The organism is Actinophytocola algeriensis, from assembly GCF_014203735.1.
In the GTDB taxonomy this organism is placed as follows: Bacteria; Actinomycetota; Actinomycetes; order Mycobacteriales; family Pseudonocardiaceae; genus Actinophytocola; species Actinophytocola algeriensis.
In genome coordinates, this window is the sequence record NZ_JACHJQ010000005.1 from 656,869 (window position 1) to 769,394 (window position 112,526).

120 protein-coding genes (1 of these 120 running past the window's edge) are annotated in these 112,526 nt (G+C 71.0%); 83 read left to right on the top strand and 37 right to left on the bottom strand.

The window, feature by feature from the left end:
* Nucleotides 1-159: 159 nt before the first annotated feature.
* Nucleotides 160-747: an isopentenyl-diphosphate Delta-isomerase gene (gene idi / locus FHR82_RS25645; RefSeq protein WP_184813035.1), complete on the top strand. Its 588-nt coding sequence runs from the start codon at nucleotides 160-162 to the stop codon at nucleotides 745-747.
* Here the strand turns inward: idi and pnuC are convergent.
* Entirely contained in the window at nucleotides 660-1,292 is a 633-nt protein-coding gene (gene pnuC / locus FHR82_RS25650; protein WP_184813036.1) for a nicotinamide riboside transporter PnuC, read from the bottom strand. The two genes, idi and pnuC, sit on opposite strands and share 88 nt — an antisense overlap.
* Nucleotides 1,293-1,374: 82 nt before the next feature.
* Between pnuC and FHR82_RS25655 the strand changes: the two genes are divergently transcribed.
* Both FHR82_RS25655 and FHR82_RS25660 read left to right on the top strand, forming a co-directional pair.
* Nucleotides 1,375-2,028 (top strand): SRPBCC family protein, encoded by a 654-nt coding sequence (locus FHR82_RS25655; RefSeq protein ID WP_184813037.1) that lies wholly within the window; start codon nucleotides 1,375-1,377, stop codon nucleotides 2,026-2,028.
* Between the two features lie 71 nt (nucleotides 2,029-2,099).
* Complete coding sequence (locus tag FHR82_RS25660; RefSeq protein ID WP_184813038.1) at nucleotides 2,100-3,065, top strand: FAD-dependent oxidoreductase; 966 nt, start codon at nucleotides 2,100-2,102, stop codon at nucleotides 3,063-3,065.
* Here FHR82_RS25660 and FHR82_RS25665 read toward each other — a convergent pair.
* Entirely contained in the window at nucleotides 3,062-3,424 is a 363-nt protein-coding gene (locus FHR82_RS25665; RefSeq protein WP_184813039.1) for an MmcQ/YjbR family DNA-binding protein, read from the bottom strand. The genes FHR82_RS25660 and FHR82_RS25665 overlap by 4 nt on opposite strands.
* Before the next feature lie 87 nt (nucleotides 3,425-3,511).
* On the opposite strand from FHR82_RS25665, the gene FHR82_RS25670 reads away from it, so the two are divergent.
* From FHR82_RS25670 to FHR82_RS25680, 3 genes are read left to right on the top strand one after another with little or no spacing between them, the layout of a single operon-like run.
* Nucleotides 3,512-3,766 carry a hypothetical protein gene (locus FHR82_RS25670; RefSeq protein ID WP_184813040.1) on the top strand — a complete coding sequence of 85 codons (255 nt, stop codon included), beginning with the start codon at nucleotides 3,512-3,514 and terminating at the stop codon, nucleotides 3,764-3,766.
* The gene (locus tag FHR82_RS25675; protein WP_184813041.1) at nucleotides 3,721-3,981 is read left to right on the top strand and encodes a hypothetical protein; all 261 of its coding nucleotides are present in this window, start codon (nucleotides 3,721-3,723) and stop codon (nucleotides 3,979-3,981) included. The genes FHR82_RS25670 and FHR82_RS25675 overlap by 46 nt, the downstream gene beginning before the upstream one ends.
* A 32-nt stretch (nucleotides 3,982-4,013) precedes the next feature.
* Nucleotides 4,014-5,966 (top strand): intein-containing Rv2578c family radical SAM protein, encoded by a 1,953-nt coding sequence (locus FHR82_RS25680; protein ID WP_184813042.1) that lies wholly within the window; start codon nucleotides 4,014-4,016, stop codon nucleotides 5,964-5,966.
* Nucleotides 5,967-6,066: 100 nt separating this feature from the next.
* Here FHR82_RS25680 and FHR82_RS25685 read toward each other — a convergent pair whose 3' ends face one another.
* Nucleotides 6,067-7,089, bottom strand: a complete 1,023-nt coding sequence (locus FHR82_RS25685; protein ID WP_221464322.1) for an SMI1/KNR4 family protein — start codon at nucleotides 7,087-7,089, stop codon at nucleotides 6,067-6,069.
* Complete coding sequence (locus FHR82_RS25690; RefSeq protein WP_311771272.1) at nucleotides 7,053-8,090, bottom strand: hypothetical protein; 1,038 nt, start codon at nucleotides 8,088-8,090, stop codon at nucleotides 7,053-7,055. The genes FHR82_RS25685 and FHR82_RS25690 overlap by 37 nt, the downstream gene beginning before the upstream one ends.
* A 176-nt stretch (nucleotides 8,091-8,266) precedes the next feature.
* Here FHR82_RS25690 and aspS point away from each other — a divergent pair, with 176 nt between their 5' ends.
* The 5 genes from aspS (at nucleotide 8,267) to FHR82_RS25715 (ending at nucleotide 13,409) form a co-directional block, all read left to right on the top strand.
* A complete protein-coding gene (gene aspS, locus FHR82_RS25695; RefSeq protein ID WP_184813043.1) occupies nucleotides 8,267-10,057 on the top strand; it encodes an aspartate--tRNA ligase in 1,791 nt (596 codons plus the stop codon).
* 3 nt (nucleotides 10,058-10,060) lie between these two features.
* Nucleotides 10,061-11,002: a DUF389 domain-containing protein gene (locus FHR82_RS25700; RefSeq protein ID WP_184813044.1), complete on the top strand. Its 942-nt coding sequence runs from the start codon at nucleotides 10,061-10,063 to the stop codon at nucleotides 11,000-11,002.
* A 132-nt stretch (nucleotides 11,003-11,134) separates the two neighbouring features.
* A complete protein-coding gene (locus FHR82_RS25705) occupies nucleotides 11,135-12,340 on the top strand; it encodes a hypothetical protein (protein WP_184813045.1) in 1,206 nt (401 codons plus the stop codon).
* 58 nt (nucleotides 12,341-12,398) lie between these two features.
* Nucleotides 12,399-12,860 carry a hypothetical protein gene (locus FHR82_RS25710; RefSeq protein ID WP_184813046.1) on the top strand — a complete coding sequence of 154 codons (462 nt, stop codon included), beginning with the start codon at nucleotides 12,399-12,401 and terminating at the stop codon, nucleotides 12,858-12,860.
* A gap of 54 nt (nucleotides 12,861-12,914) precedes the next feature.
* Nucleotides 12,915-13,409 carry a methyltransferase gene (locus FHR82_RS25715; RefSeq protein WP_184813047.1) on the top strand — a complete coding sequence of 165 codons (495 nt, stop codon included), beginning with the start codon at nucleotides 12,915-12,917 and terminating at the stop codon, nucleotides 13,407-13,409.
* 1 nt (nucleotide 13,410) lies between these two features.
* On the opposite strand, the gene FHR82_RS25720 is transcribed toward FHR82_RS25715, so the two are convergent.
* Nucleotides 13,411-13,983 carry a hypothetical protein gene (locus FHR82_RS25720; protein ID WP_184813048.1) on the bottom strand — a complete coding sequence of 191 codons (573 nt, stop codon included), beginning with the start codon at nucleotides 13,981-13,983 and terminating at the stop codon, nucleotides 13,411-13,413.
* Between the two features lie 64 nt (nucleotides 13,984-14,047).
* Here FHR82_RS25720 and FHR82_RS25725 point away from each other — a divergent pair, with 64 nt between their 5' ends.
* Nucleotides 14,048-14,818 carry an SGNH/GDSL hydrolase family protein gene (locus FHR82_RS25725; RefSeq protein ID WP_184813049.1) on the top strand — a complete coding sequence of 257 codons (771 nt, stop codon included), beginning with the start codon at nucleotides 14,048-14,050 and terminating at the stop codon, nucleotides 14,816-14,818.
* On the opposite strand, the gene FHR82_RS25730 is transcribed toward FHR82_RS25725, so the two are convergent.
* Entirely contained in the window at nucleotides 14,819-15,922 is a 1,104-nt protein-coding gene (locus tag FHR82_RS25730; RefSeq protein WP_311771273.1) for an ankyrin repeat domain-containing protein, read from the bottom strand.
* Between the two features lie 115 nt (nucleotides 15,923-16,037).
* Here FHR82_RS25730 and FHR82_RS25735 point away from each other — a divergent pair, with 115 nt between their 5' ends.
* The 14 genes from FHR82_RS25735 (at nucleotide 16,038) to aroB (ending at nucleotide 30,144) form a co-directional block, all read left to right on the top strand.
* Nucleotides 16,038-17,327, top strand: coding sequence for a replication-associated recombination protein A (locus FHR82_RS25735; protein ID WP_311771304.1), 1,290 nt, complete (start codon nucleotides 16,038-16,040; stop codon nucleotides 17,325-17,327).
* Nucleotides 17,324-18,133 (top strand): TIGR03619 family F420-dependent LLM class oxidoreductase, encoded by an 810-nt coding sequence (locus FHR82_RS25740; protein ID WP_184813051.1) that lies wholly within the window; start codon nucleotides 17,324-17,326, stop codon nucleotides 18,131-18,133. Before FHR82_RS25735 ends, FHR82_RS25740 begins: the two co-directional genes overlap by 4 nt.
* A gap of 74 nt (nucleotides 18,134-18,207) precedes the next feature.
* Entirely contained in the window at nucleotides 18,208-18,618 is a 411-nt protein-coding gene (locus FHR82_RS25745; protein WP_184813052.1) for a DUF948 domain-containing protein, read from the top strand.
* Nucleotides 18,615-18,935 carry a hypothetical protein gene (locus FHR82_RS25750; protein WP_311771274.1) on the top strand — a complete coding sequence of 107 codons (321 nt, stop codon included), beginning with the start codon at nucleotides 18,615-18,617 and terminating at the stop codon, nucleotides 18,933-18,935. Before FHR82_RS25745 ends, FHR82_RS25750 begins: the two co-directional genes overlap by 4 nt.
* 72 nt (nucleotides 18,936-19,007) lie before the next feature.
* A complete protein-coding gene (gene alaS / locus FHR82_RS25755; RefSeq protein WP_184813053.1) occupies nucleotides 19,008-21,677 on the top strand; it encodes an alanine--tRNA ligase in 2,670 nt (889 codons plus the stop codon).
* Between the two features lie 18 nt (nucleotides 21,678-21,695).
* Nucleotides 21,696-22,184, top strand: coding sequence for a Holliday junction resolvase RuvX (ruvX, locus tag FHR82_RS25760; RefSeq protein WP_184813054.1), 489 nt, complete (start codon nucleotides 21,696-21,698; stop codon nucleotides 22,182-22,184).
* The gene (gene mltG / locus FHR82_RS25765; RefSeq protein ID WP_184813055.1) at nucleotides 22,181-23,410 is read left to right on the top strand and encodes an endolytic transglycosylase MltG; all 1,230 of its coding nucleotides are present in this window, start codon (nucleotides 22,181-22,183) and stop codon (nucleotides 23,408-23,410) included. The genes ruvX and mltG overlap by 4 nt, the downstream gene beginning before the upstream one ends.
* Nucleotides 23,400-24,236: a shikimate dehydrogenase gene (locus tag FHR82_RS25770; protein WP_184813056.1), complete on the top strand. Its 837-nt coding sequence runs from the start codon at nucleotides 23,400-23,402 to the stop codon at nucleotides 24,234-24,236. The genes mltG and FHR82_RS25770 overlap by 11 nt, the downstream gene beginning before the upstream one ends.
* A gap of 10 nt (nucleotides 24,237-24,246) precedes the next feature.
* Nucleotides 24,247-24,807, top strand: coding sequence for a GrpB family protein (locus tag FHR82_RS25775; RefSeq protein ID WP_311771275.1), 561 nt, complete (start codon nucleotides 24,247-24,249; stop codon nucleotides 24,805-24,807).
* 74 nt (nucleotides 24,808-24,881) lie between these two features.
* Nucleotides 24,882-25,517, top strand: a complete 636-nt coding sequence (locus FHR82_RS25780) for a prepilin peptidase (RefSeq protein WP_184813058.1) — start codon at nucleotides 24,882-24,884, stop codon at nucleotides 25,515-25,517.
* Nucleotides 25,518-26,130: 613 nt separating this feature from the next.
* Entirely contained in the window at nucleotides 26,131-27,312 is a 1,182-nt protein-coding gene (gene aroC / locus FHR82_RS25785; RefSeq protein WP_184813059.1) for a chorismate synthase, read from the top strand.
* The gene (locus FHR82_RS25790; protein ID WP_221464238.1) at nucleotides 27,309-27,821 is read left to right on the top strand and encodes a shikimate kinase; all 513 of its coding nucleotides are present in this window, start codon (nucleotides 27,309-27,311) and stop codon (nucleotides 27,819-27,821) included. The genes aroC and FHR82_RS25790 overlap by 4 nt, the downstream gene beginning before the upstream one ends.
* Nucleotides 27,822-27,858: 37 nt before the next feature.
* Complete coding sequence (locus FHR82_RS25795; RefSeq protein ID WP_184813060.1) at nucleotides 27,859-29,007, top strand: DNA glycosylase AlkZ-like family protein; 1,149 nt, start codon at nucleotides 27,859-27,861, stop codon at nucleotides 29,005-29,007.
* Nucleotides 29,008-29,061: 54 nt separating this feature from the next.
* Complete coding sequence (gene aroB / locus FHR82_RS25800; protein ID WP_184813061.1) at nucleotides 29,062-30,144, top strand: 3-dehydroquinate synthase; 1,083 nt, start codon at nucleotides 29,062-29,064, stop codon at nucleotides 30,142-30,144.
* Nucleotides 30,145-30,294: 150 nt separating this feature from the next.
* Here the strand turns inward: aroB and FHR82_RS25805 are convergent, their stop codons facing one another.
* On the bottom strand, nucleotides 30,295-30,621 hold the full coding sequence (locus tag FHR82_RS25805; protein WP_184813062.1) for a rhodanese-like domain-containing protein: 327 nt from the start codon (nucleotides 30,619-30,621) through the stop codon (nucleotides 30,295-30,297).
* Nucleotides 30,622-30,654: 33 nt separating this feature from the next.
* On the opposite strand from FHR82_RS25805, the gene FHR82_RS25810 reads away from it, so the two are divergent.
* The 4 genes from FHR82_RS25810 (at nucleotide 30,655) to FHR82_RS25825 (ending at nucleotide 34,183) form a co-directional block, all read left to right on the top strand.
* Nucleotides 30,655-31,266 (top strand): TetR/AcrR family transcriptional regulator, encoded by a 612-nt coding sequence (locus FHR82_RS25810; RefSeq protein WP_184813063.1) that lies wholly within the window; start codon nucleotides 30,655-30,657, stop codon nucleotides 31,264-31,266.
* Between the two features lie 22 nt (nucleotides 31,267-31,288).
* Complete coding sequence (gene aroQ / locus FHR82_RS25815; RefSeq protein ID WP_184813374.1) at nucleotides 31,289-31,717, top strand: type II 3-dehydroquinate dehydratase; 429 nt, start codon at nucleotides 31,289-31,291, stop codon at nucleotides 31,715-31,717.
* Nucleotides 31,714-32,580: a GNAT family N-acetyltransferase gene (locus tag FHR82_RS25820; RefSeq protein ID WP_311771276.1), complete on the top strand. Its 867-nt coding sequence runs from the start codon at nucleotides 31,714-31,716 to the stop codon at nucleotides 32,578-32,580. The genes aroQ and FHR82_RS25820 overlap by 4 nt, the downstream gene beginning before the upstream one ends.
* A 76-nt stretch (nucleotides 32,581-32,656) precedes the next feature.
* Nucleotides 32,657-34,183, top strand: a complete 1,527-nt coding sequence (locus tag FHR82_RS25825; RefSeq protein ID WP_184813064.1) for a glycoside hydrolase family protein — start codon at nucleotides 32,657-32,659, stop codon at nucleotides 34,181-34,183.
* Here FHR82_RS25825 and FHR82_RS25830 read toward each other — a convergent pair.
* Complete coding sequence (locus tag FHR82_RS25830) at nucleotides 34,144-34,671, bottom strand: B-4DMT family transporter (protein ID WP_184813065.1); 528 nt, start codon at nucleotides 34,669-34,671, stop codon at nucleotides 34,144-34,146. The two genes, FHR82_RS25825 and FHR82_RS25830, sit on opposite strands and share 40 nt — an antisense overlap.
* Before the next feature lie 71 nt (nucleotides 34,672-34,742).
* On the opposite strand from FHR82_RS25830, the gene FHR82_RS25835 reads away from it, so the two are divergent.
* From FHR82_RS25835 to FHR82_RS25850, 4 genes are all read left to right on the top strand, one after another.
* Entirely contained in the window at nucleotides 34,743-35,834 is a 1,092-nt protein-coding gene (locus FHR82_RS25835; protein ID WP_184813066.1) for a M24 family metallopeptidase, read from the top strand.
* Between the two features lie 41 nt (nucleotides 35,835-35,875).
* Complete coding sequence (gene efp, locus FHR82_RS25840) at nucleotides 35,876-36,439, top strand: elongation factor P (protein ID WP_184813067.1); 564 nt, start codon at nucleotides 35,876-35,878, stop codon at nucleotides 36,437-36,439.
* Nucleotides 36,440-36,859, top strand: coding sequence for a transcription antitermination factor NusB (gene nusB, locus FHR82_RS25845; protein ID WP_184813068.1), 420 nt, complete (start codon nucleotides 36,440-36,442; stop codon nucleotides 36,857-36,859).
* A gap of 74 nt (nucleotides 36,860-36,933) precedes the next feature.
* Complete coding sequence (locus FHR82_RS25850) at nucleotides 36,934-37,842, top strand: DMT family transporter (RefSeq protein ID WP_184813069.1); 909 nt, start codon at nucleotides 36,934-36,936, stop codon at nucleotides 37,840-37,842.
* A 69-nt stretch (nucleotides 37,843-37,911) separates the two neighbouring features.
* On the opposite strand, the gene FHR82_RS25855 is transcribed toward FHR82_RS25850, so the two are convergent.
* Nucleotides 37,912-38,658, bottom strand: coding sequence for an SAM-dependent methyltransferase (locus FHR82_RS25855; protein WP_184813070.1), 747 nt, complete (start codon nucleotides 38,656-38,658; stop codon nucleotides 37,912-37,914).
* Between the two features lie 321 nt (nucleotides 38,659-38,979).
* A complete protein-coding gene (gene bldD / locus FHR82_RS25860) occupies nucleotides 38,980-39,468 on the bottom strand; it encodes a transcriptional regulator BldD (protein ID WP_075123575.1) in 489 nt (162 codons plus the stop codon).
* A gap of 280 nt (nucleotides 39,469-39,748) precedes the next feature.
* Between bldD and pyrR the strand changes: the two genes are divergently transcribed.
* From pyrR to FHR82_RS25920, 12 genes are all read left to right on the top strand, one after another.
* Entirely contained in the window at nucleotides 39,749-40,333 is a 585-nt protein-coding gene (gene pyrR, locus FHR82_RS25865) for a bifunctional pyr operon transcriptional regulator/uracil phosphoribosyltransferase PyrR (protein ID WP_184813071.1), read from the top strand.
* Nucleotides 40,330-41,292: an aspartate carbamoyltransferase catalytic subunit gene (locus tag FHR82_RS25870; RefSeq protein ID WP_184813072.1), complete on the top strand. Its 963-nt coding sequence runs from the start codon at nucleotides 40,330-40,332 to the stop codon at nucleotides 41,290-41,292. The genes pyrR and FHR82_RS25870 overlap by 4 nt, the downstream gene beginning before the upstream one ends.
* Nucleotides 41,289-42,557 (top strand): dihydroorotase, encoded by a 1,269-nt coding sequence (locus FHR82_RS25875; RefSeq protein ID WP_184813073.1) that lies wholly within the window; start codon nucleotides 41,289-41,291, stop codon nucleotides 42,555-42,557. The genes FHR82_RS25870 and FHR82_RS25875 overlap by 4 nt, the downstream gene beginning before the upstream one ends.
* Entirely contained in the window at nucleotides 42,554-43,669 is a 1,116-nt protein-coding gene (gene carA / locus FHR82_RS25880) for a glutamine-hydrolyzing carbamoyl-phosphate synthase small subunit (RefSeq protein ID WP_184813074.1), read from the top strand. The genes FHR82_RS25875 and carA overlap by 4 nt, the downstream gene beginning before the upstream one ends.
* A complete protein-coding gene (gene carB / locus FHR82_RS25885) occupies nucleotides 43,662-46,979 on the top strand; it encodes a carbamoyl-phosphate synthase large subunit (protein WP_184813075.1) in 3,318 nt (1,105 codons plus the stop codon). Before carA ends, carB begins: the two co-directional genes overlap by 8 nt.
* The gene (pyrF, locus tag FHR82_RS25890) at nucleotides 46,976-47,830 is read left to right on the top strand and encodes an orotidine-5'-phosphate decarboxylase (protein WP_184813076.1); all 855 of its coding nucleotides are present in this window, start codon (nucleotides 46,976-46,978) and stop codon (nucleotides 47,828-47,830) included. Before carB ends, pyrF begins: the two co-directional genes overlap by 4 nt.
* 667 nt (nucleotides 47,831-48,497) lie before the next feature.
* The gene (mihF, locus tag FHR82_RS25895) at nucleotides 48,498-48,815 is read left to right on the top strand and encodes an integration host factor, actinobacterial type (RefSeq protein ID WP_133905065.1); all 318 of its coding nucleotides are present in this window, start codon (nucleotides 48,498-48,500) and stop codon (nucleotides 48,813-48,815) included.
* The gene (gene gmk, locus FHR82_RS25900) at nucleotides 48,812-49,417 is read left to right on the top strand and encodes a guanylate kinase (protein WP_311771277.1); all 606 of its coding nucleotides are present in this window, start codon (nucleotides 48,812-48,814) and stop codon (nucleotides 49,415-49,417) included. The genes mihF and gmk overlap by 4 nt, the downstream gene beginning before the upstream one ends.
* Complete coding sequence (gene rpoZ / locus FHR82_RS25905; RefSeq protein WP_184813077.1) at nucleotides 49,414-49,704, top strand: DNA-directed RNA polymerase subunit omega; 291 nt, start codon at nucleotides 49,414-49,416, stop codon at nucleotides 49,702-49,704. The genes gmk and rpoZ overlap by 4 nt, the downstream gene beginning before the upstream one ends.
* The gene (gene coaBC, locus FHR82_RS25910) at nucleotides 49,701-50,921 is read left to right on the top strand and encodes a bifunctional phosphopantothenoylcysteine decarboxylase/phosphopantothenate--cysteine ligase CoaBC (protein WP_184813078.1); all 1,221 of its coding nucleotides are present in this window, start codon (nucleotides 49,701-49,703) and stop codon (nucleotides 50,919-50,921) included. The genes rpoZ and coaBC overlap by 4 nt, the downstream gene beginning before the upstream one ends.
* A 64-nt stretch (nucleotides 50,922-50,985) precedes the next feature.
* Nucleotides 50,986-52,188, top strand: coding sequence for a methionine adenosyltransferase (gene metK / locus FHR82_RS25915; protein ID WP_184813079.1), 1,203 nt, complete (start codon nucleotides 50,986-50,988; stop codon nucleotides 52,186-52,188).
* Complete coding sequence (locus FHR82_RS25920; RefSeq protein WP_225943874.1) at nucleotides 52,160-52,564, top strand: DUF5313 family protein; 405 nt, start codon at nucleotides 52,160-52,162, stop codon at nucleotides 52,562-52,564. Before metK ends, FHR82_RS25920 begins: the two co-directional genes overlap by 29 nt.
* Here FHR82_RS25920 and FHR82_RS25925 read toward each other — a convergent pair.
* Both FHR82_RS25925 and FHR82_RS25930 read right to left on the bottom strand, forming a co-directional pair.
* A complete protein-coding gene (locus FHR82_RS25925; RefSeq protein WP_311771278.1) occupies nucleotides 52,552-52,734 on the bottom strand; it encodes a DUF397 domain-containing protein in 183 nt (60 codons plus the stop codon). The genes FHR82_RS25920 and FHR82_RS25925 overlap by 13 nt on opposite strands.
* 11 nt (nucleotides 52,735-52,745) lie before the next feature.
* Nucleotides 52,746-53,615, bottom strand: coding sequence for a helix-turn-helix domain-containing protein (locus FHR82_RS25930; protein ID WP_184813082.1), 870 nt, complete (start codon nucleotides 53,613-53,615; stop codon nucleotides 52,746-52,748).
* Nucleotides 53,616-53,769: 154 nt separating this feature from the next.
* Here FHR82_RS25930 and FHR82_RS25935 point away from each other — a divergent pair, with 154 nt between their 5' ends.
* Together FHR82_RS25935 and FHR82_RS25940 are read left to right on the top strand one after the other, a co-directional pair.
* Entirely contained in the window at nucleotides 53,770-55,779 is a 2,010-nt protein-coding gene (locus FHR82_RS25935; protein ID WP_184813083.1) for a primosomal protein N', read from the top strand.
* Nucleotides 55,780-55,898: 119 nt separating this feature from the next.
* Nucleotides 55,899-56,654: a class I SAM-dependent DNA methyltransferase gene (locus tag FHR82_RS25940; protein WP_184813084.1), complete on the top strand. Its 756-nt coding sequence runs from the start codon at nucleotides 55,899-55,901 to the stop codon at nucleotides 56,652-56,654.
* On the opposite strand, the gene FHR82_RS25945 is transcribed toward FHR82_RS25940, so the two are convergent.
* Together FHR82_RS25945 and FHR82_RS25950 are read right to left on the bottom strand one after the other, a co-directional pair.
* Nucleotides 56,651-57,466 (bottom strand): hypothetical protein, encoded by an 816-nt coding sequence (locus FHR82_RS25945; protein ID WP_184813085.1) that lies wholly within the window; start codon nucleotides 57,464-57,466, stop codon nucleotides 56,651-56,653. The two genes, FHR82_RS25940 and FHR82_RS25945, sit on opposite strands and share 4 nt — an antisense overlap.
* A complete protein-coding gene (locus FHR82_RS25950; RefSeq protein WP_184813086.1) occupies nucleotides 57,463-58,083 on the bottom strand; it encodes an RNA polymerase sigma factor in 621 nt (206 codons plus the stop codon). Before FHR82_RS25950 ends, FHR82_RS25945 begins: the two co-directional genes overlap by 4 nt.
* 53 nt (nucleotides 58,084-58,136) lie before the next feature.
* Between FHR82_RS25950 and def the strand changes: the two genes are divergently transcribed.
* The 12 genes from def (at nucleotide 58,137) to FHR82_RS26010 (ending at nucleotide 68,771) form a co-directional block, all read left to right on the top strand.
* A complete protein-coding gene (gene def / locus FHR82_RS25955) occupies nucleotides 58,137-58,685 on the top strand; it encodes a peptide deformylase (protein WP_184813087.1) in 549 nt (182 codons plus the stop codon).
* Nucleotides 58,686-59,627: a methionyl-tRNA formyltransferase gene (fmt, locus tag FHR82_RS25960; protein ID WP_184813088.1), complete on the top strand. Its 942-nt coding sequence runs from the start codon at nucleotides 58,686-58,688 to the stop codon at nucleotides 59,625-59,627.
* A complete protein-coding gene (locus FHR82_RS25965; RefSeq protein WP_184813089.1) occupies nucleotides 59,624-61,063 on the top strand; it encodes an RsmB/NOP family class I SAM-dependent RNA methyltransferase in 1,440 nt (479 codons plus the stop codon). The genes fmt and FHR82_RS25965 overlap by 4 nt, the downstream gene beginning before the upstream one ends.
* Nucleotides 61,064-61,073: 10 nt before the next feature.
* Nucleotides 61,074-62,054, top strand: coding sequence for an asparaginase (locus tag FHR82_RS25970; protein ID WP_184813090.1), 981 nt, complete (start codon nucleotides 61,074-61,076; stop codon nucleotides 62,052-62,054).
* Between the two features lie 31 nt (nucleotides 62,055-62,085).
* Nucleotides 62,086-62,763, top strand: coding sequence for a ribulose-phosphate 3-epimerase (gene rpe, locus FHR82_RS25975; RefSeq protein ID WP_184813376.1), 678 nt, complete (start codon nucleotides 62,086-62,088; stop codon nucleotides 62,761-62,763).
* A gap of 2 nt (nucleotides 62,764-62,765) precedes the next feature.
* Nucleotides 62,766-63,428, top strand: coding sequence for a riboflavin synthase (locus FHR82_RS25980; protein ID WP_184813091.1), 663 nt, complete (start codon nucleotides 62,766-62,768; stop codon nucleotides 63,426-63,428).
* Nucleotides 63,425-64,666 (top strand): bifunctional 3,4-dihydroxy-2-butanone-4-phosphate synthase/GTP cyclohydrolase II, encoded by a 1,242-nt coding sequence (locus FHR82_RS25985; protein WP_184813092.1) that lies wholly within the window; start codon nucleotides 63,425-63,427, stop codon nucleotides 64,664-64,666. Before FHR82_RS25980 ends, FHR82_RS25985 begins: the two co-directional genes overlap by 4 nt.
* Before the next feature lie 74 nt (nucleotides 64,667-64,740).
* On the top strand, nucleotides 64,741-65,652 hold the full coding sequence (locus FHR82_RS25990; RefSeq protein WP_184813093.1) for an intradiol ring-cleavage dioxygenase: 912 nt from the start codon (nucleotides 64,741-64,743) through the stop codon (nucleotides 65,650-65,652).
* A 78-nt stretch (nucleotides 65,653-65,730) separates the two neighbouring features.
* Entirely contained in the window at nucleotides 65,731-66,315 is a 585-nt protein-coding gene (locus FHR82_RS25995; protein ID WP_184813094.1) for a hypothetical protein, read from the top strand.
* A gap of 131 nt (nucleotides 66,316-66,446) precedes the next feature.
* A complete protein-coding gene (gene ribH, locus FHR82_RS26000; RefSeq protein ID WP_184813095.1) occupies nucleotides 66,447-66,944 on the top strand; it encodes a 6,7-dimethyl-8-ribityllumazine synthase in 498 nt (165 codons plus the stop codon).
* Nucleotides 66,945-67,014: 70 nt separating this feature from the next.
* Nucleotides 67,015-67,467, top strand: coding sequence for a PH domain-containing protein (locus FHR82_RS26005; protein WP_184813377.1), 453 nt, complete (start codon nucleotides 67,015-67,017; stop codon nucleotides 67,465-67,467).
* A 230-nt stretch (nucleotides 67,468-67,697) separates the two neighbouring features.
* On the top strand, nucleotides 67,698-68,771 hold the full coding sequence (locus FHR82_RS26010) for a S1 family peptidase (RefSeq protein ID WP_225943873.1): 1,074 nt from the start codon (nucleotides 67,698-67,700) through the stop codon (nucleotides 68,769-68,771).
* Between the two features lie 52 nt (nucleotides 68,772-68,823).
* Here the strand turns inward: FHR82_RS26010 and FHR82_RS26015 are convergent, their stop codons facing one another.
* The gene (locus tag FHR82_RS26015) at nucleotides 68,824-69,339 is read right to left on the bottom strand and encodes a hypothetical protein (RefSeq protein ID WP_184813097.1); all 516 of its coding nucleotides are present in this window, start codon (nucleotides 69,337-69,339) and stop codon (nucleotides 68,824-68,826) included.
* A gap of 163 nt (nucleotides 69,340-69,502) precedes the next feature.
* Between FHR82_RS26015 and FHR82_RS26020 the strand changes: the two genes are divergently transcribed.
* Nucleotides 69,503-69,994: a Rieske (2Fe-2S) protein gene (locus tag FHR82_RS26020; RefSeq protein ID WP_225943872.1), complete on the top strand. Its 492-nt coding sequence runs from the start codon at nucleotides 69,503-69,505 to the stop codon at nucleotides 69,992-69,994.
* 129 nt (nucleotides 69,995-70,123) lie between these two features.
* A complete protein-coding gene (locus FHR82_RS26025) occupies nucleotides 70,124-71,152 on the top strand; it encodes a GDSL-type esterase/lipase family protein (RefSeq protein ID WP_184813098.1) in 1,029 nt (342 codons plus the stop codon).
* Nucleotides 71,153-71,197: 45 nt separating this feature from the next.
* Here the strand turns inward: FHR82_RS26025 and FHR82_RS26030 are convergent, their stop codons facing one another.
* Nucleotides 71,198-72,202: an aldo/keto reductase gene (locus tag FHR82_RS26030; RefSeq protein WP_184813099.1), complete on the bottom strand. Its 1,005-nt coding sequence runs from the start codon at nucleotides 72,200-72,202 to the stop codon at nucleotides 71,198-71,200.
* A gap of 85 nt (nucleotides 72,203-72,287) precedes the next feature.
* Between FHR82_RS26030 and FHR82_RS26035 the strand changes: the two genes are divergently transcribed.
* From FHR82_RS26035 to tpiA, 9 genes are all read left to right on the top strand, one after another.
* The gene (locus FHR82_RS26035) at nucleotides 72,288-73,169 is read left to right on the top strand and encodes an AraC family transcriptional regulator (protein ID WP_184813100.1); all 882 of its coding nucleotides are present in this window, start codon (nucleotides 72,288-72,290) and stop codon (nucleotides 73,167-73,169) included.
* A 65-nt stretch (nucleotides 73,170-73,234) separates the two neighbouring features.
* Nucleotides 73,235-75,205 (top strand): excinuclease ABC subunit UvrC, encoded by a 1,971-nt coding sequence (uvrC, locus tag FHR82_RS26040; protein WP_184813101.1) that lies wholly within the window; start codon nucleotides 73,235-73,237, stop codon nucleotides 75,203-75,205.
* Nucleotides 75,189-76,079, top strand: a complete 891-nt coding sequence (rapZ, locus tag FHR82_RS26045; RefSeq protein ID WP_184813102.1) for an RNase adapter RapZ — start codon at nucleotides 75,189-75,191, stop codon at nucleotides 76,077-76,079. Before uvrC ends, rapZ begins: the two co-directional genes overlap by 17 nt.
* On the top strand, nucleotides 76,076-77,044 hold the full coding sequence (locus FHR82_RS26050; protein ID WP_184813103.1) for a gluconeogenesis factor YvcK family protein: 969 nt from the start codon (nucleotides 76,076-76,078) through the stop codon (nucleotides 77,042-77,044). Before rapZ ends, FHR82_RS26050 begins: the two co-directional genes overlap by 4 nt.
* Before the next feature lie 75 nt (nucleotides 77,045-77,119).
* Nucleotides 77,120-78,106: a DNA-binding protein WhiA gene (gene whiA / locus FHR82_RS26055; RefSeq protein WP_184813104.1), complete on the top strand. Its 987-nt coding sequence runs from the start codon at nucleotides 77,120-77,122 to the stop codon at nucleotides 78,104-78,106.
* Nucleotides 78,107-78,288: 182 nt separating this feature from the next.
* Entirely contained in the window at nucleotides 78,289-79,236 is a 948-nt protein-coding gene (locus FHR82_RS26060; protein WP_184813105.1) for a peptidoglycan-binding protein, read from the top strand.
* A 327-nt stretch (nucleotides 79,237-79,563) separates the two neighbouring features.
* Nucleotides 79,564-80,568, top strand: a complete 1,005-nt coding sequence (gap, locus tag FHR82_RS26065; protein WP_184813106.1) for a type I glyceraldehyde-3-phosphate dehydrogenase — start codon at nucleotides 79,564-79,566, stop codon at nucleotides 80,566-80,568.
* A gap of 7 nt (nucleotides 80,569-80,575) precedes the next feature.
* Complete coding sequence (locus FHR82_RS26070) at nucleotides 80,576-81,775, top strand: phosphoglycerate kinase (protein ID WP_184813107.1); 1,200 nt, start codon at nucleotides 80,576-80,578, stop codon at nucleotides 81,773-81,775.
* The gene (tpiA, locus tag FHR82_RS26075) at nucleotides 81,772-82,557 is read left to right on the top strand and encodes a triose-phosphate isomerase (RefSeq protein WP_184813108.1); all 786 of its coding nucleotides are present in this window, start codon (nucleotides 81,772-81,774) and stop codon (nucleotides 82,555-82,557) included. Before FHR82_RS26070 ends, tpiA begins: the two co-directional genes overlap by 4 nt.
* 68 nt (nucleotides 82,558-82,625) lie before the next feature.
* On the opposite strand, the gene FHR82_RS26080 is transcribed toward tpiA, so the two are convergent.
* Complete coding sequence (locus FHR82_RS26080; RefSeq protein WP_184813109.1) at nucleotides 82,626-83,750, bottom strand: beta-1,3-glucanase family protein; 1,125 nt, start codon at nucleotides 83,748-83,750, stop codon at nucleotides 82,626-82,628.
* Nucleotides 83,751-83,969: 219 nt separating this feature from the next.
* On the opposite strand from FHR82_RS26080, the gene secG reads away from it, so the two are divergent.
* Together secG and FHR82_RS26090 are read left to right on the top strand one after the other, a co-directional pair.
* Complete coding sequence (gene secG / locus FHR82_RS26085) at nucleotides 83,970-84,203, top strand: preprotein translocase subunit SecG (protein ID WP_184813379.1); 234 nt, start codon at nucleotides 83,970-83,972, stop codon at nucleotides 84,201-84,203.
* A gap of 75 nt (nucleotides 84,204-84,278) precedes the next feature.
* Nucleotides 84,279-84,623 carry an RNA polymerase-binding protein RbpA gene (locus FHR82_RS26090; RefSeq protein ID WP_184813110.1) on the top strand — a complete coding sequence of 115 codons (345 nt, stop codon included), beginning with the start codon at nucleotides 84,279-84,281 and terminating at the stop codon, nucleotides 84,621-84,623.
* A gap of 67 nt (nucleotides 84,624-84,690) precedes the next feature.
* Here the strand turns inward: FHR82_RS26090 and FHR82_RS26095 are convergent, their stop codons facing one another.
* On the bottom strand, nucleotides 84,691-85,890 hold the full coding sequence (locus tag FHR82_RS26095) for a sensor histidine kinase (protein WP_184813111.1): 1,200 nt from the start codon (nucleotides 85,888-85,890) through the stop codon (nucleotides 84,691-84,693).
* Between the two features lie 500 nt (nucleotides 85,891-86,390).
* Here FHR82_RS26095 and FHR82_RS26100 point away from each other — a divergent pair, with 500 nt between their 5' ends.
* Nucleotides 86,391-86,909, top strand: a complete 519-nt coding sequence (locus FHR82_RS26100) for a DUF4383 domain-containing protein (protein WP_184813112.1) — start codon at nucleotides 86,391-86,393, stop codon at nucleotides 86,907-86,909.
* Nucleotides 86,910-87,005: 96 nt separating this feature from the next.
* On the opposite strand, the gene FHR82_RS26105 is transcribed toward FHR82_RS26100, so the two are convergent.
* From FHR82_RS26105 to tkt, 10 genes are all read right to left on the bottom strand, one after another.
* Nucleotides 87,006-87,371, bottom strand: a complete 366-nt coding sequence (locus tag FHR82_RS26105; RefSeq protein WP_184813113.1) for an STAS domain-containing protein — start codon at nucleotides 87,369-87,371, stop codon at nucleotides 87,006-87,008.
* Between the two features lie 94 nt (nucleotides 87,372-87,465).
* Nucleotides 87,466-87,750, bottom strand: coding sequence for a DUF2795 domain-containing protein (locus FHR82_RS26110; RefSeq protein WP_184813114.1), 285 nt, complete (start codon nucleotides 87,748-87,750; stop codon nucleotides 87,466-87,468).
* A gap of 112 nt (nucleotides 87,751-87,862) precedes the next feature.
* Entirely contained in the window at nucleotides 87,863-88,438 is a 576-nt protein-coding gene (locus tag FHR82_RS26115) for an NADPH-dependent F420 reductase (RefSeq protein ID WP_184813115.1), read from the bottom strand.
* Between the two features lie 8 nt (nucleotides 88,439-88,446).
* Complete coding sequence (locus FHR82_RS26120) at nucleotides 88,447-88,737, bottom strand: DUF2795 domain-containing protein (RefSeq protein ID WP_184813116.1); 291 nt, start codon at nucleotides 88,735-88,737, stop codon at nucleotides 88,447-88,449.
* 60 nt (nucleotides 88,738-88,797) lie between these two features.
* Nucleotides 88,798-89,514: a 6-phosphogluconolactonase gene (gene pgl, locus FHR82_RS26125; protein WP_184813117.1), complete on the bottom strand. Its 717-nt coding sequence runs from the start codon at nucleotides 89,512-89,514 to the stop codon at nucleotides 88,798-88,800.
* Nucleotides 89,511-90,491, bottom strand: coding sequence for a glucose-6-phosphate dehydrogenase assembly protein OpcA (gene opcA, locus FHR82_RS26130; protein WP_184813118.1), 981 nt, complete (start codon nucleotides 90,489-90,491; stop codon nucleotides 89,511-89,513). The genes pgl and opcA overlap by 4 nt, the downstream gene beginning before the upstream one ends.
* Nucleotides 90,492-90,702: 211 nt before the next feature.
* Nucleotides 90,703-92,232, bottom strand: a complete 1,530-nt coding sequence (gene zwf, locus FHR82_RS26135; RefSeq protein WP_184813119.1) for a glucose-6-phosphate dehydrogenase — start codon at nucleotides 92,230-92,232, stop codon at nucleotides 90,703-90,705.
* The gene (locus FHR82_RS26140; protein WP_184813120.1) at nucleotides 92,229-93,893 is read right to left on the bottom strand and encodes a phosphoglucose isomerase-related protein; all 1,665 of its coding nucleotides are present in this window, start codon (nucleotides 93,891-93,893) and stop codon (nucleotides 92,229-92,231) included. Before FHR82_RS26140 ends, zwf begins: the two co-directional genes overlap by 4 nt.
* A gap of 8 nt (nucleotides 93,894-93,901) precedes the next feature.
* Entirely contained in the window at nucleotides 93,902-95,011 is a 1,110-nt protein-coding gene (tal, locus tag FHR82_RS26145) for a transaldolase (RefSeq protein ID WP_184813121.1), read from the bottom strand.
* Entirely contained in the window at nucleotides 95,008-97,113 is a 2,106-nt protein-coding gene (gene tkt, locus FHR82_RS26150) for a transketolase (RefSeq protein ID WP_184813380.1), read from the bottom strand. The genes tal and tkt overlap by 4 nt, the downstream gene beginning before the upstream one ends.
* Before the next feature lie 206 nt (nucleotides 97,114-97,319).
* Here tkt and FHR82_RS26155 point away from each other — a divergent pair, with 206 nt between their 5' ends.
* The 5 genes from FHR82_RS26155 to FHR82_RS26180 are packed head-to-tail and all read left to right on the top strand — an operon-like array spanning nucleotide 97,320 to nucleotide 100,822.
* The gene (locus FHR82_RS26155; protein WP_184813381.1) at nucleotides 97,320-98,243 is read left to right on the top strand and encodes a heme o synthase; all 924 of its coding nucleotides are present in this window, start codon (nucleotides 97,320-97,322) and stop codon (nucleotides 98,241-98,243) included.
* Between the two features lie 40 nt (nucleotides 98,244-98,283).
* The gene (locus FHR82_RS26160) at nucleotides 98,284-99,135 is read left to right on the top strand and encodes an alpha/beta fold hydrolase (protein WP_184813382.1); all 852 of its coding nucleotides are present in this window, start codon (nucleotides 98,284-98,286) and stop codon (nucleotides 99,133-99,135) included.
* 45 nt (nucleotides 99,136-99,180) lie between these two features.
* Complete coding sequence (locus FHR82_RS26165; protein WP_184813122.1) at nucleotides 99,181-99,495, top strand: ArsR/SmtB family transcription factor; 315 nt, start codon at nucleotides 99,181-99,183, stop codon at nucleotides 99,493-99,495.
* A complete protein-coding gene (locus FHR82_RS46440; RefSeq protein WP_260418086.1) occupies nucleotides 99,488-100,342 on the top strand; it encodes an SRPBCC domain-containing protein in 855 nt (284 codons plus the stop codon). The genes FHR82_RS26165 and FHR82_RS46440 overlap by 8 nt, the downstream gene beginning before the upstream one ends.
* A gap of 51 nt (nucleotides 100,343-100,393) precedes the next feature.
* A complete protein-coding gene (locus FHR82_RS26180) occupies nucleotides 100,394-100,822 on the top strand; it encodes a pyridoxamine 5'-phosphate oxidase family protein (protein WP_184813123.1) in 429 nt (142 codons plus the stop codon).
* Between the two features lie 11 nt (nucleotides 100,823-100,833).
* Here the strand turns inward: FHR82_RS26180 and FHR82_RS26185 are convergent, their stop codons facing one another.
* The 3 genes from FHR82_RS26185 to FHR82_RS26195 form a co-directional block, all read right to left on the bottom strand.
* Complete coding sequence (locus tag FHR82_RS26185) at nucleotides 100,834-101,529, bottom strand: HD domain-containing protein (protein WP_184813124.1); 696 nt, start codon at nucleotides 101,527-101,529, stop codon at nucleotides 100,834-100,836.
* A 136-nt stretch (nucleotides 101,530-101,665) separates the two neighbouring features.
* Nucleotides 101,666-102,304, bottom strand: a complete 639-nt coding sequence (locus tag FHR82_RS26190; protein WP_184813125.1) for a hypothetical protein — start codon at nucleotides 102,302-102,304, stop codon at nucleotides 101,666-101,668.
* A gap of 6 nt (nucleotides 102,305-102,310) precedes the next feature.
* Nucleotides 102,311-103,225, bottom strand: a complete 915-nt coding sequence (locus tag FHR82_RS26195; RefSeq protein WP_311771280.1) for a hypothetical protein — start codon at nucleotides 103,223-103,225, stop codon at nucleotides 102,311-102,313.
* Between the two features lie 448 nt (nucleotides 103,226-103,673).
* Between FHR82_RS26195 and FHR82_RS26200 the strand changes: the two genes are divergently transcribed.
* Complete coding sequence (locus FHR82_RS26200) at nucleotides 103,674-104,024, top strand: FKBP-type peptidyl-prolyl cis-trans isomerase (RefSeq protein WP_192772857.1); 351 nt, start codon at nucleotides 103,674-103,676, stop codon at nucleotides 104,022-104,024.
* Between the two features lie 9 nt (nucleotides 104,025-104,033).
* Here FHR82_RS26200 and FHR82_RS26205 read toward each other — a convergent pair whose 3' ends face one another.
* The 3 genes from FHR82_RS26205 to FHR82_RS26215 all read right to left on the bottom strand — a co-directional run bounded on the left by FHR82_RS26205 (nucleotide 104,034) and on the right by FHR82_RS26215 (nucleotide 107,099).
* Nucleotides 104,034-104,993 carry a quinone oxidoreductase family protein gene (locus FHR82_RS26205; protein ID WP_184813384.1) on the bottom strand — a complete coding sequence of 320 codons (960 nt, stop codon included), beginning with the start codon at nucleotides 104,991-104,993 and terminating at the stop codon, nucleotides 104,034-104,036.
* 76 nt (nucleotides 104,994-105,069) lie between these two features.
* Nucleotides 105,070-106,026, bottom strand: a complete 957-nt coding sequence (locus FHR82_RS26210) for an acyl-CoA desaturase (RefSeq protein ID WP_184813128.1) — start codon at nucleotides 106,024-106,026, stop codon at nucleotides 105,070-105,072.
* 68 nt (nucleotides 106,027-106,094) lie between these two features.
* Nucleotides 106,095-107,099, bottom strand: a complete 1,005-nt coding sequence (locus FHR82_RS26215) for a COX15/CtaA family protein (RefSeq protein ID WP_184813129.1) — start codon at nucleotides 107,097-107,099, stop codon at nucleotides 106,095-106,097.
* Nucleotides 107,100-107,181: 82 nt separating this feature from the next.
* Here FHR82_RS26215 and FHR82_RS26220 point away from each other — a divergent pair, with 82 nt between their 5' ends.
* Together FHR82_RS26220 and FHR82_RS26225 are read left to right on the top strand one after the other, a co-directional pair.
* Nucleotides 107,182-108,033 (top strand): TIGR03619 family F420-dependent LLM class oxidoreductase, encoded by an 852-nt coding sequence (locus tag FHR82_RS26220; RefSeq protein ID WP_184813130.1) that lies wholly within the window; start codon nucleotides 107,182-107,184, stop codon nucleotides 108,031-108,033.
* Between the two features lie 21 nt (nucleotides 108,034-108,054).
* Nucleotides 108,055-108,618, top strand: coding sequence for a cadmium resistance transporter (locus tag FHR82_RS26225; RefSeq protein WP_184813131.1), 564 nt, complete (start codon nucleotides 108,055-108,057; stop codon nucleotides 108,616-108,618).
* Nucleotides 108,619-108,625: 7 nt separating this feature from the next.
* On the opposite strand, the gene FHR82_RS26230 is transcribed toward FHR82_RS26225, so the two are convergent.
* The 3 genes from FHR82_RS26230 to mptB all read right to left on the bottom strand — a co-directional run bounded on the left by FHR82_RS26230 (nucleotide 108,626) and on the right by mptB (nucleotide 112,107).
* Nucleotides 108,626-109,405: an ABC transporter permease gene (locus FHR82_RS26230; protein ID WP_184813132.1), complete on the bottom strand. Its 780-nt coding sequence runs from the start codon at nucleotides 109,403-109,405 to the stop codon at nucleotides 108,626-108,628.
* A gap of 124 nt (nucleotides 109,406-109,529) precedes the next feature.
* Nucleotides 109,530-110,453: an ABC transporter ATP-binding protein gene (locus FHR82_RS26235; protein WP_184813133.1), complete on the bottom strand. Its 924-nt coding sequence runs from the start codon at nucleotides 110,451-110,453 to the stop codon at nucleotides 109,530-109,532.
* A 10-nt stretch (nucleotides 110,454-110,463) separates the two neighbouring features.
* On the bottom strand, nucleotides 110,464-112,107 hold the full coding sequence (gene mptB, locus FHR82_RS26240) for a polyprenol phosphomannose-dependent alpha 1,6 mannosyltransferase MptB (RefSeq protein ID WP_311771281.1): 1,644 nt from the start codon (nucleotides 112,105-112,107) through the stop codon (nucleotides 110,464-110,466).
* A 95-nt stretch (nucleotides 112,108-112,202) separates the two neighbouring features.
* Between mptB and FHR82_RS26245 the strand changes: the two genes are divergently transcribed.
* Nucleotides 112,203-112,526, top strand: the 5' portion of a protein-coding gene (locus FHR82_RS26245; protein WP_311771282.1) for a helix-turn-helix transcriptional regulator. 456 nt of this gene lie beyond the right edge of the window; only the first 324 of its 780 coding nucleotides appear in the window; the start codon lies at nucleotides 112,203-112,205; its stop codon lies beyond the right edge, outside the window.

Here is a 112,526-nt window from a genome sequence, read left to right on the forward strand (position 1 = left end):
CCAAGGGTGCTGAGCGGAGCTTGCGGAGCGAGCCAAGGGTGCTGAGCGGAGCTTGCGGAGCGAGCCAAGGGTGCTGAGCGGAGCTTGCGGAGCGAGCCAAGGGTGCTGAGCGGAGCTTGCGGAGCGAGCCGTGGCTGCCGTGCGGCTATCCTCGGTGAAGTGACAGAACAGGTCGTCCTGCTCGACGAGCAGGGGCACGGGATCGGGGTCGCCGACAAGGCGACGGTGCACCACCTCGACACGCCCCTGCACCTCGCCTTCTCGTGCTATGTGTTCAACTCGCGCGGTGAGCTGCTGGTGACGCGGCGGGCGCGGGGGAAGAAGACGTGGCCGGGCGTGGTGACCAACAGCTGCTGCGGTCACCCCGGGCCGTCCGAGCCGTTCGTGGCCGCCGTCCAGCGCAGGCTCGCCGACGAGCTGGGCCTGCCCGCGGCGCCGAGTGTCGACCTGCTGTTGCCGAAGTTCCGGTACCGCGCGGTGATGGACAACGGCACCGTCGAGAACGAGCTGTGCCCGGTGTTCCGCGCGGTCACCGACACGGCGCCGGACCTGTCGCCGGACGAGGTGGACGAGTACGGCTGGATGTCCTGGCCGCTGTTCGTCAGCCTCGTGACCGGCGGCGAGCTGACCGTGTCGCCGTGGTGCCGGGAGCAGGTCGATCAGCTGGTGGCGCTGGGTTCGGACCCCTTGACCTGGCCGGTCGCGGACGAGGCCGGACTGCCTGCGGCGGCCAGGGTCGTCGCGTAGTCGGCGCGCCAGTTGCGCAGGCCGAGCACGCACAGTGCGAGGAAGCCGACGTACAGGACCGCGGTAAGCCACAGGTCCTTGTAGGCGTAGAGCGGCACGTAGATGACGTCCGCCGTGATCCACAGCCACCACGACTCGAGCTTCTTGCGTGCCTGCCCCCACGTGGCGAGCAGGGACAGCACGGTCGTGATCGCGTCCGGCAGCGGCACGGTCGAGTCGGTCACCGTGTCGAGCAGGACGGTCAGCCCGGCCGTGCCGAGCACCCCGAGGCCGCCGAGCACGAGCCACTGGCTCCGGGTCGTGCGGGTGACGGTCAGCGCCGTGTGCTGGACGCCGCCGCGTAGCCAGGCCCACCAGCCGTACAGCGCGAGCCCCATGTAGACGATCTGCAGGCCGGCGTCCGCGTAGATCCCGGCCGTCCAGAACAGGATCAGGAACATGACGTTGTTCGCGATCCCGATGGGCCAGTTCCAGATGTTCTGCCTGGCGACGAGCCACACGCACAACGCGCCCGACACGAACCCGAGGATCTCGACGATGTCCACCCATGCCCCTTTAGTGTTGACTTATATAAGTGGGACTCGATACGGTGCTGTCCCCGACCAATGACACCAGAGGAGACCCCCGATGATCGATGTCGGTGAGCAGATCAACGCGGTGAGCCGCCACATCGGCAGCCGCGTGTTCGGCCAGGGGGAGGCACGCGTCGCGACGATCAGCCAGACCTACGACACGGACGTCGACGACGTGTGGGACGCGTGCACCAACCCAGAGCGGCTCCCGAGGTGGTTCCTGCCGGTCACCGGCGACCTGAAGGTGGGCGGGCACTACCAGCTCGAAGGGAACGCGGGTGGCACCGTCGAGCGCTGCGACCCGCCCAAGAGCTTCTTCGCGACGTGGGAGTTCAACGGGATGGTCAGCTGGATCGAGGTCCGGGTCGCGCCGGAGTCCGACGGCAGGACCCGCCTTGAGCTGGAGCACACCGCCCACGTCGACGACGACCTGTGGGCGCAGTACGGCCCCGGCGCGACCGGCATCGGCTGGGACCTGGCCCTCTGGGGCCTGGTGAACCACCTGGCGCCCGGCGCCCCGGCCGTGACCCCGGAGAACGCCGAGGCGTGGACCCTGTCGCCCGAGGGCATCGCGTTCGTGACGGCCGCGGCTGATCGCTGGCGGGCCGCCCACGTCGAGTCGGGCACCGACGAGGCGGCCGCGGAGGCCGCGGCGGCACGCGTGATGGCCTTCTACACGACCCCGCCCGAGCCTCCGGCCGGCGACTGACCGGGGACTGAAGGTGGCCGGCTGCCCGCTCGCGTGGTCCGGCGGGCAGCCGCCTCGTAGGCTCGGCTGCCATGGACTCGCTTGCCACGGACAACGAGGTGCTCGTGATCGGCGCGGGGGTCAGCGGCCTGACCACCGCCATCTGTCTCGCCGACGCGGGCTGGTCCGTCCGCGTACTGGCGCGTGACCTCCCGCACGACACCACGTCCGAGGTCGCGGGCGCGCTGTGGGGGCCGTCGTTCCAGGAGCCCATGGCCAAGACCATGGCGTGGACCGACCGGTCCCTCGCCGACTTCACCGCGCTCGCCGAGGACCCCGGGTCCGGAGTGCGCATGGCGCAGACCCTCACCGTCAGCACCATGCCCGCCGGTGACCCGCCGCCGCAGGCACGCGCCATCCCCGAGCTTCGCGCGTGCGAGCCGGCCGAGCTCCCGCCGGGCTTCGCCAGTGGCTTCCGCGCGGTCATGCCGCTCGCCGACATGCCCCGCTACCTCGACCACCTGACCGCACGCCTGGCGGCGGCGGGAGTGGTGGTCGAGCAGGGGACCGTGACCTCGCTGGACGAGGCCGTCCGCGAGGCGCCGCTGGTCGTCAACTGCGCCGGTCTCGGCGCTACGGATTTCGGCGACGACAGCGTTCGCCCGGTGTTCGGGCAGCACGTGGTCGTCACGAACCCAGGTCTGGACCTCCTGTTCATGGAACTGTCGATGGCCGACGAGTGGACGAGCTACTTCCCGCACGGCGACCGCGTCGTCTGCGGTGGCGTGCGCATCCCCGGCCGCTGGGACCGCACACCGGAACCCGGGATCACCGACCGGATCCTGGCGCGGGTCCGCGCGCTGGCGCCACGCCTACGGGACGCGGAGGTGATCGAGGTCGTCACCGGCCTGCGCCCCGACCGGCCGTCGGTGCGCGTGGAGACCGAACAGCTCGGTACCGGGTGGTGCGTCCACAACTACGGGCACGGCGGTAACGGCGTCAGCCTCTCGTGGGGCTGCGCCCGCGAGGTCACCGAGCTGGCCGGCCGGCTGCGCTAGCCGTCCAGCCGCGCGGTGAGCCTGCGCGGCGCCTGTAATCGGTACGCGTCGGTGAGCAGCTCCCGCACCTCGGCCCAGTCGGGCTCGCCCACGTCCAGCCGAAGCGCCGCCCAGCCGCGGGCGCCGAGGTACGCGGGCACGTAGAAGCGCTCCGGGTCCGACGTCACCAGCGCGCCCTGCTCACCGGGTGCCGCCTTGAACGCCACCCCGATGACCCCGTCGCCGTGGTGGTCGTCGAGGAAGTAGCCGAACGTCTTCTTGCGCACGGCCAGCGTCAGGTGCCGGTCGCCGGTGCACGTCGCCTCCGGCAGCTCTGCGACGATCGCGGCGACCCGCTCGCGGAGCAGGTTCTCGGACATGGGAGGACGCTAGCGCGCACCACCGACAGTTCCGGGCGCGGCGAGAGTTCGCCTGTCACCGAACGGTTCCGGCGCGACACTCGGAGCATGGTCCGCTCGCCGCTACTGGTCGTCATGTGCGCCGGGTACTTCCTGGTCCTGCTCGACGTCACCGTCGTCAACGTGGCGCTCCCGGACATCGGCGGCGCGCTCGCGTCCGGTCCGGCCGGCCTCCAGTGGGTGGTCGACGGCTACGCGATCGCCATCGCCGGGTTGCTCCTCGTCGGCGGCACCGTCGGCGACGTCCACGGCCACCGATGGTCGCCGGTCTCCTCCTCGCGGCCGCCGGGTTCGCGCTGCTGACCGGGCTGCGGGCGGACTCGTCCTACCAGGTGCTCCTGCCCGCGCTGCTGCTCTGGGGCCTCGGGCTCGCTGCCCTCACCCCGGCGTTCGGAGCGGTCGCGGGCACTGCGTCGAACGCGCGGGCGTTCGTGTCCGGGCTGCACCTGACCGGCCTCGTCGCAGCCGCGTTGTTCCTGGTAGCGGCGTTGTCCACACTGCTCATGCGTTCGAATTGACACGAGTTCGAACGTGTGTTCGACTATGCCCCGTGCGATGGGAAAGCCAGCGCGTCGATCATGACGGCAACGACGGCCCCGGTGGCAACGGCGGCCAGCAGACACTGCCCGGTCTCCCCGGGCTGGTGCGCAGCGTGCGCACCCCGGAGTTCGCGAACGTCGTCTTCCACGAGGTGCGGGCCAAGTCCGTGCTGAACAAGGTGCCCGGCCAGTCGCGGATGCCGTTCGGGTGGACGGTCAACCCGTACCGCGGGTGCAGTCATGCCTGCCGGTACTGCCTCGCGGGGGACACCCCGATCCTGATGGCCGACGGCCGCACCAGACCGTTGTCCGGGCTGCGCGCGGGCGACCGGATCTACGGCACGGAGCGGGTCGGCAACCGGCGCAGATATGTCGCGACCCAGGTGCTCGCGCACTGGACCACGCACAAGCCCGCGTTCCGGGTCACGCTGCGCGACGGCACACAGCTCATCGCCAGCGGCGATCACCGCTTCCTCACCGACCGCGGCTGGCGGCACGTCGCGGAGGGCGCGTGCGAGGACGAGCGGCGGATCCTCGTGCCGGGCGACCGGCTGGTCGGCACCGGCCACTTCGCGACCCCGCCCAAAGGCGGCGAGGACTACCAGTGCGGCTACCTGGCCGGCATCGCGGCGGGGCACGGCGAGCCGGTCGACCCGAGGGTGCTCGAACGGGCCAGGGAGTTCCTGACCGGGGAGGAGTCGATCAGCCTGCCGATCCAGCGTCCCGATGTGCCGAGCGAGGAGTGGCACAAGGGTTTCCTGGCCGGCGTGTTCGACGTGGACGGGGACTACTCCAGGGGGCGCCTGCGGGTCGGTCGCACTGGCCGCGCCGTGCTGCCGGAGGTCGTCGCGGCGTTGCGGCGCTTCGACTTCGCCTTCGTCGTGGAGGAGGCGGGGCACCGCAGCGGCGTGTGCCGCTTCCGGCTGACCGGCGGGCTGGGGGAGCACCTGCGCTTCCTGCACTCGGTGGACCCCGCGCACACCGGCACCAACGAGCTGAACGGTGTCGTCCTGCGCTCTGCGGCGCAGCTCGCGGTGGCGACGATCGAGCCACTCGGCCTGGAACTGACGCTGTACGACATCACCACGGGCACCGGCGACTTCATCGCCAACGGCGTCGTCAGCCACAACTGCTTCGCCCGCCGCACACACGAGTACCTCGACCTCGACGCCGGCGAGGACTTCGACTCGCAGATCGTGGTCAAGGTCAACGCACCCGAGGTGCTGGCCACCCAACTGCGCTCGCCGCGCTGGACCCGCGAACCCGTCGCGATGGGCACCAACACCGACCCCTACCAACGCGCCGAGGGCCGGTACCAGCTGATGCCGGGGATCATCCGAGCCCTCGCCGGCAGCGGCACCCCGTTCAGCATCCTCACGAAGGGCACGGTCCTGTCCCGCGACCTGCCACTCCTGTCCGAGGTGAGCAAGGACGTCGAGGTGGGTGTTGGCGTGTCGATCGCCTTGGTGGACCGGGAACTGCAACGCAAGCTGGAACCGGGCACGGCAAGTCCCCAGGCGAGACTGGAGCTGGTCCGCAAGATCGTGGAGGCCGGCCTGCCCTGCGGTGTGTTCGTGGCCCCGGTGTTACCTGGTCTAACCGACTCGGTAGAGCAGTTGGACGCACTGCTGTCGTCGATCGCCGACACCGGGGCGACCGGCGTGACAGTGCTGCCACTCCATTTACGCCCGGGCGCGAGAGAGTGGTTCGCCGCGTGGCTGGCACGCGAACACCCACGGCTCGTGCCGGAGTACCGCCGCATCTACGCCAAAGGCAGCAACGCGGACGTGCGCTACCGCCGCTGGCTGGGCACCAGGGTCGGCCCGCTGTTACGCAGGCACGGCCTGGGTCCGAAAGCGACGCGGCCTGTGGACACGGCTGAACCTGGCTGGCCGGACGGCAGCCTGACCGACCCGGCGAAGGCCGCGGAACCGGTGCGGCAGGAACAGCTGTCGCTGCTGTGATGACGTGAGGGCACGTGCGAGGACAGGCGCCTGTCCTCGCGTACCTCGCGATCAGCATCCCGTCCGGCATCGACCGCGGTGATCGACGTGTGTCGTCACCTCACGCGACGACGAAGCTGAGGCGATGCAGCAACTGTTCCTCCGCGACCGGAGTCAGGCGGTAGCCATCGGCCACCGCGACGATCGCGCCGGACGTGACCTCGTCGTCCCACCAGTCGCGGATGAATCCCTCCGCGAACCCGTCCGTGCTGAATCCATACGGTTCGGCGACGAGCGAGAACACGATCATCAGCTCGTAACAGGGCAGGTCGTACGAAGGCCTGTCCCTGTCGTAGCGCAGGAAGTCCTCGAAGGACGACGCCGTCGTCAGGTGGGAGTACAGCCAGAAGAGAAGCCGGTACATGAGCAGTGAGGACTCGTCGGCGTGCAGTGAGAAATAGCCCTTCTCGTCGACGATCCGGCGCCCCAGCGCCCGCAGCGCCCGCTCCCCGTCCGGTAGCCGGGACGCCGCCAGGGCACGCGACACGATCGGCGACAAGGAACCGCGCTCGACCGTGGTCAGGGCCTCCAAGCGGTCCTCCTCGGCGGTGTCGAACTCGTCCTCGGGAACCAGGCCGTCGACGAACGTCGCGAAGTCCGGTGCGACCGCCGTGACGCGATAGTCGGCTTCCTGGTCGACGTGCACGACCCGGGGCTCGCCGCGGCGGCCGCAGGCGCGGTAGTCGAGCATGATCAGCTCGTGGCCCGCGGACGGGGTGTCCGCGATGCCGACACCGATCGGCGGATATCCCCACTCACGCAGCATGAACGTCGATCCCAGTGGCCCGCACAGCGAGTAGTCCGCGGTCCGGCCGATCGCGTAAAGGCCGGTGATCATGAGATAGGCGTCGTCGGGAAGCGGGTGGCAGCACCGCCGCACCATGCCGCCGTTGTGGCCGCGCGCGAGGTCGACGTAAGCCGCGGGCAGCCGGTACCCGCCCAGCTCCTCCTCGATCGAGGCGATCAGCTCATCGCTCGGTGGCGGCTCGATGTAGTGCGCCAGCGAGTACGGGTGGTCGTCCCAGAAATCCGTGAGCTCGGGATCGGTCAGGTGCGCTCCCTCGGCCAGTCCCAGCGCACGCAGAACGTGCCCGGACCGAAGTCGAGCGCGACCGCGTGTGCCTGGCCGTTGGGTGTGACCTCGACCTTGCGCCGCGTCGTGGTCTGCTCCTCCGGGTTGACCGTGTACAGCTCGCAGTACGCCGGCAGGGCGTCCGGGTCGAACTGCATCTCGAGCACGAACTCACGCACCGGCGTCGTGAACCGCCTGCAGTAGCTGTCGTCACCGCGTGAGTAGGGCGGGCCGGGGTGGTTGAGCGCGTACTCGACGATCGCCGTCTCGCCGCGGGCCAGGGGTGCGTCGAGCAGGATCTCGGCCGCGATGAGGCCGGCGTCCTCGTCCCGGGCGACCCGGCCGATCTGGCACGACTGGCCTGCCACGACGTCCGGGAACGGCCTGCCGATCCGTTCGAGGTCGTACACCATGACGGTCCGGTCGACGCCGTCGCGCTCGGCACGCAGCACCTGCCGCACCGCGATCCGCTTCTCGCCCCAGTCGGCCGCGACGTCCATGCGGTCGTGCTGCGAGAGCTTCGTCAGCGCCGTCTCCGTGGTGAAGTCGATGCGCTTGAGCAGCTTCGACAGCGCCTCACTGCCCGGGAACAGCGACGGGATCGGTACCCGCGACGACTCCCGCTGCACACGGCCGCGCGGGCGCGGTGGCCCGAGCAGGGCGATCAGTGAGCCCGGTGCGACACCCAGCACGGACTCGAGATGCCCGAGCGCCGCCAGCGACTCGGCTCGTTCCGGTCTGCGCCGCCCCGACTGCCAGTAGCTCAGCGCCGTCACGCTGACCGACACGCCACGGGCGCGTAACCGGTACTGGATGCGATCGAGGCTGAGCCCACTGGCCTGGATGGCGGTGCGCAGCGCGGTCGGAAAAGCATCGGCCGCGAGGCTGTCCACCGGGTGGGGGAGCGCACGCCTGATCTCGCCGGTTCGGTGCAGCTCTCGAACTGGTTCGCGGGTCGCGCCGCCACCCATCGTGGTCTCCTCGCGTTCTCCCCAGTTGTCCCTACCTACCACCTGGTAACCAACACCCTACGACGTACCGGCTGGCCGTGGTAGCCAACACGTTAAATCCACGCGTGACCGTTTCGGTGCTCACGGTGATCGTAGCGCCGGAAACCTGCTGGACGGAACAGTGCCGCCGTTGGCTAGCCTCTATCAGCACATCATCCCTCGACAGGAGAGAGCACGCCGTGATCCGCACGCACGAGGCCGGGACGCTTCGCGCCGAACACGCCGGACAGTCCGTCACGCTGAGCGGCTGGGTTGCCCGCCGGCGCGATCACGGTGGGGTCATCTTCGTCGATCTGCGTGACGCGTCCGGCGTCGCGCAGGTGGTGTTCCGCGAAGGTGAGATGGCCGAGCGCGCGCACGGCCTGCGCGCCGAGTACTGCATCAAGGTCGTCGGCGAGGTGGCCAAGCGGCCCCAGGGCAACGAGAACCCCGAGATCGCCACCGGCGAGGTCGAGGTCCTGGTCACGGAGCTGACCGTGCTCAGCGAGGCCGCGCCGCTGCCGTTCCAGCTCGACGAGCACCTCACCGTCGGCGAGGACGTCCGCCTCCGCCACCGCTACCTCGACCTGCGCCGCGGCGGCCCCGCGCGGGCCATGCGCATGCGCAGCGAGGCCAACCGCATCGCCAGGGACGTCCTCCACGCCGAGAAGTTCGTGGAGGTCGAGACCCCGACGCTGACCCGCTCCACCCCGGAAGGCGCCCGCGACTTCCTGGTGCCCGCCCGCCTGCAGCCCGGCTCCTGGTACGCGCTGCCGCAGTCGCCGCAGCTGTTCAAGCAGCTGCTGATGGTCGGTGGCCTGGAGCGGTACTACCAGATCGCCCGCTGCTACCGGGACGAGGACTTCCGCGCCGACCGCCAGCCGGAGTTCACCCAGCTCGACATCGAGATGAGCTTCGTCGAGCAGGACGACGTGATCGCGCTGGGCGAGAAGGTCATCGCGGCGCTGTGGAAGGAGCTGGCCGACCACGAGATCCAGCTGCCGATCCAGCGGATGACCTACGCCGACGCGATGGCCCGCTACGGCACCGACAAGCCGGACCTGCGCTTCGGCCTCGAGCTGACCGAGCTGACCGAGTACTTCGCCGACACGCCGTTCCGCGTGTTCAAGGCCCCGTACGTCGGCGCGGTCGTCATGCCGGGCGGCGCCGACCAGCCGCGCCGCCAGCTGGACGCGTGGCAGGAATGGGCCAAGCAGCGCGGCGCGAAGGGCCTCGCCTACGTCCTCGTCGGCGCCGACGGCACGCTCGGCGGCCCGGTCGCCAAGAACCTGTCCGAGGCCGAGCGCGAGGGGCTCGCCAAGGCCACCGGAGCCAACCCCGGCGACTGCGTCTTCTTCGCCGCCAACACCCCCTCCGAGGCCCGTGCGCTGCTCGGCGCCGCCCGCGTCGAGATCGGCCACCGGCTCGGGCTGATCGACGAGTCGGCGTGGTCGTTCGTGTGGGTCGTCGACGCGCCGCTGTTCGAGGAGGCCGAGGCCGCCCGCAGCTCAGGTGACGTCGCGGTCGGCGGTGGCCGCTGGACCGCCGTCCACCACGCGTTCACCTCGCCGACCCCCGACTGGATCGACCGGTTCGAGGAGGACCCTGGCAACGCGCTGGCCTACGCCTACGACATCGTCTGCAACGGCAACGAGATCGGCGGCGGGTCGATCCGTATCCACTCCGTCGACGTGCAGAAGCGGGTCTTCGAGGTCATGGGCATCTCCGAGGCGGAGGCCGAGGAGAAGTTCGGCTTCCTGCTGGAGGCGTTCAAGTTCGGCCCGCCCCCGCACGGCGGCATCGCCATCGGCTGGGACCGCACGGTCATGCTCCTGGCGGGCGAGCCGTCGATCCGCGACGTCATCGCCTTCCCGAAGACCGGCGGCGGCTACGACCCGCTGACGGCCGCGCCCGCGCCGATCACGCCGGAACAGCGCAAGGAGGCCGGTGTGGACGTCAAGCCGCAGCAGCCCAAGGCCGACAAGGCGTAACGCGTGCTGCACCTGCGGGTGGTCAGCCCGCCGGAGCACACCGAAGCGGTGGTCGCCGAGCTGCGGGAGCACCCGGGCGTGGCGCACGTGGTGTTCCTGCCTGGCGCCGCCATCCAGCCCGCGGGCGACGTGGTCGAGGCCGACGTCGCCCGCGAGGCGGCCGACGAGCTGATCTCGGTGCTGTGCTCGCTCGGGCTCGACCACACCGGCGCCATCACGCTCGAGCAGATCGACACGGCGCTGTCCGACGCCGCCGACCGGGCGGAGGAGTCGGCGCCGGGTGACGGCGCCGACGCCGTGGTGTGGGAGGAACTGCTCGCGCGGACCGGCGAGGAGTCGCGGTTCAACGCCACCTTCATGGCGTTCCTGGCGATCGCGTGCCTGCTCGCGGCCGTCGGCGTGATCACCGACTCGCCGGTGACGCTCGTCGGCGCGATGGTCGTCGGGCCGGAGTTCGGGCCGCTGGCCGCGATCGCGGTCGGGCTGGTGCGCCGGCGCTGGGACCTCGTGCGCAGGGCGTCGCTGGCGATCGCGATCGCGTTCCCGCTCGCCATGCTGATCACCGCGGGCGGCACGGCGCTGGGCAGCGCGGCCGGGTTGTTCGACGCGTCCGCGTTGCGCGGCGAGCACGAGGTGGACTTCGTGTTCGACGTCGGCCCGTGGTCGCTGATCGTGGCGCTGCTCGCCGGGGCGGCCGGGATGCTGTCGATGACGTCGGCCAAGTCCGCGGCGCTCGTCGGCGTGTTCATCTCGGTCACCACCGTGCCGGCGGCAGGCTACGCGAGCATCGCCGCGATCCTCGGCGAATGGTCCCGGGCCGTCGAGTCGCTCGCGCAGCTGGTCATCAACCTCGTCGGCATCGTCCTCGCCGCTGCTGTCGTGCTCCTGCTGCGCCGCGCCACGTGGACCACGACGGACTCGGGCCGTCCACTCTCAAACGGCTGAGCCCCACCTTCCCGCCCAGTCGCAACAGTCCTGACACGAAGCTGTTTTCGTTATTTATCCGAAGAACAATGGCTACTTGATCGATGGACATGACTACGGTCGGTGGTACGAGCGGGAGTAGGGTCTGAGGAGATGAGTGTGGAAACCGCCGCCGACCCACCGACACTTGGTGGCGAAGCGGACCCCGAAGTACTGGCGACCGTGGTTGCGGCCGAATCGGTGCTCAGCAGACGGTTCGGCGCCCGGATCCGGTTGACCGAGCCGGAGGATCTCGGTGGCTCCACGCGTTCCTGCGTGGTGCGGGTGCGGGTGGCGGAGAGCCCGTTCTCCCTGCCGAGAACACTCGTGCTCAAGCGCTACCTCGCGCCGCTCGACGAGCACTGCGACAGCTTCGTGCGGGAGGCGGCGAGTTACCAGCTGTTCACCGCGCTCGCGTCCGAGGACCGGATGTGCCCTGAGCTGTTCGCGCATGATCCCGTCAGCAGGTTGCTGGTGCTGGAGGACCTCGGCCGCGCGCCGACCCTCGCGGACAAGCTCCTCGGTGACGACGCACGCGGTGCGGAACGCGCGCTGCTGTCGTACTCGCGGTCGCTCGGCAGGCTGCACGCGACCACCGCGGGCCGCGAGGCCGACTTCGACGCGCTGCAGCGGCGCCTGACGGTCCCGGACTTCAAGGACCCGCTCTCCATCGACGGCGCCGCCGCGTTGAACGACCTGCCGGACCTGCTGGCGGAGGAACTGGGCGTCACCACGTCCGTCGCCGTGCTCGAGTGCGCGGAACGCAGTCGCAAGCTGCTCGAAACGGGCAGGCACCGCGCGTTCAGCCCGTCGGACTCCTGTCCTGACAACAACCTGAGCACCAGCCGTGGCGTGCGCTTCCTCGACCTCGAGGGCGGCTGCGTGCGCAACGCGATCTTCGACGCGGCCTACCTCCGGGTGCCGTTCCCGTCGTGCTGGTGCCCGTTCGCGCTGCCCAACGGCATGACCGACGCGATGCTCGCGGGCTGGCGCGCCGAGGTCCGGGTCGTGTGGCCCGACCTGGACGACGACTCCGTGCTGCTGCCCGCGTTGCTCGACGCGCAGCTGTTCTGGGTGTGGCTGACCACGTGGCAGTTCTTCTCGCAGCCCCACGCCGCGCAGACGCACTCGACGCTGCCCGTGGACACCCCGCCGGAGACCCACGTGCTGACCGACCGCTGGCGCCGTCTCGCCGACGACGCGCTGCTGGCCGGTTCGGACGCGGTGGCCGAACACGCGGCCGCGGTCGGTGACCGGCTGCGCAAGCGGTGGTTCGACGACGACCCGATCCTGGCCGTGTACCCGGCTTTCCGCCGCTGACGGACGAGCGGAGCGAGCGGATCACGGTTGTGTCGGTGGTCCGCGTTACCGTGCGCGCATGGGATTCTCCGAGCGGTACCTCCGCCCAGCGGGTGTCGCGCCGGCAGGGGACTGGCGCGTCAAGCAGTACCAGGTGACGGTCACCGAACAGCCGATCGAGGGCGCCGTGGTGGTTGCGGCCGAGGCGTACCTGCCGAAGCTGATGCCTGCCTCGGCGGCGACCGACGCCACGCCGAGGGTGGCGTTCTCCGTGCTGCACAAGGGAGTCGACGCGGTCTGGCTCATGGCGTACGCGTGGGTGCACGGCGAGATCGTGCACAGCCGCGGTGCCAGTGCCGGACTGGACGCGCCGACGTCGTTCACGCCGCTGACCGAACCGCTGATCGGCTGCGTGTGGGAGCTGCCCGCCCTCGTACACGAGCGGTCGTCGTGGGTACGCCACGGTTTACAGCCGGAGCACGCCGCCGTCGACGCCTACCTGGCGGACGTCCTACCCGAGGGTCCCGTCGGCGGGCCGTGATCTGCGGGGCACCGCACCCGGACGTACGTTGGGAACACGGTGAAGGGAGACGCGATGACCGAGCGGACTGTGGACGCACCGGCGATCGTGTCGGCGTACGACTGGGGTGCGCTCGGCCACGTCGTGGACGTGGGCGGCGGGGACGGGACGTTGCTGATCGCGCTGCTGAACGAGTACCCGGCGCTGAGCGGCACGGTGGTCGACCTGCCGGCCACGGCGGAGGTCGCGCGGAAGATGTTCGAGGCGGCCGGGTTGTCGGACCGCGCGAAGGCGGTGGCCGGCGACTTCCTCAGCGAACTGCCGGACGGCGCGGAGGGCTACCTCCTGTCCTCGGTCCTCCACGAGTGGGGCGACGACGACGCGTGCGCGATCCTCCGCAACTGCGCGCGAGCCGCAGGGGAGGACGGGGCGGTCTTCGTGATCGAACCCGACGGTGCCGGGGGCCGCGGTGTTCCCGAGCTGACCGCCTGCGCCGAGAGTGCGGGGCTCGTCGTCGCGGCGGTGCACACCGCCGGCACGATGGCGATCGTCGAACTGGCGGCGCGCTGACTCAGGTCTTCTGCGTGAACCGCACGTCCTCCGGCGCGAGGTCGCGCAGGTACCGCAGCGCGTCGTCGAGCACGCGTGCCTTCTGCTCCGCGACGGCGAGCGGTGACCCGAACGTGCGCGTGAGCCGCCGTGCCCGCCTGGCGAGGCGCGGATCGGCGGCGAGCGCGGCACTCGCCTCGTCGGTCAGGTCGAACGACAGGTAGCGGGCGGTGACGCCGCGGCGGCCGTGCCACAGGTGCAGGGTCACGACCGTGACCTCCGGCCAGTCCAGGCGCACGGACCGCGGCGAGAAGAACCCGCCCGTCCGCACCCAGACGTGCTCGCCGTCCGCCGCGAGCAGTGGGCCGAACGAGACCTGCGCGCGGACGAGCAGCAGCTCCAGCACCACCCCGGCGAGGCACAGCGACCCGATCACGAGCCACACCACCGACCAGGTGGTGGCGACCCCGAGCGCGGCGACCGCCGTCGTCCCGACGAAGATCGCGACCGTCGGGCCGTGCTCGCGCACCGCGTGCCGCGACTCCGCGGGCACGACCAGCTTCACGTCGTCGGGGATGCGGGCGGCTCGTTGCACGTCGGCGAGGGTATCCGGCGGCGATACGCTGGTGGCGCGGACGTCGTGAGGGAGAGGTGAGCGGGTGTACGAGCGGTACGTGGCGATCGGGGACAGCCAGACGGAAGGTCTCGGCGACGGCGACGACACCACGGGCCTGCGCGGCTTCGCGGACCGGCTCGCCGCCCGCCTCGCCGAGGAGAACCCGGACCTGCGCTACGCGAACCTGGCGGTGCGCGGCAAGCTCGCGGGCGAGGTCCACGCCGAACAGCTCGCGACCGCGCTCGAGCTGCGGCCCGACCTCGCGACCGTCGTCGCCGGGCTGAACGACGTGCTGCGCCCCAAGTGCGACGTGGACCTGGTCGCCGGGCACATGGAGGCGATGTTCTCGTCGCTGCGGGCCGCGGGCGCCACCGTCGGCACGGTCACCTTCCCCAACGTCGCGAGGATCGCGCCGCTGGCCAAGCCGCTGCTGCCGCGCGTGCTCGCGTTGAACGCCCGGATCCGGGAAGCCGCCGCCCGCCACGGCGTGAAGGTCGTCGAGACGTTCGCGGTGGACGTCACCACCGACGCCCGCATCTGGTCGCCGGACCGCCTGCACGCGAGCCCCGAGGGCCACCAGCGCATCGCCGACTCGATGGCCCACGCGCTGGAGCTCCCCGGCGCCGACGACTCCTGGACCCTCCCGCTCCCGGTACTGCCGCGGCCGGACCGCCTGACCGTGATCCGCACGGAACTGCGGTGGCTGAGCGGGTTCCTCGGCCCGTGGCTCGGCCGCCGCCTCCGCGGTATCTCCTCGGGCACCGGCCGGGTGGCGAAACGTCCGGACCTGACCCCGTTCCGCCAGGACGGCTGATCAGACGAGCAGGTCCCGCGCCGCCGCCTGCCCGTTGTGCTCCGCCCACCCCGCTGGCGTGGCCCCGTACACCTCGTCCTGGATCGTCGTATCCGCGCCCGCCGCAAGCAGCACCTCGATCACCTCGACGTGACCGGACTCGGCGGCGTGGTGCAGCGCGGTCGTACCCACCCCGTGCCGCGGCCCGCCGAACGTCCCGCGCACGTCCACCCCGGCGCCCAGCTCCAGCAGCCGCCGCACCGCGGCGACCCGGCCCTTCGCCGCCGCCCAGATCAGCGGCGTCCCCCGGTACACGTCCGCGTCCAGCGCGGCCCCGCGCTCGGCGAGCCACGTGATCGCCTCGACCGCGTCGCACCGCGCGGCCCAGCTCACTGCCTCGTCGCGGATCTCGGTGAGCGAGTCCGACGGCCGCCACACCGGGAAACCGCTGTGCGGGCGGTAGAAACCGCGGCCCGACCCCGGCACCGAGGACTCGAGCAACGCGACGTCGTCCAGCCCGGCCGCCGTCCGCAGGTTGTGCGGCACCACCTCGACCGCCGCCAGCACCCGCGCGACCTCCACGTGCCCCCAGAACAACGCCGCGGCCAGCGGGGTCCCGCCGTCGCCGCGCGCGGACAGCGCCGTGGGTGCCCCGGCGTCGAGCAGCACCCGCGCCATCAGCGGCAGGTTCGCGTACCCCGCCTGGTGCAACGCGGTCCAGCCGTGGACGTTCGCGTGCGCCACGTAGGCGCCCCGCGCCAGCAGCACCGTGACGAGGCGCTCGTCGCGTGTCGCCGCCGCGAGCCCCAGCAGGTCGTTGCCGCCCGTCCCCACCACGTCCACCGCGCCGGGGAACCGGTTGGTCAGTGCCGCGAGCCCGTCCACGTCACGTGCCTCGACCAGCCGGTAGGCCGCCGCGAACGCGGACGGCTGCAGGAACGACTCCCAGTCGTCGAAGCCGTGCCCGCGCGCGAGCACCAGCCGCGCCCCGTCCGGTGTGTGCGGGGCCGACCAGCGGGCGAACTCCGCGACCACAGAGGGTGTGCCGTCCAGTGCCGAGGCCAGCAGGCCGTCGGCGCGCTCGGCAAGGTAGTCGGGATCGTCGCGGAACACGTGCCAGGTCACCGGCGAATCGTAGGCCCCGGGTAGCGTCGCAGGCGTGGACGATGGGCTCGACCTGGAACTGTTCGACACCGGCTCCGCACCACAGGGGGAGCGACACCCCGGCGGCAAGGAGCGGGTGAGCGCGAACGCGCCGCTGGCCGTCCGCATGCGGCCCGCGACGCTCGACGAAGTGGTCGGCCAGGACCACCTGCTCGGGCCCGGCGCGCCGCTGCGGCGGCTGGTCGAGGGCGCGGCGCCCGCGTCGCTGATGCTGTACGGACCGCCCGGCACCGGCAAGACCACCCTCGCGATGCTGGTCTCCAGCGCGATCGGCCGCCGTTTCGTCGCGTTGTCCGCGCTGTCGGCGGGGGTGAAGGAGGTGCGGGGCGTCATCGAGGAGGCACGCCGCCGCCTCACGCACTCCGGCGAGTCCACGGTCCTGTTCATCGACGAGGTGCACCGCTTCTCCCGCACCCAGCAGGACGCGCTGCTCGGCGCCGTCGAGGACCGCATCGTGCTGCTGGTCGCCGCCACCACGGAGAACCCGTTCTTCTCCGTCGTCTCCCCGCTGCTGTCCCGTTCGCTGGTCCTGCAGCTGCGTTCGCTCACCGACGACGACGTACGCGCCCTGGTGCGGCGCGCGATCGCCGACGACCGCGGCCTCGGCGGCACGGTCACCCTCGAGTCCGACGCCGAGGACCACATCGTGCGGCTCGCGGGTGGTGACGCCCGCCGCGCCCTCACCGCGCTGGAAGCGGCCGCCGACTCCGCACTCGCCACCAACGACGGGAAGGTGGACCTGCCGACCGTCGAGTCCACCGTCGACAAGGCCGCCGTCCGCTACGACCGGCAGGGCGACCAGCACTACGACGTCATCAGCGCGTTCATCAAGTCCATCCGCGGCTCGGACGTGGACGCCGCGCTGCACTACCTCGCTCGCATGATCGAAGCGGGGGAGGACCCGAGGTTCATCGCGCGGCGCCTGGTGATCCACGCGAGCGAGGACGTCGGCATGGCCGACCCGACCGCCCTGCAGACCGCCACCGCCGCCGCACAGGCCGTGCAGCTGATCGGGCTCCCGGAGTGCGCGCTGAACCTGGCGCACGCCACGGTCCACCTCGCGACCGCACCCAAGTCGAACGCGGTGACCACGGCCATCGGCGCCGCCATGGCCGACGTCCGCCAGGGCGCGGTCGGCACCGTGCCCGCCCACCTGCGTGACGGCCACTACGCGGGCGCGAAGAAACTGGGCAACGCCACCGGCTACCGCTACCCGCACGACGTGCCGGAGGGCGTGCTCGAACAGCAGTACCCGCCGGACGAGCTGGTGGGCAAGGACTACTACCAGCCGACCCAGCGCGGCGCTGAGCGCGCACTCGCCGAGCGGGTCCCGAAACTGCGGCGCGCCATCAGGGGGAACAGGTGAAGATCGGGTACTGGCACACCCTCTTCGGGGACGGCATCCACCCCGTGGAACTCGGCCGTGCGCTGGAGGAGCGCGGGGTCGACGCGTTGTTCGTCGGCGAGCACACGAACCTCCCGGTGGCCGGTGCCGAGGACCTGCCCGACGACCAGCGGCACTCGCACCCGAGGCTCACCGACCCGCTCGTGACCCTCGCCGTCGTCGCGGGCGCCACCGAACGCCTCACGCTCGGCACGTCCGTGCTGCTCGCCGCCCAGCACGAGCCGATCGCGACCGCGAAGGCCATCGCGAGCCTGGACGCGTTCACCGGCGGCCGGGTGGTCATCGGCGTCGGCGCGGGCTGGCACGACGGTGAGCTGGCCGCGCACGGTGTCGACCCGAAGCAGAAGGTCGCCGTGCTGCGCGAGCACGTGCTCGCCATGCGGGCGATCTGGAGCCACGACGAGGCCGAGTTCCACGGCGAGCACGTCGACTTCGGGCCGCTGTACTCGTGGCCGAAACCGCCCAGCGGTCCGCAGGTGCTCGTCGGCGGCGGCCGGAAACCGGCGGCGCGCAAGATCGCCGAGTACGCCGACGGCTGGCTGCCCATCTACCCCGGCGACCCGGACACCCTCGTCGGCGACATCGCCACCCTCCGCGAACAGGTGGGCCGGGACGTCCCGGTCACCGTGATGAACGCACCCGCGGACAAGGACGTCCTCGCCCGGCTGGCCGACGCGGGCATCGAACGGGCACTGCTGGAGCTGCCCCGCGCCGGCCGCGACGCCACGCTGCGCACGCTGGACGGACACGCCGGTCTGATCACCTGATCCGAACGGGCCGGTGTCGGTGGCGCGCGGTAACCTGACCGGCATTCGCAGACCACTTACACCTTGGAGGGCTTGTGTCAGCAGGGCAGATCGCCGCGCTGATCGCGGCCGGCGCGTTCGTGCTGCTCGTTCTGCTGCTGGCGATCCCGTTGATCAAGCTCGGGCGCACGCTCGACGAGGCGACCATCGCGATCCGCAAGGCGCACACCAACACCGACCCGATCTTCTCCGAGGCCAACACCACGCTCACGCGGGTGAACACGCAGCTGGAGCGAGTCGACGGCATCACGTCGAACACGCAGGCCGTCACCGGCAACGTCTCGGCGCTCACGTCGGTGTTCACCGCGACGCTCGGCGGCCCGCTCGTGAAGGCCGCCGCGTTCTCCTACGGCGTCAGCAAGGCGCTGAAGGCCCGCCGCAAGATCAAGGGCGAGACCGACGGCAAGCACGCGCGGCGCGGGAAGCGCAAGGGAGCCACCTCGTGAAGCGGCTCTTCTGGCTCGGGGTGGGTGTCGTCGCAGGCGTCACCCTGTCCCGCAAGGCCAAGGAGACCGCAAAGCAGGCGACCCCGGCCGGGATCGCGGGTAACCTGGGTGAGGCGATCAGCGAGCTCGCGGGCGCGATCGGGTCCTTCGGGGCCGACGTCCGCGCGGGCATGTCGGAGCGGGAAGAGGAGTTGTCCGAGGTGGTGGAGCAGCGGTCCGGGGTCAGCCCCGTGGCGCGGCGTGCCCTCGGCGGCCGTGACGAGACGCGGAGGCCGACCAGGTCGGCCGGTACGCGAGCTAACAGGGCGGGCAGCTGAGCCGCGCCCTGTAGCGCCGCGCTGTCCGCCTCGCCGGACCTCCGCACCTTCTCGCACCCCAAGGACTGACCCGTGGACACGCACGAGATCTCCAAGCGCTTCACCGACCACTTCACGAGCAACGGGCACACGCAGGTGCCCAGTGCCTCACTGATCCTCGACGACCCGAACCTGCTGTTCGTGAACGCGGGGATGGTGCAGTTCAAGCCGTTCTTCCTCGGTGAGGAGCCGCCGCCGTACCCGCGCGCGACCAGCGTGCAGAAGTGCGTGCGCACCGGCGACATCGACGAGGTCGGCAAGACCACCCGCCACAACACGTTCTTCCAGATGGCGGGCAACTTCTCCTTCGGCGACTACTTCAAGGAAGGTGCGATCGAGCACGCCTGGAAGCTGGTCACCGGCAGCCAGTCCGACGGCGGCTACGGCTTCGACCCCGAGCGCATCTGGGCGACGGTCTACAAGAACGACGACGAGGCGTTCGAGCTGTGGCGCAAGATCACCGGCCTGCCGGAGGAGCGCATCCAGCGCCGCGGTGGCAAGGACAACTACTGGGACATGGGCGTGCCCGGTCCCGGCGGTCCCTGCTCGGAGATCTACTACGACCGCGGCCCCGCGTTCGGGCAGTCGGGTGGCCCTGAGGCGGACGAGGACCGCTACCTCGAGATCTGGAACCTCGTCTTCATGCAGGACGAGCGCGGCGAGCTGTCCCCCAAGGAGGACCACCCGCCGATCGGCGAGCTGCCCGCGAAGAACATCGACACGGGCATGGGCATCGAGCGCGTCGCGTTCCTGCTGCAGGACGTGGAGAACGTCTACGAGACCGACCTCGTCCGCCCGGTGATCACCAGAGCGGAGGAGATGTCGGGCCGCCGCTACGGCGCCAACCAGATCGACGACGTGCGCTTCCGCGTCATCGCGGACCACGCGCGGTCGGGCGTCATGCTCATCGGCGACGGCGTCACGCCGGGCAACGAGGCGCGCGGCTACGTGCTGCGCCGCCTGCTGCGCCGCATCGTCCGCTCGGTGCGCCTGCTCGGCGTGAACGAGCCGGTGCTCGGCGAGTTCGCGAAGGTCGTCCGCGACACGATGGGGCCCGCCTACCCCGAGCTGGTCGAGCAGTTCGACCGCATCGACGGTGTGGTGCGCCAGGAGGAGGACACGTTCCTCCAGACCCTGTCGAGCGGCTCGAAGATCTTCGACCTCGCGGCGGGCGAGACGAAGTCCTCCGGTGGCACGGTCCTGCCCGGGGACAAGGCGTTCCAGCTGCACGACACGTACGGCTTCCCGATCGACCTGACCCTGGAGATGGCGTCCGAGCAGGGACTGAAGGTCGACGAGGACGGCTTCCGCCGCCTGATGTCCGAGCAGCGGCAGCGCTCGAAGCAGGACGCGGCGCAGCGGAAGGTCGGGCATTCCGACGGCGGTGCGTACCGGTCGATCCTCGACACCCACGGCACCACGGACTTCCTGGGCTACAAGGACCTCACGACCGAGTCCCGCGTCGTCGGCCTGCTCTCGCACGGCCAGTCCGCGGTGTCGGCGGGGGAGGGCGCGGAGGTCGAGGTCGTGCTCGACCGCACCCCGTTCTACGCGGAGGGCGGCGGTCAGCTCGCGGACACCGGCAAGATCGTCGGCGACGGCTGGGTCGTCGAGGTGCAGGACGTGCAGTCACCCGTCGCGGGCCTGAACGTCCACCGCGGCAAGGTGGTGTCCGGCGAGGTGCTGCTCGACGCGACCGCGCACGCGGAGGTCGACCGGACCCGCCGCCGCGCGGTGTCCCGGTCGCACTCGGCGACGCACCTCGTGCACGCGGGTGTGCGGCGTGCGCTCGGCACGCAGGCGGCGCAGGCGGGTTCGCTGAACGCGCCGGGACGGCTGCGGTTCGACTTCACCTCGCCGGGCGGTGCGGTGCCGCAGAGCGTCATCGCGGACGTCGAGGACGAGGTCAACGACGTGCTGCTCAACGACTACGAGGTGCGCTCGGAGGTCGTCAGCCTCGACGAGGCGCGCAAGTCGGGCGCGATCGCGTTCTTCGGCGAGAAGTACGGCGAGAAGGTCCGCGTCATCACCATCGGCGACTACTCCAAGGAGCTGTGCGGTGGCACCCACGTGCACCGTTCCGGCGAGATCGGCGTCGTGAAGCTGCTCTCCGAGGCGTCGATCGGCGCGGGTGTGCGCCGCGTCGAGGCGCTGGTTGGCCTGGACGCGTTCCGGTTCCTCGCGCGGGAGCACGTGCTCGTCGGGCAGCTCGCGGAGCAGTTCAAGGTGCGGCCCGACGAGTTGCCGGAGCGCATCGGGCAGACCGTGGAACGCCTGCGCACCGCGGAGAAGGAGCTGGAGCGGCTGCGTGGCGCGCAGCTGCTGTCGTCGGCGGGCACGCTCGTGGACGCGGCGGAGGACATCCGGGGCACCGCGCTCGTCGCGGTCGCGACCCCGGACGGCATCGGCGGCAACGACCTGCGCCAGCTCGCGTCCGAGGTGCGCAACCGGCTCGGCAACCGGCCCGGTGTCGTCGCGCTGTTCTCCGCGGACGGCGAGAAGGTCAGCTTCGTCGTCGCGACCACCTCGGCGGCGCGCGACGTGGGCTTCGCGGCGGGCAAGCTCGTGCCCTCGTTCGCGCCCGCGATCGGCGGCCGCGGCGGCGGCAAGCCCGACCTCGCGCAGGGCGGCGGCGGCAACGCGGCGGGCGTCCCCGATGCGGTCGCGGCGCTGCGCAAGGCGGTTTCCGAGGTATCCGCGTGACCGGAGCGGCTTGCCGTCATGACCGAACCTGATCGGCCGGGTCACCGGGATCCGGGACCCGGCCGCAGGCTCGGCGTCGATGTCGGATCTGTACGGGTCGGGGTCGCACTGAGCGATCCCGGTCCGGTGCTCGCGACGCCACTCGTTACGCTGTCTCGCGACGAACGCTCGGACGGCGACCTCGATCGCCTCGCCGAGCTCGTTGTCGAGCACGAGGTGGTCGAAGTGGTGGTCGGTTTACCCAGGACGCTCGCGGCCCGCCATGGCAAGGCGGCGGCCATCGCGACGGCGTACGCCAGGAAGCTGGCGCGGCGGGTCCGGCCCATTCCTGTGCGATTGGCCGACGAACGCTTGACTACGGTCAGCGCCACAAGAATGCTCAGCGACCGCGGAGTGCGTGGAAAGCAACAGCGGGCGGTGGTCGACCAGGCGGCGGCCGTCGAGATCTTGCAGGCCTGGCTGGACGGGCGGGCACGTCAGATGCCCCCGGAGGCGCAGGAACGATGACTCAACACGACGACGACCTCGATCTGTTCTCCGAGGCACGTACCGAGCGTCACCGGCCGGTACGCGTTGACCGGGGCGGCCGGAGGCCACCGCCGCCCAGGAAGAAGAAGCGCAAGACCGGGCTGTGGATCGGCATGCTCGTGGTGCTCGTGCTGATCGCGGCGGGCGGCTACTACGGCTACAAGCAGCTGACCGGCATCGGTGACTACGAGGACTTCGCCGGACAGGGTGAGGGCGACGTCGTCATCCAGGTGCACAACGGCGACTCGACCGGCGACATCGCCGCCACCCTCGTCGACGCGGGTGTGGTGGCCAGCTCACGGGCGTTCGTCGCGGCCGCCGAGTCGAACACGGACGTGCGGGGTGTGCAGCCCGGCTACTACGTGATGAAGACGAAGGCGTCCGGCTCCGCCGCCGTGTCCAAGATCGTCGACCCGAAGTCGCGGGTGGGTGCCATGGACATCAAGCCGGGCGCCCAGCTCGAGAACGTCATCCTCGGGCAGGACAAGGTGGTGAAGGGCATCACCGCGATGCTCGCCGACGCGTCCTGCGCGGAACTCGACGGCAAGAGCACCTGTGTGCCGCCGGAGCAGCTCGCCGAGGCGGTCAAGACCGCGGATCTCGCCAAGCTCGGCGTGCCGGACTGGGCGATCCCCGACGCCAGCAAGGCGGAGCCGCAGCGCAGGCTCGAGGGCCTGATCATGCCGGGCGTGTACCACGTGAAGCCGGGCTCCACGCCGGAGGAGCTGTGGCAGCAGCTGGTGGGCGAGTCGGCGACGCGGATGCAGGCGTTCGGGCTGCCGGACGTCGCGAAGGACACCGGGTACACGCCGTACCAGGTGCTCGTGATGGCGTCGCTGGTGGAGAAAGAGGCCATCACCAAGGACTTCGGCAAGGTGTCGCGGGTGACCTACAACCGCCTGCGCGAGTCGATGAAGCTCGAGTACGACTCCACGATCAACTACGTGCTGGACCGCCCGGCGATCCGCACGAACGAGGAGGACCGCGACCGGGTCGGCCCGTACAACACCTATGACAACACCGGTTTGCCGCCGACGCCGATCTCGGCGCCGGGCGAGGGCGCGCTCGAGGCGGCCGTGAACCCCGAGCCCGGCGAGTGGCTGTTCTTCGTGAAGTGCGAGAAGGACGGCACGTCGTGCTTCGCGGTGACGAACGACGAGCACAACGACAACCGCGTGAAGGCCCAGGCGAACGGTGCCTACTGACGTCCGCTGCGCCGCGGTCGTCGGGAAGCCGGTAGCGCACTCGTTGTCGCCGGTGCTGCACGGCGCCGCGTACGAGGCGCTGGGGTTGCCGTGGACGTACACGCGGCTGGAGGCGTCGGAGTCCGAGTTGCCCGCGCTGGTGGCGGGCCTGGACGAGTCGTGGGTCGGCCTGTCGGTGACGATGCCGGGCAAGGGCGCGGCACTGGAACTGGCCACGACGGCCACCGACCGCGCCCGCGCGGTGGGCGCGGCGAACACGCTGGTGCGCCGCGCCGGCGGGTGGGCGGCGGACTGCACGGACGTCGACGGGGTGGCGGGTGCCCTGCGGGCCGCGGGTTTCGCCGGCGGCACGTCGGGCCTGGTGCTGGGCGCGGGCGGTACGGCCAGGGCGGCGCTCGCCGGCCTGGCCGAACTGGGCGTGACCTCGGTGACGGTCGTGGTGCGCGACCCCGCCCGCGCCGACGCGGCCAGGGCGTGCGCGGCGGCGGTGGAGGTGAAACTCGAGGTCGTGGCGTGGGCGTCGGCCCACTTTCCCGCGCTGGTGGCGGGTTCGTCGGTGCTGGTGAACACGGCACCTCCGGACGCGGTCTCCCCGGACGCCCTCGGCGGCACCCCGTTCCTGCTGGACGTCATCTACCACCCGTGGCCGACGCCGCTGGCGACGGCGGTGGCCGGGCGGGGCGGTCACGTGGCGACGGGCCTGGACATGTTGCTGCACCAGGCTTTCGGACAGGTGGAACAGTTCACCGGCACGAGCGCGCCCCGCCAGTCGATGCGCGACGCGCTGCACACGGCCACGGGCGGAATCCTGCCGCTGCCGCTCTAGAGTGGGTTGTGTGGACGAGGAACAGTTGCGCGCCATCACGATCGGTGAGCTGACCCCGCACGCGACGAAGATCGTGATCGAGGACTACGACCCGGCGTGGCCGGACTGGTTCGAGTGGGACCGCGTGCGCATCGCCGACGCCCTGGGACCTGTCGCGCTGTCGATCGAACACGCGGGGTCGACCTCGGTGCCGGGCCTGCCCGCGAAACCGGTCATCGACATCCTGCTGCAGGTGGCCGACACGACGGCCGAGGACACGTACGTCCCCCACCTGGAGGCCGCTGGCTACGCGTTGAGGGTCCGCGAGCCGGAGTGGCTGGAACACCGGTTGCTGCGCCGCCGAGGGGAACCCCACGACGTGAACCTGCACGTGTTCTCACCCAGGTACGCCGCGGCGGAGATCACCCGGATGCTGACCTTCCGCGACTGGCTGCGCACGCACGAAGCCGACCGGAACCTGTACGCCGCGACGAAACGGGAACTGGCCACACGAGACTGGCGGTACGTGCAGGACTACGCGGACGCGAAATCCGACGTGGTGAAACAGATCCTGGCCCGCGCCGGCGCCTGAACCAGACCGAGCGAAAGTCCCATTCGCTCGGCCTTCTCCTTGTCTCCCACGGCTTTCCGGTGGACCGTGGACACATGAACTTCGCACTCCTCCTCACCGCCCTCGGCGCGGTCACCGGCGTGGCGTCCCAAACCCTGCTGACCCGGCTGCGCCGGGGTGCGTCCGTCCATACAGGATGGTGTGCCGTCGGGGTGGCGGCACTGTGGGCCGTGGCGGGCTGGCGTACCGAGACAGGCCACCTCCCGTGGTGGTGGCTGCCCATCCCGTTGGTGGTGGCCTGGTTCGCGGTGACGCTGACGGTGGTGGACCTGAAACACCGAAGACTGCCGAACGTGCTGACACTGGCGGCATATCCGGCCGTCGCGGTGGCGACGACGGTGGCGGCGACCCAGTCTGGCTGGCAGATAGTGGAAGGCGCGCTACTGGGCGGAGCGGCCCTCACGACGATGTACCTGGCGATCCACCTGATGTGGCCAACGGCGATGGGCGGCGGGGACGTCAAGCTGTCCGGCAGCCAGGGCGCGGTACTGGGTGCGGTGGGCTGGCCCGCGGTGCTGGTGGGCACGACACTGGCGGCCGTCCTGACTCTGGTGCTGAACGCGGCGGCCCCGAAACGCCGACGAGAGTCCTGGCGCACCGGCATCCCCCACGGCCCGGCCTTACTGGCGGCGACCTACCTGGTAGCCACCTTCCCGGCGATCCAGGGATGACGGGCCATGCCCAGCACCGTCAGCGCCCAACGAGCGCGCCCTCACCGATCGAGGCGCATCCGACATCGAGCCTGGCCGCATCCCGCCCCGCCCGCCCCGCCTGGCCCGCCCGGCTTGGCCGCGTCCCCGCTCCGCCTGGCCTCGCCTGGCGCGACTCGGCCTGGCCGCGCTCCGCATGGCCTTGCCCGGCCGCGCCCGGCCGACCTGGCCTGGCCTTGCTGTTCCCGGTCCTCCCCGGCTTGCCGCGCCCTCCGCCGGTGCCCTGAAAAGGCGCTTTCAGGGCACCGAACGCCCCGAAACGCATTTCGGGACACCGCCAGAACCACGAAAGGCGCGAAAGGCGCGCGCGGGGGCCGCAAGCCCCACACACCACTCCCGAGGCAGACCGACCCTTGCCAGAGAACCGAAGATGCCGAGCCGGGTAGCCATCCCGGAGACCGGCCCCTCCGGCGAGGAGGCCCGTCCGGCGAGGAGGCCCGTCCGGCGAGGACAAACCACACCGAGCAGGACCTCCGACGAGGACAACACCCACCCCCACAACGGGCACGTCACGGCCGGTGTGACCCAGTCGCCCGCCGATCGGGGCTTCAGGCGGGCATGACAGGATCGTCGGGTGCTGCGTTGGATCACCGCTGGGGAGTCGCACGGGCCTGCGTTGGTGGCCGTGCTCGAAGGCATGGTTGCCGGGGTCGAGGTCACGACCACCGACCTGAACGAGCAGCTCGCCCGCAGGCGGCTCGGGTTCGGGCGCAGCCCGCGCATGGGCTTCGAGACCGACCGGGTCGAGTTCCTTGGCGGGGTGCGCCACGGGCTGACCCAGGGCGGGCCGGTCGCCGTGCGGATCGACAACGCCGAGTGGCCCAAGTGGGAGCAGGTCATGTCCGCGGACCCCGTGGACCCCGAGGTGCTCGCGGGCCTGGCCCGCAACGAGCCGCTCACCCGCCCTCGGCCGGGACACGCCGACCTCGCGGGCATGCAGAAGTTCGGCTTCGACGACGCGCGGCCCGTGCTCGAGCGGGCCAGTGCCCGGGAGACCGCGGCCCGCACCGCGCTGGGGACCGTCGCGCGGCAGTTCCTGCGGCAGTTGCTGGGTGTGGAGATCATCAGCCACGTCGTGTCGATCGGTGGTGCCGACGCACCCGAGGGGCCGCTGCCCGGACCCCAGGACCTCGCCGCCATCGACGAGAGCCCTGTCCGCGCGTTCGACCCGGCGGGCACCGAGGCGATGGTGGCCGAGATCGAGGCCGTGAAGGAGGCGGGGGACACCGTCGGCGGCGTCATCGAGGTCATCGCCTACGGGCTGCCGCCTGGGCTGGGCTCGCACGTGCACTGGGACCGGCGTCTCGACGCCCGCCTCGCCGCCGCCCTCATGGGTGTGCAGGCGATGAAGGGCGTGGAGATCGGCGACGGGTTCACCACCGCACGCCGGTGGGGGAGCAAGGCCCACGACGAGATGGACCCCGCGCACCCCGGCGTCACGCGCCGCACCAACCGGGCGGGTGGTCTCGAAGGTGGCATCACCAACGGTGAGCCGCTGCGGGCGCGGGTCGCGATGAAGCCGATCTCGACCGTCCCTCGTGCACTGTCCACAATCGACACCGCCACGGGGGAGCCTGCGGTGGCGATCCACCAGCGGTCCGACGTGTGTGCGGTGCCCCGCGCCGGTGTGGTGCTGGAGTCGGTCGTCGGGCTGGTGCTCGCCGAGGCCGCGCTGGAGAAGTTCGGCGGCGACTCGATCGGCGAGACCCGCCGCAACGCCGAGTCGTACCTCAAAGCACTCCAGGAGCGCTGGTGACTGGCCCCGCACTGATCCTCGTCGGCCCGCCCGGGTCCGGTAAGTCCACGGTCGGCCGCATGGCCGCCGAGCGGCTCGGCCTCGAGTTCCGCGACTTCGACGACGACATCGAACGCGTCCACGGCGTCCCGGCGGGCGAGCTGGTCGTGAAGCTCGGGCGCGAGAAGTTCCAGGAGTCCGAGCGCGAGATCCTGGCCGACCTGCTGCCCCAGCACGACGGTGTGCTCGCGCTCGGTGGTGGCACGCCGACCGCGCCGGGCGTCGCGGAGCTGCTCGAACCGCACCACGTGGTGTTCCTCGACGTGAACCTCGACCAGCTCCTGCGCCGCGAGGGCCTGGTGACGCTGCACCCGTGGCTGCTGCCCAACCCGCGCGCCCACCTGAAGGAACTGCTCAACACCCGCAGGCCGGTCTACGCCGCGGTGTCCGCGGCGACGATCCCGACGAGCGAACGCACCCCCGAGGACGTCCTCGCCGACGTGCTCGCCACGATGCCCGTCACCAGCTGAACCGGAAACTGTCGGTGCGGTCCGATATGCATGACCCATGGCACACCGACTCGACCGTGCCCAGGTCCTCGCCTACCGGGCCGGGGCCCAAGGACTCACCGGCGCGGACCCCGCCGACGTACTGACGGTCGGCCTGCAGGACACCCCCGGCGGGTCGGCCGCTCTGGCCCTGCGGCAGCGCACCGGCGGTGCCCTGACACCGGACCTGGTGCTCGCGCTGACCATGCGCGGCTCACCGCACCTGCACCGCCGCGCTGACCTGCCGATGCTGCGCGCCGCGCTTCGGCCACCGGACAACCAGGCGCTGCGCGCCTACCTCGGCGGCTACGGCGACACCCTCATCGCCGCCGACATCGACGGGCCCGCGCTTCTGGCCGAGGTCGCGCACGAGCTGCGGGCCGCCTTCCCCGGCGAGACCGCGACCAAGGGCGAGCTGTCCGGTGCCGTCACCCCGCGGGTGCCTGAGGTCGCCCGCCCGTGGTGCGCGGGCTGCGGCGTCCACCACGTCGCCGACGGGCTGTTCCGCCTCGCCACCCTCTACGCCGGCATCGAGCTGGTGCCGGGGGAGGGCCGCCGCCTGCGGTTCCGCCTCGGACCGGACCCCGGGGACGAGCCCGCTGGGGAAAGCGCAGAGAGAACACAGAGGAGCACGCAGGAGAACACAGAGGGGAAGGCGACCGCCGCCCTGTTGCGGACCGCGGTGCGGCTGGCGGGTCCGCTGACACTCGGCGACCTCGTCATGTGGCTCGACACCAGATCGGTGACAGCCCCACCCGAATGGTTACGTCCCGCGTGGTCCGCTCTCGACGACCTCGTCGAAGTGGACGTCGACGGCATCACGTTGCACGCCGACCCGGCCGCGCTCGACGGTGCGGCACCGGCGCCGCCGCCCGTGCTGCTCCTGCCGCCACGCGACACCTACCTGCTGGGGCACCGGCCGCTGCTCGTGCCCGACCGGGCACTCGCGAAGGAACTGTGGCGTCCCGTCGGCAGCCCCGGCTCGCTCGTGGTCGACGGGGAACCGGCGGGAGTCTGGCGTGCGAGCAAGTCCGGCAGGACGCTCACCCTCACCGTGACCGCACACCGGAAGCTGACCGCCCGGCACCGCTCGGCGCTCGACGCGCAGGCCGCGGTGGTCGCCGAGGCGCGGGGACACGACGGGACGGTGGTGGTCGACGTCGGCTGACCGCCGCCGTGCCATGCTCACGTCCGGACAGCCGAGCACGAGGGAGCGTGGGCAGTGGGAGCCGAGCCGGTGCGGATCAGGGTCGCGACGGACCGTCCGTACGAGGTGGTGATCGGGCGCGACCTCGGTGACGAGGTGGCCGCGGCCGTCGCCGGATCACCGAAGGCCGCGATCGTGCACCCGCCCACGCTGGTGGCGAACGCGGAGGCGACCCGGGATCGGTTGCGGGACAACGGAATCGACACGCACCTGGTGCCGGTGCCGGACGCCGAGGCAGGCAAGACCCTCGCCGTCGCAGGCGAGTGCTGGGACGCGCTCGCCGCGATGGGCATGGACCGCGGCGGCACCGTCGTGGCACTCGGCGGGGGCGCGGTCACCGACCTCGGCGGGTACGTGGCCGCGAGCTGGATGCGGGGCGTCCGCCTGGTCAACGTGCCGACCACGTTGCTGGGCATGGTGGACGCGGCGGTCGGCGGCAAGACCGGCATCAACATCGACGCGGGCAAGAACCTCGTCGGCGCGTTCCACGAGCCCGGCGCGGTGATCGTCGACCTGACCACGCTGCGCACCCTGCCCGCGGACGAGCTGGTGCCGGGCATGGCCGAGATCATCAAGGGCGGCTTCATCGCCGACCCCGTGATCCTCGACCTGGTCGAGGCTGATCCGAAGGTCGCACTCGACCCCGACGGCGACGTGCTGGCGGAGCTGGTGCGCCGCAAGATCCAGGTCAAGGCGGACGTCGTGGCCGCGGACCTGCGGGAGTCGAGCCTGCGCGAGATCCTCAACTACGGCCACACGCTCGGCCACGCCATCGAGCGCCGCGAGGGCTACCGGTGGCGGCACGGTGCGGCGGTCAGCGTCGGGCTCGTGTTCGCGGCGGAGCTGGCCAGGGCGGCCGGCCGCCTCGACGACGCCACCGTCGACCGGCACCGCACGGTGCTCGAGTCCATCGGGCTGCCGACCACCTACGAGCCGGGCGCACTGCCCGAGCTGACGCAGACCATGCTGGGGGACAAGAAAACCCGCGCGGGCCTGCTCCGTTTCGTGGTGCTGGACGCGCTCGCCAAGCCGGGGCGGCTCGAGGACCCGGCGCCCGAGCTGCTGTCGGCCGCGTACGAGCGCCTGACGAGCCGGTGAGCGGCGGCAAGATCAACCGTGCATGATCAACCGTGGCCGTCGGCCCCCCGACATCCAGCGTAGTCGCGAGCACCGACAGCGACGGGCCGTGGCGGTGGAGTTGTCCACAGCCGGGGGCGCCGTCCCCGTGACGGCGCCCTCGGCTCTTGGTCAGTTCGTTTCCAGTGGCAGGCCCGCGGCGGTCCAGTCCTCGATGCCCTCGCGGTACGTGCGGACGTGTGAGTACCCGAGGCCTTCGAGCAACGCGGCCACCTGCCCGCTGTTCGGGCACGCGGGGTTCGAGCAGTACGTCACGATCGCCGCGTCGTGGTCCGGGAGCAGGTCGGCCGCACGTGTGGAGACGTCCGCCGCCACCAGCGGGATCGCGCCCGGCAGATGTTGCTTCGCCCAGTACTCGCCGCCCAGGGCGTCGACCACCGTCACCGTGCCTGCCTCGATCGCGGCCCGCAGGTCTGCCCTGCTGATCAACTCCGTCATGTCGCCTCCAAATGGACTATGGTCCGGATTGACATGAGCGACAACAGCGGACCGCGGTCCGGTTATTCCCAGCCCGTCACGGAGCGGGCCGATGCCGCGCGCAACCGTGCCCGCGTGCTGGCGGCCGCCGCCGAGCTGTTCCGGGAGCACGGGGTCGCCACGGTGTCGATGGACCAGGTCGCGGCCGCCGCCGGGGTCGGCAAGGGGACGCTCTTCCGCCGGTTCGGTGACAAGGCCGGGCTCGCGGTCGCCCTGCTCGACGCGCAGGAAACGGCGCTCCAGGCCGCCATCCTGAGCGGGCCGCCACCGCTGGGGCCCGGCGCCGCACCCGCGGCACGGCTCGTCGCGTTCCTCGGCGCCTACGCCGACTTCCTGGACGACAACCTCGACCTCGTGCACATGTCCGAGACCGCCCGGCCGGGCGCTCGCTACGCGATCGGCGCGTACCGCCTGTGGCACCGGCACGTCGCCTACCTGCTCGGCGAGGCAGGCGCCGCCGACGCCGACTACCTCGCCCACGCCCTCCTCGCCCCGCTCGCGGCGGACCAGCGGATGGCGTTGCGCGACGAGGTCGACCGCGAACGGGTGAAGTCCGGGCTGGCTAGGCTTGCGCGGTCGATCATCGAAGGAGGAGACGCACCATGAGCGCGCTTGCGAGCGAGTCATGATGAAGGTTTTGGTGCTCAACGGCCCCAACCTCGGCAGGCTGGGCACGCGCGAGCCCCAGATCTACGGCCACACCACCTACGCCGACCTCGTCGAACTGTGCGAGAAGACCGGCCGCGACCTCGACCTCGACGTCACCGTCCGCCAGACCGACCACGAGGGCGAGATGATCGGCTGGCTCCACGAGGCCGCCGAGCACGGGCACGCCGTCGTCCTCAACGCCGGCGCGTGGACCCACTACTCGATCGCGATCCGCGACGCCTGCGCGCTGCTGACCGCACCGATGATCGAGGTCCACATCACCAACGTGCACAAGCGCGAGGAGTTCCGGCACCACAGCTACCTGTCCGAGCTGGCGGCCGGCGTCATCGTCGGCCTCGGTGTCGACGGGTACACGCTCGCGCTGCGCTGGTTGTCCGACCACCGGTGAGCACCATCCGCCGCGTCGAGGAACGCGATCTCGAAGCGCTCGTCGACGTCATGGCTGACCCGGTCATCAACCGCTACCTCGCCCGCGACTTCACCGACCCGGACGTCGTGCGCGGGTTCGTGGCGCGCGGAGTCCTGGACGACGGCCCGCGCGGTACCGGCAGGCTCGTCGTCGAGGAGGACGGCCGGATCGCGGGGATCGCCACTCTCCGGACCTCGACGAAACTGCCCGGTGGGGTGCTCGAAACCGGCTGGTGCCTGGCCCGCGAGTACTGGGGCACCGGGCTCGCCGAACAGGTCGCGCGCACGCTGGTCGACACCGGGCTCGAACTGCGCGGCGCGGTGTTCGCGCTGGTCGCGGCGGAGAACGCGCGGGCGCGGGCGTTCGCTGCCCGTGTCGGGTTCTTCGACGTGGGCGGCGATGAGCAGGACGGCACACCCCACCGCGTCCTCGTCGCGTTGCCCGCCGTGCCCGAGGGCGTGCACCACGTCGAGCTGTGGGTCGCCGACCTCGCCGCCGCGCAGGCGTCCTTCGGCTGGCTGTTCACCGAGCTGGGCTGGCGCGAGTACCAGCGCTGGGAGCGGGGCGTGAGCTGGCGGCGCGGCGCGAGCTACGTGGTCGTCGAGGACTCGCCCGCCCGCGCCGGTGACCGGCACGAACGGACCGCGCCCGGCATCAACCACCTCGCGCTCCACGCCGGCACCCGCGCCGACGTGGACCGGATCGCCGCGGCCGCGGCGCGACACGGCTGGCGGCTCATGTTCGCCGACCGCCACCCGCACGCGGGCGGCCCGGACCACTACGCCGCCTACCTCGAGAACGCGGACGGTTTCGAAGTGGAATTGGTCGCCACCCATCCGTGACGCTCCCCTGCACGTGGCGTAATCCCTACACTGTCCTTCGGCTGAACAAGGGACAACGTATGGAGGTTCTTCCACGATGCGCGTCACGCACCGTCGAAGACACCTCGTCGTCGCTACTCTCGTAGCCGCCGTCATCGCAGGCTGCACCCCCAGCGAAGCCACGCCGGTCTCCGTCCCGGAAGACCCCGCCCCCACGCTCCCGAGCGTCGCGCCCGCGCCGGAACCGGTGGTCCCCGCCACCACCGACCCCGTGAAGCTCACCACCCGCGCGGGCCGCCAGAGCCCCGGCCCGATCGCGTACGGCACCGGCGACGCGCCCTACAACTACGCACCATCGGTCCTGTGGGACGGCGGCCGCTACCGCATGTGGTGGTGCAGCCAGCTCGGCATCGCGAACCCGCCCGGCGACGACATCCTGCTCGCCGAGTCGCGCTCGCTGAACGGGCCGTTCCGCGGTCCGGACGGCCGCGGCGGCACCCCGGTGTTCTCGGGCAGCGCGGCGCGCTTCGACGCCATGCACACGTGCGACCCGTCGGTGCTCAAGGTCGGCGACACCTACTACCTGTACTACACCGGCGCGGCGGGCGACCACGCCCACGGCAACGCCATCGGGCTCGCGACCAGCCGCGACGGCCGCGTCTGGACCAGGGCCAACGGCGGCCGTCCGTTCGTCACCGCGGCCAGGGACGTCAAGCGGGACAACACCTACGGCGCGGGCCAGCCGTCCGTGGTCTACCTCGCCGGGCTGTTCTACCTGATGTTCACCGACACCACGGGCGAGCACACCGGCCACAACGGTGCCGGCCAGTTCGTGCTGCGCTCACCCGACCCGGCGTTCGGCCACGGCGTGGAAGCGCTGGGCCCCGACGGTTTCCAGCCGGTGCGGGACACGAGTGCCCGGCTCCGGTCGGTTGTCGACGCGTTCAGCGCGGACTGGATGTGGGTCGACGCGCTCGCCGCGTTCGCCATCGCCCACGAGACCCGCGACGGCACCACGATCACCTTCTGGGACTGGGGTTTCGGCTTCCAGCCCTACGAGCCGCTGCTGCTGCCGGGACCGTGGCGCGAAGGACCGGGCCTCGTGCGCCGCGCCGACGGGCACGCCGTCGTGTCGCTCGACAACCCGTGCGGCAAGGTCGCGATCGACCTCGTGCGCGCCACCCACGAGGCGCCCGCGGGCCCGTCCGGCCTGCGGCACTTCGGCCTCGACGTGACCGACTTCAACGCCTGCGCCGAGCCGGGACGGGCCGTGCTCGCGCTCGACGGGTTCGCCGTCCCGTCACCGAGCCGGACCGTGGACCTGATCGTCGGCGGGCAGATCGTGCGCTTCGACCGCAGGTCCGTGGCCGAGAAGCTCGCCATCCGCATCCTCGCGCGGCGGCCGGACGCGCTGGCCGGCGTCAGGGTCGCCGCGCACGTCAAACCCGGTGTGCCCGTGCGGCAGGCGCCTGGCCGTGGCCTCGGGTTCCTGCTGGACGACCGGCTGTGGCGGATCTCGTCGGCGGACGTCGCGGCGCTCAACTCGTCGGCCGTGGGGGACACGACCTCGGAGGAGTGGGACGGCTACGAGCGCGGTCTCGACCTGGTCGGCCCGCCGCGCTGAGGCTTGTCCTCGTCCCTGCCGTCCTCGCTGTCCGCGTCCTCCCTGCCGTCGCGGTCAAGGTCGTCGCGGTCGTCTTCGTCGTCCACCGCCGCCGAGCGCGACGACCTGATCCAGTGCCCGGCCGCGAGCCCGATCGCCGCGGGGATCAGCACCAGCAGCGCCGTGAACGCGGCACCGCCGGTCAGCGCGCCGCCCAGGTCGGCGACCCCGGTCTGGTCCACGAACACCGACTTGCCGATCACCGCGAGCACCGCGGCACCCCACCCGGCGATCAGTGACGCGATCAGCCACGCCCGGCCCGCGTCCTCGACGTCGCGCCACCGGTCGACGGCACCCCACACGGCGGCCACGCCGGCGAGCGCGCCGAGCACGAGCGCTTCGAAGACGGTCCGCGAGGTCGGGTGGTGGACACCGAAGTCGGCGCGCACGGTCTCGGCCACGGCATGCACCACGGCCATGACCACTCCGCGCAACAGCCACGTTCGCATCGGTACAGGGTAAGGCCTGTCGACGGCTCGCTCCGCGGGCTCCGCTCGCGGGGCCCGTTAAGGTCACAGGCATGCCCGAGACGCACGTACGCCGCCGCGCCGCGCTGCGAACCAGCCTCCGCGAACGTGACCTGGATGCCCTGCTCGTCGTCGACCTGCGCAACGTGCGTTACCTGACCGGCTTCACCGGGTCGAACGCCGCGGTGCTGCTGTCCGCCGAGAACGACGAGAAGACCGTCTTCTGCACCGACGGCCGGTACCTGACCCAGTCGTCGCGGCAGGTGCCCGACCTGGAGCGGCTGATCGACCGGCCGTGCGCGCCCGCGCTCGCGAAGGTCACCGCCGACCGGAATCTCGGGCGGACCGGGTTCGAGAGCCACCGGGTGACCGTCGACGAGCTGGACGTGCTCGCCGAGCAGGCGGGCAAGGTCGAGCTGGTCCGCGCCGCCGGGCTGGTCGAGGAACTGCGCATCGTCAAGGACGACGCCGAGATCGAGGCGCTGCGGATGGCGTGTGCGGCCGCCGACCGCGCGCTCGCCGACCTCGTCGCGCACGGCGGGCTCCGGCCCGGCCGCACCGAACGCGAGGTGGCCCGCGAGCTGGAGACCAGAATGTTGGACTACGGAGCCGCTGGCCCGTCGTTCGAGTCGATCGTGGCCGCGGGCGCGAACTCGGCGATCCCGCACCACCGGCCCACCGACGCCGAGCTCGCCACGGGCGACCTGGTGAAGCTGGACTTCGGCGCTCTGGTCGACGGCTACCACTCGGACATGACCCGCACGTTCGTCCTCGGCGCGCCCGCCGACTGGCAGCGGGAGCTGTACGACCTGGTCGCGGCCGCGCAGGCGGCGGGCCGGGCCGCGCTGCGGCCGGGAGTACCGGTGGCCGACGTCGACGCCGCCGCGCGCGGGGTGGTGGAGGCAGCCGGACGGGGCAGTGAGTTCCTGCACGGGCTCGGGCACGGCGTCGGGCTGGAGATCCATGAGGCACCGTCCCTGGCCAGGACCGGTGAAGGTAGACTCGCCGCCGGCATGGCAGTCACCGTGGAGCCGGGCGTGTACCTGTCCGGCAAGGGCGGCGTCCGCATCGAGGACACGCTCGTCGTGCGGGACGGCGATCCCGAGCTTCTCACGTTGACGACCAAACAGCTCGTCGTCGTGTAGGCGATGCGGTAGACGATCCGACCAGGAGAGAGAACGACCCTGTGGCATCCACGAACGACCTGAAGAACGGCCTGGTGCTCAACCTCGAGGGCCAGCTCTGGAGCGTTGTCGAGTTCCAGCACGTCAAGCCCGGCAAGGGCCCGGCGTTCGTGCGGACCAAGCTGAAGCACGTGCTGACCGGCAAGGTCGTCGACAAGACGTTCAACGCGGGCATCAAGGTGGACACCGCCACCGTCGACCGCCGCGACATGACCTACCTGTACCAGGACGGCGCGCAGTTCGTCTTCATGGACGGCGAGACCTACGAGCAGACCTACATCGACGGCGACGTCGTCGGCGACCAGGCGAAGTTCCTGCTGGAGAACAGCACCGCCACCGTCGCCACGCACGAGGGCAACCCGCTGTTCATCGAGCTCCCGACCTCGGTCGAGCTCGTGATCCAGCAGACCGACCCCGGCCTGCAGGGCGACCGCTCCACCGGCGGCACCAAACCCGCGACGCTGGAGACCGGCGCCGAGATCCAGGTGCCGCTGTTCCTGTCGACCGGCGAGAAGGTCAAGGTGGACACCCGCGACGGTCGCTACCTCGGCCGAGTCAGCTCGTAGATGGGCGCGCGCAGCAAAGCTCGCAAGCGCGCGGTCGATGTCCTGTACGCGGCGGCGCTTCGCGACGCCGACCCGGTCCGGCTGCTCGACGAACGGAACGAGGCCGCTGAGCACCCGTCGCCGAACGACTACGCCACCACGCTCGTCGAGGGCGTGGTGGCGCACCGCGAGCGGATCGACGAACTGCTCACCGAGCACGCGGAAGGCTGGACGCTTGACCGCATGCCGTTCGTGGACCTCGCCGTGCTGCGGCTCGGTGTCTACGAGCTGTTGTGGGCGTCGGACGTCCCGGACGTGGTGGCGATCGACGAGGCCGTCCAGCTCGCGAAGTCACTGTCCACAGACGACTCACCGCGCTTCGTGAACGGTGTGCTCGGCAGGCTGGCGACCATCGCCGACCAGCTCCGCGCGACGCTCTAGATTTCGACTCAGCGGAGCTTGCGTAGCGAACATTTCGTTCGCCACCGAAGTGTGCCCGCCATATCGTGGCGCGCATGACCGACAGACGATCTCTGCTCGCCGCCGCAGTCACCGTGTTCCTGTGGGCGTCCGCCTTCGTGGCGATCCGCAGCGCGGGCGAGCACTACTCGCCGGGAGCGCTGGCACTGGGCCGGCTGTTCGCGGGATCGGTCGTACTGGTCGCGTTCCTGGTCCTCCGCCGCGAAGGCTGGCCGCGGCGCGCGGCGTGGCCCGGCATCGTGATCTCCGGCGTGCTGTGGTTCGGCCTGTACATGGTGGCGCTGAACTGGGGTGAGCAGGAGGTCGACGCGGGCACCGCCGCGATGGTGGTCAACGTCGGCCCGGTGCTGATCGCACTGCTGGGCGGCTGGTTGCTCAAGGAGGGCTTCAAACCCCGTGTCCTGGCGGGCATCGCGGTGTCCTTCGCCGGTGCGGTGGTGGTCGGCTTCTCCATGGCGGGCGACGGCCACGCGTCCGTGCTCGGCGTCCTGCTGTGCGTGGTCGCGGCGATCACGTACGCGATCGGCGTCGTGGCGCAGAAACCCGCGCTGCGCCACGGAAGCGCGCTACAGGTGACGACGTTCGGCTGTCTCGTGGGGACGGTCGCGTGCCTCCCGTTCGCGGGCCAGTTGATCACCGAGGCAGCGACGGCGCCGGCGTCGGCCACGCTGAACGTCATCTATCTCGGGGTCTTCCCGACCGGCCTCGCGTTCACCACGTGGGCATATGCCCTGGCCAGGACGACCGCCTCCCAGATGGGCGCGACGACGTACGCCGTGCCCGCGCTGGTGGTCCTGATGGCGTGGGTCCTGCTGGACGAGCTACCGGGCTGGGTCACCTTCGCCGGCGGCGCGCTGTGCCTGGCGGGAGTCGCGGTGTCCCGCACAGGTTCCCGCAAACCGGCCCCGGTGTCAGAACCGGTGGTAACCGCGAAAACGGGCTGACCTCACCGGAGATGAGATCACCAAGGCACGCGACAGGTCAGGCACCCGGTTGTGAAACGGCCGGAACGGTCAGCGGTCCATCAGGGCGAACACGCCCCAGCCGAGGTACTCGCGTTGGTAGCGGGCGTGGCGGGCCGGTTCGGTCGACAGTTCCGCGCGCATCTCCGGGGCCAGGTCGTCGTCCGGGTTGGTGTCGAGCCAGCGGCGGATGTTCAGCCACTGGGCGGCGGCGTAGCGGTCCCAGCTGTCCTGGTCGGCCAGCACCATCTCCACCACGTCGCAGCCGAGGTCGCCGAAGTGGGTCAGCAGGTCCGGCAGCGACAGGAAGTCGTCCCGGCTGCTCGCGTGGCAGCCGGCCAGCGTGGCCTGGTCCGGCGGGTCGCGGCGCCAGTACGGCTCACCGATCAGGAGCATGCCGCCCGGGCGGAGGCTTCGGCGCAGCAGCCCCACCGTGCCTGCCACACCGCCGCCGATCCACGTGGCTCCAACGCATGCGGCCACGTCGACCGGGTCGCCGGACACGTGGCCCTCGGCGTCGTCGTGGATGAAGGTGACCCGGCCTCCGACGCCGAGCTCGGTTGCGCGGGCCTTCGCGCCGGCCAGAAACACGGTGCTGATGTCCACGCCCGTGCCGGTGATGCCGTGGTCGCGCGCCCAGGTGCACAGCAGCTCGCCGGAACCACACGCCAGGTCCAGCACGCGGGCGCCGGGGGACAGGCGCAGCGCGGCGCCGAGCGTCGCCAGTTTGGTGCTGTCGAAGGGGTTGTGAACGCGATGGCCGCTCTCGCGAATGGTGAAGGCACGGGGGAGATCCACCCGGCGGACGCTAGAGATCGCCGGCCTCGTGTGTCCATCGAATTGCGTCGCGACGGACCGGGATCGGGGTGACCCAGTCGGGTTGTTTGGTGGTGACCCGAATGGAGTAGCGGGACGCGGGCGGGCTCGGCGGTGATCAGCGCCGTTCGCCACGGAGGGTGGCGAAACGCCCGGAACGCGACCGGTCGCGGCCCCTGTCCCACGGGGTCGCGACCGGGTGTGCCCAGTCGAAATGCGGGGTGGTGCGGCTCGCCTGCCGGCCGATCTCCCGATTCCCTCGGCCGGCGGCGGCGATCGTCAGTGGCCCGTGGCGGGCCCCGCTCAGTCCTCCTTGGACGGACGTGCCTCCGGCGGAAGCACCCCCCAGTCGATGAGCTGCTCGGTGAGCTCGCCGGGGGTCATGTCGTAGATGATCGCCAGGGACCGGAGGTCCTCCGTGCGGATCGACAGCACCTTGCCGTTGTAGTCACCGCGCTGGCTCTGGATCGTGGCGGCGTAGCGGGCCAGCGGGCCCACCTTCTCCGCCGGCAGCTGCTGGAGCCGCTCCAGGTTTATGACGATCTTCGTCGCCGGCTCCGCGCCGGAGGGCACGCGGCCCTCGGGCAGCAGCTCGACCACCGGGACACCGTAGAAGTCGGCCAGCTCGGCCAGCTTCTGCACGGTGACCGCCCGGTCGCCCCGCTCGTACGAGCCCACGACGACCGCCTTCCAGCGGCCGCCGGACTTCTGCTCGACGCCATGCAGGGACAGGCCCTGCTGCTGGCGGATGCCGCGGAGCTTGCTCCCTAGCGCCTTGGCGTAGTCGCCCATATGGCGATTCTCCATTTCGTTCGCCCCGACGGCCGGTTGAAAAATGTACGCCGCGGGTAGCCGCATATCGACACGCAGAGTAATGGTTACCCACAGTTGTCACCAGGTCAAGCTGATCTGTGTACGACGTCCGTGGAAACCCCCGATTACCACCCGGTTGGTGGATCCGTGGGGCCTGCTACGGTGCTACAGCGCCCGCAGTGGGTGTACAGCTAGACGTTCTACACAGCTAGACGTCCTTTAAGGACCCGTCCAGTGAGGCGGGGAAGGAGGTCCCCCGTTGACGCCGCCCCCCAGCGGTGCGACGGAACCGGCCGAGCGGCGTGAGCTGCTGTCGGCCGGCGACGTCGCGCGCACTGTCGCCCGCATGGCGCACCAGGTGATCGAGCGCACAGCGCTCGGCGCCAGCGACGCACCACCCGTCGTTCTCCTGGGCATTCCCACCCGCGGCGCTCCGCTCGCCGCCCGGCTGGCCGCCCGCATCGCCGATTTCGCCGGTATCGACGTCCCCACCGGTGTGTTGGACGTCACGCTGTACCGGGACGACCTCCGGCGCAGGCCGACCCGCCCCCTCGGCGCCACCGCGCTGCCGACGGACGGCCTCGACGACCACCTGGTCATCCTCGTCGACGACGTCCTCTACTCGGGTCGCACCATCCGTGCCGCACTGGACGCGCTCCGTGACGCCGGCCGCCCGCGCGCGGTCCAGCTCGCGGTGCTCGTCGACCGCGGTCACCGGGAGCTGCCGATCCGCGCGGACTACGTCGGCAAGAACGTCCCCACGTCCCGCTCCGAGGAGGTCCACGTCCTGCTCACCGAGACAGACGACCGCGACGCCGTTGTTCTGGACAGGAGGGACTTGTGAAGCACCTCCTCGTCACTGAGGGCATGGACGCCGCCACGGCCACCGCCATCCTCGACACGGCCGCCCAGCTCAAGCAGACGCTGCTGGGCCGCGAGGTCAAGAAGCTGCCGACCCTGCGCGGCCGCACCGTGATCACGATGTTCTACGAGAGCAGCACCCGCACCCGGGTGTCGTTCGAGATCGCGGGCAAGTGGATGAGCGCCGACGTGGTCAACGTGTCCAGCTCGGGCAGCAGCGTCGGCAAGGGCGAGTCGCTGCGCGACACCGCCCAGACGCTCGCCGCGGCAGGCGCGGACTGCGTGATCATCCGGCACCCGGCCTCCGGCGCCGCGCACCGGCTGGCGGGCTGGCTCGCCGAGGCAGGCACGTCGGTGGTCAACGCGGGCGACGGCATGCACGAGCACCCGACCCAGGCGCTGCTCGACGCGGCCACCCTGCGGGAACGCCTCGGCGACGTGGACGGCAAGCGGGTCGCGATCGTCGGCGACGTGCTGCACAGCCGGGTCGCGCGGTCCAACGTCCACCTGCTGACCACGCTCGGCGCGGACGTCACCCTGGTGGCCCCGCCGACGCTGCTGCCCGCACAGGTGGAGCGGTGGCCGGTCACCGTGTCGCACACGCTCGACGCCGAACTGCCCAGCCTGGACGCGGTGATGATGCTGCGGGTCCAGGCCGAACGCATGCACGGCGGTGCCGGGCCCGCCGGCCCTGGAGGCAACTTCCTGCCCTCGGCCCGCGAGTACTCGATCGCGTACGGCATGAGCGAGCGCCGCCTCGAGCTGCTGCCCGAGCACGCGGTCGTGCTGCACCCGGGCCCGATGCTGCGCGGCATGGAGATCGCCGCCGCGGTGGCCGACTCGCCGCGCGCCGCGATCACCCAGCAGGTGTCCAACGGCGTGCACGTCCGGATGGCGGTCCTGTACCACCTGCTCGCCCACGAAGAGGAGGCCGTCGCGTGAGTTCGTTGCTGCTCAAGGGAGTCCGCCCCTACGGCGAGGACCCGGTCGACCTGCTCGTGAAGGACGGCTTCATCGCCGAAGGCACGGACGAGGACGAGGTCATCGACGCGACCGGACTCATCGCGCTCCCCGGGTTCGTCGACCTGCACACCCACCTGCGTGAACCGGGCCGCGAGGACACCGAGACCATCGCGACCGGCTCGGCCGCCGCCGCGCTGGGCGGCTACACGGCCGTGTTCGCCATGGCCAACACCGACCCGGTCGCCGACAACGCGGTGATCGTCGAGCACGTGGCGCGCCGCGGCCGCGAGGTCGGTCTCGTCGACGTCCACCCGGTCGGCGCCGTCACGGTCGGCCTCAAGGGCGAGCGGCTCGCCGAGCTGGGCACCATGGCGAACACCGGCGTCCTGATGTTCTCCGACGACGGCCACTGCGTCGCCGACCCGCTGCTCATGCGCCGCGCGCTGGAGTACTCGACCGCGCTGGACGTCGTCATCGCCCAGCACGCCGAGGAGCCGCGGCTCACCGTCGGCGCCCAGGCGCACGAGGGGGAGCAGGCCGCGCGCCTGGGTCTCGCGGGCTGGCCTGCCGCCGCGGAGGAGGCGATCATCGCCCGCGACTGCCTGCTGGCCAGGCAGACCGGTGCCCGCCTGCACGTCTGCCACGTCTCCACGTCCGGTGCCGCCGAGCTGCTGCGCTGGGCCAAGGCGCAGGGGATCACGGTGTCCGCCGAGGTCACCCCGCACCACCTGCTGCTCGACGACGAGCGGCTCGACACGTTCGACCCGGTCAACAAGGTCAACCCGCCGCTGCGCACCGCCGCCGACGCGAAGGTGCTGCGGGAGGCGCTCGCCGAGGGCGTCCTGGACTGCGTGGCCACCGACCACGCCCCGCACGCCCCCCAGGACAAGGACTGCGAGTGGGCGGCCGCCCGGCCGGGAATGCTCGGTCTGCAGACCGCGCTGTCCGTCGTGGTGGCGACCATGGTCCGGCCGGGCCTGCTCGACTGGCGCGGCGTGGCGCGGGTGATGAGCGAGCGCCCCGCCGAGATCGCGGGCCTGACCGGCCAGGGCCGCCCGATCGCGGTGGGGGAGCCCGCCAACCTGACACTGGTCGACCCGGACGCCACCTGGACGGTCCGGGGCGCCGAACTGGCGAGCATCGCCGCCAACACCCCGTACGAGGGCATGGAGCTGCCCGGCCGAGTGGTCACCACGCTGCTGCGCGGCAGGGTGACCGCACACGAAGGAAAGGTTCGCGCATGAGTCAGGCTGCTCTCGTGCTGGAGGACGGCAGGGTCTTCCGCGGCGCGGCGTTCGGCGCCACGGGGACCACGCTCGGCGAGGTGGTCTTCTGCACCGGCATGACCGGCTACCAGGAAACCATCACCGACCCCTCGTACCACCGGCAGATCGTGGTGGCCACGGCCCCGCAGATCGGCAACACGGGCTGGAACGACGAGGACGACGAGTCGCGGCGGATCTGGGTCGCCGGGTACGTGGTCCGCGACCCCGCGCGCGTCCCGTCGAACTGGCGGTCGCGCCGCAGCCTCGACGACGCGCTCATCGAGCAGGGCGTCGTCGGCATCGCCGGCGTGGACACCCGCACGCTGACCCGCCACATCCGCGAGCGCGGCGCCATGCGCGGCGGCGTGTTCTCCGGTGACGCGCTCGGCACGACCGACGACATGGTGGCGACGGTCCTTGCGAGCCCCCAGATGGTCGGTGCGGACCTGGCGGGAGAGGTCACGGCCACGGAGGCCTACGTGGTCGCTCCGTCTGATGAAACGCGATTCCGCGTGGCGGCACTCGACGTGGGCATCAAGACCAGCACCCCGCGCATGATGTCCCAGCGCGGCATCGAGACACACGTGCTGCCCGCGACCGCCACCATCGACGACGTCCTCGCGCTCGAACCGGACGGCTTCTTCCTCGCCAACGGCCCCGGCGACCCGGCCACGACCGACGGGCCGATGGCGCTCACCCGGCAGGTCCTCGAACGCGAGATCCCGACGTTCGGCATCTGTTTCGGCCACCAGATCCTCGGCCGCGCCCTCGGCATGAACACCTACAAGCTGCGCTACGGCCACCGCGGCATCAACATCCCGGTGATCGACGTGGCCACCGGCCGGGTCGCGATCACCGCGCAGAACCACGGTTTCGCGCTGGAGGGGGAGCCGGGTCAGCGGTTCGACACCCCCTACGGCGGCGCCGTGATCAGCCACTACTGCCCGAACGACGGCTGCGTGGAAGGCGTGCGCGCCCTGGACGTGCCCGCGTTCTCGGTCCAGTACCACCCCGAGGCGGCGGCGGGACCCCACGACGCCGCCCCGCTGTTCGACGAGTTCGTGTCCCTGATGGAGGGCAAGCGTGCCTAAGAGAACTGACATCGAGCACGTGCTCGTCATCGGCTCCGGGCCGATCGTGATCGGGCAGGCGTGCGAGTTCGACTACTCGGGCACCCAGGCGTGCCGGGTGCTGCGCGAGGAGGGCCTGCGGGTCAGCCTCGTGAACTCCAACCCGGCGACCATCATGACCGACCCGGAGTTCGCCGACGCCACCTACATCGAGCCGATCACCGCCGACTTCGTCGAGAAGGTGATCGCGAAGGAGAAGGACGCGGGGCACCCCGTCGATTCGATCTTGGCGACCCTCGGCGGCCAGACCGCGCTGAACACGGCGGTCGCGCTGCACGAGCGCGGCGTCCTCGACAAGTACGGCGTCGAACTCATCGGCGCCGACATCGAGGCTATCCAGCGCGGTGAGGACCGGCAGCGGTTCAAGGACATCTGCGCCACGGTCGGCGCCGAGACCCCGCGCAGCGCGGTGTGCCACTCGATGGACGAGGTGCGCAAGACCGTCGACGACCTCGGCCTGCCCGTGGTCATCCGCCCCTCGTTCACCATGGGCGGCCTCGGCTCCGGCATGGCGCACACCGCCGAGGACCTGGAGCGGCTGGCCTCGACCGGGCTCGCTGAGTCCCCGGTGCACGAGGTGCTGATCGAGGAGAGCGTGCTCGGGTGGAAGGAGTACGAGCTCGAGCTGATGCGCGACCGCGCCGACAACGTCGTGGTCATCTGCTCGATCGAGAACATCGACCCGATGGGCGTGCACACCGGCGACTCGGTGACCGTCGCGCCGGCGATGACGCTGACCGACCGCGAGTACCAGCACATGCGTGACGTCGGCATCGACGTGCTGCGCGAGGTCGGGGTGGACACCGGCGGCTGCAACATCCAGTTCGCGGTCCACCCGGAGACCGGCCGCCTGGTCGTCATCGAGATGAACCCGCGGGTGTCCCGGTCCTCGGCGCTGGCGTCCAAGGCGACCGGGTTCCCCATCGCCAAGATCGCCGCGAAGCTCGCCATCGGCTACACGCTCGACGAGATCCGCAACGACATCACCGGCGAGACCCCCGCGAGCTTCGAGCCGACACTCGACTACGTGGTCGTGAAGGTGCCGCGGTTCGCCTTCGAGAAGTTCCCCGGTGCCGACCCGACGCTCACGACCACGATGAAGTCGGTCGGCGAGGCCATGTCCCTCGGCCGCAACTTCGTCGAGGCACTGGGCAAGGCGCTGCGGTCCATGGAGACCAAGGCCGCCGGCTTCTGGACCACGGCGGATCCGGAAACCCTGACGGTGGAAGGGCTCCTCGAGGCGCTGCGGGTGCCACACGACGGCCGCCTGTACACCGTGGAGCGCGCGCTGCGACTCGGCGCGAGCGTCGACGAGGTGTACCAGGCCTCCGGCATCGACCCGTGGTTCGTCGACCAGATCGCCTCGCTCGTCGAGCTGCGTGCCGAGGTCACCGCCGCGCCGGTCCTGGACGAGCTCCTGCTGCGGCGGGTGAAGCGGTCCGGGTTCTCCGACCGCCAGATCGCCGCGCTGCGCCCGGAGCTGGCGGGGGAGGACGGGGTCCGCTCGCTGCGGCACCGGCTCGGCATCCGCCCGGTGTTCAAGACCGTCGACACCTGTGCCGCCGAGTTCGCCGCCCGCACGCCGTACCACTACTCCGCCTACGAGCTCGATCCCGCCGCCGAGTCCGAGGTGACCGAGCAGCGCGACAAGCAGAAGGTGCTGATCCTCGGCTCCGGCCCCAACCGCATCGGGCAGGGCATCGAGTTCGACTATTCGTGCGTGCACGCGGCCATGGCGCTGCGGGCCGCCGGGTTCGAGACCGTCATGGTCAACTGCAACCCGGAGACCGTGTCCACCGACTACGACACCTCCGACCGCCTGTACTTCGAGCCGCTCACCTTCGAGGACGTACTGGAGGTCGTGCACTCCGAGCAGCGCTCCGGCACGGTCGCGGGGGTGATCGTGCAGCTCGGCGGGCAGACCCCGCTCGGCCTCGCGCAGCGGCTCGCGGACGCGGGTGTGCCCGTGGTCGGCACGCCGCCGCACGCCATCCACCTGGCCGAGGAGCGCGGCGCGTTCGGCGAGGTCCTCACCAACGCCGGGCTCCCCGCGCCGAAGTACGGCACGGCCACGTCGTTCGCGGCGGCCAAGCGGATCGCCGACGAGATCGGCTATCCCGTCCTCGTCCGGCCGTCCTACGTGCTGGGCGGGCGCGGCATGGAGATCGTCTACGACGAGGCGACGCTCGCCGGGTACATCGAACGCGCCACCGAGGTCACGCCGGAGCACCCGGTGCTCGTGGACCGCTTCCTCGACGACGCCATCGAGATCGACGTCGACGCGCTGTGCGACGGCGAGGAGCTGTTCCTCGGCGGCGTCATGGAGCACATCGAGGAGGCGGGCATCCACTCCGGTGACTCCTCGTGCGCGCTGCCGCCGATCACCCTCGGCCGCACCGACCTGCAGAACATCCGCCGCTCCACCGAGCTGATCGCCAAGGGCATCGGCGTGCGCGGCCTGCTGAACGTCCAGTACGCGCTCAAGGACGACGTGCTGTACGTGCTGGAGGCCAACCCGCGCGCGTCGCGGACCGTGCCGTTCGTGTCCAAGGCGACCGCGACCCCGCTGGCCAAGGCCGCCGCCCGGATCATGCTCGGCGCGACCATCGAGGAACTGCGAGCTGACGGTTTGCTGCCCGAGCACGGCGACGGCGCGGACATGCCCGCGTCCTCGCCGGTGTCGGTCAAGGAGGCGGTGCTGCCGTTCCACCGGTTCCGCACCCCGGAGGGCCACGGCGTCGACTCCCTGCTCGGCCCGGAGATGAAGTCCACCGGTGAGGTGATGGGCATCGACGCGTCGTTCGGCAAGGCGTTCGCCAAGTCGCAGACCGCGTCCTACGGCTCGCTGCCGACGAGCGGCCGGGTCTTCGTGTCGGTCGCCAACCGGGACAAGCGCGCGATGGTGTTCCCCGTGAAGCGCCTCGCCGACCTCGGGTTCGAGGTGCTCGCCACCGCGGGCACCGCGGAGGTGCTGCGGCGCAACGGGATCCCGTGCACCGAGGTGCGCAAGCACTTCGAGGGCGAGCAGAACATCGTCGACATGATCCGCGACGGCGGCGTCGACATGGTGATCAACACGCCCTACGGCAACCCGGGCCCGCGCGTCGACGGCTACGAGATCCGCACCGCCGCCGTGTCCCGCGACATCCCGTGCGTGACCACCATCCAGGGCGCCGCCGCCGCCGTGCACGGCATCGAGGCGCTCATCCGGCAGGACATCGGGGTGGAGTCGTTGCAGTCGCTGCAGGCCACGCTGCGGAGCCAGCGGTGACCGCCGGGCCGAGGGCCCCGTTCGGGGAGCGGCTCACGGCGGCCGTCGGGACGCGGGGTCCGCTGTGCGCCGGGATCGACCCGCACGCGTCGCTGCTGGAGCAGTGGGGCCTGTCCGTCGACGCGAAGGGCCTGGAGCGGTTCGCCATGACCTGCGCGGAGGCGTTCGCCGGTGAGGTCGCGATCGTCAAGCCGCAGTCGGCGTTCTTCGAGGCCCACGGCTCGGCGGGCGTGGCCGTGCTGGAGAAGCTGATCGCCTCGTTCCTGGACTCGGGCACGCTCGTGCTCGCCGACGTGAAGCGTGGCGACATCGGCTCCACCATGGCCGCCTACGCACAGGCCTACCTGGGGGAGGGCTCGCCGCTCGCCGCGGACGCGGTGACGGTGTCGCCCTACCTCGGGTTCGGCTCGCTCGACCCCGCGCTGGCGCTCGCGGAGCGGAACGAGCGCGGCCTGTTCGTGCTGGCGCTGACCTCCAACAAGGAGGGCCCGCAGGTGCAGCGCGCCCGGTCCGAGGAGGGGGTCGTGGTCGCCCAGACGATGGTGGACGAGGCCGCGGCCCACAACGAGGGCGCGGCCCCGCTGGGGTCGGTCGGGCTCGTCATCGGCGCCACCGTCGGCCGCACCGAGCTGGACCTGTCGCGGCTGAACGGCCCGATCCTGGCGCCCGGATTCGGCGCGCAGGGCGCGGGGGTCGACGACCTCGCGAAGGTCTTCGGCGACCACCTCCCGCACGTCCTGCCCGCGTCGTCGCGCGACATCCTGCGCCACGGCCCGGACGTCACGGCACTGAGGGACGCGGCGCTGCGCGTGCGGGACGCCGTGGCCGCACAGGCGCGCCAGCTCAGCTAGTACCCGACACGTCCCGAAGACGACACCCGCACCGTCCGGAGTCCGTCCGACGACGCCGGACGGACCCTCGACGGTGCCATGACCGACTTCGAACGTGCTCTTTTTCGTGGCCGCGACCGACCGGGAATCCCGGCGAAATCGACCAGAATCCGCGTGTCGCGAAATTTCTCGTGACTATGCGTTCGGCGGTGGCGCTGGTGCGCCCGGCGCAACGACAGTGGACGCGCGACTGATCACCTGGGGATGAACCACCTGCCCGCCGCACGCCGTCTCCTGGCCTGGCGAGGGCCGCCGCGTACCGCGGCTGGTGGTCATGCCACCCACTGTCACCTGCGGAAACACGCTCTGGTTGGCAGGTCGCAGGCGGTTGGAACCACGTGCGGACGAGGGAATGCCACTCACGGTGTCATCGCGTTGTACCGGATGGCGTATCGACGGGTCGCAATACCACGTCGAAGCGCTTCGCGCGGCTCGTGCAGTATGGTCCGGTGACGCCTGAACAGCAGGTGTTACCGCTGGTCCGAGGGTAGTTCGCTACTCAGAGTTGATCTATGCTCTGTCGCGCACTACCCACCGCACTAAGGTGGACCCGCGTTGTCATGAGAAGGCGGACCTCGGTAACGTCGCGACACCGATCCGCAGAAAACCCCACCCCCCGGAGGAAATCGTGGCCCTTCCCCAGCTGACCGAGGAGCAGCGGGCCGCAGCGCTGGAGAAGGCGGCTGCCGCCCGTCGCGCCCGAGCTGAGCTCAAGGAGCGCTTGAAGCGAGGTGGCACCACCCTCAAGGACGTGCTCGCCCAGGCTGACAAGGACGAGGTCCTGGGCAAGATGAAGGTCACCGCACTGCTCGAGGCCCTGCCGGGCGTCGGCAAGGTGCGTGCCCAGCAAATCATCGAGCGTCTTGAGATCGCCCCTAGCCGCCGACTGCGCGGCCTGGGCGACCGTCAGCGCAAGGCGTTGCTCGCCGAGTTCAGCGGCGAGTGACGAGCAGTGACATCAGGAGGGGCCGGCTGGTGGTACTGGCCGGCCCTTCCGGCGTAGGGAAAAGCAGCGTGGTCCGCGAGCTGCGGCGGCTCTACCCGGACCTGTGGTTCAGCGTGTCGGCGACGACCCGTGAACAGCGTCCTGGCGAACAGGACGGGGTGGACTACCACTTCGTCTCGGCCGACGAGTTCGACCGGATGATCGAGAAGGACGACCTGCTCGAGTGGGCGGAGATCCACCGGGGCACGCACCGCTCCGGTACTCCGAAGACACCCATTGAGGAGCGTCTCGCCGCCGGGGAGCCCGCGCTGGTGGAGGTCGACCTGCAGGGCGCTCGGAACCTGCGGAGGACCATGCCCGAGGCGTTGCTGGTGTTCATCTCGCCCCCCAGCTGGGAGGCGCTGGTCGAACGTCTGGTCGGCCGGGGCACCGAGTCACCCGAGGTGGTGGAGCGCAGGCTCCGCACCGCCAAGGAGGAGCTCGCCGCCCAGGACGAGTTCGACGAGGTGGTTGTCAACACCAACCTGCGGAGCACCGCTGAGCAGTTGCTAAAGTTGATGCTTGACAAATCTTCCTCCCATCAGTTGGAGAACCACGAGTGATCACCCCCACCGAGTTGGGCGCACTGGGTGACCCGTCGAGCCAGCAGCTCGAAGGCATCACCAACCCCCCGATCGACGACCTTCTCGACAAGGTCAGCTCCAAGTACGCCCTGGTGATCTACGCCGCCAAGCGTGCCCGCCAGATCAACGACTACTACGCGCAGCTCGGTGAGGGCCTGCTCGAGTACGTCGGCCCGCTGGTGGAGCCCGGCCCCCGGGAGAAGCCGCTGTCCATCGCGCTCCGCGAGATCCACGCCGGCCTTCTCGAGCACACCGAGGGCGAGTGAGCCAGGGCCCGCGCGTCGTTCTCGGCGTTGGCGGCGGCATCGCCGCCTACAAGGCGTGCGAGGTCCTGAGACAACTGACCGAGTCAGGGCACTCGGTCCAGGTAGTGCCAACCGTGGCGGCGCTGCGCTTCGTCGGTGCCGCCACGTTCGAGGCGTTGTCCGGGCACCCGGTGCACACCGAGGTGTTCGACGACGTGCCCGAGGTGCCGCACGTCCGCATCGGCCAGGAGGCCGATCTGGTGCTGGTCGTCCCGGCGACCGCGAACCTGCTGGCCAAGGCCGCGCACGGGATCGCCGACGACCTGCTCACCAACACCCTGCTGACCGCGCGCTGCCCGGTCATGATGGTGCCCGCGATGCACACCGAGATGTGGGAGCACGCCGCCACCCAGGACAACGTGGCGACGCTGCGCGGCAGGGGCGTCGTGGTGACCGAACCCGCGAGCGGGCGGCTCACCGGCAAGGACACCGGCAAGGGACGGCTCGCCGACCCCGCCGAGATCGTCGACCTCGCCCGGCTGCTGCTGGCCAGGCGCGACGCGTTGCCCCGCGACCTCGAAGGCGTGCGGGTCGTGGTGTCCGCGGGTGGCACCCGCGAGCCGCTCGACCCCGTCCGGTACCTGGGCAACCGCTCGTCCGGCAAGCAGGGCTACGCGCTGGCCAGGACCGCCGCCCAGCGCGGCGCGCGGGTCACGCTCGTGTCCGCGCACACCGTCGGCCTGCCCGCACCCGCCGGGGTCGACCTCGTCCACGCCGGCACCGCGGAGGAACTGCGCGACGCCATGCACGCAGCGTCACCGAACGCCGGCGTCGTGGTGATGGCGGCCGCCGTCGCCGACTTCCGTCCTTCGACGCGCGCCGAGTACAAAATCAAGAAGACGGACTCGGATCCCGATCCAGTGTCGCTGACTCGGAACCCGGACATCCTGGCGGAGCTCGTGGCGGTCCGGGCGCCTGGCCAGGTGATTGTCGGTTTCGCCGCGGAGACCGGCGACAGCAACGCGGACGTGCTCGAGCACGCACGTGCGAAACTGAAGCGCAAGGGCTGTGACCTGCTGGTTGTCAACGCGGTCGGTGAGGGCAGGGCCTTCGAGACCGAGGACAACGCCGGGTGGCTACTATCGGCCGACGGCGGGGAACGACCGATCGAGCTGGGTTCCAAGGCGCATATGGCGTCCGACATATGGGATGCGGTCGCTCAACTGATTCAACAGTGAGCTTCGCTCGATACCTAGTACATAGTCTTCAAGCGAGAAACGGGAAAGATTGGGTGGGTACGTCGTGACTGAGTCCGCGAGCAGGTTGTTCACCAGTGAGTCGGTTACCGAGGGGCATCCAGACAAGATCTGTGACGCGATCAGCGACGCCGTTCTGGACGCACTGCTGTCCAAGGACCCGAAGTCGCGTGTCGCGGTCGAGACCCTCGTGACGACTGGTCAGGTCCACGTCGCGGGTGAGGTCACCACCGAGGCGTACGCCGACATTCCGTCGCTGGTCCGTGAGACCATCCTCGGTATCGGTTACGACTCGTCGGCCAAGGGCTTCGACGGCAACTCGTGCGGTGTCAACGTCGCGCTGGGCTCCCAGTCGCCGGACATCGCGCAGGGTGTCGACACGGCGTACGAGAACCGCGTCGAGAGCGACGAGGACGAGATCGCCAAGCAGGGCGCGGGCGACCAGGGCCTGATGTTCGGCTACGCGTGCACCGACACGCCGGAGCTGATGCCGCTGCCGATCGCGCTGGCGCACCGTCTGTCGAAGCGGCTGACCGAGGTCCGCAAGAACGGCCAGCTGCCGTACCTGCGTCCTGACGGCAAGACCCAGGTCACCATCGAGTACGCCGGTGACCAGGCCGTGCGCCTCGACACGGTGGTCGTCTCCTCGCAGCACGCCGAGGGCGTCGACCTGGAGAAGCTGCTGGGCGTCGACGTGCGCGAGCAGGTCGTGCTGCCCGAGATCGGCCAGCTGGAGCTGGACACCGAGAACGTGCGGCTGCTGGTCAACCCGACCGGCCGCTTCGTCATCGGCGGTCCCATGGGTGACGCGGGCCTGACCGGCCGCAAGATCATCGTCGACACCTACGGTGGCATGGCCCGCCACGGTGGCGGCGCGTTCTCCGGCAAGGACCCGTCGAAGGTGGACCGCTCCGCGGCGTACGCCATGCGCTGGGTCGCCAAGAACGCCATCGCCGCGGGCCTGGCCACCCGCATCGAGGTCCAGGTCGCGTACGCGATCGGCAAGGCCGCCCCGGTCGGCCTGTTCGTCGAGACCTTCGGCACCGAGACCGTCGACCCGACGAAGATCCAGCAGGCCATCAGCCAGGTCTTCGACCTGCGCCCGGCCGCGATCATCCGCGACCTCGACCTGCTGCGCCCGATCTACCGCCAGACGGCGGCCTATGGCCACTTCGGCCGGCCCGAGCTGGACCTGCCGTGGGAGCGGACCGACCGCGCGGATGCACTCAAGTCGCTCGCGGGCGCCTGATCCGTTCCGCTGGTTGTGGTACGCGGTAGGAGGTTCGCTTCCTGCCGCGTACCACCAGTGGGTGCTGTTCGATCTCACGTGCCGCACGTGGGTGTTGCGGCACTTCTGCCGGGTGCTGGTGCAGTTCCTGCCGTGGTGGCTGTGTCTGCTCGTGCCCGGCCCCTGGTCGCTGCGGATCTCCATGGTGGCGCTGGGCTACCTGCTCGGGCTGTACTTCTCACTGTCCTTCATGGAGGACGCCTGCGAGCGGCGGCTCGTGAAGGCCGGGTACCCGGCGGGGTTGAACCGGAAGATCCGCGAGGAGACCCCGGTGTCAGCGCGCGCGGACAGTGCGGCGTTCTACGCTGCTTTCTACCCGCCTCGTCAGGACAGCTGACGGAGCAACGCGGACAAGGCCGAGACCGGCAGGGCGAGGATCGGGCCGCAGGAGTTCTTGGAGTCCCGCACCGCGGCCGCTTCGTCGGTGAGGGCGATCTCGACGCAGTTGTCGTTGCCGCCCCCGGTGCCGCCGCTGAAGCTGCTCTTGCGCCACAGCCTGTCGTCCACAGTGGACTCCTTTAGCTCGACCACAGTTCGTCGGCCACCTGCTCGATCAGTGCGATCGACTCGTCGGGAGCGAGCGCCAGCGAGCGGAGGTGGACGAATCGAAGTCTAGCCGGTTCAACGAACTCGGACTTGTCCTGTCGTTCGTCGCCGAGCGCGTGGAGGGCGTGGCAGATGCTGGGCTGGCCAGGCAGCGAGAAGTCCAGGATGCTGAACCCGCCGTAGGTCGCCTCGAACGAGAAGGTCGCCGCGGGCAGGATCCGTAGCGTCACCGTGGGCAGCTCGTTGATCAATGTGAGATGCCGCAGTTGTCCCAGCATCACCGCTGGCCGAGCGGCTGCGTTCCGCAGAGCGGATTCGTGGACCACAGCGTCGAGTTGGAGCGGGTGCTCCTCGTCGGTGAGTCGCTCCTGGCGAAGCAGCCGAACCTCGAGTTGGTTGGCGATCCATTCCTCACGCCGTTTCTCCCGGCCGGAGTTGAACAGCGCGCGGGTGTAGTCGGCTGTCTGCAGCAACCCTGGGACGAGGTTGACCTCGTAGTTGCTGATCCGGGTAGCGGCCGTCTCCAGCGCGACGAAGTCCTTGTCGGAGATGCCGTAGCGCTTCCACCAGCCGGGCCTGCGTGCCTGGCGGATCATGTCGAGCACGTCGTCCATGCGCTGGTCGTAGACGTCCATCATCGACCGCAGCAGGTGCACCGAGACGGTGCCGATCCCGTTCTCGAACCGGCCCAGTGCACTCCGGGTGATCTCCAGCCGGTCCGCGGCCACGACGATCGTCAGCCCGGCGGCCTGCCGGGCAAGGCGAATCCGCCGCCCGACCTCCTGCCGCAGCACGACCGGACTGATGTGCCTGGTCGTGGCTCCCTCGACCCCGCTTCCCATGCGCCAACTCTCCCGGTGCACACCGCGGAATTGAGAACTCACCGCCCGATCGAGCTAGTCGTGCCATACCGGCCGATCCGGAAGTGACACGGAGCGTTCCCGGAGGTGGGGGCGCTGACCAGCGGTGAGCCACCGATCTGGTACACCAGGCGCTATGACCGGCGGGCGCGTGGTGCGCAAAGGAGAGAACCGCCCGGCCGCGACACTCCCGGTCGCCCGGGTGTACGTCGACGTGCCGCTCGCGCACCTCGACCGGCCCTTCGACTACCTCGTCCCCGACACGCTCGACGAGGCCGCTGTGCCCGGCTGCCGGCTGCGGATGCGGTTCGCCGGGAAGCAGGTCGACGGGTTCCTCCTCGAGCGGGTCGAGGCGTCCGGGTTCTCCGGGCGCATGGAGTACATCGGCAAGGTCGTCTCCTCCGAACCCGTCCTGACGCCCGACCTCGCCGCGCTCGCGCGGACCGTGGCCGACCGGTACTCCGGCATGATGATCGACGTGCTGCGGCTTGCCATTCCGCCCCGGCACGCCAAGGTCGAGGCCGAGCCGCCCGCAGAGCAACCGGCGCCACCGGCGCCACCCGACACCGCCGCCTGGGGCCGCTACCCGCGTGGGCCCGCCTTCGTCGACGCCCTTCGCAACGGGCGGCAGGCGCACGCCGTCTGGCAGGCGTTGCCAGGGGAGGACTGGCCGGCCCGCCTCGCCGAACTCGCTGCCACCGCTGCCGCTCACGCGCGTGGGGCCGTCATCGTCGTGCCCGACTACCGGGACGTCGCGCGGGTGCACGCCGCCTGTGTCGAGCGGGCAGGCGCGGACAACGTCGTCGCGCTGTCCGCGGATGCCGGGCCCGCCAAGCGGTACCGGGCCTGGCTCGCCGTCAAACGTGGCGCCGCGCGGATCGTCGTCGGGACCAGGGCCAGTGTGTTCGCGCCCGTGCACGATCCCGGCCTGTTCGTCGTCTGGGACGACGGGGACGACCTGCACGCCGACCCGCACGCGCCCTACCCGCACGTGCGGGACGTGCTCATCCAGCGCGCCCACACCAGTGGGGCCTCGCTGCTGGTGGCCGGGTTCGCGCGTACCGCCGAGGCGCAGTTGCTCGTGGAGTCGGGATGGGCGCCGGAGATCGTCGCCGCGCGGGACGAGGTGCGGAAGGCCGCGCCGCGGATCACCTCGCTCGGCGAGACCGACCAGCAGCTCGCCAGGGACCCGGCCGCGCGGGCGGCGCGCATTCCCTCCGTCGCTTTCGAGGCGGCCAGGGACGCGCTCAAGGCCGGGCGGCCGGTGCTGGTCCAGGTGCCGCGCGGGGGTTACGTGCCCGCGCTCGCGTGCCAGCAGTGCCGAGGGCCCGCTCGGTGCAGGCGCTGTGCCGGGCCGCTGGGGTTGCCCGTCAGCGGCACCGACGCGCGGCCGCCCACCTGCCGGTGGTGCGGCGTGCCCGACACCGCTTTCCGTTGTGGCAACTGTGGTTCCCGGCGGTTGCGGGCGATCGTCGTCGGGGCGAAACGGACCGCGGAGGAGCTCGGGCGTGCGTTCGCCGAGGTGCCGGTGCTGGGGTCCGGGGCCAAGGAGGTGCTCCGGCAGGTCGACGAGCGGGCCGCGTTGGTCGTCGCCACGCCCGGGGCGGAACCCGTTGCCGTCGGGGGATACGGGGCCGCGCTCCTGCTCGACGGATGGGCGTTGCTCGGGCGGGCCGACCTGCGGGCGACCGAGGAGACCCTGCGGCGCTGGATGACCGCCGCCGCGCTCGTGCGGTCCGGGCAGGACGGGGGGCGGGTCGTGGTGCTCGCCGAGTCCGCGTTGCCGCCGGTGCAGGCGCTCGTGCGGTGGGATCCCGTCTGGCACGCCGGTCAGGAGCTGGCCGCGCGCACCGAGCTTGGCTTTCCGCCCGCGGTGCGGATGGCGTCCGTCGACGGGCCGGCCAAGGCGCTCGCCACCTTCCTCGACGAACTCGACCTGCCTCCGTCCGGGGAGGTGCTCGGGCCCGTCCCCCTCGGTGAGCCCGACCGGGACGGCAACACCGAGAAGGAACGGGCGCTCGTGCGTGCCACGCGGGCCCAGGGGCGGGCACTCGCCGCCGCACTCGCCACCGCGCAGCACGCCCGCACCGCGCGGAAGGAGCCGGAGTCCATCCGCGTCCGGCTCGACCCGCTGGAGCTGATCTAGCGGCCGTTCGATGAAGGACCCCTTCGTCACGCTCAGAGTGAGGAAGGGTCCTTCATCGCGTCCAGTGGGACGAAAACCGGATGCGGTGCGGACGGGGTCGTGCGTAGCGTCCGGGAACCGTGAGCGACGAAGGAGACGACCCGGCGGACGGCTGGTTCCCGGAGAGCGTGGCCGCCGGTTACGACGGCCCGGGCGGGGCGAACGCGTCCGAGGCGGTGGCGGCCGTGGTCGACGCGCTGGCGGACCTCGCCGACGGGCCGGTGCTGGAGTTCGCCGTCGGCACCGGGCGGATCGCCGCGCCGCTGGCCGCGCGTGGGGTGCCGGTCAGCGGCATCGAACTGAGCCGTGCCATGGCGGCGCGGGTCGCGGGCAAGCCGGGCGGCGACGCGGTCGACGTCACGATCGGGGACATGACGACGACCCGGGTCGCCGGTGAGTTCTCGCTCGTCTACCTGGTGTTCAACACGATCAGCAACGTGACCACGCAGGACGGGCAGGTCGACGTCTTCCGCAACGCCGCCGTGCACCTGCGGCCGGGTGGGCTGTTCCTCGTCGAGGTTGGCCTGCCGGACCTGCGCCGCCTGCCGCCCGGCCAGGACACCGTGCCGTTCGCGGTGGATCCCGGCGGCGGCTATGTCGGGTTCGACCAGTACGACGTCGTGACGCAGGAGTTCACGTCCAACCACGTCACCGTGGCACCGGACGGGACGGGGACGTTCCGCCGCATCCCCTTCCGGTATGCCTGGCCTGCCGAGATGGACCTCATGGCGCGCATCGCCGGGCTGCGCCGCAAGCACCGCTGGGCGGACTGGGACCGCTCGCCGCTCACGGCCGACAGCACCAAGCACGTGTCGGTCTGGGAGAAGACGAACTAGCCGATCGGGCCGGTCACACCCGGCGGGGGCAGATGCGGCGGGCTGTAGGCCAGCGAGCCGCTCACCACCGACAACCCCTGGCTGCTGCGGCCGATCACGTCCACGCTGTCCCCGATGCGGAACTCGCCGAGGTTCACGACGAACATCCCGTTCCGGAAGGCGGGCACGCTGATCGGCTCGACCTCGGTTCCCTGGACAGCCGTGAACTCCAGCGCGGCCACGCTTTCCGCGTACCCGGCGAGCAGGCCGGTCGGGGACAGGTACACCGCGAAGACCGCCGCGGGACTCATGTTCGTCGGTGTGAGTGCCAGGGGGATCGGCTCGGCGGTCGGGTCGGACACCGTCGCCGTTGTGGTCGTGACCTCGCAGAACGCCGGTTTGCCACCCGTGCCCAGGAAGGCGGTGATCCGGACGCCGTCCGGTGCGGTCGCGGTGAACCGCGGGCGCCACTCGGCACGGGGGGCGAACTCGCCCGCCCTCGGGCTCGCCGCCGCCACGTCGGCGCAGTGGTCCAGGTCCTCGTTCGTCTGGGCGTACGGCACCGCCATCGTCACCCCCCGGACCACCGGGCTGTCCGGGCTGTCCGGGGAGGTTGTGGTGGTAGCGGCGGGGGACCGGTCGTCCCCGGGCACCGGGGCCAGGTGGGAGCCGACGAACACCCCCACCGCGAGCAGTGCCACGGCGGCGGCCGCGGCCAGCGGGGCTCGGTAGCGGGAGCGCCGGTCGGCGAGCCCGGTCTCGACGGTGCGGCGGATGCGTTCGCGCGTCTCACGGGGGAGGGGCCGCCGCGGCGGCAGGTCGAGAGCGTTCATGACAGTTCCTCGAGTTTCGTGCGCAGGCGGGCCCGCGCTCGGGACAGGCGGGAGCGGACGCTGACCTCGGCCACCCCGAGCAGTTCGGCGGCGTCGGCGGTCGGCACCTCGCCGAGCAGGCACAGCTCCACCGCCTCCCGCTCCGATCTGGGCAGGGTGCGGACCGCGGCGAGGATGCGGGCCATGCGGGCATCACCGTCGACGCGGTGCGCGACGTCGTCGGCGTGGTCGGCGGCCACCGTGTCGTCGGGCAGCCTGCGCACCGCGCGCAGGAAGCGGGTGGCGCCCCGGTGCTCGTTGCGGGCCAGGTTGCCCGCCACCGTGTACAGCCACGGCAGCGCCGAGTCACGGATCAGCTTCACCCCGTGGCACTTGCGCCACGCCAGCAGGAACGTGCTCGACGTCAGGTCCTCCGCCTGGCTCCACGACGCCGTCAGCCGGTACGCGTGGTTCCACACCGCCTCGGCGTGGCGTTCGAACAACTCGCCGAACGCGTGCCGGTCACCGGCCGCGGCGCGGGTCCACAGTTGGGCATCCGTTTCGATGGCGGGTCCTCGGGGTGGGTTCGCGATGGTCACGTCGGGAAGTGACCGGAGCGGCACTCGACGTTGCGTCATCCGGCACTGAATAGACTGGCGTGCGCCGCCCACGTGAGACCGATCGGAGCAATGTGACCGTCCAGCCCATCCGGCTCTTCGGGGACCCCGTGCTGCGCACCCCAGCCAGCGAGGTCGTCGACTTCGACAAGGAGCTGGCCACCCTGGTCAAGGACCTCTGGGACACGATGGAGGACGAGGGCGGTGCCGGTCTGGCCGCGCCTCAGCTCGGCGTCGGCCTGCGGGTGTTCACCTACAACTGCGACGGGTTCGCCGGCCACCTCGTCAACCCCACCTGGACCGCCGTCGACGACGAGCAACAGGACGGTGAGGAGGGCTGCCTGTCCATCCCCGGCCTGTACTGGGACTGCGTGCGCGCCAAGAACGTGGTGGCGCGCGGCTGGAACATGCACGGCGAGCCGGTGCAGATCGAGGGCACCGACATGCTGGCCCGCTGCATCCAGCACGAGACCGACCACCTCGACGGCGTGCTGTTCCTCGACCGCCTCGACGCGGCCACCCGCAAGGCGGCGATGAAGGAGATCCGCGCCGCCGAGTGGTTCGACGGCGGCGTGCCGACGATCAAACAGAGCCCGCACCCCCTGTTCGGCGGTGCCGTCTAGATGCGGCTGGTATTCGCGGGCACACCGGAGGTCGCACTCCCGTCGCTGCGTGCGCTCATCGCGGCGGAGCGGCACGAGGTCCTCGCCGTCGTCACCAGGCCCGACGCCCCCGCGGGCCGCGGCCGCCACCTCGTGCGGTCGCCGGTCGGCGCGCTCGCCGACGAGCACGGCATCGAGGTCCTCACCCCGGCCAAGGCGTCCGACCCCGCGTTCCTCGACCGGCTCCGCGAGCTCGCGCCCGACTGCTGCCCGGTCGTCGCGTACGGGGCGCTGCTGCCGCAGTCCGCCCTCGACATCCCGTCCCATGGCTGGGTGAACCTGCACTTCTCGATTCTGCCCGCGTGGCGGGGCGCCGCCCCCGTGCAGGCCGCGGTGCGGCACGGCGACGAGATCACCGGCGCCAGCACGTTCCGGATCGTGAAGGCTCTCGACGCGGGCCCGGTGTTCGGGGTGCTGACCGAGGCCGTGCGGCCCGACGACACCGCGGGCCTGCTGCTCGACCGGCTCGCCGAGGCCGGTGCCGGGCTGCTGACGTCCACCATCGACGGCATCGAGGACGGCACCCTCGAAGCGGTGGAACAGCCCGCCGACGGCGTGACCTACGCACCGAAGATCACCACCGAGGACGCGAAGCTCGACTTCACCGCACCCGCGACCGGCGTGGACCGGCTGGCCCGCGCGGTCACGCCCGATCCCGGCGCGTGGGCGGAGTTCCGCGGCGAACGCATCAAACTGGGTCCGGTCACCATCGCAGGAGACAGGGCCGACGGCACCGAACGGCTCGCACCGGGGGAGTTGCGGGTCGAACGCAAGCGGGTCCTCGTCGGCACGGCGACCGGTCCGGTCGCCCTGGGCGAGGCGCAGGCGCCGGGCAAGAAGAGAATGGCGGCAACCGACTGGGCGCGGGGCGCGCGCGTCGAACCAGGAGAGCGGCTGAAGTGACCCAACCACGACGGCGCCCGGCGAGGTTTTCCCGGCCTCGCACGCCGCATCCCCCGAAACCGAAGGGCGGCCCCGGTCGCCCCCCGGTCGACGATCCGGCACGGCAGGCCGCGCTCGACACGCTGCGCGAGGTCCGCGCCCGCGACGCCTACGCGAACCTGCTGCTGCCGCAGATACTGCGCGAACGGCGGATCACCGGCCGCGACGCGGCGCTCGCCACCGAGCTGGCCTACGGCGCCTGCCGGTGCATCGGACTGCTCGACCAGGTGCTCGACGCGTGCATCGACCGGCCGCTGGCCAAGGTCGAGCCCGCGCTGCTCGACGTGCTGCGGCTGGGCTGCTACCAGCTGCTGCGCACCCGCATCCCGCCGCACGCCGCGGTCGCGTCGACCGTCGACCTCGTGCGCGCCGGGCACGGCTCGCGCAGCAGCGGGTTCGTCAACGCCGTGCTGCGCAAGGTCTCCGAGCGCTCCGAGGAGGAGTGGCTCGACTCGCTCGCCCCGGACCCGGAGAAGGACCGGATCGGCAACCTCGCCATGCGCGAGGCGCACCCGCGCTGGGTGGCGCGCGTGTTCGCCGACTCGCTCGGCACCACCGGCGACGAGCTCGAGACGGCGCTGGCCGCCGACAACGAGCGACCGGCAGTGCACCTCGTCGCGCGTCCCGGTGAGATCACCGCGGAGGAGCTGGCCGCCATGACCGGCGGCGAGGTCGCGCCGTACTCGCCGTACGGGGTGCGGCTCGCCGCAGGCGCGGGCGACCCGGCCGGGCTGGACCCGGTGCGGGAGCGGCTCGCGTCCGTCCAGGACGAGGGCAGCCAGCTGTGCGCGGTGGCGCTGACCCGCCCGAAGCTCGAGGGCGAGGACAGCCGCTGGCTGGACCTGTGCGCCGGGCCGGGCGGCAAGTCGGCGCTGCTCGGCGCGCTGCTGGCCATCCAGGGCGGCAGGCTCGACGCGGTCGAGAAGGCACCGCACCGGGCACGGCTCGTCGAGCAGTCGACCCAAGGGCTGCCGATCACCGTGCACGTGGGCGACAGCCGGTCACCCGCCGCGCTCGGGCTCGAGTCCGGCACGTTCGACCGGGTGCTGGTCGACGCGCCGTGCACCGGGCTCGGCTCGCTGCGGCGGCGCCCGGAGTCGCGCTGGCGGCGCCAGCCCTCCGACGTCGGCGAGCTGACCAAGCTGCAGCGCGAACTGCTGCTGACCGCCGTCGACCTGGTGCGGCCCGGCGGCGTGGTCGGCTACGTGGTGTGCTCGCCGCACCTGTCCGAGACGATCGGCATCGTGGCCGACGTGGTCCGCCGCACCGGCGTGACCGCGCTGGACACCCGCGAGGCGTTCCCCGACATGCCGTCGCTGGGTGACGGCCCGTACGTGCAGCTGTGGCCCCACCGCCACGGCACCGACGCGATGTTCTGCGCACTGCTCCGCAAGTGAGCGACGGGAGATGAGCCACGTCGCGGTCATTTCCATGGGCGGCACCATCGCCATGGCGCCCAGCGCCAGCGGCGGGATCGTCCCCGCGCTCGGGGCCGACGACCTCGTCGCGTCCGTGCCGGGGCTCGCCGACCTGGACGTGAAGATCACCACCGAGTCGCTGCGGTCGCTGCCCAGCCCGTCGCTCGGGTTCGCCGACCTCGTCGCGCTGTCGACGCGGGTCCAGGCGGAGATCGCGGCCGGGGCGACCGGGGTCGTGATCACGCACGGCACCGACACCATCGAGGAGACCGCGTTCTTCCTCGACCTGACCGTGCCCGGCGACGCGCCCGTCGTGGTCACCGGCGCGATGCGGCACCCGCACTCCGCGGGCCCCGACGGCCCGGCGAACCTGTACGCCGCGATCCGCGTCGCGCTCTCACCCGCCGCGCGCGGCCTCGGCGCGCTCGTGGTCATGTCCGACGAGATCCACGGCGCCCGGTTCGTCCGCAAGAACCACACCAGCAGCACCGGCGCGTTCGTCTCACCCGCCTTCGGTCCGCTCGGGCTGGTCGTCGAGGGCGACCCGCGCATCCGGGGCGTCGCCCGCACCGGCCTCACCCTGCCGGCCCACCAGCGGGTCGCCGACATCCGCGTCGGCCTGATCACGGTCGCGATGGGCGACGACGGCGAGCTGTTGCGCCGCTCGGGAGACCTGTTCGACGGGATCGTCATCGCGGGCCTCGGTGCCGGGCACGTGCCGGCCACCATGGTCCCCGTGGTCGCCGAGCAGGCCGCACGCGTGCCGGTGGTCCTGTCGACCCGCACCGGCGCCGGGTCGGTGCTGCGGCACACCTACGGCTACCCGGGCTCGGAACGCGACCTGCTCGACCGCGGCCTCATCCAGTCCGGGTTCCTCGACCCCGCCAAGTCACGGGTGCTGCTCACCCTGCTGCTCGCGACGGAGACGCACAGGTCACAGATCACCCAGGCGTTCGACCTGTACCGGTAGTAATAGGCTCCCATGCGTGCCACGAACGCCGATGATCGCGCCCAGCATCCTGTCCGCCGACTTCGCCCGGCTCGCCGACGCGACCCAGGCCGTGAAGGGTGCGGACTGGCTGCACGTCGACGTCATGGACGGGCACTTCGTGCCGAACCTGACCATCGGGCTGCCGGTGGTCAAAGCGGTCCTGGCCAGCACCGACATCCCCGTCGACTGCCACCTCATGATCGACGACCCCGACCGGTGGGCGGTCGGTTACGCGGAGGCGGGCGCGCACAACGTGACCGTCCACGTCGAGGCGGCGGCCGACCCGGTGAAACTGGCCCACGACATCCGCGCGGCGGGCGCCATGGCCGGGCTGTCGATCAAGCCCAGGACCCCGTTCGAGCCCTATGTGGAATTGCTGACCCACTACGACACGTTGCTGGTGATGTCCGTCGAACCCGGGTTCGGCGGGCAGGAGTTCATCGCCGACGTGCTCGACAAGGTCCGCAAGGCCAGAGCCAAGGTCGACGCCGGGGAGCTGCGGGTGCTGGTCGAGATCGACGGCGGGATCAACGCCGACACGATCGAGCAGGCCGCGGAGGCCGGTGTGGACTGTTTCGTGGCCGGCTCCGCGGTGTACGGCGCGGCCGACCCCGCCAAGGCGGTCGGCGCGTTGCGGGAACGAGCACGGACGGCGATGCGGCAGGCACGAGAGACAAGGACGATGTAGTCGTGTTCACGGGGATCGTTGAAGAGCGCGGCGAGGTCGTCGCCGTCCAGGACCTGCCGGATGCCGCCCGCATCACGGTCGCGGGACCGCTCGTCACCAGTGATGCGCACCAGGGCGACTCGATCGCGGTCAACGGCGTGTGCCTGACCGTCGTCGAGACCGCGGACGGGGCGTTCACCGCCGACGTCATGCGCGAGACGCTCGTGCGCAGCAGCCTGGACAAGATCAGCGCCGGTGAGCCGGTCAACCTGGAGCGGGCCGCCGAGGTCGGCAAACGATTCGGCGGGCACATCGTGCAGGGCCATGTCGACGGGACCGGGGTGATCCTGTCCCGCGACCCGTCGCCGCACTGGGACCTCGTCCGCATCGGCATGCCGCCCGGCCTGGCGCGCTACCTCGTCGAGAAGGGCTCCATCACCGTCGACGGCGTGTCGCTCACCGTGGTCGAGGTGACCGACGACTGGTTCTCCGTGAGCCTCATCCCCGAGACGCTGCGGGCGACCACACTGGGGATGCGCACCCCCGGCGACCGGGTCAACCTGGAGGTCGACGTCGTCGCCAAGTACGTCGAGCGGTTGGCCCTGCCACACTTGCGCGGTACCAGTGCCGTGGCGGAGCACAATGACGTCACCGCGGGCGTCGCGGCAGAGGAGGCTCGTTCATGAGCGACATCGAGGGCATCGAGAGGGCGATCTCGGACATCGCCGCGGGACGTCCGGTCATCGTGGTCGACGACGAGGACCGCGAGAACGAGGGCGACCTGATCTTCGCTGCCGAGAAGGCGACGCCCGAGCTGCTGGCGTTCATGGTCCGGTACACGTCCGGGTACATCTGCGTGCCGCTGACCGAGTCCGACTGCGACCGGTTGGACCTGCCGCCCATGTTCCACACGAACCAGGACGTGCGCGGCACCGCCTACACCGTCACCGTCGACGCCAAGGAAGGCGTGAGCACCGGCATCTCCGCGGCCGACCGCGCGCACACGATCCGGTTGCTGGCGAACCGGAAGTCGGAGGCGGGTGACTTCACGCGTCCCGGCCACGTGGTGCCGCTGCGCGCCAAGGAGGGTGGCGTGCTCCGCCGCCCTGGGCACACCGAGGCCGCCGTCGACCTCGCCGTGCTCGCCGGGCTGCGGCCCGCCGGCGTGCTGTGCGAGATCGTGTCGCAGAAGGACGAAGGCGACATGGCCCGCCGCGAGGAGCTCGAGGTGTTCGCGGCAGAACACGACCTCGCGATCATCTCGATCGCCGACCTCATCGACTACCGCCGCCGCAAGGAGGTCCAGGTCGTCCGCGTCGCCGAGGCGCGGATCCCCACCGCGCACGGCGCGTTCCGGGCGGTCGGCTACGACTCCAAACTGGACGGCATCGAGCACATCGCGCTGGTGTACGGCGACATCGAGGACGGCGAGAACGTCCTGGTCCGCGTGCACTCCGAGTGCCTGACCGGCGACGTGTTCGGGTCGCTGCGCTGTGACTGCGGGCCGCAGCTGGACGCGGCGCTCGCCGCAGTCGCCGCCGAGGGCCGCGGCGTGGTGCTGTACATGCGCGGGCACGAGGGCCGCGGCATCGGCCTCATGCACAAGCTGCAGGCCTACCAGCTGCAGGACAGCGGCGCCGACACCGTCGACGCGAACCTCGCGCTCGGTGTGCCCGCCGACGCCCGCGACTACGGCCAGGGCGCGCAGATCCTCGTCGACCTGGGCATCAAGTCGATGCGGCTGCTGACGAACAACCCGGCCAAGCGGGTCGGCCTGGACGGCTACGGGCTCACGATCGTGGACCGCGTGCCGCTGCCGATCCGCCCGAACGCGGAGAACCTGCGGTACCTGCGCACCAAGCGCGACCGCATGGGCCACGAGCTGGGTGACCTCGACATCTTCGAGGGCACGACCCAGACGTAGCGGCGACGGAGTGACCGGCCGGGCCACAGCCACCGCACAGGCGGCTCACAGACTCCAGTCCTAACGTCGTCGGCATGACTGAGAGTTACGAGGGCCGTCCGCTGCCCCGACCGTACGACGAGGTCGTCGACCAGGGCCTGGGTTTCGACCTCGGCACGCTGCACAGCCGTCGCCGGGCGCTGCGGTTCCTCGGCCTCGGTGCCGCGGCGGCCGGGCTGGCCGCGTGCGGCACCGGGACGTCCGGGTCGTCGAGCCCGACCTCGTCGTCGAGTTCGCCGAGTGCGCCGGGGCAGTCGGGCGCGTCGGGCGAGATCCCCGAGGAGACCGCCGGGCCGTACCCCGGCGACGGGTCCAACGGGCCGGACGTGCTGGCGCAGAGCGGCATCGTGCGCGGCGACATCCGGTCGAGCTTCGGCGAGTTCAGCGGCACCGCGCAGGGCGTGCCGATGACGCTCGAGCTCACCATCGCCGACCTCGCGAACGGAGGATCGCCCTTCGCCGGAGTCGCCGTGTACGTGTGGCACTGCACGCGCGAGGGCGGCTACTCGCTGTACTCAGAAGGCGTCGAGGACCAGAACTTCCTGCGCGGCGTCCAGATCGCGGACGACGCCGGGAAGGTCACGTTCACCAGCGTGTTCCCGGCCTGCTACGACGGCCGCTGGCCGCACGTCCACTTCGAGGTCCACCCGGACCAGGCGAGCATCACCGACGCCGCCAACGCCGTCGCCACGTCGCAGGTCGCGCTGCCGCGGGACGTGTGCGAGACGGTGTACGCCGAGAGCGGCTACGAGCAGTCCGTGGCGAACCTGTCGCGCGTCAGCCTGGACGGCGACAACGTCTTCGGCGACGACGGCGGCGCGCTGCAGCTCGCGACCGTCACCGGTGACGTCGCGAGCGGCTACACGGTCACGCTGGCGGTCGGCGTGGACACCACGACCGAGCCGAGCGGTGGTGGCGGTCCCGGCGGGCCACCGCCGTCTCGCTGACCACACCTGTTCGAGCGGCGGTGGCCGGAAACGGTCATCCCCGCCCTCGACGACGGGTGTGCCGGGCTCAATGGTCAGGTGTCGAAACCGGTGATCAGCGTCATCGCGGCGATGTCGTCGCTCCTGGTGGTCCTCGTCGTCGTGATCGCGATGAACGCCCCGCGTGAAGAACCCGGGGCCACCGTGCTCGGTGCCGCGACCGAGCCGACGGCCACTTCGACCACAACGACCACGACCACCATGACCGCGGCGACCATCACGACCACCGTCGTTCCGGTGCCGACGACGACCACCCCCTGGACCCCGCCGCCTCCCGCGGACGGCGCGGACGTCGGTGCCTGCGCGGACCTGTCGTGCGACGTGACTGTCGCGCGGGGTGCCGAGATACCGCTGGCCCGCCCCGCTTCCCAGCACGGCCCCGCGTACACGCAGCTGTACCGCGTCGCGGTGCTCGACTACGAGGGCCGCTCCATCACGCTGCAGTCCCTGAGCCGGCTCGACGGGCAGCCCATCTTCACGGTCGACCTCAGCCCGGGGCAGTACACGGAGCTTCCCGACTACACGATCGCGTTCGTGGCGTTCGTGTCGCCGGGCATCGCCAACGTGAAGGTGTGCCGGACGTCCGCGGTCGACCCGCGTTTCGGCGGCGGCGGTTGTGCCTAGTCGCTGATCTCCCCGCCCGTGCGGCCGGTTTCCGAGTGGCCCACGAGCCGGTCCCGACCCGCGCCGCCGTCCTCGCGCGCGGGTGGGGGATAATCCGGGGTGTTCACGGGCATATCCGAGGAGGCACGCGGGTGAGTGGCGAAGGCCGTCCCGAGGTCGAGGTCCAGGAGTGCGAGGGCATCCGCCTCGCCATCGCGGCCACCCGGTGGCACGACCGGATCACATCCACGCTGCTGGAGCGGGCGCTCGCGGCCGCGGACAAGGCGGGTGTGAAGGAGCCGACGGTGGTGCGCGTGCCGGGCGCCGTCGAGCTGCCGGTCGTGTGCCAGGAACTGGCGAAGCACCACGACGCGGTCGTCGCGCTCGGCGTGGTGATCCGCGGTGGCACCCCGCACTTCGAGTACGTGTGCGACGCGGTGACCTACGGGCTGACCCGTGTGTCGCTGGACGAGTCGACGCCGGTCGGCAACGGCGTGCTGACGGTGAACGACGAGGAGCAGGCGCTGGCCCGTTGCGGCCTGCCGGACTCCGCGGAGGACAAGGGTTTCGAGGCGACGGTCGCCGCGCTGGACACCGCGATGGTGGTCCGCGGCCTCCGCCAGCCGTGGACCGAACGGGGGTTCGCGTGAGCGGCACCTGCGGAGCGAACAGCCAGGCACCCGACCGGCGCCTGCGCGGAGAGGGCGAGGTGCGGTCGTGATGTTCCAGGCGCGGCCCCGCAAGGTCCGGCTGCTGTCGATCATCGGCGCGGTGCTCCTCGTCGCCGTGTTCACGGTGGTCGCGATCCTGCTCCGCAACACCCCGACCGGCGTGTACTTCTACCTGTCCGACCAGGTCGCGATGGCCGGCATCGGTGTGCTCATCGCGTGCGGCGCGCTGATGTTCGGCCGGCCCCGCGTGCGGGCGGACCTCGAGGGCGTCGAGGTCCGCAACATGCTCGGCAGCCGCCGCTACGCGTGGCAGGACATCGAGTCGGTGAGCTTCCCCGACGGCTCGGCGTGGGCCCGCCTCGAGTTCCCGGACGACGAGTACGTGCCCGTGATGGCGGTGCAGGCCATCGACGGCGAGCACGCCGTCGCCGCCATGCGGGAGTTGCGCCGCCTGCGCCGCGAGGCGGAGACCAAGACCGAGGCCACCGCCGAAACGCGCTGAGTTCGCTCTGCGTCGCCGGGTGGCGTGCCCGCGGCCGGGGACCCTACTTTCGTCGTCATCCGGATGTATGCGTTTCCACCGGGACAACCACGTTCCGCACGACCGCGCCGCCGGAGAAGTAACCGGCTGGTCGCTGGTTCCTTCCGGCGTCCCTTCCTACCGTTTTGGACGTGAGGTGAGAACTTTCCTCACATTCGGTAGAAAGGGAATCCCTGCTCATGAAACTTCCCATGAAGGCATTGGGTGTCCTTGCCGCCGCAGCGGCGCTGGTGCCCTTCGGACTCACCAACGCACAGGCGTTACCGGTCGGCTACGGCGAGGCGGTGGCGTCGGAGGCCATCGCGTCGCTGACGGCCGACGGCCTCACCACGACCGAGGCCACCGACCTCCTCTCCGCTCAGCCCGCTCTCATCGCCACGGGTGAGCGGCTCGTCGACCGCGTCGGCCAGGACGCGGGCATGTTCATCGACCCGGCCACCGCCGACGTCGTGGTCACCGTCGTCGACCAGGCCGATGTCGCCGTCGTCGAGTCGGCAGGCGCGACGGCGAAGGTCGTCGACCACGGCATGGCCGAGCTGACCGCCGCGCGGGACGCGGTCGCGGAGGTGCTGCCCCCGGGCACGGCAGCGGGTATCGACGTCCGGGCCAACCAGGTCGTGGTCCGGATCGACGACACCGCCACCGGGCTCGGCGAGCTCACCTCGGTCAGCGAGCGCTACGGCGACCTCGTCCGCACCGTGCGCGTCACCGGCGCGTTCGACACGGCGATCTCCGGCGGCGACGCGATCACCGGCAGCGGCGGCCGCTGCTCGCTCGGGTTCAACACCACCGGCAACACCGGGATCACCGCGGGCCACTGCACCGGTGGCATCTCGTCGTGGAACGACGCGGCGGGCAACTACTACGGTCCGTCCATCGCGGCGAACTTCCCGGGGCAGGACTACGGCCTGATCCGCAACGACGGTGGCCTGGCCCAGCCGGGTGACGTGAACCTGTACAACGGCGGCTACCAGGACATCACCGGTGCGGCCGACCCGTACGTCGGGCTCTCGGTGTGCAAGAGCGGCAGCACCACGGGCCTGACCTGTGGGCAGGTCACGCAGGTCGGCATGACCATCTGCTACGCGCAGGGCTGCGTGTACAACATGGCCGAGTCGACGGCGTACGTGCAGCCGGGCGACAGCGGCGGCGCCTGGTTCGCCGGCGGCACCGCCATCGGCATCACGTCCGGCATGGGCGGCGGCTACAGCTACTTCCAGCCGGTCGTCCCTGGCCTGAACCTGTACGGGGTCTCCGTGTTCTGACCCCTTCTCACGACAGGTGGCCCGCCGGTCCTGCCGGCGGGCCACCCGCGTGTCAGCCCCTGGGCCCGAAGTCGGGGTACTGCTGCTGTTGCTGTTGCGGCGGGTACTGCGGCGGGTGCGGCGGGTACTGCTGCGGATGCGGGGGCCGGTACTGCTGCTGCGGAGGCGGCGGCCAGTGCGGCAGCGGTGCGTCCGGCCACGGGTGCTGCTCGCGGACCTGCTGCCGCAGGTGCAGGTCCGCGGACGTCGGCGGCTGCCGCGCGCGCCGACGCTTGGTGAGGACGATGCCCGCGACCGCGATGAGGACCAGCCCGGCGCCGAGGCCCAGCTGCACCCACCGGCCGGTCCGCGCGAACGCCTCCGCGTCCGCCTTCTCGTCGCGGACCTTCTCCCCGTACGTGTAGGTGTCCGTGACCACGCCGCGCTGGGTCTCCTCGCACACGTCGCCGGGTCTCATGACGTCGCCGCCGCACGTGATCTCGCCGGGACTGCCGTCGCTCCTGCCGATGCCGGTCCCCGATGCCGTGAGCAACACACCGAGCACCAGCACGACGATCCACCACTTCACGCGAACAGGCTGCCACGGCTCGTGCCCTGTTCAGGCCGCGTTGTGCACGGCCTGTGCGCGGCCGGGCGCACCCATCCGGTGCAACCGCCGCTGAACCATTCGGCACGCGGGCGCGTAGGGCTTTCCAGATCGTTGTTCCCGAGACACCGTTGGAGGTCCGGTTTTGACTGCTGTCGAATCCACCACGCCCACGAACACCCCCACGACCGGCACCCGGTCGCGCCGCGATGTCCTGTGTGGCCTGATGGTCGCGCTCGTCGCGCCAGGTGCCCTGGTCGCCGCCTGCTCGGACAGCGGTTCGTCGACCGGTGGCGCCACCACCACCGGCGGCGGTTCCACCCCCGCCGCGGGCGGCGGGTCCGCCAAGGGGCTGGCCGCGCTCGCCGACGTGCCGGACGGCAGCGGGCTCATCGTCGACAACCCGGGCGGTGGCAAGCTCCTCATCGCCCGCACCGGTGACGAGGTCAAGGCCTACAACGCCGCGTGCACGCACATGGGCACCATCGTCGACCCGCCGCAGGACGGCGTCGCGGTCTGCCAGAACCACGGCAGCGAGTTCGCCACCGAGGACGGCTCGGTGAAGAAGGGCCCGGCGACGCAGCCGCTGCCCACCGTGGCGGTGAAGGTCGAAGGCGACCAGGTCGTACTCGCCTGACCGACGGACTCCCCGAGCGAACGTGAGGTCCGTTCGGGTTATAGCCACGCACACTACCGCGCCGTAGGGTGATTTCTCCGTAACCATATGTGCGCGGTCGACCGCCGCGTGTGCTCGGGGAGTCAGGTCATGCGATCAACGAAGATCACCGCGCTCGCACTGGGAGCGTTACTCGCAGGCGGCCTCGTCGTCGCCAGCCCGGCGGCGAGCGTCGCCGACGACCGTCCGACCGCCATCGTGTCGCTGGGTGACAGCGCCATCTCCGGAGAGGGCGCCGGGGACTACGAGGCGGGAACCAGAGGCGAGAACGGCAACTGGTGCCACCGCTCCGCCAACGCCCTCGTCCACAGGACCGCGGTCGCCGACCACACGATCAACCTCGCGTGCAGCGGTGCCGAGGCGGCGAACGTGTCGCTCGCCGACACCACCCACTACACCGAGGGGTCGCAGGCCCGCCGCCTGATCGGCATCGCCCAGCAGTACCGCGTCACGACCGTCGTGGTGCAGGTCGGCGCGAACGACGAGCCCGCGTTCGCGGACACGATCCTCGACTGCATCGCCGAGTGGTTCAACCCGTTCGGCGCCGGCTGCCGCAAGAAGCTGCGCACCGAGTGGCCGCAGCGGGTCGCGGCCATGGCACCACGCGTCGAGGTGGCGCTGGCCGACGTCCGCTCCGCCATGTCGCAGGCCGGCTACGCGGACGGCTCCTACAACCTGATCCTGACCTCCTACGCGTCCCCGCTCACCGAGAACATGGACGCCACGCTGCACGGTCCGCAGGGTTGCCCGTTCAAGCTGGCCGACGCCGGTTACGGCCGCACGGAAGCCGTGCCGCAGCTCTCCGAGGCGCTGCGCGGCGCGGCGACCCGCTCCGGTGCGAAGTTCCTGGACTTCTCCCGCGCGACCGAGGGCCACGAGGCCTGCAGCGGCGGCGGCGACTCGTCCACCGAGTGGCAGAACCGGGTCAAGGTCGACCCGTGGGCGTGGGTGACCGGCGGCCTGGACGCCATCGGCATCCACATGGCCCAGGAGTCCTTCCACCCCAACGCGAGGGGCCACGCGCAGCTGGGCAGGTGCGTCACCGAGTTCGTGGGCTCGGGGGCGAACTCCGCGAGGTGCCTGGTCGGTTCGGACGGCAACGTCCACGCCGTCCAGTAGGCCGGACGGGTTCCCCGGCCACACCGGCCGGGGAACCCCGCCGGGTCACCAGCTCGGCATGATCGCTTCCGGGTAGCGGGAGCCGGCGCCGCCGTGCGGCAGGATCTCCTGGATCCGCGCCAGGTCCGCGTCGGTGAGCGTCACCTGTGCGGCCCCGACGTTCTCCGCGAGCCGCTCCGGGCTGCGCGTGCCGGGGATCGGCACGATGTCCTCGCCCTGCGCCAGCAGCCACGCGAGCGCGAGCTGCGTGACCGCGATCCCCTTGCCGCCGGCGAGCTCCGTCAGCGCTCGCACGGCCGCGAGGTTCTTCTCGTAGTTGCCCGGCTGCCACCGGTCGTCCCAGCTGCGCATGTCGTCGGCCGGGTACTCGGCGGCCGGCCGCACCGCACCGGTCAGGAAACCGCGGCCCAGCGGCGAGTACGGCACGAACCCGATGCCCAGCTCTCGCACCACCGGCAGCACGTCGACCTCGACGGCGCGTTCGAACACGGAGTACTCGGTCTGCAGCACGGACACCGGATGCACGGCGTGTGCGCGCCGGAGGACGTCCGGCCCCGCCTCGGACAGCCCGAGGAACCGCACCTTGCCTTCCGCGATCAGCTCGCCGACCGTGCCCGCCACGTCCTCGACCGGCACGGCCGGGTCGACGCGGTGCTGGTACAGCACGTCGATGCGGTCGGTGTCGAGGTACCGCAGGCTGTTCTCGGTCACCTCGCGGATGTGTGCCGGCCTGCTGTCGAGGGTGGCGCCCGTCGGGTCGCTCATGTCGAAGCCGAACTTGGTGGCGATGACGATCTCGTCGCGGAAGCCGGCCACCGCGCGGCCGAGGAGCCGTTCGTTGCTTCCGGTACCCCCGCCGTACAGCTCGGCGGTGTCGAACAGCGTGACCCCGAGCTCGCGCGCCCGCTGGATGGTGGCGATCCCGCCCGCCTCGTCAGCGGCGCCGTACGCCATGGTCATGCCCATCGTGCCGAGCCCGATCGCCCCGGCCTCGAGACCCTGCGTCCCGAGCCGCCGGACCGGCAGACCGTTCTTCCGCTGCTCTGTCATGCCATCGACGCTAGGGCCGCGTCGCCGCGCGGTCATGGGGCGTGGACCGCATAGTATTGCCTGATCCTCTCACCACGGAGCGCCCATGCTCGACGAACTCGCCGCCGTCGTGGCCCGCCACTGCCACGGCCTCTGGCGGGACACCGAGGTGCCGCGCCAGAACATCGTCGCGATCGACGAGCCACTCACGAACATCGATCTGCGGTACGAGACCATGGCCTGCTTCGTCGTCGACGGGGCGAAGCTCGCCATGGCGGGTGACCGCGGCTGGCTGACCGGGCGCGGCGACATGTTCCTCAGCACGGTCGGCATGCCGGTCACGGCGACCTTCGAACGCACCCCGTACCGCGCGGTGTCCCTGCGCCTCGACGGCGGCCCGCTCGCCGACCTGCTGCTGGAACTGGACGGCACCGGCAGCACGGCGGCCCCCGAAACGGACCGCCTGCTCACCGTGCCGATGACCCCCGAACTGGTCGACGCCGTCACCCGCTGGGTCCGGCTGCTCGACACCCCCGCCGACATCGCGCCGCTCGCACCCCGCGTGGAGGCCGAGATCCTGTACCGGCTGCTGGCAGGCCCGCTCGGTCCGACGCTGCAACAGCTCGCCATGACCGACTCGCCGGTGTCGCGGGTGCGCCGCGCCGCCGGCTGGATCACCGCGCACTACACCGAGCGCATCACCGTCGAGGACATCGCCGCGGAGGCGCACATGAGCACCGCGACGCTGCACCGGCACTTCAAGGCCGCCACGGGCATGAGCCCGCTGCGCTTCCAGAAACACCTGCGGTTGCAGGAGGCGCGGCGACGGCTCGTCGCCGGTGACGTCACGGCGGCCATGGTCGCGGAGGCGGTCGGCTACGTCAGCGCATCCCAGTTCAACCGCGAGTACCGCCGCGCGTACGGCCTGCCGCCCCTGCAGGACGCGGCCCGCCTGCGTGGCAACCTGGTGCGCTGGCCAATACCGTGACCGTGTTCGGGCATTTCACAGCGGGTGTGTCCGGCTTTGTCGGTGGTCGGCCGTAGGCTGGCCGGGTGGCAGATCCGTCGACATATCGGCCGTCGCCGGGCACGATCCCGGACGCGCCCGGGGTCTACAAGTTCCGTGAACCCGGCGGCCGGGTCATCTACGTCGGCAAGGCGAAGTCCCTGCGCAGCAGGCTCAACTCGTACTTCGCCGACGTCGCGGTGCTGCACCCGCGCACCCGGCAGATGGTGACGACCGCGGGCAGCGTCGAGTGGACCGTCGTCGCCACCGAGGTCGAGGCGCTCCAGCTCGAGTACAACTGGATCAAGGAGTTCGACCCGAGGTTCAACGTCCGCTACCGGGACGACAAGAGCTACCCCGTCCTCGCGGTGACGCTGCCCGACGAGTACCCGCGCCTGCACGTCTACCGGGGGCCGCGGCGCAAGGGCGTCCGGTACTTCGGTCCCTACGCCCACGCGTGGGCCATCCGCGAGACGCTCGACCTGCTGCTGCGCGTCTTCCCGGCCCGCACCTGCTCGAGCGGCGTCTTCAAGCGCCACGGGCAGATCGGCCGTCCCTGCCTGCTCGGCTACATCGGCAAGTGCTCCGCGCCGTGCGTCGGCCGGGTGTCCGCCGACGAGCACCGCGACATCGTCGAGGACTTCTGCGACTTCCTCGCAGGCAAGACCGACCACATGATGAAGCGGCTCGAGAAGGAGATGATCGCCGCCTCCGCCGACCTCGAGTTCGAGCGCGCCGCGCGCCTGCGCGACGACCTGGCCGCGCTGCGCCGTGCGATGGAGAAGCAGGCCGTGGTCCTCGGCGACGGCACCGACGCCGACGTCGTCGCGTTCGCGCACGACGAGCTGGAGGCCTCGGTCCAGGTGTTCCACGTCCGCGGCGGCCGGGTACGCGGGCAGCGTGGCTGGGTCATCGAAAAGATCTCGGACAAGATCGGCCAGGACGACACAGCGGGACTGGTCGACCAGTTCCTCATCCAGTTCTACGGCGACCAGGCCGAGCTCGCCGACGACAAGACGAGCGGGGACGACAGCCCCGTGCCGCGTGAGGTGCTGGTGCCCGCGCTGCCCGACGACGCCGACGCCATGGCCGACCTGCTGTCGGAGCTGCGCGGCTCGCGCGTCGCGCTCCGCGTGCCCCAGCGCGGCGACAAGCGCGCGCTCATGGAGACACTGGAGCGCAACGCGAAAGAGGCCTTCCAGCTGCACAAGCTGCGCCGCGCCGGTGACCTCACCGCCCGCTCGGCGGCGCTGCAGGAGCTGCAGGACGCGCTCGGCCTGGACACCGCGCCGCTGCGCATCGAGTGCATTGACATCAGCCACATCCAGGGCAGCGACGTGGTCGCGTCGCTCGTCGTGTTCGAGGACGGGCTGGCGCGCAAGTCCGAGTACCGCCGCTTCGCGATCAAGGAGGCGGCCACCGAGGGCGACGTCGCGTCGATCGCCGAGGTGGTCCGCCGCCGCTTCCACCGCTACCTCCAGGAGACCCGCGAGGAGCCGAGGGCGGGCATCGACCCGGAGACCGGGCGGCCGAGGAAGTTCGCGTACCCGCCGAACCTGCTGGTCGTCGACGGCGCGGGCCCGCAGGCGAACGCGGCCGCGGACGTGCTCGCCGAGATGGGCATCCAGGACGTCGCCGTCATCGGGCTCGCGAAACGCCTCGAGGAGGTGTGGCTGCCCGCCGACCCGGAGCCGACCATCCTCTCCCGCACCAGCGAGGGCCTGTACCTGCTGCAACGGGTCCGTGACGAAGCGCACCGGTTCGCGATCGCCTACCACCGGCAGAAGCGGTCGAAGCGGATGACGACCTCCGCGCTCGACGGCATCCCCGGCCTCGGCCAGAGCAGGAAAGCGGCCTTGCTGAAGCACTTTGGTTCGCTCAAACGGTTACGCCAGGCCACTGTGGACGACATCAGCGGTGTACCGGGTATCGGCGCGCACACGGCGGCTTTGGTACACAGTGCGCTGGCAGCGCAAACAGACAACGCGACGGGAGACTCTCATGACCGAGGCGCCTGAGGACCACGCGCAGGGCGTGGAGGTCGCGGTGGTGACCGGCCTGTCCGGCGCGGGCCGCAGCACCGCGGCCAAGTGCCTTGAGGACCTGGGCTGGTTCGTCGTCGACAACCTGCCGCCCGAGCTGATCTCCACGATGGTCGAGCTGGGCGCCAAGGCGCAGGGCGCGGTCACGAAGGTGGCCGTGGTGATGGACGTGCGCAGCCGCGCGTTCACCGAGGACCTCGCGTCGATCATCCGGGACCTGGACGCGAGCGGGTACAAGCCGCGCGTGGTGTTCCTCGAGGCCACCGACGACGTGCTGGTCCGCCGGTTCGAGCAGGTCCGCCGCGGTCACCCCATGCAGGGCGACGGCCGCCTGATCGACGGCATCAAGGCCGAGCGCGACCTCCTGGGCCCGCTGCGCGAGGACGCCGACCTGGTGCTCGACACCTCGACCCTGTCGGTGCACCAGCTGCGCGCCAAGATCGAGGACGCGTTCGGCAGCGACGCCGCCAGCACCACCAAGGTCACGGTGCTGTCGTTCGGCTACAAGTACGGCATCCCGATGGACGCCGACCTGGTCATGGACGTGCGGTTCCTGCCAAACCCGTTCTGGATCCCGGAGCTGAAGGACCTCACCGGCAGGGACGCCGACGTGCGGAACTACGTGCTCACGCAGGAGGGCGCGGAGGAGTTCCTGGACCGCTACCACGAGCTGCTGCGCCTGATCGGTGCCGGCTACCGGCGCGAGGGCAAGCGGTACCTGACGCTCGCGATCGGCTGCACCGGCGGCAAGCACCGCAGCGTGGCGATCTCGGAGGAGCTGTCCCGTCGCCTCGCCGACGAGGACCGGATGGCGGTGAAGGTGGTCCACCGTGACCTGGGGCGAGAGTGAAAGCCGTCGCTCTGGGCGGAGGGCGGGGTCTGCACGCGACGCTCTCGGCGCTGCGCAGGCTGACACCGGACGTGACCGCGGTGGTCACGGTCGCGGACGACGGCGGGTCGTCCGGGCGGCTGCGGCGTGAGCTGGGCCTGTTGCCGCCCGGCGACCTGCGCAAGGCACTGGCCGCGCTCGCCGGGGACGACGACGGGAACTCGTTGTGGGCCACGGTGTTCCAGCACCGCTTCGGCGGCACGGGTGCGCTGGCCGGGCACGCGGTCGGCAACCTGGTGCTCGCCGCGCTGCTGGAGCTCCTCGACGACCCGGTCACGGCGCTCGACGAGGCCGCGCGGCTGCTGGGCCTGAAGGGCCGCGTGCTGCCGATGTGCACCGAGCCGCTCGACATCGAGGCGGACGTGGTCGGTCTCGACGAGGACCCGGCCGCGGTCCGGCGGATCCGCGGGCAGGTCGCCGTGGCCACCACGCCGGGGCAGGTCCGGCGGATCCGGCTGCACACGGCGGGCGAACCCGATGACGTGCCGAAGGCGTGCCCGGCCGCGGTGACGGCCGTGCGAGAGGCGGACGTGGTACTGCTCGGACCGGGTTCGTGGTTCACGAGCGTGCTGCCGCACCTGCTGGTGCCTGAGCTGCACGAGGCGCTGATCGACACGGCCGCGTCCCGCATCGTGGTACTGAACCTGGTCCCCCAGCCGGGGGAGACCGCGGGCTTCTCCCCGGAGCGGCACCTGGACGTACTCTGCGAGCACGCACCGCGCCTTCGGGTGGACGCGGTGATCGCCGACGCCGACTCCGTGCCGACGCCGGACCGCCTGCGCACGGCGGCCGAGTCGCTCGGCGCACGGCTGCGGCTGGACGCGATCGCGGCCGCGGGAACGCGGGAGCGACACGACCCGGCGGCCCTGGCCGAGAGCCTGCGCGGTGCGTTCGACGAGGTCACCTCGGCGCGCCGCGACGGTTGATGGTGGGATGTACGCCTGCGTGGGAGGCGCGGTCCTGTGGGAGGGGGCGCGCGTGGCGGGAGAGGAGCAACCATCGTGGCGATGACCGCGGCGGTCAAGGACGAGCTGAGCAGGCTCGCGGTGTCCAAGACGTGTTGCAGGCGGTCCGAGGTGTCGTCGCTGCTGCGGTTCGCGGGCGGACTGCACATCGTGGGCGGGCGTGTGGTCGTCGAGGCGGAGCTGGACACCGGTGCGGCCGCGAGGCGGCTGCGCAAGGAGATCCACGACCTGTACGGGCACAACGCGGACATCCACGTGCTGGCGTCCGGCGGGCTGCGCAAGGGCACCAGGTACGTCGTGCGGGTGGTGAAGGACGGTGAGGGCCTCGCCCGCCAGACCGGCCTGCTCGACCAGCGCGGCCGCCCGGTGCGCGGACTGCCCGCGGCGGTCGTGTCCGGGGGAGTGTGCGACGCGGAGGCGGCGTGGCGTGGCGCGTTCCTGGCACACGGGTCGCTGACGGAGCCGGGTCGCTCGTCCGCGCTGGAGATCACCTGCCCCGGCCCGGAGGCCGCGCTGGCGCTCGTGGGTGCCGCGCGGCGGATGGGCATCCAGGCGAAGTCGCGTGAGGTCCGCGGCGCCGACCGCGTGGTGGTCCGCGACGGCGACGCGATCGGCGCGATGCTGACCCGGCTCGGTGCGCACACGTCGGTGCTCGCGTGGGAGGAACGGCGGATGCGCCGCGAGGTCCGCGCGACGGCCAACCGCCTGGCGAACTTCGACGACGCGAACCTGCGCCGGTCCGCGCGCGCGGCGGTCGCCGCGGCCGCACGGGTGCAGCGGGCGATGGAGATCCTGGGCTCGTCGGCGCCGGACCACCTCTCGGCGGCAGGCAGGCTGCGGCTGTCGAACCGGCAGGCGTCGCTGGAGGAGCTGGGCCAGCTGTCCGACCCGCCGATGACCAAGGACGCGGTCGCGGGCCGCATCCGCCGCCTGCTGGCGATGGCCGACAAGCGCGCGAAGGAGCTTGGCCTGCCCGACACCGAGTCGGCGGTGACCCCGGAGATGCTCGAGGCCGAGGTCTGACGGGGTCGTCAGGAGGAACCCGTCGTGGTGCCGATGGCCCAACCAGGCTGCTCGGTTCGGTCGGCGCGCCCGGAGTGAACGCTCGCTAACGTCGGGACTCAGGTGATCATGGGGGTGCGGTCCCTGCCTGTGCCCCGCGTCGCTTCGACACGTGATCGCCGCTGTCCTGACAGAGGAGCGACATGTGTGAACAGTGCGGCGCGCCGGCGCCGGACACGAAGATCAGCCGCCGCGTGCTCATCGCCGGGCTCGGTCTCGGCGCGGCCGCGGCCGGGATGACCACCTTCGCGGCGCCCGCGTCGGCGGCGACGCTGATGAACGGCAGCTGGTGCAACCCCGCGCTCGGATACTTCCCCTCCGGTGGCCACTACGGCGCGTCGCGGCCGGGCGGTGCGCACGCGGGCCAGGACGTCACGAACTCGACCGGCACCGCCGTCTACGCGGCCGCGGCGGGCACCGTCGTGCGCCGCCAGTGGGGCGGTGGGCTCGGCGGTCGCACCGGCAACGCCATCGTCATCGCCCACGGCAGCGGTGTGTACACCTACTACGGCCACCTCAGCGTCTACCGGGTCGCGCTCGACCAGCGCGTCTCGGCGGGCCAGCGCATCGCCGACATGGGTGCGACCGGCAACGTGACCGGTCCGCACCTGCACTTCGAGACCCACACCGGCGGCCTCGGCTCGACGGTCAACCCGGTCACCTACCTGGCCGCGCGCGGTGCCGACCTGGGTGGCGGCTGGTCGCGGCTCGACCCCGGCGCGGGCGGGGTCACGGTCCGGGTGATCCAGTACCTGATGAACCGGCGCGGGTACGACCTCGTGGTCGACGGCGCCTACGGCTCGGTGTCGGTGGCGGCCGTCAAGAAGTTCCAGTCCGCCTCGGGGCTGGTCGCCGACGGCCAGGTGGGCCCGGCGACGTGGCCGAAGCTGGTCTACTCGCTGACCGCGGGCGCGAACGGCGACCACGTCCGCGCGCTGCAGACCGCGCTGAACAAGCACAGCGCGGGGCTGGTGGTGGACGGCGACTTCGGGTCGGTCACCGGCTCGGCGGTGCGTGCGTACCAGAGCGCGAACCGGCTGGTGGTCGACGGCAACGCGGGTGCGATCACCTGGCGCGCGCTGGTCGGCTGACCCCGGACACGGCGCGAGGCCTGCCTGATTGACCCCCACGCAATCAGGCAGGCCTCGCCTTTCCTGGGTGCCGCACCCCCCTGGCGATGAGCCGTCCCCCGCCTCATCGCCGCTCCCGGCGTCCCCCCTACGCCAACACAAGAGCGGGCGTCGGGCACCCAGATACGCCTCCGGTCGGAAAAATCCCGATAACCAGTTCCGGCCCCCGCGCGGGCGCTCCAACTGATTCGATACAGTTGCCTTGCCCGCACATCCCGCGACCAGGCCAACCTCGGGCGATAGGGTGGGTCGGGCTGACCGACAATCACGAGCACGAGGAGACGCACGGTGACCGTTCGGGTAGGCGTCAACGGCTTCGGCCGTATCGGCCGCAACTTCTGGCGCGCGGTGCAGGCCAGCGAGCACGACATCGAGATCGTGGCCTTCAACGACCTCGGTGATGTCGCGACCATGGCCCACCTGCTGAAGTACGACAGCGTCCTCGGCAGGCTGCCGGTCGAGGTCAAGGCGACGGACGAGGGCATCTCGGTCGACGGCAAGACCATCAAGGCCTTCGCCGAGCGCGACCCGGGCAAGCTGCCCTGGAAGGACCTGGGTGTCGACGTCGTCATCGAGTCGACCGGGTTCTTCACCAAGGGCGACGACGCCCGCAAGCACGTCGACGAGGGTGGGGCCAAGAAGGTCATCATCTCGGCACCGGCCAAGGGTGAGGACCTCACCGTGGTCATCGGTGCCAACGAGCACCTCTACGACGGGTCGCAGACGATCATCTCCAACGCGTCCTGCACCACCAACTGCCTGGCCCCGCTGGCCAAGGTCCTCCACGATGCGTTCACCATCGAGAAGGGCCTGATGACCACGATCCACGCGTACACGCAGGACCAGAACCTGCAGGACGGCCCGCACAAGGACCTCCGCCGCGCGCGTGCGGCCGCGCTGAACGTCGTGCCGACCTCCACCGGTGCCGCCAAGGCCATCGGCCTGGTGCTGCCGGAGCTGAACGGCAAGCTCGACGGCTACTCGCTGCGCGTCCCGGTGCCGACCGGCTCGATCACCGACCTGACGGTCGACCTCGCCAAGGAGGTCACCCTGGACGAGATCAACGCCGCCTACCGCACCGCGGCCGAGGGCCCGCTCAAGGGCATCCTCCGCTACAGCGAGGACCCGATCGTGTCCTCCGACATCGTCACCGACCCGGCGTCGTGCATCTACGACGCGCCGATCACCAAGGTCATCGGCAACCAGGTCAAGGTGTACGGCTGGTACGACAACGAGTGGGGCTACTCGAACCGCCTCGCGGACCTGACCGCGCTCGTCGCGTCCAAGCTCTGAGGTGTCGATGAAGACGCTCGACGACCTGCTCGCCGAGGGTGTGGCCGGTCGGCGCGTGCTGGTGCGCGCCGACCTGAACGTGCCGCTCGACGGCGAGACGATCACCGATGACGGCCGCATCCGCGCGTCGCTGCCCACGATCAGCAAGCTGGTCTCGGGCGGCGCGCGGGTGGTCGTCACCGCCCACCTCGGCCGCCCCAAGGGCGCGCCGGACCCGAAGTTCTCGCTGCGGCCCGTCGCCACCCGGCTGAACGAGCTGCTCGACGCGACCGTCACCCTCGCTCATGACGTCGTCGGCGACTCCGCGAAGGCAGGCGTGGACGGTCTCGCGGACGGCGAGGTGGCGCTGCTGGAGAACATCCGCTTCGACGCGCGCGAGACCAGCAAGGACGAGGCCGAGCGCGGCGCGTTCGCCCGTGAGCTGGCCGCACTCGTCGGCGACGGCGGTGTGTTCGTGTCGGACGGTTTCGGTGTGGTGCACCGCAAGCAGGCCTCGGTGTACGACGTCGCCAAGCTCCTGCCCGCCTACGCGGGTGGTCTGGTGCTGGCTGAGGTCGAGGTGCTGCGCAGGCTCACCGGCACGCCGGACCGCCCGTACGTGGTGGTGCTCGGCGGCTCCAAGGTGTCCGACAAGCTCGCGGTCATCGAATCCTTGCTGCCCAAGGTGGACAAGCTCCTCGTCGGCGGCGGCATGTGCTTCACGTTCATGGCCGCAGAGGGCCTCGGGGTCGGCTCGTCGCTGCTCGAGGGCGAGATGATCGACACCTGCAAGAAGCTGCTCGCGGAGGCGGGGGACAAGATCCTGCTGCCCGCGGACGTCGTGATCGCCGACAGGTTCGCCGCCGACGCCGCGACCGAGACGGTGCTCGTGGCGGAGATGCGCGAGGACTGGATGGGCCTCGACATCGGCCCGATCACCGCCGAGCGGTACGCAGCGGCGCTCGCCGACGCGGGCACCGTGTTCTGGAACGGCCCGATGGGCGTGTTCGAGATGGCGCCGTTCGCCGAGGGCACCCGCGCGGTCGCACAGGCCATTGTGGACGGGAACTCCTACAGCGTGGTCGGCGGCGGCGACTCGGCCGCGGCCGTGCGCGCGCTCGGCCTGCCCGAGGACGGCTTCTCGCACATCTCCACCGGCGGCGGCGCGTCGCTGGAGTTCCTGGAGGGCAAGGAACTTCCGGGCGTCGCGGTTCTGGAGGAGTCATGAGCCGTCAGGTGTTCATCGCAGGCAACTGGAAGATGAACCTCAACCACCTCGAGGCCATCGCCCTGGTGCAGAAGATCGCGTTCTCCCTGCCGGAGAAGTACTTCGCCAAGGTCGAGGTGGCGGTTCTCCCGCCGTTCGTGGACATCCGCAGCATCCAGACGATGGTGGACGGAGACAAGCTGAAGGTCCGCTACGGCGCACAGGACGTGTCGCGGTACGAGTCGGGTGCCTACACCGGCGAGGTGTCGGCCGCGATGCTCGCGAAGCTCGGCTGCTCGTACGTGACGGTCGGCCACTCGGAGCGCCGCGAGTACCACGCGGAGACCGACGAGCTGGTCAACGCCAAGGTGAAGGCGGCGCTGAAGCACGACATCGCCCCGATCCTGTGCATCGGCGAGAAGCTCGAGGTGCGCGAGGCGGGCACCCACGTCGAGTACACGACCGACCAGCTGATCGCCGGCCTCAAGGGCGTCAAGACCGACCTGGTGTCGAAGGTCGTCATCGCGTACGAGCCGGTGTGGGCCATCGGCACCGGCCGCGTCGCCACCCCGCAGGACGCGCAGGAGGTCTGCGGCGCGATCCGCGCGAAGCTGGCGGAGAAGTACGGCCAGGAGATCGCCGACAGCGTCCGCATCCTGTACGGCGGCTCGGTGAAGTCCGGCAACATCGGCGATCTGGTGAAGCAGGACGACATCGACGGCGCCCTCGTGGGCGGCGCGAGCCTGAACGCGGAGGAGTTCACGAAGCTCTCCGCCATGGCCGCGGGCGGCCCACTGCCGTGACCCCACTGCCGTGACGGTGGGAAAGGCGCGTTCGGGACGACACCGTCCCGAACGCGCCTTTCGTGTCATCAGAACGGTGTGACGGTCACCGTCATCGACGTCGGGGCCGGGTCCTCGATGTAGGACGCGTGCTCGCACACGTCGTCGAAGGCGAAGCCGTACGCCTTACCGTCCACCGTGTTCTCGTGCATGATCCGCGAGTAGTGGTTGGTGACGGACGGCTTGTAGTACGTGCCCGCGTCGGCGACCGGCTGGTTGCCGGTGCTGGTCAGCACGCCCCGGTTGAAGCCCGCGCCCAGCGTCGCCGCCACCGGGCCCGTCACACCGTCGTTCGGTGCGGCGAGCGCGCCGTCGCAGAACAGGACGTCCCGCGTCGACGGCTTGGTGAACGCCCGCACGCCGCCGTCGAAGACGAACTGGCCGCCCTGCACCGAACCCGAGAACGTCCGCGCGCCCGCGGTGACGATCATCGTGTTCGAGCTGTAGTGGTTCCACACCTCGTCGATCAGGCCCGCGAAGTAGTCGCTCGCGAACCGGCCGGCGTCCAGCCCGTGGCCGGGTGCGATCACGCGCAGGTCGTCGATCACCAGGTTCTCGAATCCGGGCGTGCCCGCGAGCGCGGAGAACACCGCACCGCGGCCGCCGTCCTTGAGCCTGCCCGTCTTCTGCTGCGCCGCGCCCGACAGCGAGATCTCCATCGGCACCGACAGCATGTCGACCATGGTGATGTTGCAGTGCATCCCGGCACCGTCGTAGGTGAACTCGGCGCAGTCGTGCAGGACCGGGTAGTTCGGGTCGGCCTCGACCCAGCCCGCCGGGTAGGCGAGCGCGTTGCCCGGGTTGCACTTGAACTTCAGCTTGTCGCCGAGCGCGACGTAGATGCGGCCGGACATGCCCTGTGGCAGGGACAGTGTCCGCGATCCGCTGACCTCGATCGCGTAGTCGGTGTAGCCGTCCGGGCCGTTGTCGGCCTCGGACACCGGCACGAGCGCCCCGTCGGCCGACAGCCTGCACTGCCGTCCGGAGGCGAGATCGGTGCCGACGACGTAGGTCCAGAGCGGACCGCGGCCGGACTCGTTGGCGATGGTGAGTGACAGAGGTGCGAGTGGTGCCGCACTGGCGAGCCTGACCGCCAGTGGAGCTCCCACGGTCGCCGCCGCGAGCCCCCCGAGGAACGAGCGACGAGAGATCATGCGTGTACTCCTCACTGTCAGGTGCCCAGCACTGGGCACCGCGGAGGCCACGCGGAGCAACAAAGGTCGAACGGTCCCGCAAGGAGTATTGACCAGTTTGTTCTCGTGCGCAACAATCCCGTCCACAGCGCCCTGGGGCGCTGCGTAACGATCAGCGGGCACCAGGTAACCTGTTGCTTCGACCGTAAGACGCGGTCCCGTGCCGACAGCGAGGATGAAATGGAACTGGCTCTGCAGATTGGTCTGATCGCCACCAGCCTGCTGCTTATCCTTCTGGTCCTGCTGCATCGCGGCCGAGGTGGCGGTCTGTCGTCACTGTTCGGTGGCGGTATGCAGTCGAGCCTCTCCGGTTCCAGCGTCGCGGAGAAGAACCTGGACCGCGCGACGCTGTTCATCGGCGCGATCTGGCTCATTTGCGTGATCGGGCTCGGCCTGCTCATCAAGGTCGCCTGAACCCTCCCCGTTCGGCGGCGGACGGGGCGTTCTCCTTTTCCCGTGTGAACCACCTTTGTGGGGGTGTGAGAGTCGATGGCTGGTGGTAGTGCGATTCGGGGTACTCGAGTCGGCGCTGGGCCAATGGGCGAGTCGGAGCGGGGTGAGTCGGCACCACGCCGGCGGGTCTCCTACTGGTGCGCCAACGGGCACGAGTCGCGGCCGTCGTTCGCGCTCGACGCCGAGTACCCGGAGTCGTGGGACTGCCCGCGGTGCGGGCTTCCCGGCGGCCGGGACGAGCAGGAGCCCCCGAAGGCCCCGCGCAACGAGCCCTACAAGACCCACCTCGCGTACGTGAAGGAGCGTCGCTCGGACGCCGACGGCGAGGCCATCCTCGCCGAGGCCCTCGCGAAGCTCCGCAAGCAGCGCGAAGGAATCTGACGAAGCAGTAGCAACACGAAAGGCCGCCGGATCGGACCTGAGTCCGATCCGGCGGCCTTCGTGGTTCTCAGCCAGCCAGGGGGTAGGTGGCTGAGACCCGGAAGCCGCCCTCGGCGGTCGGTCCTGCCGAGAACGTGCCCCCGAGCAGTCCGGCACGTTCCTTGAGACCGATCAATCCGTGACCACCGGACGGCAGTACCGGCTTGCGTGCGTTCGCCCGCCCGTTGCGGACCTCGACGACGAGCGTGTCCTGCTGCGTGCGCACCCGCACCGAGGCACGCGAGCCCGCCGCGTGCTTGCGCACGTTCGTCAGCGCCTCCTGCACCGTGCGGTACACGGCGTGCGACACCGACCGCGGCAGCCGAGACGGTTCCGTCTCCACGTCCAGCGCCACCGGCACCTGGTCGCTGCGGAAGTTCCGCACGAGGTCGTCGAGCTCGTCGAGTCCCGGCTGGCCCTGCTCGGCCTCGTCGCCCGACCGCAGCACGCCGACCAGGTTCCGCAGCTCCTCGAGCGTCCGGGTGGACAGCTCGCGGATCGTGCGTGCCGCCTGCTCGGTGTTCTCGCCGGTGGACACCTGCAGCGCGCCCGCCTGCATGGCGATGAGGGTGACCTGGTGGCTCACGACGTCGTGCATCTCGCGGGCGAGCCGCGCCCGCTCCGCCGCGCGGATCGTCTCCGCCAGCAGCTTCTTCTCCCGTTCCCGGCTCGACGCCAGCTCACGGATGCGGGCCGACAGCTCCTGCCGCGCCGAGATCAACAGGCCGATGGCGACGGGCATCCCGGCGATGATCACCGCCCAGATCACGTTGAGCGCGTGCTCCTGCCAGCTCAGCGCCACGAACTCGGACAGCGGCCACCGCACGTAGCCGCAGAGGAAGACCAGGATCGAGCCGACCACCATCCGCCAGGACAGGAGCCGGTGCTTCTTCGCCAGCGAGCCGAGGGCGATCATCGCGGCCAGCTGCGACCAGCCCGTCATGAACCCGGGCACGGTGACCAGCACGGCGAGGAACGGCACGTGCCTGCGCATGACCATGGCGGCCACGGCGACGGCCGACAGCCAGATCGAGTAGGCGGGGGCGTCCTCCGGGATGACCAGCCACACGTCGAGCACCGCGAGCAGCAAGGCGCCGACGTCCGAAACGATCCCGCGGGCACGTGGACTGGCGCGCAACGCCTGCAACCACCCGGGCAGCCTGCGGGTCGCCGCGAGGCTCGGCCGCGGCAGGATCCGGACGTCGTCGATCGCCTTGGGTGGGAACATTGACGCGACCAGGACGGGACCTCCAGTCTCGGTGCGACCAGGGCGCAAGGATGGCTCGCTCCTGCCCGCGCGTTGCCGCGGCAGCTCCGCACCGGCGGGCACGCGGTCGCGTGTCTCGGCCGCGTGATGCTGTCGTCGGTGTGACATAGGCTCGGCCTCCCTCCGGAGTTGTGCTCCGCGCCAATGAAGACATAACAATCGTCCGGACGGGACGAAATGTTTCAGATGAATGTGCTGGAGCAAATCACCAGTTGCCGGACGACCTTCAACTTGGGCCGAACAGTCCAGCGGCTTGGTCGCGTCGGCGGTAAACCTCTCCTGCCGGTGACGAGACGGGTTCCGAGCGTGTTTGTGACGTACCGCTCCGGGGAATCAATCGAGCACGGGCCCTAACGGCCTGTCTTCGATCTTCGATGAACAACCGGCGAGTCGCCACGCGTGTCCCTGTCATGGGAGGCATGGTGGTGGAAGAGCCACCGGACTAGGGAGGGTGCGGGGACTTGGCGGAGTACGGGGTGGAGCGGGACCGGCAGCGGAGGCTCGAGCCCGCTCAGTTCGTAGCGGTGGTGGTCGCGGCACTGTTCGTGGTCGCGGCGGTGCTGGACCTGGCGCCTGGGTTGCTGGACAACGTGGTGCAGCTCGGGTTCGGGGTGGTGGGCCTGACCATGAGCCGGGCACCGCGCGGTGCGCGGGCGTTCCTGATCGCGGGCGGGGTCGTCTACTTCCTGCTGTGGCAGTTCGGCAGCGTCATCGACCCGTCGCTCGTGCCGTTCGACACCGGCAACGTCGGCGTGCACGTGTCGCTCGTGGCCAGCATGATCGGCCTGGCCGTGCTGAGCGGCGGCCGGTCGGCCGCACCCGTGACCGTGGTCCAGGAGGCCGCGTTCCACGACGTGCCTGCCCGGTTCGGCCGCAGGCGCAAGGCTCCGAACCGCCCACCGGGCCGCGACGACCACAACTGCACCCCGAGGATGGCGACCGGCTACCGGCGGCTGCGTGTCCTCGCGTCCCGGGTCTGACGAGTACCGCGCCACAGGTTCGTCGCGGCCAGCGTGTGCATGGTCTTGTGCGGCGCGCACAAGACCGGGTGCTGAACCGCATCGACGGCTGAGCCGTCAGCTCGTCAGTGCCACCATGGCCTCGGACAGGCTCGCGTAGTTCTCGATGCCCTCGGTCGTTTCGGTCGCGCGCAGGACCCTGGCCACCGTGAGGCTCGCGATCACCACGGCGAGCCGCTGGCCTGCCCAGCGGGCGCGGGCGGTCGCGTCGAGGAGTATCCGGACGCCGGCGGCCGCGCAGTAGGTGACGTCGGTGAGGTCGACGATGACGGCGGCCACGCGTCGCTTGTTGAGGTCGTCGAGGACCCTCGCGAGGGTGGAGACCGTCAGCAGGTCGATCTCGCCCGCGACGCGGCACACGTGCAGGTCCTCGTTGTGGTTGACCACGCGCACCTGGAGGCTGCGGTCGATGATCCGCTGCACGTCGGACGCCGGTTTCCGCGGATGCGCCGGCGGAAGACGGTCTGGGCCTGTCCCCATTCGTCGCTTCCCTCGGCTGTCGGCTGGCAGGATCATGTTACCGGCTGCGCCGTTCGTGGCGGTGACCGGCCCCGAAGCCCTTGGCGGGTCCGGAAACCGGGGCGTACCGGTGGGCGAGCCGCCGCCGGTCGGCCGCGGCGCCGGTGGCGCGGACGGTGTCGGCCACGTCGTCGCAGTCGGCGTACAGGCGAGCGGGGAGGCGGTGGAACCGCCTCCTGGTCACCATGTCGGTGCCGTACAGCTCCGCCTGCGCGATCACTTCCCAGCGGTAGGCCGGGAATCGCAGCCCGTCCAGCACGGCCGCCACATCCGACCGGTCCATGGCTTCAGCGTCCTCCTCGTGGGTTACAGAGGCGGCCCGATGTGGTCAACCACACCCGGGACGGAAAGAGGGCCGGTGAGGCCGCGCCGCCCCACCGGCCCTCGGGCAGGTGTCAGGTCGTGAGGTGCAGCCGCGTGCGGAGGTCGTCCGCCGTCAGGTCCGCACCGAACACGTCGGTGCCTGGCTGGTACTTGCGGCCGCCGACGGACAGGCCGCCGACGTCGACCGGCGCGAAGCCGATCTCCGAAACCAGAGCCATCGCGGTCTTCTTGGCCCGCAGGTCGTCACCCGCCACGGGGATGGCGCGGCGGGGGTCGCGGTGCGCGTGGTCACGCAGGTGCTCACACGCGATCGCGTTGAACGCCTTCACCACGTACGCGGTGATGAGGTGGCTCTGGATCAGGTCGCTCGAGGTCAGGCAGTCGTCGTCGAGGTCCGGGGCGGGACCGTCGAGGACGGGGTCGTAGTTGGTGGCGTCGATGACGGATTTGCCCGTCAGCTCCGCGACCGGCAACTCCCGGTGGCGGTTGAACGGCACCGCGACGATCGCGACATCCGCGAACGCCGCCACACCGCGCATCGTGCGCGCCACCAGCAGTCCGCACAGCGACACCTCGTGCCCGGTGAGGGCGAGCTGCCTGCTGAGCGTGGTGCCGAGGTGCCCCGCGCCGATGATGCCGATACGCATGGCCGCGCCTAGTCGACGTGGACCGAGACGATGAGCGACCGATGTGGGACGTTCATGGGGATCGTCATCGGCCGGTAGCGACGTGGGCGCGGATGTGCGTTCTGGATGGCGACAATTGTCGCCGCGACATCCTCACAGTCGGCGTAGCGGCGCGGTGGCAGGCGGTGCAGCTTCGACATGGTCACGGCATCGGCGCCGTACACCGCGGCGTGTGCGATGAGTTGCCAGCGATAGGCAGGGAAAGGCAGGTCCCAGAAGACCTGCTGGACTACTGTTTCGTTACCTGGGTCCGGGGTCACCCGAGAATCTTGTTCTCGTCACTTGCCGGAGACATCCGTCAAGTGACGGAGGTATGAGTGTCAATCTTCCCCCGCTGCCGCTGTGTCCAGCAGCCACAGCGTCTCTTGCCGCCCGCGCGCGCCCGCTGCCGGCAGTTCTGCCTCCGCCGCACCCGCGACCGCCGCGGCCACGGCCTCCGCCTTCGCCGCACCCGCGGTCATCAGCCACACCCGCTGCGAGTTGCGGATCGTGGGCAGCGTCAGTGACACCCGCGTAGGCGGCGGCTTCGGGCAGTCCCGCACCGCCACCACCGCACGCGCCGTCTCCTCGACGGCGGGGGAGTGCGGGAAGACCGACGCCGTGTGGCCCTCCTCGCCGACCCCGAGCAGGCACACGTCGAAGGGCGGGACGTCCTTGAGCAGCACCGCGTACGCCTCGGCGGCCGCGTCCGGGTCGTCGCCGAACTCGCCGTCCGACGGGGCCATCGGGTGCACCCGCTCCGGCGACACCGGCACGTGGTCGAGCAGCTCCTGACGGGCCAGGGTCTCGTTGCGCTCCGGGTCGCCACCGGGCAGGAACCGCTCGTCGCCCCAGTAGATGTCGATCGTCGACCAGTCCAGGCTCGCCTCGCGCAGCGCCGCGAGCACGGCACCGCCGGTGCGGCCGCCCGTCAGCACGACAGAAGCCGTGCCACGGGCGGCCTGCGCCTCGGCGAGTACCGCGGCGAGCCGGGTCGCCGTCTGCGCGGCCAGCTCGTCCTGCGACGCGAAGACGACGGTCCTCGGCTCCGCCGTCACGATGCGGTCGCCCCCGCCTTGACCTTCTTGGCGGCCGGTTTGCGGGACGCCGTGCCGCGACCGCGGTCGACCTTGTTCAGCGCCTTCAACGCGGACTCGTAGATCTCGTCCGGGTCCAGCCTGCGCAGCTCCTCGGCGATGCAGTCGCGGACCGCGCGGCGCTGCAGTGCGACCCGCCGGTCGGGCTGGCCCGGCTGCGACAGCATGCCGACCGCGCCGTCCGGACGGTGGATCTCGATGGCGCCGGAGCGGCGTTCCATCACCACCGACACGATTCCCTGACCGGACTTGGCCTTCGTGCGCTTCACCGGCAGCCGCAGCTTCGCCGACAGCCACGCGGCGAGCAGGTCGGCCGACGGCGAGTCGCTCTCCCCGGACACCGACGCGGCCGTCACCTTCTCGTGCGGCGGCAGGTCCAGCGCGGCCGCGAGCAGCGCGCGCCACAGCGTCAGGCGCGTCCACGCCAGGTCCGTGTCACCGTCCGCATAGGACTTCGCACGGGTCTCGAGCACCTTGCCCGGATTGCGTTCCGCCGCCGCGTCGGTGATGCGGCGCGTGGCGAGCGCACCGATCGGGTCCTTCGCGGGTGCCACGGGCGACTCGAACGGCCACCACGCCACGACCGGTGCGTCCGGCAGCAGCAGCGGTACCACCACCGAAGCGCCCTCGTTCGCGAGCGGCCCGTAGAGCCGGAGCACGATGACCTCGCTCGCGCCGGCGTCGCCGCCGACGCGGATCTGCGCGTCGAGCCGCGCCGAGGCCTTCTTCGCGCCGCGGGCCACGACGATCACGCGGCACGGGTGTTCCCGGCTCGCGTGGTTGGCCGCGTCGATGACGTCCTCGGTGCGCTCGCTGTCGTCGGCGACGACCACCAGCGTCAGCACCCGCCCGATGGTGTTCGCGCCACCCTGCTCGCGCAGGTGGACCAGCTTGCTGTTCACCTGCGACGTCGTGGTGGCAGGCAAGTCGATGATCATGACGCCCCCTCGCTGGCGCTCCGTGACGTCAGCTGTGTCAATGGTTCGCTAGCAAGCTCGTTCTGCGTCAATGGTTCGCTAGCAAGCTCGTTCTGCGTCAATGGTTCGCTAGCAAGCTCGCTCTGTATCAATGGTTCGCTAGCAAGCTCGCTCTGTATCAATGGTTCGCTAGCAAGCTCGCTCTGTATCAATGGTTCGCTAGCAAGCTCGCTCACGGACGCCTCCAGTGCCTGCCGGTGCGCGTAAGCATGCGCTCCGCCGAGGCCGGCCCCCAGGTACCCGCCTGGTAGGGCTCCGGCTTCCCGCTCGCCCGCCAGGCCTTCATGATCGGGTCGAGGATCTGCCAGGACAGCTCGACCTCGTCGTTCTTCGGGAACAGCGACGGCTCGCCGAGCAGCACGTCGAGGATCAGCCGCTCGTAGGCCTCCGGCGACGACTCGGTGAACGAGTGGCCGTAGCTGAAGTCCATGTTGACGTCCCGGACCTCCATGGTGGAGCCGGGCACCTTCGAGCCGAACCGCATCGTCACGCCCTCGTCGGGCTGCACGCGGAACACGATCGCGTTCTGGCCGAGCTCCTCGGTGGACGTCGCGTCGAACGGCAGGTGCGGTGCCCGCTTGAACACCACGGCGATCTCGGTGACGCGGCGGCCGAGCCGCTTGCCGGTGCGCAGGTAGAACGGCACCCCGGCCCAGCGGCGCGTGTCCACGGCCAGCTCGATGGCCGCGAACGTCTCGGTGATCGAGTCCTTCGCGAACCCGCCCTCCTGCAACAGACCGGGCACCTTCTGCCCGCCCTGCCAGCCACCGGTGTACTGGCCGCGCGCGGTGGTCTCGGAGAACGGCCCGACCGGCTTGGTGGCGGCCAGGATCTTCGCCTTCTCCGCACGCACCGCCTGCGGGTCGAAGGAGACCGGCTCCTCCATCGCGGTCAGCGCGAGCAGCTGCAGCAGGTGGTTCTGGATCACGTCACGGGCGGCGCCGATGCCGTCGTAGTACCCGGCACGACCACCGAGACCGATGTCCTCTGCCATCGTGATCTGCACGTGGTCGACGTAGTTGCCGTTCCAGATCGGCTCGAACAGCTGGTTCGCGAACCGGAACGCCATGATGTTCTGGACGGTCTCCTTGCCGAGGTAGTGGTCGATGCGGAACACCGACTCCTCGGGGAAGATCTCGTTGACCATCTTGTTGAGCTGCTTGGCGCTCGTGAGGTCGTGGCCGAACGGCTTCTCGATGACCACCCGGCGCCACTCGTGGTTCTTCGGCTCCGCGAGACCCGTGCGCGCCAGCTGCTGGATCACCTTGGGGAACGCGGCGGGCGGGATCGACAGGTAGAACGCGTGGTTGCCCGACGTGCCGCGGACCTGGTCGAGGTCCTGGATGGTCTGCACCAGGTTGTCGAAGGCCGCGTCGTCGTCGAAGGAGCCCTGCACGAAGCGGCAGCCCTCGACGAGCTGGTCCCAGACCTCCTGCCGGAACGGCGTGCGGGCGTGTTCCTTGACCGCGTCGTGCACGACCTGACTGAAGTCCTCGTCCGCCCAGTCGCGCCGCGCGAACCCGACCAACGAGAAACCGGGTGGCAGCAGCCCCCGGTTCGCGAGGTCGTAGATCGCCGGCATGAGCTTCTTCCTGGACAGGTCGCCGGTCACCCCGAAGATCACCAGGCCGCACGGCCCCGCGATCGTGGGGAGCCGCTTGTCCCGCTCGTCGCGCAGCGGGTTCTGCCAGCTGCGTGTCACCTGCTGACCTCCTGAAGAGCTTTCACCAGGTGCGCCAGTCCGGCGGCCCGGTCTACGAAGTGCAACCGCAGCACCGGCCGCCCGTTTCGGGTGAGCACCTGACCGTCACCGAGTGCCTGCGCGAGCTGCAGCGTGCCGAGTGTGTACGGGCGGTCGGGGACCTGGATGTCCTCCTCGACCGCGCCGGTCAGCTGCAGGAACACGCCGTTCTGGTGGCCGCCCTTGTGGTACTGACCGGTGGAGTGCAGGAACCTCGGACCCCAGCCGAACGTGGTCTGCAACCCGGTGCGGCGCGCGATCTCCGGGCGCAGCACGACCGCCGACGCGTCGGCCAGCCGGTCGAGGTAGGCCTGCACGGCGAAGTAGCCGAACTCCGGCGCGGAGGCGAGGAACGCGCGCAGCACACCGGCGAGCGTCGTCTCGCCGGACAGCGCCTCCGGTGCGTGGACCTCGACCGGACCGTCCACAAAGGTCGGTGTGGCCGGCTCGGACTTCGGTGCGTCCAGCAGCGATCGCGCCGCCTTCTTCGCGGCTTCGACGTCCGGCTGGTCGAACGGGTTGATGCCCAGCAACCTGCCGACCACCGCGGTCGCGTACTCCCACAACAGGAACTGGCCGCCGAGGCCGCCCTCGCTACCCATCAGCGCGCCGTTCGTGGCCTCCCCGATCGCGATCGGCGTCGAGTCGGCGTACGCGTCCGAGAAGTCCGGCGAGTCCGGGCGCTCGACCACCACCGGCAGCAGGCCGGTGCCGTTCTTGCCGGTGGACTCGGCGATCAGCTGCTCCGCCCAGTCACCGAAACCCTTGATGCCGGAACCGGTGTCGGCGATGACCACCTTCTCCGCGCCCCTGGCGTGTGCCCCGCCGAGCGCGGCGGCCAGCACCAGCGCCGGGTTGTCCTTGCTGTCGACGGACAGGTACTCGGCGGCCGCGGCGGCCTCGTCGAGCAGCCTGCCGATGTCGGCACCCGCGAGACCGGACGGCACGAGCCCGAACGCGGTGAGCGCCGAGTAGCGCCCGCCCACGTGCGGGTCCGCGGCGAACACGCGCCGGTAGCCCGCCTCCTTCGAGGCGGCCTCCAGCGGTGAGCCGGGGTCGGTCACCACGACGATCCGCGACGCGGCGTCGATGCCCTCCTCGGCGAACGCCTTCTCGAAGATCCGCCGGTGGCTGTCGGTCTCCACAGTGGACCCCGACTTCGAGGACACCACGAGCACCGTGCGGGACAGGTCACCGTCGAGCGCGTCGGCGACCTGGCCCGGGTCGGTGGTGTCCAGCACGACCAGCGGCACGTTCGCGGTGCGGGTGATCACCTCCGGCGCGAGCGAGGACCCGCCCATGCCCGCCAGGACCACCCGGTCGATGCCCTCGGCGTGCAGTTCCGCCCGCAGCGCCTCGATCTCGGCGACGAGCGGGCGGGACGTCTCGTGCAACGTCGTCCAGGACAGCCGGATGGCCGCCTCGGACTCGGCGTCCGGACCCCACAGCGTGGGGTCCTGCGCCGTGAGCTTCGACGCGACCTGCTCGTTCGCCAGTTGCTCCGCCAGCGGGCCCGCGTCCTCGATGAGCTGCTTGCGGCCCTCGAACTTGCCCTTGATCAGATCCTCGAAATGCTTGACGATCCGTGCCACGTCGGGTGGCAGGTCGTTCGGTTCGGTCATGTGGTCGTTCAGCTCCCCGCCGCGGACAGCTGGTCCTTGACCGAGTCGAGCAGCTCTTCCCAGGACTTCTCGAACTTCTCCACGCCTTCGTTCTCCAAGGTGATGAACACGTCGTCGATGTCGATGCCCACCGCGGTGAGGTCGTCGAACACCTGCTGCGCCTGCCCCGCGGTGCCGGTCACCGTATCGCCGCGGAGGTCGCTGTGCTCGGCAACCGCGTCCAGCGTGTTCTCCGGCATCGTGTTCACGGTGTCGGCGACGACGAGCTCGTCGACGTACAGCGTGGGGGAGTAGTCCGGGTTCTTGACCCCGGTCGACGCCCACAGCGGACGCTGCGCGTGCGCGCCCGCCTCGGCGAGCTTGGCCCAGCGCTCACCGGAGAACGTCTCCTGGAAGGCCGCGTACGCGAGCCGCGCGTTGGCCACGGCCGCCTTGCCGCGCAAGGCCTTCGCCTCGTCGGTGCCGATCTTCTCGAGCCGCTTGTCGACCTCGGAGTCCACCCGGGACACGAAGAACGACGCGACCGAGTGGATGCCGGCGAGGTCGTGCCCGTTCGCCTTGGCCTGCTCCAGACCGTCGAGGTAGGCGCCCATGACGGCCCGGTACCGCTCGACCGAGAAGATCAGCGTCACGTTCACGCTGACGCCCTCGGCGAGAGTGCGGGTGATCGCCGGGATGCCCGCCTCGGTGGCGGGGATCTTCACGAGCAGGTTCGGGCGGTCGACCGTCTTCCACAGGTCGAGCGCCTCGGCGACCGTCTTGTCGGTCTCGTGCGCCAGGCGCGGGTCGACCTCGATCGACACGCGGCCGTCGACGCCGCCGGTGCTGGAGTAGAGGTCCCGGAACAGGTCGCACGCGTTCCGGATGTCGGTGGTGGTGATCTCCTTGACGGCCGCGTCGAGCGACGCGTCGCGAGCCGCGAGCTCGCGGACCTGCTCGTCGTAGTCCGACGCGTCGGACAGCGCCTTCGCGAAGATCGTCGGGTTGCTGGTGACGCCGACGACGTGCTTGTCACGTACCAGTTCCGCGAGGTTGCCCGAGTTCAGGCGCTTGCGGGACACGTCGTCGAGCCAGATGGACACGCCCAGGTCGGATAGCTGGGCCAGCTTGTCGGTCATGCGAGCCTCTCAGTCTTCTCAAGCGAGCGGCGGGCCGAGGACACGACCGCGTCCGCGGTGAAGCCGAACTCCTTGAACAGCGTCTGGTAGTCGGCGGAGGCGCCGTAGTGCTCGATGGAGACGATCTCGCCCGCGTCACCGACGTAGCGGTACCACGGTGCCGCGATGCCCGCCTCCACGGCGACCCGCGCCTTCACAGTCGGGGGGAGCACGCTGTCGCGGTAGGACTGGTCCTGGGCCTCGAACAGTTCCTGCGACGGCATGGACACCACTCTCGTGGCAACGCCGTCGGCCTCGAGAACCTTCCTGGCCTCGACCGCGATCTGCAGCTCGGAGCCGGTGGCGACGAGCACCACCTTGGGCACGCCCGCCGAGCTGTCCTCGAGCACGTAGCCACCCTTGGCGACACCCTCGGCGGCCTTCTCCTTGGTGCCCTCGAGCACCGGCAGGTTCTGCCGGGTCAGCGCGATGCCGACCGGCGCGTCGTGCTGCTCGAGGATCGCCTTCCACGCCGCGGCGGTCTCGTTCGCGTCACCTGGCCGCATCACGACCAGGCCCGGGATGGCGCGCAACACCGCGAGGTGCTCGATCGGCTGGTGGGTCGGGCCGTCCTCGCCGAGGCCGATCGAGTCGTGCGTCCACACGTAGGTCGTCGGCAGCTTCTGCAGCGCGGCGAGCCGGACGGGCGGGCGCATGTAGTCGGAGAACACGAGGAACGTCGCGCCGTACGGGCGGGTCGGGCCGTGCAGCACGATGCCGTTGAGGATCGACCCCATCGCGTGCTCGCGGACACCGAAGTGGAGCGTGCGGCCGTACGGGTTGGCGTCCCACTCCTTCGTCTTCGCCGACTCCGGGCCGAACGAGTCGGCACCCTTCATCGTGGTGTTGTTGCTCTCCGCGAGGTCCGCGGAGCCGCCCCACAGCTCGGGCAGCACGTCGGCGAGCGCGTTCAGCACCTCACCGGACGCCTTGCGGGTCGCGACGCCCTTCGGGTCCGGGTCCCACGACGGCAGCGCGTCGGCCCAGCCGTCGGGCAGGCGGTAGGCGCTCGCCCGGTCCAGCAGCTCCTTGCGCTCCGGGTTGGCCGAGGCCCACGCGTCGAAGCTCTTCTGCCACTCCTCGTGGGCCTGCTTGCCCCGGTCCGCGGCGAGCCGGGCGTGCTTGAGAACTTCCGGCTCGATCGCGAAGTTCTGCTCCGGGTCGAAGCCGAGGATCTTCTTCACCTCGGCGACCTCGTCGGCGCCCAGCGCGGCGCCGTGCGCCTTGCCGGTGTTCATCTTGTTCGGCGCCGGGTAGCCGATCACGGTCTTCAGGAGGATGAACGAGGGGCGGGACGTCTCGGCCTTCGCCGCCTCCAGCGCCGCGAGGATCGCGACGACGTCCTCGCCGCCCTCGACGACCTGGACGTGCCAGCCGTAGGCCTCGTAGCGCTTCGCGGTGTCCTCGGACAGCGCGATGTTCGTGTCGTCCTCGATCGAGATCTTGTTGTCGTCGTAGATGACCGTGAGGTTGCCGAGCTCCTGGCGGCCCGCGAGCGAGGACGCCTCGGAGGTGACGCCCTCCTCGATGTCACCGTCGGAGGCGATCACGTAGATCTGGTGGTCGAACACGCTCGTGCCGGGCGCGGCGTCCGGGTCGAACAGACCGCGCTCGCGACGGGCCGCCATCGCCATGCCGACCGCGGAGGCCAGGCCCTGGCCGAGCGGGCCGGTGGTGATCTCGACACCCGCGGTGTGCCCGTGCTCCGGGTGGCCGGGGGTCTTCGAACCCCACGTGCGCAGCGAGGCGATGTCCTCGATCTCCAGGCCGTAGCCGGAGAGGAACAGCTGCAGGTACAGCGTGAGGCTCGAGTGGCCGGCGGACAGCACGAACCGGTCGCGGCCGATCCAGTCCGGTGCGCTGGGGTCGTGGCGCATCACACGCTGGTAGAGGGCGTAGGCGACGGGCGCGAGGCTCATCGCCGTGCCCGGGTGACCGTTCCCGACGTGCTGGACGGCGTCCGCGGCGAGGACCCGGATGGTGTCCACGGCACGTTTGTCGAGGTCCGTCCAGTCGTCAGGCAGGTTCTGTGTGGTCAAACGGGCCAGTTCGTCGGCGCTCATGGACACGGACTCAAGCTCCCACCTAATCGTGTTGCCGATCATGCTCCGCGGCATGACCGCGCTGGTCATCCTCGGGTTCCCCGCTCAATTACCCAGCCTAACGAAACCACCCGACGGCGGCCGTCCATGGTCACGCGGCTACCATTCCAGCCGTTACCCGAACAGCCGCCACTTACACCAGTCAGGAGCCGCCGGTGAGCGCAGCGCTGGGGGCGACCACCGAGACCCCCCGCCGCACCCGCAGGGATGTCGTCCGGGCGTACGTCGCGCTGACCAAGCCGAGGATCATCGAACTCCTGCTGGTCACGACGGTGCCGGCGATGATGCTGGCCGAGCGGGGGATCCCGTCGCCGTGGCTGGTGTTCGCCACGCTGTTCGGCGGCACCATGGCCGCGGGCTCCGCCAACGCGCTCAACTGCGTGGCCGACGCGGACATCGACGCGGTGATGAAGCGCACTGCGTCACGTCCGCTGCCCAAGCACCAGGTGCCCACCCGCAACGCGCTCGTGTTCGGTGTCACGCTCGGCGTGCTGTCGTTCGCGTGGCTGTGGCCCACGACCAACCTCCTGGCGGCGTTGCTGGCGGTCGCCGCCATCCTGTTCTACGTATTGATCTACACGATGGTTCTGAAGCGCCGGACCGCGCAGAACATCGTGTGGGGCGGTGCCGCGGGCTGCATGCCAGTCGTCATCGGCTGGTCCGCCGTCACGGGGTCGGTCGAGTGGCCCGCCCTGGTCATGTTCGGCGTGATCTTCTTCTGGACCCCGCCGCACTTCTGGGCCCTGGCCATGAAGTTCAAAGACGACTACGCCCGCGCGGGCGTACCGATGCTCCCCGTCGTGACGACCGCCGACCGCGTCGCGCGCCAGATCGTCACCTACTCGTGGGTGATGGTCGTCTGGACGCTGCTGCTGGTCCCCGCCACCGGCTGGGTGTACACGGCGTTCGCGGTGGTCACGGGCGCCTGGTTCCTGATCGTCGCGCACCGCCTGTACGCCGCGATCCGCCGCGGCGAGCCGGGCAAGCCGATGAAGCTCTTCCACATGTCGAACACCTACCTGACGCTGGTGTTCGTGGCGCTGGCCGTGGACTCGGCCCTGAGCCTCCCGGTCCTCGGCTTCCCCTTCTAGCAGGGGTTTGCCGTCGGCCGCAACGGGCCACCCGATGATCGTGTTCGACTCCTTCACCCTCGACCGGGTCCCCGTCGGCGACGTCACCCTTCGCGTGCGCTACGGCGGCGACGGCCCGGCGGTCGTCCTCCTCCACGGCCACCCGCGCACGCACACCACCTGGCACCGAGTGGCCCCGCTCCTCGCCGAACGCCACACGGTCGTATGCCCCGACCTGCGCGGCTACGGCGAGTCGACGCCCGTGCCGCCCTACTCGAAACGCGCGATGGCCGCCGACATCGCCGGGCTGATGCGGACCCTCGGCCACGAGGAATTCGCGGTGGTCGGGCACGACCGCGGCAGCTACGTCGCGTTCCGGCTGGCGATGGACCACCCGGAGCGCGTCACCAGACTGACCGTCGTCGACTCCGTCCCCATCGGCGAAGCGCTCGCCAGGTGCGGCGCCGAGTTCGCCCGCAAGTGGTACCACTGGTTCTTCTTCGCGCAGCCGGACATCCCGGAACGGGTGATCACCGCCGACCCGGACGCCTGGTACGGCGTCGGGGTCCGCAGCACCCCGGAAAGCATGGGCGAGGAGAACTTCGCCGACTTCCGCCGCGCGATCCACGACCCGGCGACGGTCCACGCGATGCTCGAGGACTACCGCGCCGGGCTCGACGCCGACCGGGCGAACGACGACGCCGACCGCGCGGCCGGGCGCCGCGTCACCTGCCCGGTGCAGGTGCTGTGGAGCACCAGGGACGACATGGAAGAGCTGTACGGCGACCTGCTGGCCGTCTGGCGGCCGTGGGCCACCGACCTGCGCGGCGGTCCGGTCGAGTCCGGCCACCACGTCGCGGAAGAGTCTCCGGAGGAGCTGGCGGCGGCGGTCGCGGAGTTCCTGCGCTCTTGACACGGCCGATAACCTCTCGGTTATGAAACCGAAGGGTGATGGACGGTGACGGCCGTGCTCGACGCGACCTTCGCCGCCCTGGCCGACCCCACGCGGCGGGCCATCCTCGCGCGGCTCGCCGAGGGGGACGCGTCGGTCAAGGAGCTGGCCGAGCCGTTCGCCATGACGCAGCCCGCGATCTCCAAGCACCTCAAGGTCCTGGAACGCGCAGGCCTGATCGAGCGCGGCCGGGACGCGCAACGTCGGCCGTGCCGCCTGGTGGCCGAGCCCATGCGGGCCGCGACCCAGTGGCTCGGCGACTACCGGCGGTTCTGGGCGGAGAGCTACGACCGGCTCGACGGGATGCTCGCCGATGAGTGACCGCGACGGTGACCGGGAGATCGTCATCACCCGCGAGTTCGCCGCGTCCCGGCAGCGGGTGTTCGACGCGCACACGAAACCGGACCTGCTGCGCCGCTGGTTCGGCCCGCACGGCTGGCGGCTCGTCGTCTGCGAGGTCGACCTGCGACCGGGCGGCACGTGGCACTACGTGCTGCACGGCCCGGACGGCGAACGGATGGCGCTGCACGGCACCTACCTCGAGATCGACCCACCCCGCAGGCTGGTCATGGCCGAACGCAACCCCGACTGCCACGCTCGCGCCGACCACGAGTCGGTGATCACCATCGAGCTGACCGGCCACACCCGCCTCACCCACACGGCCACCTTCCCGACGCCGGAGATCCGCGACGCCGTGCGCGAGTCCGGCATGGCCCTCGGCGTCGGCCAGGGATTCGACCGCCTCACCACCGAACTGGAGCAGACCATGGATTTCACGATCGAGATGATCCCCGTGCCCGTCACGGACGTGGACCGGGCGAAGGAGTTCTACGCCGACCGACTCGGCTTCCCCGTCGACGTCGACCACGAGGCAGGCGACTTCCGCTTCGTCCAGCTGACCCCGCCGGGCTCCGGCTGTTCGATCGGCTTCGGCCGCGGCGTGAGCGCCATGAAACCCGGTGAGCTGAAAGGGATCCAGTTCGTCGTCGAGGACGTCCAGAAGGCCCGCGAGGAGCTGGTCGGCCGTGGCGTCGACGCCACACCGGTGTACCACTTCGAGGAGGGCAAGCAGGTCGACGGCCCCGGTGACACGTGGAACTCGTTCGTCAGCTTCGACGACCCGGACGGCAACCACTGGGTGCTCCAGGAACGCCCGAAACAGTCCTGACCGGCCTCTCGCCGATGGACTCGTCCGAGCCGGTCGTGGTCAACTGGCGGCATGAGCACCGACGCCAGTCCGCTGACCGACCAGGACCTCGAGTTCCTCCGCCGTCCGCTGCTCGGGTTCGTGTCCGTGGCCGCGGGCCCGGTCCCGGCGCAGCCGAGGCCGGTGTGGTTCGAGGTCACCGCCGAGGGGACGATCCAGCTGTTCACCGGTCCGGACACGTTCAAGGTGCGGCGCCTGGCCCGCGATCCCCGCGCCTCGATCGTCGTCGCCGCCCCGGTGGGTGAACCGGAGCGCTGGGTGTCGATCGCAGGCCGCACCACGGTGGAACCCGACGGCGCGCACGAGCTGGCGTCCCGCCTGGCCGCCCGCTACTGGGACCTCGGCGACCCGGCGCGTGCGGGCGACCTGGCCGAGATGCTGGCCGAGGACCAGGTTCGTGTCGTCATCCACCCGGAGACCGTGCGCCGCAACGTGTACTGACCGGGACGGGCTCAGGAAACGGCGGCGTGGTTGCGGTCCACGGCCTCCAGCAGCTGGGAGACGTCCGCGTCGTCGAGCGACTCGCGGATGCACTGCCACAGCTGGAGGTTCGCCGCCGCCCAGCGGGTGTACATGGCGGCGGCCTCCGGGTTGTAGAAGTAGAAGCCCTCGTCGTGCACGCTCTGCTGTTCGCCGCAGATCTTGTTCGCCAGCTCGCGGAGACCGATGCCGTTCTCCTCGAGGTACTTGTGCGCCAGCACCACCGGTGTCACCGGCAGCGCCTTGAACAGCGTGTCGGCGTCCGACAGCGCCTGCGCCTCCAGGGAGATGTCGCGGCCGCGGGTGGCCATCTCCGCCTCGACCACGATCCGGTCGATCCAACCCGCCACGTGCGGCGGGATGCCGGCGCGCTTCAGGATCGCGAGGCGCAGCCGTCCGCCCGTGGCGGCGGACGAGTTCCTGCGCACCAGGTAGTTGACGTCGTGGACGAGCGCGGCCGTCTCCACCACGCTCACCTCGGCGCCGTTGAGCACCGCGAACCTGGCCGCCTTCGTGCGGACGAAGGTCACGTGGTGCCAGCCGTGGAATTGCAGGCGGGCCGCGTGGCGTATGCAGATCCGGTGGACGTCCGCCTCGACGGCGTCGACCACTTCCGGTGCGATGACCGGCACTGATGCGCCAACGGGCGCTGTTTTCTCGACAGACATCGACCCCTCCGAACCGTGCCGTCGCCCGCGCCGGTGCGGTCGGCGCGGAAGGCAGGGCCCGTGGAGGTCGATGGTAAACGCCGAAATTGGAATTGTCTGCGTGCCTTTGGTCCCTAGCTGCTGCTCTCCATTCTGTTCACAGGCGTTCCGCGAGGTGCGACAAGCGGGATTCCACCGGGACGTGACGGTGGCTTTCCTGGGTCACGGGGTCGTAGGACAGGCTCCACGGCGTCACCTCCCTGGACTTCACGAGGAAGGTCATGGTCCCGTTCATCGCCCGCGGGATGCGGTGGAAGTCGGACGCGAGCAGGCTGCCCGCCGCGCCCTCCGGGCACTCGGTGGCGCCGAGCAACGTCGTCGACGCGATCAGGCCGTTGTCCGGCTTGATCGCCGCGGCGTAGCGTTCGTGCACGTAGGCGCCCTTCAGGATGGTCGTGCAGAAGTGGTATCGGTGGTTGTGCACGGAGTCCGCGTAGCCCGCGCGCCAGTCGCGCTGCTCCTTGTACTCGTGCAACCAGAACGTGAACGGCTCAATCGGCCGGTCGCGCAGGCACCACGCGAAATGTGTCGTCGTCTCCCTTGATCGCTTGATGACCGCGTTCGCCTGCTCGGTGGGAAGTGCCAGCAGGTGAGCGCGCAGATCGGCGCGCAGGCTCGGCCGTGACGTCCACGTCTCGAACCAGTCGTCCACCTGGCCCCAGCGGGACAGGAGGTCGAAGTCGGCGCACCGCAACTGCTCGGCCAGCTCCCCGAGCGCGGAGCCGTTGATGGCCACGGGATATCAGCTCCCCAACTCAGCTGTGGCGGCGAACTCGCGGAGGAAGTTGTAGAACTCCGCGTTGAGATCGAGGAACTGTTCCTCGGTCAGTGTCGAATTGGTGATCTTCTCGAATCTCGAGATGAACTCCTGCCGTGTCATGTCCGGTGTGATCACCAGATGGTGGGCGTGGTGGGACGCGCTGATGCGACCGAACTCCGCGCGTTCCATGTTGTAGATGAACGAGCCGTCCGAGAACCGCAGCGTGCGCGGATACCGGGCGGGCGCGTGCGCGTCGCTGTAGAGCGTCACCCACACGCTGTCGTCGAAGATCTCCAGCCGGTCCAGCGGCGGATCGGAAATGATTGTCACCTCCATCCGCGAGCACCTGCTGCGGGCCAGGTACAGCCCGACCAGGCCCATTCGGATCTCTTCGTGCAGCCGGGCCTGGATCGTGTCCGCGTCCACGTCCGCCGCCGAGTGGCGGATCAGGTAACGGGCACGTCCGCTGATCCCCGAGAGGTTGTCCGGGTCGGCGACCACCGCGCGAAGCTCCCATTCGGCATTCGACAACAGCAGCCGCGCGGCTGCGTGCCGGCCGGAGAAACCTCGGAACAGGTACTGCCTCGTGTTCTGCAGGTCCTGCATCATCAGCCGGTTGAGCGCGGGGTTGGGCTCCGCGGTCGGTTCGAAGACGTGGGTGGGGAAGAACTCACGGTTCATCGACCGGTACTCGGCGGACAGGTCACGCAGCGCTTGCCGGCTTTCGTCGACGAGCGGTGTGAGCATCGCCCGCTGGGTGGCGGTCGCGGTGATGAGGGTCTGGCCGAAGCCGACGATGGCCGAGACCAGAGTGCCGGTGGCCACCGACGTGACCAGGTTCTTGCCGACGCCGGGGTCGAGATTCGCCGACAGGACCATGGTCAGTCCGGAGACCACGACCAAAATCAGGAGTAGGAGGCCGGTTCTTGTCCAGAAGATCTCTTGAACGGGGTTCTTGCGGAGGCCTTTGTCGGCTTCCGCGGGCAAGGCCTTTCACCTCCTTCGGACACGCCTGAACGGCGTTTGCTCTCTGTGGTTGATCGAGCGCGGAGAGCAACTGTACCTCTACCCGCTCATGGGATAAATAGGAAGAACGAGTGACCGTGCGTATCAATTCGGCCACTGGTTGGCGAGGAAGACGGCCGATTAGGCTGGTGTCATCATGCGTATCGTGTGCAGGTTCGCCCTAGCGGCGCTGGTCCTGGCGTTGCTCGCCTCATGTGTCAGCCGCGCTGGTCCGGACGTGTTGGGCGCGTCGGAGCAGCCGCCGACGAGTAGCCCGGTAGCCGGTGAATGTGACTCATCAGACATCACTGTGACCGCGGAACTGGACCACACACCCAAAGTGACGGTGCCGGGCGACTGCACAGCGCCGACGATCCTGCTCGCCCGCGACGTGGTCCGCGGCGACGGACCGCAGGCGGTCGTCGGCACGCGGCTCGAGGTCAGCTACCTGCTGGTGCTGTGGTCGTCGGGGACGGTGCTGGACAGCACCTGGTACGCGGGGGAGAGCCTGCCGACGCAGGTGCGCGACCTCGGTCGCGGCAAGCTGATCCGCGGCTGGGACGAGGGCCTGCCGGGCCTCCGCGAAGGCGGCCGCAGGCTGATCGTGGTCCCCCCGGCGCAGGACGGCGGCGAACCGGAGGGCGACACGTTGATCTACGTGGTGGACGCGCTGTCGGTCACGCCCGGCTGACCGCCCGGATCACGGGATCAGCAGCAGCTTCCCCGTCGTGCGGCGGCCTTCCAGGTCCGTGTGCGCCTTCGCCGCGTCCGCGAGGGGGTAGCGGCCGCCGACCCGGATCGAGACCCGGCCGCCCGTGATGGCCTGGAACAGCTCGTCGCAGCGCCAGCGGTACTCCTCGGGCGTCGCGATGTGGTGGGCGAGCGCCGGCCTGGTCAGGAACACCGAGCCCGCCGCGTTGAGGCGCTGCGGGTCGACCGGCGGCACGGCGCCACTGGACGCGCCGAACAGCGCCAGCACGCCCCGGCGCGCGAGGCTCGCCAGGCTGCCGTCGAACGTGGTCCTGCCGACGCCGTCGTAGACGACCGCGACTCCGGCCCCGCCGGTGAGGTCCTTGACGCCCTGCACGAAGTCGGTCTCGGTGTACCGGATGACCTCGTCGGCGCCTGCCTCGCGGGCGAGGGTCTCCTTCTCCCGCGTCGACACGGTGCCGATCACCTTGCCGCCACGGGCCTTCACCAGCTGCGTCAGCAACAGGCCCATGCCGCCCGCCGCGGCGTGCACGAGCACCGTGTCGCCGGGCTTCACCGCGTACGTCGACGTCACGAGGTAGTGCGCGGTCAGGCCCTGCAGCATCGCGGCGGCGGCCGTGTCGTCCTCGACGCCGCCGGGCACCGGGAACGCGGCCTTGGCAGGCACGACCACCTGCTGCGCGTACGACCCCGGCGCGTCGGCCCACGCGACGTGGTCGCCCTCGGCGAACCCGGTGACGTCCGCGCCGACCGCCAGCACCGTGCCCGCGCCCTCGGCGCCGGGCACGAACGGCAGGTCCCTCGGGTAGACCCCGCGCCGGTGGTAGGTGTCGATGTAGTTGACCCCGGCCGCGCCCACCGCCACCAGCAGCTCACCGGCGGCCGGGGCGGGAGCGTCGACCTTGCCGAGCTCCAGCACCTCCGGCCCGCCGGTGGCGCGCACGAGAATGGCATCGATGGGGTTGGCCACGGTTGTCCTCCACGGTCACGGGAACGTGCAACGACCGGGAGACCCTAAACCCGCCTTATGCGGCGAGCTTGGCGGCGAGTCGCTCCGGCCGGGGCCAGCGTACGGCCCACGCCCAGCCGAGCTTCTCGAAGATCCAGATCACCCGCGCGGAGATGTCCAGCTGGCCGCGCATCACGCCGTGGCGCGCGCCCGTCGGGTCCGCGTGGTGCGAGTTGTGCCAGGACTCGCCCATGGACAGGATCGCGAGCGGCCAGAAGTTGGCCGCCTTGTCCCTGCTCACGAACGGCCGCGAGCCGATCATGTGGCAGATCGAGTTCACCGACCACGTGATGTGGTGCAGGAACGCGACCCGCACGAAACCGGCCCAGAAGATGCCGGTCACGACACCCCACCACGACATGGTGATCAGCCCGCCGAGCAGTCCTGGCAGGCCCAGCGTCAGCACGGTCATCGGGACGAACAGCTTGTCGACGAGCTGGATGTCCTTGTCGGACAACAGGTCCGGGGCGAACCGCTCCGCGTTGGTCTTGTCCCGCTGGAACAGCCAGCCCATGTGCGAGTGCCAGAAGCCCTTGGCGATCGCGAGCGGTGAGGTGCCGAACAGCCACGGCGAGTGCGGGTCGCCCTCGCGGTCGGAGAAGGCGTGGTGGCGGCGGTGGTCGGCGACCCAGGCGACGACCGAGCCCTGCGACGCGAGGCTGCCTGCCAGCGCGAGCGCGATCCGGAGGGGTCTCTTGGCCTTGAACGCGCCGTGGGTGAAGTAGCGGTGGTACCCGACGGTCACGCCGAGTGAGCTCACCAGGTAGAAGCCGGCGGCGAGGCCGACGTCGACCCAGCCGAGTCCCCAGCCCCATGCGAAGGGGATGGCCGCGGCGAGCGCGAGGAGGGGGAGGAGCAGGAAGACCTTGACGGTCAGGTGCTCGGCGCCGGAGCGCTGACCGGAGATGATGGGCTTGGGGGTCCGAGGTTCACGCGTTGGCGTCAGTGTCGCGGAGATGGTGGAGGACCTCATATCTCGGCCGGGACGCGGCCTGGTGACGTCGACCTACGGTTACGTATCCGTAGGTTTCCAGCTCCAGGTTAGGCGGTCTCGGTCGCGTTGGCCACTGTCAGGTCCCCGGCGGGGTCCGTCGCGGTGGCCCTGCCCCGCACTCCGCACCACAGCGAACCGGTGGCGATGATCACGCACATCGCACCGAGAACGTGCAGGCAGACCAGCAGTTCCGGCACGCCGGTCCAGAACTGGGCGAACCCGATCGTGCCCTGCGCGAGCACCACCGCCACCAGCACCTGGTAGCGCCGCCACGGCGGCGGGAACGCGTGCTGTCGTCCGAGCCAGATCCCCAGCAGCACCAGCGAGCCGAGGAACGCGTACAGGAACGCGGCGTGCACGTGCGCCATGGTCTCGACGGGGACGTCGAAGCGCGGCGTCTCCGGGTCACCGCCGTGCGGGCCCGCGCCGGTGACCATGGTGCCGGTGACCAGCAGGCCCGCGAGGAGCCCGGTCTGGACGTACAGCCAGGTCGACAGCGTGCCGGGCACAGTTCCGGCGGGCACGGTTCCGGCGGGCACAGGTCGATCGGGCACGGTCTCGCGGGGCACGGCGTGCACGAGCAGTGTGGCGAGCCACACCATGATCGTCGACGCGAGCAGGTGCACCGCGACGCTCCACCACACCAGGTCCAGCCGGACGGTGAGGCCGCCGATGACCGCCTGGATCACCACGCCGATCGGCATGGCCGCCGCGAGCCGCAGGTAGCGGCGGTCGGTGCGCGGGCGGTGCAGGTACGCGAGCACGAAGCAGACACCCGCGATGATGCCGACGACACCGGTGAACAGGCGGTTGCCGTACTCGATCCACTGGTTGAGCGTGTCGTACTCGGGGTGCTCGACGGGCACCATGCTGCCGGGGAAGCACTGCGGCCAGGTGGGGCAGCCGAGGCCGGAGCCGGTGACCCGGACGACCGCGCCGGTCATCGCGATCAGCGCCTGCGTGGCGAGGACGGCGATGGCGAAGCCGAGCTGCAGCCGTCGGCTCGGGTCGGGCAGGCGGTCGATGCGGGCCTTCAGCGTTTCCAGCGGCACCGCCCGATCGTAAGGAGTGGTCGGGCCGCGTCGTCGCGCGGGTTTGCCCTGCCCCCGGCGGCAACGTCTAGCGTCCCGCGTCGTGCGATTCGCGATCAGCTACCAGCCGGCCCACCACGGCGCCGACCCCGCCCGGCTCGTCGCGTACGCGCGGCACGCGGAGGAGTGCGGGTTCGAGGGCCTGTACCTGCCGGAGCACGTCGTGCTGCACCCCGGCATGTCCCTCGGCACGTTCACGCTGCCGCCGGCGACGCCCTTCCTGGACCCCCTCGACGCGCTGGCGTTCGTCGCGGCGGCCACGTCCCGGCTGCTGCTCGGTACAGCTGTGTTGCTCCTGCCGTACCACCACCCGGTGACGCTGGCGAAGCGCCTCGCGACCGTGGACGTGCTGTCGAACGGCAGGCTGCGGCTGCTCACGGTCGGCGTCGGGGCGCTGCCGGGGGAGGCGCGGGCGGTGGGCGTGGACTTCGCGAGCCGCGGCCGCCGCGCCGACGAGGCGATCGACGTGCTGCGCCTGCTGTGGTCCGGCGGCGCGGACGGGGTGAGCCACGACGGCGAGTTCTTCCCGTTCGACGACCTGTGCAGCTTCCCCCAGCCGGTCGGCGGCCCGCTGCCGGTCCACGTCGGCGGCTCGAGCGCGGCGGCCGCCCGGCGGGCCGGGGCACGCGGCGACGGCTGGTTCCCCGGCGGCGCGCTGACCCCGGACGAACGGGCCCGGCAGCTCGACGTGGCACGGGCCGCGGCGACGGCGGCCGGCCGCGACCCGGCCGCGCTCGAGTACACGCGGTGGGCGTCGATGGACCTGCGGGTGGCGTCGGTCGAGGCGTACGCCGAGCAGGGCGTGACCAGGCTGGTGGTGAGCGCCACCGCAGACGACCCCGCGGCGCAGCGCGCAGAGATGTCGGCGTTCGCGTCCCGGTTCGGCCTCGGGTGAGACCTGTGGTTGGGTCTGCCCGTGCACTGGGGGTTCGTCGGGCAGGCGGTCGGCATGTTCGCCGTCACCAACGTCGACGACCTCGTGCTGCTCGCCCTGTTCTTCGCGCGCGGGGTCGCGTTGCGGGTGGTCGTCGGCCAGTACCTGGGGTTCGGGGTGCTGCTCGCGGTCTCGGTCGTGGGTGCGCTCGGCGCGAGCCTGCTGCCGGAGTCGCTGCTGCCGTGGCTCGGGCTGGTCCCGTTGCTCCTGGGGCTGCGCGCCGCGTGGCAGGTCTGGCGCGCCCGCCGGGACGGTGACGAACCGGACCCGGTGCCCGGTCCGTCCGTGCTCGCGGTCGCGACCGTGACGATCGCCAACGGCGGCGACAACATCGGTGTCTACGTGCCGGTGTTCGCGGTCGCGGGCACGGCCGGTCTCGTCGCGTACGTCGTGGTGTTCCTGGTGCTGGTCGGCGTGTGGTGCGCCGTCGGCCGGTTCCTCGCGACCAGGCCCGTGGTGGCGCGCACGCTGGCGCGCCGGGGCCACGTGGTGCTGCCGGTGGTGCTGGTGGCCGTTGGCCTGCTGATCCTGTTCGGCGTCTGGTGACGAGGGCCTAGGAGAGCTTCGTCGTGCGGGTCGCCACGAGGGCCGCGACCGCGCCCCAGCCGACGAGGACCGCGAACACCGGCCAGCCGGGGACCGCGCCGTCGACGAGCGCGGTGTGCATGCCGTCGGTGAGTGCGCCGGACGGGAGCAGCATGACGACGTCGCCGAGCGCGCCGGGCATCGAGTCCGGCGGTACGACGATGCCGCCACCCAGCAGCAGCACGAACCACACGATGTTGGCGAGCGCCAGCACGACCTCGGCTTTCAGCGCGCCGCCGAGCAGCACACCCAGGGCGCCGAACGACAGGGTGCCGACGAGCACCAGCAGCACGGTCCACGCGAGCCCCACAGGGTCCGGTGACCAGCCCATGACCGCCGCGACCACGCCCAGGACCAGGAGCTGCACCGCGACCACCACGAGCCCGGCGACCGTGCGGCCGGACACCAGCAGCCACCGGGGCAGCGCCGTCGCGGCGAGCCGCTTGAGCACGCCGTAGCGGCGGTCGAACCCGAGCGCGATCGCCTGCCCGGTGAACGCGGACGACATCACCGCCAGCGCGAACACCCTCGGCACCACCGAGTCCACGCGGGGCTCGGGCAGGGGGAAGAAGCCGAGGACCGTGAGGCCGACGAGCAGCAGTACGGGGATCAGCAGCGTGAGGAGGATCTGCTCGCTGTTGCGCAGGGTGAGCATCGCCTCGGTGCGCGCGTGGACGACCAGCATCCGGCCCACCCGGCCGCGGCCGGGCGCCGGCGTGAACGTGCCCGCGGGGAAGGTCGTCGTCATGCCGGCCCCTCGCCCGCTCCGCTGCGCCGGAACGCTCCGCGGGCTCCGCGCCACCGGCGCACTCCGCAGGCGAGCCGCCGGCATGTGGGTCGACGATTCGCTCCGCAAGCTCCGCAAGCTCCGCTCAACGAAGTTCCTTCCCGGTCAGCTCCAGGAACACGTCCTCGAGGCTGCGCCTGCCGACGTGCAGCTCCTCGGCCAGCACTCCCTGCTGCGCGCACCACGCGGTCACCGCGGAGACGACCTGCGGATCGACGCGGCCGGTCAGCAGGTACGCGCCGGGTGTCGGCTCCTGGAGCCTGCAGTCCGCAGGCAGCGCGGTGCACAGCCCGGACAGGTCCAGGCCCGGCCGCGCGCGGAAGCGCAGCTGCGCCGCCTCCGGCTGCTCGGCGGTCAGCTGGCTGGGGCTGCCGTCCGCGACGACCCGGCCGCGGTCGACGATCACGACGTGGTCGGCCAGCTCCTCGGCCTCCTCCATGACGTGCGTGGTCAGCAGCACGCTGACCCCGTCGGTGCGCAGCGCCCGCACGAGCTCCCACACCAGCCGCCGCGCCTGCGGGTCCAGCCCGGCCGTCGGCTCGTCGAGGAACACCAGCTCGGGCCTGCCGACGAGCGCGCACGCGAGCGACAGCCGCTGCTGCTGCCCACCGGAGAGCCGCTTGTACGGGGTGCGCCGCGCCGAGCCGAGCCCGAGCACGTCGATCAGCCAGGCCGGGTCGATCGGGTCGGCCGCGCACGCCGCGACGAGCGCGAGCATCTCCTCCGCCCGCACACCCGGGTACGCCCCACCGCCCTGCGGCATCACGCCGATGCGCGGCCGCAGCCGTTCGTGGTCGGTCGCCGGGTCGAGGCCCAGCACTCGGACCGCACCACCGTCGCGGCGCTGGAAACCCTCACAGATCTCGACGGTCGTGGTCTTGCCGGCACCGTTGGGGCCCAGCAGCGCGAGCACCTGCCCACGGGCCAACCGCAGGCTCAGCCCGTCGACGGCGGTCGTCGCGCCGAAGCGCTTGACCAGCCCCGACACCTCGACCGCTGACTCACTCACGCCGGTAAGGCTATTGCGTGCGTCCGGCGGGGGTCTCGACCGGGGCTGGCGCCTTCCGTCGTGGCCGGGTCGGGATGTGCTTGCGCACGACGAACAGCGCCACCGCCACGACGATCGCCGCCGCCAGGTAGGCGTAGGGCAGCTGGTAGGTGCGGCCGTCGAACGTGTTGCCGGTCGGCGGCAGCGCCACCGCGAACGCCGCGCTGATGGCCGTGGCCGCGGTACGGAACCGGGTGTTGCCCGCCGCGGAGGCCAGCGGGATCGCCGCCCACAGCAGGTACCACGGCTGGACGGTCGCGCCGAGGACGAGGACCGCGCCCATCGCGGCGCCGAGGCCGATCATCGGCCGCAGCCGCCAGCGGAAGCTGTCCAGCAGCAGCTTCGCCGCCAGCAATGGGCCGAGCAGCGTGCCGACCATGCGGCTCACGGTGATCGCCGCGTCGATGTGGTTGCCCAGTCCGAGGATGATCCCGAGCCCGCCCGCGCCGAAGCCCAGCGCGGTCATGGGCGCCATCCAGCTCTTGATCGTGTTGGCGGTGTTCAGCGTCGTGGCCCAGCCGAAGCCAAGGCCGCTGCCGATCGACGTGAGCGCCACGACGGCCAGGAAGATCACCAGGAGTGCGCCAGCCGTGATGAACAGGTGTTTCCACCGGCCACCCCACCGCCGCGCGATCATCACCCCGAGGAACCCCAGCGCCAGCGCGGCCGGGATCTTCACGACCGCGCCCAGCGTGATGACGACGGCGCCGATGCCGTACCAGAGCAGCTCGCCCGGCTGCCACGGCGGATACGGCCCGCCCGGCCCGCAGCGCGGCATGCGCCGCAGGCCCAGCTCGATGCCGACCAGCATGAGCCCGATGGCGAGTGCCTCGTTGTGCACGCCGACGACCAGGTGGAACAGGACCAGCGGGTTCGCCGCGCCGAGCCACAGGGCGCTCACCGGGTTGATGCCGAACCGCCGCGCGAGGCGGGGGAGCGCCCACACGATCATCGCGAACCCGAACAGCGCGAGCAGCCGGTGGAACGCGACGCCCATGACCACGTGGTCACCGGTGAGCCAGGTGATCCCGCGGCCGATGACCAGGAACAACGGGCCGTACGGGGACGGCGTCTCCCGCCACATGGTCGGCACGTTCTTGGTGAGGATGTCGTCGTAGCCGAGCGCGTCGGCAGGGCCGACGGTGTACGGGTCCTCGCCGCGCGCGGCGATCTCGCTCTGCGCGAGGTAGCTGTAGACGTCCTTGCTGAACATCGGGACGGTGAGCACCAGCGGCGCGGTCCACATGACCAGCGTGCGGGCCATCTGCGGCAGCGACACCATCCGCGCGCGGCCGGGCAGCGCCAGCCGTCCGAGCCCCAGCCACGCGAGCACGATCATGAACACGCCCGCGAACGCGATCGCGAGCGACACCGTCGTCATGCGGCTGAAGAGGCCGAACACCGGCAGGCCCCAGACGGGGTTGTTCACCGGCGCGGCACCCGCGCCCAGCGAGCCGACGGCCAGCAGCAGCGCGCCGACCGTGCCGAACCGGCGGATGACGTCGAGCTGCCTTCGCTCGCGCGAGTCCAGAGGCGCGGTGGAGGACGCGGACGAAACAACAGACGTGGACGGCTGCCCGTCCACGTCTGCCTGCGTCACGTCACCCACCGCCACGTGCGGAAGCGTATCGGTCGGGGTGTCCCGTGACTCCGATCACCTCACGGCGGGCCCGCTTTGCCCACGTCCGGGAAATAAGACACACTGGTGTTGTGAAAAACGACCAGCAGCTCTCCGAGGGCCGCACCAGGCATGGTGTGGCGCGGTTGCTGCTGGAACGGGGACCGATCACCGCGGCGGCCGTCGCGGAGACGCTCGGGCTGAGCCCGGCCGCGGTCCGCAGGCACCTCGACTGCCTGGTCGCCGACGGTGAGGCGGGCATGCGTGATGCTCCCACCATCGGCAGGCGCGGTCGTGGGCGGCCCGCGAAGCTGTGGCTCCTGACCGAGGCCGGGCGTGCCCGGTTCGGGCACGCGTACGACGACCTCGCCATCGCCGCCATCCGCTTCGTCGCGGAGTCGGCAGGGGAGGACGCG

Coding starts and splice junctions, on each gene's coding strand:
- FHR82_RS26080 (WP_184813109.1), bottom strand. CDS start 83,750: ATGATCTCTCGTCGCTCGTTCCTCGGGGGGCTCGCGGCGGCGACCGTG.
- FHR82_RS25665 (WP_184813039.1), bottom strand. CDS start 3,424: ATGTCCGAGAACCTGCTCCGCGAGCGGGTCGCCGCGATCGTCGCAGAG.
- FHR82_RS25655 (WP_184813037.1), top strand. CDS start 1,375: ATGATCGATGTCGGTGAGCAGATCAACGCGGTGAGCCGCCACATCGGC.
- FHR82_RS26230 (WP_184813132.1), bottom strand. CDS start 109,405: ATGACGACGACCTTCCCCGCGGGCACGTTCACGCCGGCGCCCGGCCGC.
- ruvX (WP_184813054.1), top strand. CDS start 21,696: ATGACCGAACCTGATCGGCCGGGTCACCGGGATCCGGGACCCGGCCGC.
- FHR82_RS26060 (WP_184813105.1), top strand. CDS start 78,289: ATGTGTGAACAGTGCGGCGCGCCGGCGCCGGACACGAAGATCAGCCGC.
- FHR82_RS26070 (WP_184813107.1), top strand. CDS start 80,576: ATGAAGACGCTCGACGACCTGCTCGCCGAGGGTGTGGCCGGTCGGCGC.
- FHR82_RS26025 (WP_184813098.1), top strand. CDS start 70,124: ATGCGATCAACGAAGATCACCGCGCTCGCACTGGGAGCGTTACTCGCA.
- FHR82_RS25990 (WP_184813093.1), top strand. CDS start 64,741: ATGACTGAGAGTTACGAGGGCCGTCCGCTGCCCCGACCGTACGACGAG.
- FHR82_RS26185 (WP_184813124.1), bottom strand. CDS start 101,529: ATGTCTGTCGAGAAAACAGCGCCCGTTGGCGCATCAGTGCCGGTCATC.
- FHR82_RS25715 (WP_184813047.1), top strand. CDS start 12,915: ATGACCGAGCGGACTGTGGACGCACCGGCGATCGTGTCGGCGTACGAC.
- FHR82_RS25675 (WP_184813041.1), top strand. CDS start 3,721: ATGGTCGCCGGTCTCCTCCTCGCGGCCGCCGGGTTCGCGCTGCTGACC.
- rpe (WP_184813376.1), top strand. CDS start 62,086: ATGATCGCGCCCAGCATCCTGTCCGCCGACTTCGCCCGGCTCGCCGAC.
- mltG (WP_184813055.1), top strand. CDS start 22,181: ATGACTCAACACGACGACGACCTCGATCTGTTCTCCGAGGCACGTACC.
- nusB (WP_184813068.1), top strand. CDS start 36,440: ATGGGCGCGCGCAGCAAAGCTCGCAAGCGCGCGGTCGATGTCCTGTAC.
- FHR82_RS25660 (WP_184813038.1), top strand. CDS start 2,100: ATGGACTCGCTTGCCACGGACAACGAGGTGCTCGTGATCGGCGCGGGG.
- FHR82_RS25670 (WP_184813040.1), top strand. CDS start 3,512: ATGGTCCGCTCGCCGCTACTGGTCGTCATGTGCGCCGGGTACTTCCTG.
- bldD (WP_075123575.1), bottom strand. CDS start 39,468: ATGGGCGACTACGCCAAGGCGCTAGGGAGCAAGCTCCGCGGCATCCGC.
- FHR82_RS25795 (WP_184813060.1), top strand. CDS start 27,859: ATGGCACACCGACTCGACCGTGCCCAGGTCCTCGCCTACCGGGCCGGG.
- FHR82_RS25930 (WP_184813082.1), bottom strand. CDS start 53,615: ATGGGAAGCGGGGTCGAGGGAGCCACGACCAGGCACATCAGTCCGGTC.
- rapZ (WP_184813102.1), top strand. CDS start 75,189: ATGACCGAGGCGCCTGAGGACCACGCGCAGGGCGTGGAGGTCGCGGTG.
- FHR82_RS26010 (WP_225943873.1), top strand. CDS start 67,698: ATGAAGGCATTGGGTGTCCTTGCCGCCGCAGCGGCGCTGGTGCCCTTC.
- secG (WP_184813379.1), top strand. CDS start 83,970: ATGGAACTGGCTCTGCAGATTGGTCTGATCGCCACCAGCCTGCTGCTT.
- FHR82_RS26210 (WP_184813128.1), bottom strand. CDS start 106,026: ATGAGGTCCTCCACCATCTCCGCGACACTGACGCCAACGCGTGAACCT.
- FHR82_RS25945 (WP_184813085.1), bottom strand. CDS start 57,466: ATGAACGCTCTCGACCTGCCGCCGCGGCGGCCCCTCCCCCGTGAGACG.
- FHR82_RS25985 (WP_184813092.1), top strand. CDS start 63,425: ATGAGCGACATCGAGGGCATCGAGAGGGCGATCTCGGACATCGCCGCG.
- FHR82_RS25850 (WP_184813069.1), top strand. CDS start 36,934: ATGACCGACAGACGATCTCTGCTCGCCGCCGCAGTCACCGTGTTCCTG.
- FHR82_RS25825 (WP_184813064.1), top strand. CDS start 32,657: ATGCGCGTCACGCACCGTCGAAGACACCTCGTCGTCGCTACTCTCGTA.
- FHR82_RS26115 (WP_184813115.1), bottom strand. CDS start 88,438: ATGCGTATCGGCATCATCGGCGCGGGGCACCTCGGCACCACGCTCAGC.
- FHR82_RS25805 (WP_184813062.1), bottom strand. CDS start 30,621: ATGACGGAGTTGATCAGCAGGGCAGACCTGCGGGCCGCGATCGAGGCA.
- FHR82_RS26095 (WP_184813111.1), bottom strand. CDS start 85,890: ATGTTCCCACCCAAGGCGATCGACGACGTCCGGATCCTGCCGCGGCCG.
- FHR82_RS25710 (WP_184813046.1), top strand. CDS start 12,399: ATGGGATTCTCCGAGCGGTACCTCCGCCCAGCGGGTGTCGCGCCGGCA.
- opcA (WP_184813118.1), bottom strand. CDS start 90,491: ATGATCATCGACTTGCCTGCCACCACGACGTCGCAGGTGAACAGCAAG.
- FHR82_RS26035 (WP_184813100.1), top strand. CDS start 72,288: ATGCTCGACGAACTCGCCGCCGTCGTGGCCCGCCACTGCCACGGCCTC.
- FHR82_RS25920 (WP_225943874.1), top strand. CDS start 52,160: ATGCACTCAAGTCGCTCGCGGGCGCCTGATCCGTTCCGCTGGTTGTGG.
- FHR82_RS26005 (WP_184813377.1), top strand. CDS start 67,015: ATGTTCCAGGCGCGGCCCCGCAAGGTCCGGCTGCTGTCGATCATCGGC.
- FHR82_RS25705 (WP_184813045.1), top strand. CDS start 11,135: ATGAGTGTGGAAACCGCCGCCGACCCACCGACACTTGGTGGCGAAGCG.
- FHR82_RS46440 (WP_260418086.1), top strand. CDS start 99,488: ATGAGTGACCGCGACGGTGACCGGGAGATCGTCATCACCCGCGAGTTC.
- FHR82_RS25935 (WP_184813083.1), top strand. CDS start 53,770: ATGACCGGCGGGCGCGTGGTGCGCAAAGGAGAGAACCGCCCGGCCGCG.
- FHR82_RS26180 (WP_184813123.1), top strand. CDS start 100,394: ATGAGCACCGACGCCAGTCCGCTGACCGACCAGGACCTCGAGTTCCTC.
- FHR82_RS26090 (WP_184813110.1), top strand. CDS start 84,279: ATGGCTGGTGGTAGTGCGATTCGGGGTACTCGAGTCGGCGCTGGGCCA.
- tpiA (WP_184813108.1), top strand. CDS start 81,772: ATGAGCCGTCAGGTGTTCATCGCAGGCAACTGGAAGATGAACCTCAAC.
- FHR82_RS26030 (WP_184813099.1), bottom strand. CDS start 72,202: ATGACAGAGCAGCGGAAGAACGGTCTGCCGGTCCGGCGGCTCGGGACG.
- tkt (WP_184813380.1), bottom strand. CDS start 97,113: ATGAGCGCCGACGAACTGGCCCGTTTGACCACACAGAACCTGCCTGAC.
- fmt (WP_184813088.1), top strand. CDS start 58,686: ATGCGGCTGGTATTCGCGGGCACACCGGAGGTCGCACTCCCGTCGCTG.
- FHR82_RS26110 (WP_184813114.1), bottom strand. CDS start 87,750: ATGGACCGGTCGGATGTGGCGGCCGTGCTGGACGGGCTGCGATTCCCG.
- FHR82_RS26140 (WP_184813120.1), bottom strand. CDS start 93,893: ATGACCGAACCGAACGACCTGCCACCCGACGTGGCACGGATCGTCAAG.
- aroQ (WP_184813374.1), top strand. CDS start 31,289: ATGAAGGTTTTGGTGCTCAACGGCCCCAACCTCGGCAGGCTGGGCACG.
- FHR82_RS25970 (WP_184813090.1), top strand. CDS start 61,074: ATGAGCCACGTCGCGGTCATTTCCATGGGCGGCACCATCGCCATGGCG.
- FHR82_RS25835 (WP_184813066.1), top strand. CDS start 34,743: ATGCCCGAGACGCACGTACGCCGCCGCGCCGCGCTGCGAACCAGCCTC.
- tal (WP_184813121.1), bottom strand. CDS start 95,011: ATGACCGACAAGCTGGCCCAGCTATCCGACCTGGGCGTGTCCATCTGG.
- FHR82_RS25780 (WP_184813058.1), top strand. CDS start 24,882: ATGAACTTCGCACTCCTCCTCACCGCCCTCGGCGCGGTCACCGGCGTG.
- FHR82_RS25950 (WP_184813086.1), bottom strand. CDS start 58,083: ATGACGCAACGTCGAGTGCCGCTCCGGTCACTTCCCGACGTGACCATC.
- carA (WP_184813074.1), top strand. CDS start 42,554: ATGAGTCAGGCTGCTCTCGTGCTGGAGGACGGCAGGGTCTTCCGCGGC.
- FHR82_RS25830 (WP_184813065.1), bottom strand. CDS start 34,671: ATGCGAACGTGGCTGTTGCGCGGAGTGGTCATGGCCGTGGTGCATGCC.
- FHR82_RS25810 (WP_184813063.1), top strand. CDS start 30,655: ATGAGCGACAACAGCGGACCGCGGTCCGGTTATTCCCAGCCCGTCACG.